Annotated in this window: 110 protein-coding genes, 5 pseudogenes and 1 riboswitch (1 of these 116 only partly in view); of the genes and pseudogenes, 64 read left to right on the forward strand and 51 right to left on the reverse strand. The window is 72.1% G+C overall.

The window, feature by feature from the left end; all coding sequences use genetic code 11:
* Positions 1-69: 69 nt before the first annotated feature.
* Positions 70-474, forward strand: coding sequence for a cobalamin B12-binding domain-containing protein (locus tag AB0I68_RS14585; protein WP_054227722.1), 405 nt, complete (start codon positions 70-72; stop codon positions 472-474).
* Between the two features lie 57 nt (positions 475-531).
* On the opposite strand, the gene AB0I68_RS14590 is transcribed toward AB0I68_RS14585, so the two are convergent.
* Both AB0I68_RS14590 and AB0I68_RS14595 read right to left on the reverse strand, forming a co-directional pair.
* Positions 532-2,115, reverse strand: a complete 1,584-nt coding sequence (locus tag AB0I68_RS14590) for a DUF5691 domain-containing protein (protein ID WP_363177769.1) — start codon at positions 2,113-2,115, stop codon at positions 532-534.
* A 209-nt stretch (positions 2,116-2,324) separates the two neighbouring features.
* Positions 2,325-3,665 (reverse strand): SWIM zinc finger family protein, encoded by a 1,341-nt coding sequence (locus tag AB0I68_RS14595; RefSeq protein ID WP_363177620.1) that lies wholly within the window; start codon positions 3,663-3,665, stop codon positions 2,325-2,327.
* A gap of 134 nt (positions 3,666-3,799) precedes the next feature.
* Here AB0I68_RS14595 and AB0I68_RS14600 point away from each other — a divergent pair, with 134 nt between their 5' ends.
* From AB0I68_RS14600 to sucD, 5 genes are all read left to right on the forward strand, one after another.
* On the forward strand, positions 3,800-4,906 hold the full coding sequence (locus tag AB0I68_RS14600) for an AAA family ATPase (RefSeq protein WP_363177621.1): 1,107 nt from the start codon (positions 3,800-3,802) through the stop codon (positions 4,904-4,906).
* The gene (locus AB0I68_RS14605) at positions 4,903-7,164 is read left to right on the forward strand and encodes a DUF5682 family protein (protein ID WP_363177622.1); all 2,262 of its coding nucleotides are present in this window, start codon (positions 4,903-4,905) and stop codon (positions 7,162-7,164) included. Before AB0I68_RS14600 ends, AB0I68_RS14605 begins: the two co-directional genes overlap by 4 nt.
* 92 nt (positions 7,165-7,256) lie before the next feature.
* A complete protein-coding gene (locus tag AB0I68_RS14610) occupies positions 7,257-8,423 on the forward strand; it encodes a VWA domain-containing protein (RefSeq protein WP_363177623.1) in 1,167 nt (388 codons plus the stop codon).
* Between the two features lie 282 nt (positions 8,424-8,705).
* Positions 8,706-9,884, forward strand: a complete 1,179-nt coding sequence (gene sucC, locus AB0I68_RS14615; protein WP_363177625.1) for an ADP-forming succinate--CoA ligase subunit beta — start codon at positions 8,706-8,708, stop codon at positions 9,882-9,884.
* 21 nt (positions 9,885-9,905) lie between these two features.
* Positions 9,906-10,796 (forward strand): succinate--CoA ligase subunit alpha, encoded by an 891-nt coding sequence (gene sucD / locus AB0I68_RS14620; RefSeq protein WP_363177626.1) that lies wholly within the window; start codon positions 9,906-9,908, stop codon positions 10,794-10,796.
* 66 nt (positions 10,797-10,862) lie between these two features.
* Here sucD and AB0I68_RS14625 read toward each other — a convergent pair whose 3' ends face one another.
* Positions 10,863-12,650: a helix-turn-helix domain-containing protein gene (locus AB0I68_RS14625; RefSeq protein ID WP_363177627.1), complete on the reverse strand. Its 1,788-nt coding sequence runs from the start codon at positions 12,648-12,650 to the stop codon at positions 10,863-10,865.
* A gap of 123 nt (positions 12,651-12,773) precedes the next feature.
* On the opposite strand from AB0I68_RS14625, the gene AB0I68_RS14630 reads away from it, so the two are divergent.
* Positions 12,774-14,375: a DUF6350 family protein gene (locus tag AB0I68_RS14630; protein ID WP_363177628.1), complete on the forward strand. Its 1,602-nt coding sequence runs from the start codon at positions 12,774-12,776 to the stop codon at positions 14,373-14,375.
* A gap of 13 nt (positions 14,376-14,388) precedes the next feature.
* Here AB0I68_RS14630 and AB0I68_RS14635 read toward each other — a convergent pair whose 3' ends face one another.
* On the reverse strand, positions 14,389-15,108 hold the full coding sequence (locus tag AB0I68_RS14635) for a hypothetical protein (protein ID WP_363177629.1): 720 nt from the start codon (positions 15,106-15,108) through the stop codon (positions 14,389-14,391).
* Positions 15,109-15,296: 188 nt separating this feature from the next.
* On the opposite strand from AB0I68_RS14635, the gene purN reads away from it, so the two are divergent.
* Entirely contained in the window at positions 15,297-15,920 is a 624-nt protein-coding gene (purN, locus tag AB0I68_RS14640) for a phosphoribosylglycinamide formyltransferase (protein WP_363177630.1), read from the forward strand.
* The gene (gene purH / locus AB0I68_RS14645; RefSeq protein WP_363177631.1) at positions 15,917-17,512 is read left to right on the forward strand and encodes a bifunctional phosphoribosylaminoimidazolecarboxamide formyltransferase/IMP cyclohydrolase; all 1,596 of its coding nucleotides are present in this window, start codon (positions 15,917-15,919) and stop codon (positions 17,510-17,512) included. Before purN ends, purH begins: the two co-directional genes overlap by 4 nt.
* 143 nt (positions 17,513-17,655) lie before the next feature.
* Here the strand turns inward: purH and AB0I68_RS14650 are convergent, their stop codons facing one another.
* The gene (locus AB0I68_RS14650; RefSeq protein WP_363177632.1) at positions 17,656-18,339 is read right to left on the reverse strand and encodes a hypothetical protein; all 684 of its coding nucleotides are present in this window, start codon (positions 18,337-18,339) and stop codon (positions 17,656-17,658) included.
* Between the two features lie 346 nt (positions 18,340-18,685).
* On the opposite strand from AB0I68_RS14650, the gene AB0I68_RS14655 reads away from it, so the two are divergent.
* From AB0I68_RS14655 to AB0I68_RS14680, 6 genes are all read left to right on the forward strand, one after another.
* Positions 18,686-19,549: a bifunctional methylenetetrahydrofolate dehydrogenase/methenyltetrahydrofolate cyclohydrolase gene (locus AB0I68_RS14655; protein WP_363177633.1), complete on the forward strand. Its 864-nt coding sequence runs from the start codon at positions 18,686-18,688 to the stop codon at positions 19,547-19,549.
* A complete protein-coding gene (locus tag AB0I68_RS14660; RefSeq protein WP_363177634.1) occupies positions 19,539-20,108 on the forward strand; it encodes a DUF3017 domain-containing protein in 570 nt (189 codons plus the stop codon). The genes AB0I68_RS14655 and AB0I68_RS14660 overlap by 11 nt, the downstream gene beginning before the upstream one ends.
* A 292-nt stretch (positions 20,109-20,400) precedes the next feature.
* A complete protein-coding gene (locus AB0I68_RS14665; RefSeq protein WP_363177635.1) occupies positions 20,401-21,390 on the forward strand; it encodes a malate dehydrogenase in 990 nt (329 codons plus the stop codon).
* A 159-nt stretch (positions 21,391-21,549) separates the two neighbouring features.
* Positions 21,550-22,236: a hypothetical protein gene (locus tag AB0I68_RS14670; RefSeq protein ID WP_363177636.1), complete on the forward strand. Its 687-nt coding sequence runs from the start codon at positions 21,550-21,552 to the stop codon at positions 22,234-22,236.
* Complete coding sequence (locus tag AB0I68_RS14675; protein ID WP_363177637.1) at positions 22,226-22,627, forward strand: hypothetical protein; 402 nt, start codon at positions 22,226-22,228, stop codon at positions 22,625-22,627. Before AB0I68_RS14670 ends, AB0I68_RS14675 begins: the two co-directional genes overlap by 11 nt.
* Before the next feature lie 3 nt (positions 22,628-22,630).
* A complete protein-coding gene (locus tag AB0I68_RS14680; protein ID WP_363177638.1) occupies positions 22,631-23,365 on the forward strand; it encodes a hypothetical protein in 735 nt (244 codons plus the stop codon).
* A 34-nt stretch (positions 23,366-23,399) separates the two neighbouring features.
* On the opposite strand, the gene AB0I68_RS14685 is transcribed toward AB0I68_RS14680, so the two are convergent.
* Positions 23,400-23,903 (reverse strand): carboxymuconolactone decarboxylase family protein, encoded by a 504-nt coding sequence (locus AB0I68_RS14685; protein WP_363177639.1) that lies wholly within the window; start codon positions 23,901-23,903, stop codon positions 23,400-23,402.
* Between the two features lie 46 nt (positions 23,904-23,949).
* Here AB0I68_RS14685 and AB0I68_RS14690 point away from each other — a divergent pair, with 46 nt between their 5' ends.
* Positions 23,950-25,344 carry a PLP-dependent aminotransferase family protein gene (locus tag AB0I68_RS14690; RefSeq protein WP_363177640.1) on the forward strand — a complete coding sequence of 465 codons (1,395 nt, stop codon included), beginning with the start codon at positions 23,950-23,952 and terminating at the stop codon, positions 25,342-25,344.
* Between the two features lie 240 nt (positions 25,345-25,584).
* Here the strand turns inward: AB0I68_RS14690 and AB0I68_RS14695 are convergent, their stop codons facing one another.
* On the reverse strand, positions 25,585-26,409 hold the full coding sequence (locus AB0I68_RS14695) for a hypothetical protein (protein WP_363177770.1): 825 nt from the start codon (positions 26,407-26,409) through the stop codon (positions 25,585-25,587).
* 97 nt (positions 26,410-26,506) lie between these two features.
* Between AB0I68_RS14695 and AB0I68_RS14700 the strand changes: the two genes are divergently transcribed.
* Together AB0I68_RS14700 and AB0I68_RS14705 are read left to right on the forward strand one after the other, a co-directional pair.
* Positions 26,507-26,821, forward strand: coding sequence for a hypothetical protein (locus AB0I68_RS14700; RefSeq protein WP_363177641.1), 315 nt, complete (start codon positions 26,507-26,509; stop codon positions 26,819-26,821).
* A gap of 5 nt (positions 26,822-26,826) precedes the next feature.
* A complete protein-coding gene (locus tag AB0I68_RS14705; RefSeq protein ID WP_363177642.1) occupies positions 26,827-28,017 on the forward strand; it encodes a glutathionylspermidine synthase family protein in 1,191 nt (396 codons plus the stop codon).
* 253 nt (positions 28,018-28,270) lie between these two features.
* Here AB0I68_RS14705 and rocD read toward each other — a convergent pair whose 3' ends face one another.
* Complete coding sequence (rocD, locus tag AB0I68_RS14710) at positions 28,271-29,476, reverse strand: ornithine--oxo-acid transaminase (protein WP_363177643.1); 1,206 nt, start codon at positions 29,474-29,476, stop codon at positions 28,271-28,273.
* 141 nt (positions 29,477-29,617) lie between these two features.
* Positions 29,618-29,708, forward strand: a riboswitch (ZMP/ZTP riboswitch).
* Positions 29,709-29,743: 35 nt separating this feature from the next.
* On the opposite strand from rocD, the gene glyA reads away from it, so the two are divergent.
* The 4 genes from glyA (at position 29,744) to AB0I68_RS14730 (ending at position 34,167) form a co-directional block, all read left to right on the forward strand.
* Positions 29,744-31,012, forward strand: coding sequence for a serine hydroxymethyltransferase (gene glyA / locus AB0I68_RS14715; protein WP_363177644.1), 1,269 nt, complete (start codon positions 29,744-29,746; stop codon positions 31,010-31,012).
* Positions 31,013-31,361: 349 nt separating this feature from the next.
* A complete protein-coding gene (trpS, locus tag AB0I68_RS14720) occupies positions 31,362-32,375 on the forward strand; it encodes a tryptophan--tRNA ligase (protein ID WP_363177645.1) in 1,014 nt (337 codons plus the stop codon).
* Between the two features lie 99 nt (positions 32,376-32,474).
* On the forward strand, positions 32,475-33,098 hold the full coding sequence (locus AB0I68_RS14725) for a 2'-5' RNA ligase family protein (protein WP_363177646.1): 624 nt from the start codon (positions 32,475-32,477) through the stop codon (positions 33,096-33,098).
* 175 nt (positions 33,099-33,273) lie between these two features.
* Complete coding sequence (locus tag AB0I68_RS14730) at positions 33,274-34,167, forward strand: YihY/virulence factor BrkB family protein (RefSeq protein WP_363177647.1); 894 nt, start codon at positions 33,274-33,276, stop codon at positions 34,165-34,167.
* On the opposite strand, the gene AB0I68_RS14735 is transcribed toward AB0I68_RS14730, so the two are convergent.
* A complete protein-coding gene (locus AB0I68_RS14735) occupies positions 34,164-35,426 on the reverse strand; it encodes a D-alanyl-D-alanine carboxypeptidase (RefSeq protein ID WP_363177648.1) in 1,263 nt (420 codons plus the stop codon). The genes AB0I68_RS14730 and AB0I68_RS14735 overlap by 4 nt on opposite strands.
* A 121-nt stretch (positions 35,427-35,547) precedes the next feature.
* Here AB0I68_RS14735 and AB0I68_RS14740 point away from each other — a divergent pair, with 121 nt between their 5' ends.
* The 3 genes from AB0I68_RS14740 to AB0I68_RS14750 all read left to right on the forward strand — a co-directional run bounded on the left by AB0I68_RS14740 (position 35,548) and on the right by AB0I68_RS14750 (position 37,749).
* Positions 35,548-35,820, forward strand: coding sequence for a hypothetical protein (locus AB0I68_RS14740; protein ID WP_363177649.1), 273 nt, complete (start codon positions 35,548-35,550; stop codon positions 35,818-35,820).
* Positions 35,817-37,109: a metallophosphoesterase gene (locus AB0I68_RS14745; protein WP_363177650.1), complete on the forward strand. Its 1,293-nt coding sequence runs from the start codon at positions 35,817-35,819 to the stop codon at positions 37,107-37,109. Before AB0I68_RS14740 ends, AB0I68_RS14745 begins: the two co-directional genes overlap by 4 nt.
* A 64-nt stretch (positions 37,110-37,173) precedes the next feature.
* Entirely contained in the window at positions 37,174-37,749 is a 576-nt protein-coding gene (locus AB0I68_RS14750; RefSeq protein ID WP_363177771.1) for an ABC transporter substrate-binding protein, read from the forward strand.
* A gap of 43 nt (positions 37,750-37,792) precedes the next feature.
* Here the strand turns inward: AB0I68_RS14750 and AB0I68_RS14755 are convergent, their stop codons facing one another.
* The 6 genes from AB0I68_RS14755 to AB0I68_RS14780 all read right to left on the reverse strand — a co-directional run bounded on the left by AB0I68_RS14755 (position 37,793) and on the right by AB0I68_RS14780 (position 42,001).
* Positions 37,793-38,524, reverse strand: a complete 732-nt coding sequence (locus tag AB0I68_RS14755; RefSeq protein WP_363177651.1) for a TetR family transcriptional regulator — start codon at positions 38,522-38,524, stop codon at positions 37,793-37,795.
* An 11-nt stretch (positions 38,525-38,535) separates the two neighbouring features.
* Positions 38,536-38,985 carry a DCC1-like thiol-disulfide oxidoreductase family protein gene (locus AB0I68_RS14760; protein ID WP_363177652.1) on the reverse strand — a complete coding sequence of 150 codons (450 nt, stop codon included), beginning with the start codon at positions 38,983-38,985 and terminating at the stop codon, positions 38,536-38,538.
* A gap of 3 nt (positions 38,986-38,988) precedes the next feature.
* Entirely contained in the window at positions 38,989-39,393 is a 405-nt protein-coding gene (locus AB0I68_RS14765) for a hypothetical protein (RefSeq protein WP_363177653.1), read from the reverse strand.
* A gap of 88 nt (positions 39,394-39,481) precedes the next feature.
* Positions 39,482-40,480, reverse strand: coding sequence for a protein kinase family protein (locus AB0I68_RS14770; protein ID WP_363177654.1), 999 nt, complete (start codon positions 40,478-40,480; stop codon positions 39,482-39,484).
* A 25-nt stretch (positions 40,481-40,505) separates the two neighbouring features.
* Positions 40,506-40,715 carry a hypothetical protein gene (locus AB0I68_RS14775; protein WP_363177655.1) on the reverse strand — a complete coding sequence of 70 codons (210 nt, stop codon included), beginning with the start codon at positions 40,713-40,715 and terminating at the stop codon, positions 40,506-40,508.
* A gap of 59 nt (positions 40,716-40,774) precedes the next feature.
* Positions 40,775-42,001 (reverse strand): transposase, encoded by a 1,227-nt coding sequence (locus AB0I68_RS14780; protein WP_363177772.1) that lies wholly within the window; start codon positions 41,999-42,001, stop codon positions 40,775-40,777.
* A gap of 77 nt (positions 42,002-42,078) precedes the next feature.
* Between AB0I68_RS14780 and AB0I68_RS14785 the strand changes: the two are divergent.
* Together AB0I68_RS14785 and AB0I68_RS14790 are read left to right on the forward strand one after the other, a co-directional pair.
* Positions 42,079-42,264, forward strand: a pseudogene (locus AB0I68_RS14785) (transposase); the annotation flags it as partial.
* A complete protein-coding gene (locus AB0I68_RS14790; protein ID WP_363177773.1) occupies positions 42,231-42,386 on the forward strand; it encodes a DUF397 domain-containing protein in 156 nt (51 codons plus the stop codon). The pseudogene AB0I68_RS14785 and the gene AB0I68_RS14790, both read left to right, overlap by 34 nt.
* Positions 42,387-42,389: 3 nt before the next feature.
* Here the strand turns inward: AB0I68_RS14790 and AB0I68_RS14795 are convergent, their stop codons facing one another.
* Together AB0I68_RS14795 and AB0I68_RS14800 are read right to left on the reverse strand one after the other, a co-directional pair.
* On the reverse strand, positions 42,390-43,208 hold the full coding sequence (locus tag AB0I68_RS14795) for a hypothetical protein (protein WP_363177656.1): 819 nt from the start codon (positions 43,206-43,208) through the stop codon (positions 42,390-42,392).
* Positions 43,209-43,254: 46 nt separating this feature from the next.
* On the reverse strand, positions 43,255-45,177 hold the full coding sequence (locus tag AB0I68_RS14800; RefSeq protein ID WP_363177774.1) for a bifunctional metallophosphatase/5'-nucleotidase: 1,923 nt from the start codon (positions 45,175-45,177) through the stop codon (positions 43,255-43,257).
* A gap of 320 nt (positions 45,178-45,497) precedes the next feature.
* Between AB0I68_RS14800 and AB0I68_RS14805 the strand changes: the two genes are divergently transcribed.
* Positions 45,498-46,112, forward strand: a complete 615-nt coding sequence (locus tag AB0I68_RS14805; RefSeq protein WP_363177657.1) for a CAP domain-containing protein — start codon at positions 45,498-45,500, stop codon at positions 46,110-46,112.
* 22 nt (positions 46,113-46,134) lie between these two features.
* On the opposite strand, the gene AB0I68_RS14810 is transcribed toward AB0I68_RS14805, so the two are convergent.
* From AB0I68_RS14810 to AB0I68_RS14840, 7 genes are all read right to left on the reverse strand, one after another.
* Entirely contained in the window at positions 46,135-46,779 is a 645-nt protein-coding gene (locus tag AB0I68_RS14810; protein ID WP_363177658.1) for a Uma2 family endonuclease, read from the reverse strand.
* Positions 46,780-47,117: 338 nt separating this feature from the next.
* On the reverse strand, positions 47,118-47,681 hold the full coding sequence (locus AB0I68_RS14815; protein WP_363177660.1) for a hypothetical protein: 564 nt from the start codon (positions 47,679-47,681) through the stop codon (positions 47,118-47,120).
* 170 nt (positions 47,682-47,851) lie between these two features.
* On the reverse strand, positions 47,852-48,610 hold the full coding sequence (locus AB0I68_RS14820; protein ID WP_054221472.1) for a succinate dehydrogenase iron-sulfur subunit: 759 nt from the start codon (positions 48,608-48,610) through the stop codon (positions 47,852-47,854).
* On the reverse strand, positions 48,610-50,364 hold the full coding sequence (sdhA, locus tag AB0I68_RS14825; RefSeq protein WP_363177661.1) for a succinate dehydrogenase flavoprotein subunit: 1,755 nt from the start codon (positions 50,362-50,364) through the stop codon (positions 48,610-48,612). Before sdhA ends, AB0I68_RS14820 begins: the two co-directional genes overlap by 1 nt.
* Before the next feature lie 23 nt (positions 50,365-50,387).
* On the reverse strand, positions 50,388-50,870 hold the full coding sequence (locus tag AB0I68_RS14830) for a succinate dehydrogenase hydrophobic membrane anchor subunit (RefSeq protein WP_266626231.1): 483 nt from the start codon (positions 50,868-50,870) through the stop codon (positions 50,388-50,390).
* Positions 50,871-50,875: 5 nt separating this feature from the next.
* Positions 50,876-51,256 (reverse strand): succinate dehydrogenase, cytochrome b556 subunit, encoded by a 381-nt coding sequence (gene sdhC, locus AB0I68_RS14835; RefSeq protein WP_363177663.1) that lies wholly within the window; start codon positions 51,254-51,256, stop codon positions 50,876-50,878.
* A 152-nt stretch (positions 51,257-51,408) separates the two neighbouring features.
* Entirely contained in the window at positions 51,409-51,987 is a 579-nt protein-coding gene (locus AB0I68_RS14840) for a 2-oxo-4-hydroxy-4-carboxy-5-ureidoimidazoline decarboxylase (RefSeq protein WP_363177665.1), read from the reverse strand.
* A gap of 426 nt (positions 51,988-52,413) precedes the next feature.
* Between AB0I68_RS14840 and AB0I68_RS14845 the strand changes: the two genes are divergently transcribed.
* Entirely contained in the window at positions 52,414-53,157 is a 744-nt protein-coding gene (locus AB0I68_RS14845; protein WP_363177776.1) for an RNA polymerase sigma factor, read from the forward strand.
* Positions 53,157-54,161, forward strand: a complete 1,005-nt coding sequence (locus AB0I68_RS14850) for a hypothetical protein (protein ID WP_363177666.1) — start codon at positions 53,157-53,159, stop codon at positions 54,159-54,161. The genes AB0I68_RS14845 and AB0I68_RS14850 overlap by 1 nt, the downstream gene beginning before the upstream one ends.
* Before the next feature lie 266 nt (positions 54,162-54,427).
* On the opposite strand, the gene AB0I68_RS14855 is transcribed toward AB0I68_RS14850, so the two are convergent.
* Positions 54,428-55,306 carry a L,D-transpeptidase family protein gene (locus AB0I68_RS14855; protein ID WP_363177667.1) on the reverse strand — a complete coding sequence of 293 codons (879 nt, stop codon included), beginning with the start codon at positions 55,304-55,306 and terminating at the stop codon, positions 54,428-54,430.
* 178 nt (positions 55,307-55,484) lie between these two features.
* Between AB0I68_RS14855 and AB0I68_RS14860 the strand changes: the two genes are divergently transcribed.
* Positions 55,485-57,065 (forward strand): methylmalonyl-CoA mutase family protein, encoded by a 1,581-nt coding sequence (locus tag AB0I68_RS14860; RefSeq protein WP_363177668.1) that lies wholly within the window; start codon positions 55,485-55,487, stop codon positions 57,063-57,065.
* Between the two features lie 58 nt (positions 57,066-57,123).
* A pseudogene (locus AB0I68_RS14865) lies at positions 57,124-57,273 on the forward strand (leucine efflux protein LeuE); the annotation flags it as partial.
* A gap of 55 nt (positions 57,274-57,328) precedes the next feature.
* On the opposite strand, the pseudogene AB0I68_RS14870 reads toward AB0I68_RS14865, so the two are convergent.
* Positions 57,329-57,511: pseudogene (locus tag AB0I68_RS14870) on the reverse strand (leucine efflux protein LeuE); the annotation flags it as partial.
* 203 nt (positions 57,512-57,714) lie between these two features.
* Here AB0I68_RS14870 and AB0I68_RS14875 point away from each other — a divergent pair.
* Positions 57,715-58,929: a hypothetical protein gene (locus AB0I68_RS14875; RefSeq protein ID WP_363177669.1), complete on the forward strand. Its 1,215-nt coding sequence runs from the start codon at positions 57,715-57,717 to the stop codon at positions 58,927-58,929.
* Positions 58,930-59,005: 76 nt separating this feature from the next.
* On the opposite strand, the gene AB0I68_RS14880 is transcribed toward AB0I68_RS14875, so the two are convergent.
* Both AB0I68_RS14880 and AB0I68_RS14885 read right to left on the reverse strand, forming a co-directional pair.
* Positions 59,006-60,367 carry a polysialyltransferase family glycosyltransferase gene (locus AB0I68_RS14880; protein ID WP_363177670.1) on the reverse strand — a complete coding sequence of 454 codons (1,362 nt, stop codon included), beginning with the start codon at positions 60,365-60,367 and terminating at the stop codon, positions 59,006-59,008.
* Positions 60,367-61,344, reverse strand: coding sequence for a glycosyltransferase family 2 protein (locus AB0I68_RS14885; protein ID WP_363177671.1), 978 nt, complete (start codon positions 61,342-61,344; stop codon positions 60,367-60,369). The genes AB0I68_RS14880 and AB0I68_RS14885 overlap by 1 nt, the downstream gene beginning before the upstream one ends.
* 176 nt (positions 61,345-61,520) lie before the next feature.
* On the opposite strand from AB0I68_RS14885, the gene AB0I68_RS14890 reads away from it, so the two are divergent.
* The 12 genes and pseudogenes from AB0I68_RS14890 (at position 61,521) to AB0I68_RS14945 (ending at position 75,009) form a co-directional block, all read left to right on the forward strand.
* The gene (locus tag AB0I68_RS14890) at positions 61,521-62,858 is read left to right on the forward strand and encodes a DUF6716 putative glycosyltransferase (protein WP_363177672.1); all 1,338 of its coding nucleotides are present in this window, start codon (positions 61,521-61,523) and stop codon (positions 62,856-62,858) included.
* A pseudogene (locus tag AB0I68_RS14895) lies at positions 62,855-63,547 on the forward strand (acylneuraminate cytidylyltransferase family protein); the annotation flags it as partial. The gene AB0I68_RS14890 and the pseudogene AB0I68_RS14895, both read left to right, overlap by 4 nt.
* A 47-nt stretch (positions 63,548-63,594) precedes the next feature.
* Positions 63,595-64,506 carry an N-acetylneuraminate synthase family protein gene (locus tag AB0I68_RS14900; RefSeq protein WP_363177673.1) on the forward strand — a complete coding sequence of 304 codons (912 nt, stop codon included), beginning with the start codon at positions 63,595-63,597 and terminating at the stop codon, positions 64,504-64,506.
* A gap of 64 nt (positions 64,507-64,570) precedes the next feature.
* The gene (locus tag AB0I68_RS14905) at positions 64,571-65,863 is read left to right on the forward strand and encodes a hypothetical protein (protein ID WP_363177674.1); all 1,293 of its coding nucleotides are present in this window, start codon (positions 64,571-64,573) and stop codon (positions 65,861-65,863) included.
* A 137-nt stretch (positions 65,864-66,000) separates the two neighbouring features.
* The gene (locus AB0I68_RS14910) at positions 66,001-67,245 is read left to right on the forward strand and encodes an amidohydrolase (RefSeq protein ID WP_363177777.1); all 1,245 of its coding nucleotides are present in this window, start codon (positions 66,001-66,003) and stop codon (positions 67,243-67,245) included.
* A gap of 218 nt (positions 67,246-67,463) precedes the next feature.
* Positions 67,464-68,525 carry a BMP family ABC transporter substrate-binding protein gene (locus AB0I68_RS14915; protein WP_363177675.1) on the forward strand — a complete coding sequence of 354 codons (1,062 nt, stop codon included), beginning with the start codon at positions 67,464-67,466 and terminating at the stop codon, positions 68,523-68,525.
* 218 nt (positions 68,526-68,743) lie between these two features.
* Positions 68,744-70,402, forward strand: a complete 1,659-nt coding sequence (locus AB0I68_RS14920; RefSeq protein WP_363177779.1) for an ABC transporter ATP-binding protein — start codon at positions 68,744-68,746, stop codon at positions 70,400-70,402.
* Entirely contained in the window at positions 70,399-71,514 is a 1,116-nt protein-coding gene (locus tag AB0I68_RS14925) for an ABC transporter permease (protein WP_363177676.1), read from the forward strand. The genes AB0I68_RS14920 and AB0I68_RS14925 overlap by 4 nt, the downstream gene beginning before the upstream one ends.
* Positions 71,511-72,770, forward strand: a complete 1,260-nt coding sequence (locus AB0I68_RS14930; protein WP_363177677.1) for an ABC transporter permease — start codon at positions 71,511-71,513, stop codon at positions 72,768-72,770. The genes AB0I68_RS14925 and AB0I68_RS14930 overlap by 4 nt, the downstream gene beginning before the upstream one ends.
* Positions 72,767-73,165 (forward strand): cytidine deaminase, encoded by a 399-nt coding sequence (locus AB0I68_RS14935; protein WP_363177678.1) that lies wholly within the window; start codon positions 72,767-72,769, stop codon positions 73,163-73,165. The genes AB0I68_RS14930 and AB0I68_RS14935 overlap by 4 nt, the downstream gene beginning before the upstream one ends.
* A 100-nt stretch (positions 73,166-73,265) precedes the next feature.
* Complete coding sequence (locus AB0I68_RS14940; RefSeq protein ID WP_363177679.1) at positions 73,266-74,543, forward strand: thymidine phosphorylase; 1,278 nt, start codon at positions 73,266-73,268, stop codon at positions 74,541-74,543.
* A gap of 130 nt (positions 74,544-74,673) precedes the next feature.
* The gene (locus AB0I68_RS14945) at positions 74,674-75,009 is read left to right on the forward strand and encodes an STAS domain-containing protein (protein ID WP_363177681.1); all 336 of its coding nucleotides are present in this window, start codon (positions 74,674-74,676) and stop codon (positions 75,007-75,009) included.
* Here AB0I68_RS14945 and AB0I68_RS14950 read toward each other — a convergent pair.
* The 3 genes from AB0I68_RS14950 to AB0I68_RS14960 all read right to left on the reverse strand — a co-directional run bounded on the left by AB0I68_RS14950 (position 74,896) and on the right by AB0I68_RS14960 (position 78,192).
* Positions 74,896-75,927, reverse strand: coding sequence for a sigma-70 family RNA polymerase sigma factor (locus AB0I68_RS14950; protein ID WP_363177682.1), 1,032 nt, complete (start codon positions 75,925-75,927; stop codon positions 74,896-74,898). The two genes, AB0I68_RS14945 and AB0I68_RS14950, sit on opposite strands and share 114 nt — an antisense overlap.
* 124 nt (positions 75,928-76,051) lie before the next feature.
* Positions 76,052-76,747 (reverse strand): L,D-transpeptidase family protein, encoded by a 696-nt coding sequence (locus AB0I68_RS14955; protein WP_363177780.1) that lies wholly within the window; start codon positions 76,745-76,747, stop codon positions 76,052-76,054.
* 161 nt (positions 76,748-76,908) lie between these two features.
* Positions 76,909-78,192, reverse strand: coding sequence for an MFS transporter (locus AB0I68_RS14960; RefSeq protein WP_363177683.1), 1,284 nt, complete (start codon positions 78,190-78,192; stop codon positions 76,909-76,911).
* 99 nt (positions 78,193-78,291) lie between these two features.
* Between AB0I68_RS14960 and AB0I68_RS14965 the strand changes: the two are divergent.
* Positions 78,292-79,212: pseudogene (locus AB0I68_RS14965) on the forward strand (LysR family transcriptional regulator); the annotation flags it as partial.
* Between the two features lie 98 nt (positions 79,213-79,310).
* Here the strand turns inward: AB0I68_RS14965 and AB0I68_RS14970 are convergent.
* Complete coding sequence (locus AB0I68_RS14970; protein WP_363177684.1) at positions 79,311-79,826, reverse strand: helix-turn-helix transcriptional regulator; 516 nt, start codon at positions 79,824-79,826, stop codon at positions 79,311-79,313.
* 81 nt (positions 79,827-79,907) lie between these two features.
* Here AB0I68_RS14970 and AB0I68_RS14975 point away from each other — a divergent pair, with 81 nt between their 5' ends.
* On the forward strand, positions 79,908-81,368 hold the full coding sequence (locus AB0I68_RS14975; protein ID WP_363177685.1) for a CehA/McbA family metallohydrolase: 1,461 nt from the start codon (positions 79,908-79,910) through the stop codon (positions 81,366-81,368).
* Positions 81,369-81,410: 42 nt separating this feature from the next.
* On the opposite strand, the gene AB0I68_RS14980 is transcribed toward AB0I68_RS14975, so the two are convergent.
* Entirely contained in the window at positions 81,411-81,776 is a 366-nt protein-coding gene (locus AB0I68_RS14980) for a cupin domain-containing protein (protein WP_363177686.1), read from the reverse strand.
* Between the two features lie 90 nt (positions 81,777-81,866).
* Positions 81,867-82,598, reverse strand: coding sequence for an alpha/beta hydrolase (locus AB0I68_RS14985; protein ID WP_363177687.1), 732 nt, complete (start codon positions 82,596-82,598; stop codon positions 81,867-81,869).
* A gap of 113 nt (positions 82,599-82,711) precedes the next feature.
* On the opposite strand from AB0I68_RS14985, the gene AB0I68_RS14990 reads away from it, so the two are divergent.
* The 3 genes from AB0I68_RS14990 to AB0I68_RS15000 all read left to right on the forward strand — a co-directional run bounded on the left by AB0I68_RS14990 (position 82,712) and on the right by AB0I68_RS15000 (position 85,242).
* Positions 82,712-83,860 (forward strand): adenosine deaminase, encoded by a 1,149-nt coding sequence (locus AB0I68_RS14990; RefSeq protein WP_363177688.1) that lies wholly within the window; start codon positions 82,712-82,714, stop codon positions 83,858-83,860.
* A 139-nt stretch (positions 83,861-83,999) separates the two neighbouring features.
* The gene (locus AB0I68_RS14995; protein ID WP_363177689.1) at positions 84,000-84,278 is read left to right on the forward strand and encodes a hypothetical protein; all 279 of its coding nucleotides are present in this window, start codon (positions 84,000-84,002) and stop codon (positions 84,276-84,278) included.
* A gap of 193 nt (positions 84,279-84,471) precedes the next feature.
* Positions 84,472-85,242: a hypothetical protein gene (locus AB0I68_RS15000; RefSeq protein WP_363177690.1), complete on the forward strand. Its 771-nt coding sequence runs from the start codon at positions 84,472-84,474 to the stop codon at positions 85,240-85,242.
* 42 nt (positions 85,243-85,284) lie between these two features.
* Here the strand turns inward: AB0I68_RS15000 and AB0I68_RS15005 are convergent, their stop codons facing one another.
* Both AB0I68_RS15005 and AB0I68_RS15010 read right to left on the reverse strand, forming a co-directional pair.
* Positions 85,285-85,485, reverse strand: a complete 201-nt coding sequence (locus AB0I68_RS15005; protein ID WP_363177691.1) for a PspC domain-containing protein — start codon at positions 85,483-85,485, stop codon at positions 85,285-85,287.
* A 44-nt stretch (positions 85,486-85,529) separates the two neighbouring features.
* Complete coding sequence (locus AB0I68_RS15010; RefSeq protein WP_363177693.1) at positions 85,530-86,111, reverse strand: VanZ family protein; 582 nt, start codon at positions 86,109-86,111, stop codon at positions 85,530-85,532.
* A 177-nt stretch (positions 86,112-86,288) separates the two neighbouring features.
* On the opposite strand from AB0I68_RS15010, the gene AB0I68_RS15015 reads away from it, so the two are divergent.
* Complete coding sequence (locus AB0I68_RS15015; protein WP_363177694.1) at positions 86,289-86,429, forward strand: hypothetical protein; 141 nt, start codon at positions 86,289-86,291, stop codon at positions 86,427-86,429.
* 105 nt (positions 86,430-86,534) lie between these two features.
* Here AB0I68_RS15015 and AB0I68_RS15020 read toward each other — a convergent pair whose 3' ends face one another.
* The 3 genes from AB0I68_RS15020 to AB0I68_RS15030 all read right to left on the reverse strand — a co-directional run bounded on the left by AB0I68_RS15020 (position 86,535) and on the right by AB0I68_RS15030 (position 88,952).
* A complete protein-coding gene (locus tag AB0I68_RS15020) occupies positions 86,535-87,176 on the reverse strand; it encodes a PH domain-containing protein (protein WP_363177695.1) in 642 nt (213 codons plus the stop codon).
* A gap of 25 nt (positions 87,177-87,201) precedes the next feature.
* Complete coding sequence (locus tag AB0I68_RS15025) at positions 87,202-87,840, reverse strand: class F sortase (protein ID WP_363177697.1); 639 nt, start codon at positions 87,838-87,840, stop codon at positions 87,202-87,204.
* A gap of 119 nt (positions 87,841-87,959) precedes the next feature.
* Positions 87,960-88,952, reverse strand: coding sequence for a hypothetical protein (locus tag AB0I68_RS15030; protein ID WP_363177698.1), 993 nt, complete (start codon positions 88,950-88,952; stop codon positions 87,960-87,962).
* 306 nt (positions 88,953-89,258) lie between these two features.
* On the opposite strand from AB0I68_RS15030, the gene deoC reads away from it, so the two are divergent.
* The 3 genes from deoC to AB0I68_RS15045 are packed head-to-tail and all read left to right on the forward strand — an operon-like array spanning position 89,259 to position 92,567.
* Entirely contained in the window at positions 89,259-90,221 is a 963-nt protein-coding gene (deoC, locus tag AB0I68_RS15035) for a deoxyribose-phosphate aldolase (protein ID WP_363177781.1), read from the forward strand.
* Positions 90,222-90,226: 5 nt separating this feature from the next.
* Positions 90,227-91,663, forward strand: a complete 1,437-nt coding sequence (locus AB0I68_RS15040) for an aldehyde dehydrogenase family protein (RefSeq protein WP_363177699.1) — start codon at positions 90,227-90,229, stop codon at positions 91,661-91,663.
* A complete protein-coding gene (locus tag AB0I68_RS15045; protein WP_363177701.1) occupies positions 91,656-92,567 on the forward strand; it encodes an aldehyde dehydrogenase family protein in 912 nt (303 codons plus the stop codon). The genes AB0I68_RS15040 and AB0I68_RS15045 overlap by 8 nt, the downstream gene beginning before the upstream one ends.
* Before the next feature lie 71 nt (positions 92,568-92,638).
* On the opposite strand, the gene AB0I68_RS15050 is transcribed toward AB0I68_RS15045, so the two are convergent.
* Complete coding sequence (locus tag AB0I68_RS15050) at positions 92,639-92,983, reverse strand: hypothetical protein (RefSeq protein ID WP_363177703.1); 345 nt, start codon at positions 92,981-92,983, stop codon at positions 92,639-92,641.
* A gap of 54 nt (positions 92,984-93,037) precedes the next feature.
* Between AB0I68_RS15050 and AB0I68_RS15055 the strand changes: the two genes are divergently transcribed.
* Entirely contained in the window at positions 93,038-93,736 is a 699-nt protein-coding gene (locus tag AB0I68_RS15055) for a uridine kinase (RefSeq protein WP_363177782.1), read from the forward strand.
* Between the two features lie 213 nt (positions 93,737-93,949).
* Here the strand turns inward: AB0I68_RS15055 and AB0I68_RS15060 are convergent, their stop codons facing one another.
* On the reverse strand, positions 93,950-94,654 hold the full coding sequence (locus AB0I68_RS15060) for a SigE family RNA polymerase sigma factor (RefSeq protein ID WP_363177704.1): 705 nt from the start codon (positions 94,652-94,654) through the stop codon (positions 93,950-93,952).
* A 178-nt stretch (positions 94,655-94,832) separates the two neighbouring features.
* On the opposite strand from AB0I68_RS15060, the gene afsQ1 reads away from it, so the two are divergent.
* Genes afsQ1 through AB0I68_RS15075 form a run of 3 tightly spaced genes read left to right on the forward strand, consistent with a single transcriptional unit; the run spans position 94,833 to position 97,607 of the window.
* A complete protein-coding gene (gene afsQ1 / locus AB0I68_RS15065) occupies positions 94,833-95,510 on the forward strand; it encodes a two-component system response regulator AfsQ1 (protein WP_363177783.1) in 678 nt (225 codons plus the stop codon).
* Positions 95,511-95,563: 53 nt separating this feature from the next.
* Positions 95,564-96,994 carry a HAMP domain-containing sensor histidine kinase gene (locus AB0I68_RS15070; protein WP_363177784.1) on the forward strand — a complete coding sequence of 477 codons (1,431 nt, stop codon included), beginning with the start codon at positions 95,564-95,566 and terminating at the stop codon, positions 96,992-96,994.
* Positions 96,978-97,607 (forward strand): hypothetical protein, encoded by a 630-nt coding sequence (locus tag AB0I68_RS15075; protein WP_363177705.1) that lies wholly within the window; start codon positions 96,978-96,980, stop codon positions 97,605-97,607. Before AB0I68_RS15070 ends, AB0I68_RS15075 begins: the two co-directional genes overlap by 17 nt.
* Before the next feature lie 234 nt (positions 97,608-97,841).
* On the opposite strand, the gene AB0I68_RS15080 is transcribed toward AB0I68_RS15075, so the two are convergent.
* Together AB0I68_RS15080 and AB0I68_RS15085 are read right to left on the reverse strand one after the other, a co-directional pair.
* Positions 97,842-98,099: a hypothetical protein gene (locus tag AB0I68_RS15080; protein WP_363177706.1), complete on the reverse strand. Its 258-nt coding sequence runs from the start codon at positions 98,097-98,099 to the stop codon at positions 97,842-97,844.
* Entirely contained in the window at positions 98,092-98,238 is a 147-nt protein-coding gene (locus AB0I68_RS15085) for a hypothetical protein (RefSeq protein ID WP_363177707.1), read from the reverse strand. The genes AB0I68_RS15080 and AB0I68_RS15085 overlap by 8 nt, the downstream gene beginning before the upstream one ends.
* 152 nt (positions 98,239-98,390) lie before the next feature.
* Between AB0I68_RS15085 and AB0I68_RS15090 the strand changes: the two genes are divergently transcribed.
* Genes AB0I68_RS15090 through AB0I68_RS15100 form a run of 3 tightly spaced genes read left to right on the forward strand, consistent with a single transcriptional unit; the run spans position 98,391 to position 100,214 of the window.
* A complete protein-coding gene (locus AB0I68_RS15090) occupies positions 98,391-98,645 on the forward strand; it encodes a hypothetical protein (protein WP_363177708.1) in 255 nt (84 codons plus the stop codon).
* 32 nt (positions 98,646-98,677) lie between these two features.
* A complete protein-coding gene (locus AB0I68_RS15095; RefSeq protein ID WP_363177709.1) occupies positions 98,678-99,670 on the forward strand; it encodes a hypothetical protein in 993 nt (330 codons plus the stop codon).
* On the forward strand, positions 99,663-100,214 hold the full coding sequence (locus AB0I68_RS15100; protein WP_363177710.1) for a GNAT family N-acetyltransferase: 552 nt from the start codon (positions 99,663-99,665) through the stop codon (positions 100,212-100,214). The genes AB0I68_RS15095 and AB0I68_RS15100 overlap by 8 nt, the downstream gene beginning before the upstream one ends.
* A gap of 266 nt (positions 100,215-100,480) precedes the next feature.
* Here the strand turns inward: AB0I68_RS15100 and AB0I68_RS15105 are convergent, their stop codons facing one another.
* From AB0I68_RS15105 to AB0I68_RS15115, 3 genes are all read right to left on the reverse strand, one after another.
* Complete coding sequence (locus tag AB0I68_RS15105; RefSeq protein ID WP_363177711.1) at positions 100,481-102,136, reverse strand: phospho-sugar mutase; 1,656 nt, start codon at positions 102,134-102,136, stop codon at positions 100,481-100,483.
* Positions 102,137-102,171: 35 nt separating this feature from the next.
* Positions 102,172-102,978 carry a purine-nucleoside phosphorylase gene (locus AB0I68_RS15110; RefSeq protein ID WP_363177713.1) on the reverse strand — a complete coding sequence of 269 codons (807 nt, stop codon included), beginning with the start codon at positions 102,976-102,978 and terminating at the stop codon, positions 102,172-102,174.
* 128 nt (positions 102,979-103,106) lie between these two features.
* Positions 103,107-103,544, reverse strand: a complete 438-nt coding sequence (locus AB0I68_RS15115; RefSeq protein WP_030290800.1) for a gamma-glutamylcyclotransferase — start codon at positions 103,542-103,544, stop codon at positions 103,107-103,109.
* 221 nt (positions 103,545-103,765) lie between these two features.
* Here AB0I68_RS15115 and AB0I68_RS15120 point away from each other — a divergent pair, with 221 nt between their 5' ends.
* Together AB0I68_RS15120 and AB0I68_RS15125 are read left to right on the forward strand one after the other, a co-directional pair.
* On the forward strand, positions 103,766-105,205 hold the full coding sequence (locus AB0I68_RS15120) for an NAD(P)H-quinone dehydrogenase (RefSeq protein ID WP_363177715.1): 1,440 nt from the start codon (positions 103,766-103,768) through the stop codon (positions 105,203-105,205).
* 175 nt (positions 105,206-105,380) lie between these two features.
* Positions 105,381-106,331: a DeoR/GlpR family DNA-binding transcription regulator gene (locus tag AB0I68_RS15125; RefSeq protein ID WP_363177716.1), complete on the forward strand. Its 951-nt coding sequence runs from the start codon at positions 105,381-105,383 to the stop codon at positions 106,329-106,331.
* Positions 106,332-106,503: 172 nt separating this feature from the next.
* Here AB0I68_RS15125 and AB0I68_RS15130 read toward each other — a convergent pair whose 3' ends face one another.
* Positions 106,504-108,258, reverse strand: coding sequence for a biotin carboxylase N-terminal domain-containing protein (locus AB0I68_RS15130; RefSeq protein WP_363177717.1), 1,755 nt, complete (start codon positions 108,256-108,258; stop codon positions 106,504-106,506).
* 387 nt (positions 108,259-108,645) lie between these two features.
* Here AB0I68_RS15130 and AB0I68_RS15135 point away from each other — a divergent pair, with 387 nt between their 5' ends.
* A complete protein-coding gene (locus AB0I68_RS15135; protein WP_363177719.1) occupies positions 108,646-109,143 on the forward strand; it encodes a hypothetical protein in 498 nt (165 codons plus the stop codon).
* Here the strand turns inward: AB0I68_RS15135 and AB0I68_RS15140 are convergent.
* From AB0I68_RS15140 to AB0I68_RS15155, 4 genes are all read right to left on the reverse strand, one after another.
* Entirely contained in the window at positions 109,124-109,744 is a 621-nt protein-coding gene (locus tag AB0I68_RS15140) for a nucleoside triphosphate pyrophosphatase (protein WP_363177720.1), read from the reverse strand. The genes AB0I68_RS15135 and AB0I68_RS15140 overlap by 20 nt on opposite strands.
* Positions 109,745-109,776: 32 nt before the next feature.
* On the reverse strand, positions 109,777-109,908 hold the full coding sequence (locus AB0I68_RS15145) for a hypothetical protein (protein ID WP_266626144.1): 132 nt from the start codon (positions 109,906-109,908) through the stop codon (positions 109,777-109,779).
* Between the two features lie 95 nt (positions 109,909-110,003).
* Positions 110,004-110,210, reverse strand: coding sequence for an acyl-CoA carboxylase epsilon subunit (locus AB0I68_RS15150; protein ID WP_363177785.1), 207 nt, complete (start codon positions 110,208-110,210; stop codon positions 110,004-110,006).
* Positions 110,211-110,230: 20 nt separating this feature from the next.
* On the reverse strand, positions 110,231-111,152 hold the 3' portion of the coding sequence (locus tag AB0I68_RS15155) for an acyl-CoA carboxylase subunit beta (RefSeq protein WP_363177721.1). Its footprint extends 674 nt past the window's final position; only the last 922 of its 1,596 coding nucleotides appear in the window; its start codon lies off the right edge, out of view; the stop codon is at positions 110,231-110,233.

The following is a 111,152-nucleotide window of genomic DNA, read 5'->3' on the forward strand; positions in this document are numbered from 1 at the left end:
GTGGTTGACCGTGAAACGGGGGTGTGCGCGATGCTGTACTTAACGTTCGTTCACTCGGGAGGCAGTGCGATGGGTGTGACCGGTCCGATCCGTGTGGTGGTGGCCAAGCCGGGTCTCGACGGCCACGACCGCGGGGCCAAGGTGATCGCGCGTGCGCTGCGGGACGCGGGCATGGAGGTCATCTACACGGGCCTCCACCAGACCCCCGAGCAGATCGTGGACACCGCCATCCAGGAAGACGCCGACGCGATCGGCCTCTCGATCCTGTCGGGCGCGCACAACACGCTGTTCGTGCGGGTCCTGGAGCTGCTCAAGGAGCGCGAGGCGGAGGACATCAAGGTCTTCGGCGGCGGCATCATCCCGGAGGACGACATCGCCCCCCTGAAGGAGAAGGGCGTGGCCGAGATCTTCACCCCGGGCGCGACGACGACGTCGATCGTGGACTGGGTCCGCGCCCACGTCCGCACCGCGTAACCGCCCGGGGCCGCCGCTGCGCGGGATCAATTCCGCGCAGCGGTAGCCCTCGGCGGGTCAGGGTCTCGGGGCCAGCTCCGAGAGCATCGTGGCGCGCAGGCGCAAGGTGGCCACCAGGCGCTGGAAGGCCTCCGACCAGTACGCCGCGGCGCCCGGAGACGTGTCCGGCGGGCCGTCCGAGGCCTCCGTCAGGGACTCCAGATGGTCGGCCGCCGCGGGATCCAGGCAGCGCTCCGCCAAACCCATCACCCCGCTGAAGCTCCACGGGTAGCTGCCCGCCTCCCGCGCGGCGTCCAGCGCGTCCACCACCGCCCGCCCCAGCGTCCCGGCCCACGGCACCACGCACACGCCGAGCAGCTGGAACGCCTCCGACAGGCCGTGTGCCCGGATGAACTCCGCGACCCACTCCGCCCGTTCCGCATCCGGCAGGATCGACAGCAGCTTCGCCCGCTCCGCGAGCGACGCCGTGCCGGGGGCCGTCGCGGTCGGCGCCGACGCCGAGCCGAGCAGGGCCTTCGACCAGCCCGGATCACGCTGGCGCACCGCCGCCCGGCACCACGCCGCGTGCAGCTCCTCCCGCCAGCTCTCGCCCCCGGCCACCGGCAGCGCCACGATCTCCGCCGGGCCGAGCCCCCCGAACCGTTCCCGCCAGCAGGACAGCGGCGCCGCCTCCACCAGCTGGCCCAGCCACCAGGCCCGCTCCCCGCGTCCGGCGGGCGGCTGCTTGACCACGCCGTCCCGCAGCATCCCCGCATCGCAGGCGGCCGGCGGAGTCACCCCCTGCGGCCCCACGCAGGCCAGCGCCCGCTCCGCCATCCGCCCGGCCAGCGCGGACTCCGGCAGCGCGGACAGCAGCTCGGCGGCCGTCGCCCGGACATTGCGGCTCCGGTCGCCCAGCGCCGCCTCCAGGAACGGCTCGTCCCCCTCCGCCAGCCCCACCCGCAGCGAGTCGAGGAACATCAGCCGGTCCTCGGCCCGTTCCGTGGCCCAGGTCGTCGACAGCAGCCGCGTCGCGGCCGCCGCCTCGTGCGCCCGTACGGTGCCCAGCAGGGCCACACGCTCCGCGAACAGCCCCTCCTGCCACAGCCGTTCCACCGCGGCCCGGTTCCCGGGGTCGGGGAGCTCGCCGGTGCCGCCCGCCCCGCCGCGCAGGGCGAACCGCCAGTCCGGGTTCAGCCGGGCCAGCCACAGCCCCCGCGCCCCGGCCAGGGCCACGGCCTGCGGGCGCAGGTCCGTGCGGGCCCGGGCCGCGTCCAGCAGCGCCGGCACCAGCGCGGCCGGCGCCCGGTAGCCGTGCCGCCCGGCGGCGGCCAGCCACTGCGGCAGCAGCTCCGTCAGATCCGGGGCCGCCCCGCGCCGGCCGCCGCCGCCCGCGCCGGTCCGGCCGGCCAGCAGCTGCGCGAGCCGCCGCCGGGCCGGCTCCGGCGGAGCCGGGCGAGGATCCCGCGGCGCGGGATCCGGCCGCGGACCCGCCTCGGCGGGCCGCAGCCCGGCCCGGCGCCGTACGGTCTGCACGGCCGCCGCGTCCAGCAGCGCCGCAGGGCTGCCCTGGCGCCGTCCGGTGCCCAGCAGCGCGGCACCGACCAGCTCCTCCCACTCCCCGTAACCCGTGTCCGCAGTCGTCGTAGTAGTCGTGTCCATGGCCGTCGTCGCCGTCACCGCGTCCCTCCCTCTCGTCGTGCAGCGCTCCGGTCCCGCCCCCTCCGCGGGACCGGAGCAGCTTTCGCGCCCCGTCCGCCGACCCTTCAGCTTGCGTGGTTGTCGTTCACAAAAGCCCCCCGGCTTCATCGTTCGTGCACGTCGGCGCCCCCGCGCCGGCGTTCCCTCCCCTACGAGGCCCCCCGGCCCCGTCACCCCAGGGCGACCGGTTCCGGGCAGCCCGGCTGCCAGGCCGTCAACGGAGTGAATCCGCGGTGTCCGCATTCGCCGAACACCGTGACCGGGCCGCCGCCCGAGAGCGCGGCCAGCTGCCACAGTCCGGACCGCGACCGCCCCCCGGCGAGCGTGACCGGCAGCGCGGAGGTGCCCTCCGCGTCCGCCAGCTGCCAGCCCGATTCCCCCGGTATCGGGATCACCGGGCCCAGCACCACCGGCCACGAGTCCAGCCACGGGTCCTCCCGCAGCGCCGCCCCGTACGCCTCCAGTGCCGCCCCCGTACCGACCCCGGCCGGGGCCCGATCGCACGGCGCGGCCGCCGCGGATCTCTCCCCGAGATCCGCCCGCAGCCCCGCCGAACCGGGCCGGAAGCGAGCCTCCGCCTCCAGCACCAGCCCCACGGGCAGTGCCAGCCCCGGAGGCCGCCCGGGCGGACCGAAGTCCAGCACCAGGGCCGGGCGCCCGCTCCCCAGCCCGCGCAGCCATGTCCGGCGGGTGATGAGCCGGCCGTCCGGTGACGCCGAGTCGTACTGGGCCAGCACCAGCCAGCGGTCCCGTACGACCTCCCCCTCCGCGGCGATACCCGGCAGCCCCACCCTGCTCCGGACCGTCGCGGCGAGCGGCTCCGGCAGACCTGCCAGCCCGAGCCAACCCCGGTTCAGCAGGTGCAGCAGCGCCCCCTCCTCCAGCATCCGGGCGGGCCATCCGGGACCGCAACTGGGTATCGTCCCCAACTCCCGCACCCGCGCCGCCAGTCCTGGCGCCTGCGCGTCGACCATCCGTGCGGCGGTCTCCTCCCAGGGCGCGTATCCCGCCTGCTGCTGGCCGGCCAGGCCCCCGCGCAGCACGTCCTCGAGCCGCTGCTCCAGCTCGGTGACGCCGGCGCCGATCCGGGCCGCCCTCCGTTCGGCCCGGCGCTTCGCCGCCTCCTCGTCCACCGGCCCGGCCGCCGCGGCCGCGGGTCGCGCGGCCTTCGCCGCCCGCTCCGCCAGCCACGCGGCGGCCCAGTCCGGCGCCTCGCCGGTTTCGCCGGACCCCTCCGCCGCCCAGAGCAGCAGCAGCCCGAGCGCGTGCTTGCACGGGAACTTCCGGCTCGGGCAGGAGCACTTGTACGCGGGGCCCCTCAGGTCCACGACCGTCCGGTACGGCGTACTGCCGCTGCCCTTGCACAACCCCCACACCGAACCGGAAGCGGAACCTCCGGTCTGTGACCATGGACCCGCCCCGCCCAGCTTGGCCCCCGCCTTGCGCGACGCATCGTCAGGAGCCAGAGCCAGTACCTGTTCCGCCGTCCAGCGGACCCCCTGCTCAGTCATGTGTTCCACCGTAGAGACCCCCACTGACAATCGCTCTGACCTGCAACAACGGTGTAGGGGAGGGGTGTTGTCAGTGGCGTGGTGCACCGTTGTTCCAGCAGCCGGAAGCGGCTGCCGAGCATTGGAGGGGGACCATGACCACGCCCGAGAGCGACAAGGGCGCAGGCGCGCTGCGACCGCACGCCGAAGACGCCTTCGCGGACGAACTGAAAGCCCTGGCGGCCGCCGACGACCGGCCCCGTCCGACGCGTTGGAAGCTTTCCCCGTGGGCCGTGGCCACGTACCTGCTCGGCGGCACCCTCGACGACGGCACGGTCATCACGCCCAAGTACGTCGGGCCGCGCCGCATCGTCGAGGTCGCCGTCTCCACCCTCGCGACCGACCGCGCCCTGCTCCTGCTCGGCGTCCCCGGCACCGCCAAGACCTGGGTGTCCGAGCACCTGGCCGCGGCCGTCAGCGGGGACTCCACCCTCCTCGTCCAGGGCACCGCCGGCACCCCCGAGGAGGCCATCCGGTACGGCTGGAACTATGCCCGCCTCCTCGCCCACGGGCCCAGCCGCGAAGCCCTCGTACCGAGCCCCGTCATGCGGGCCATGGCCGAGGGCATGACCGCCCGCGTCGAGGAGCTCACCCGCATCCCGGCCGACGTCCAGGACACCCTCATCACCGTCCTGTCCGAGAAGACGCTTCCCATACCGGAGCTCGGCCAGGAGGTGCAGGCCGTGCGCGGCTTCAACCTCATCGCCACCGCCAACGACCGCGACCGCGGGGTCAACGAGCTCTCCAGCGCGCTGCGCCGCCGCTTCAACACCGTCGTACTGCCGCTGCCCGCCACCGCCGACGCCGAAGTCGACATCGTCGCCCGCCGCGTCGACCAGATGGGCCGCGCCCTCGACCTGCCGGCCGTGCCCGAGGGCCTGGAGGAGATCCGCCGCGTCGTCACCGTCTTCCGCGAGCTGCGCGACGGGGTCACCGGCGACGGCCGTACGAAGGTGAAGTCGCCGAGCGGCACGCTGTCCACCGCCGAAGCCATATCCGTCGTCACGGGCGGCCTCGCCCTGGCGGCCCACTTCGGCGACGGCGTCCTGCGCCCGTCCGACGTGGCCGCCGGAATCCTCGGCGCCGTGGTCCGGGACCCGGCCGCCGACCGGATCGTCTGGCAGGAGTACCTCGAGGCCGTGGTCCGCGAGCGGGACGGCTGGAAGGACTTCTACCGCGCCTGCCGGGAGGTGACGGCATGAGCGGCCCGGCCGCCGAGCGGCGGGGGCCGCTGCTGCTGGGCGTACGGCACCACGGGCCCGGCTCGGCCCGCGCGGTGCGGGCCGCCCTCGACGCGGCCCGCCCGGCGGCCGTGCTGATCGAGGGCCCGCCGGAGGGGGACGCGCTGCTGCCGCTGGCCGCAGACCCCGGGATGCGGCCGCCCGTCGCCCTGCTCGCGCACGCCGCCGACGATCCGGGCAGGGCCGCGTTCTGGCCGCTGGCCGCGTTCTCGCCGGAGTGGGTCGCCATCCGCTGGGCGCAGGAGCAGGACGCAGCGGTTCCGGTGCGGTTCATCGACCTCCCGGCCACCCACACGCTGGCCGCGGAGACCGGCCCGGACGCGGCCGGTTCCGTACGGCCGGACCCCCTCGCGGTGCTGGCCGAGACCGCCGGGTACGACGACCCCGAGCGCTGGTGGGAGGACGTGGTCGAGCACCGCGGCGCCGTACGGGAGGACCCCCTCGCCGCGTTCGAGGCGCTCGGGGAGGCCATGGGGGCCCTGCGCGAGGCGTACGGGGACGGCGGCCACGCCCGGGACCCGGTGCGCGAGGCGTACATGCGGCAGCGGATGCGGGCCGCCCGCCGGGAGTTCGGCGACGCGTACGCCGTGGTGTGCGGGGCCTGGCACGTCCCGGCACTGCGCGCGAAGACCACGGCCGCCGCCGACAAGGCACTGCTCACCGGACTCCCCAAGGTCAAGGTGGAGACCACCTGGGTGCCCTGGACCCACCGGCGGCTCGCCCGGGCCGGCGGGTACGGCGCGGGCATCACCTCGCCCGGCTGGTACGCGCACCTCTTCGCGGCCCGCGACCGGCCGGTGGAGCGGTGGCTGACCAAGGCCGCCGGGCTGTTGCGGGAGGAGGACCGGCAGGTCTCCCCGGCGCACGTCATCGAGGCGGTCCGGCTGGCGGGGACGCTGGCCGCGGTGCGCGGGCGGCCGGCGGCCGGGCTGACGGAGACCCTCGAGGCGGTGCGGGCCGTGATGTGCGACGGCTCCGACATACCGCTCGCGCTCGTCGAGGACCGCCTGGTCGTCGGCGACGTGCTCGGCGAGGTCCCCGAAGGGGCACCCGTCGTACCCCTGCAGCGGGACCTGAGCCGGCAGCAGCGCTCGCTGCGGCTCAAGGCCGAGGCGCAGGAGCGCGAGCTGGAGCTCGACCTGCGCAAGGACACCGACGCGGCCAAGTCCCTGCTGCTGCACCGGCTGCGGCTGCTCGGCATCGGCTGGGGCACGCCGGCCGCCTCGCGGGGGAGCACCGGGACGTTCCGCGAGACGTGGCGGCTGCGCTGGGAGCCGGAGCTGTCGGTGCGGGTCGCCGAGGCCGGGATCTGGGGCACCACCGTCCTGGCGGCCGCCACCGCCAAGGCCGAGGCGGACGCGGCCGCGGCGGCGGAGCTCGGCGAGGTGACGGCGCTGGCCGAGCGGTGCCTGCTGGCCGGGCTGTCCGAGGCGCTGCCCGCCGTACTGCGGGCCCTCGCGGACCGGGCCGCGCTGGACACCGACGTGGCGCGGCTCGCCCAGGCCCTGCCGGCGCTGGCCCGTTCGCTGCGGTACGGGGACGTACGGGGGACCGACGCGTCGGCCCTCGGCACGGTCGCGGGCGGGCTCGCCGAGCGGATATGCGTGGCGCTGCCGCCCGCGTGCGCGGCCGGGCTGGACGCGGACGCAGCCGGGGAACTGCGGGGCCACGTGGACGGGGTGCACGGCGCGATCGGACTCCTCGACGACGTGGACGGCCTGCGGGAGCGCTGGTCGGCGGTGCTGCGGGCGCTGGCCGGCCGGGACGCGGTGCCCGGGGTGATCCGCGGCAGGGCGGCCCGGCTGCTCCTCGACGACGGGCGGCTCCCGGCGAAGGAGACGGCGCGGCTGATGGGGCTCGCGCTGTCCCCGGCGGCGGCGCCGCCGGACGCGGCGGGCTGGATCGACGGCTTCGCCGGGGGCGGCACGGGCGGGGGCACGCTGCTGGTCCACGACGACCGGCTGCTGGGGCTGATCGACGCATGGCTCGTCTCGGTGCCGGAGGGTGCGTTCATCGACGTACTGCCGCTGCTGCGCAGGACGTTCGGGGCGTACGAGCCGGGCGTCAAGCGGACCCTGGGCGAGCTGGTCCGCCGCGGCCCGTCGGCGAAGCCCGCGCCGGACCGGGCCCCCGAGGGCTTCGCCCCGGCCCTGGACCCGGCCCGCGCGGACGCGGTCCTCCCGGTGCTCGGCCTCCTCCTCTCCGGCTCGCCGGGATGACGGGCGCCACCCCCGCGGCGGTGGGCGGGACGGATACGGACACACGCCGGCCGCACGGGCCGGCGGGCGGGACGAGCAGAGGGGACGGGCCGATGGCCAGTACGGGGATTCCGGCGGACGGCAGCGCCGCGGGCGAGGCGCGGCTGCGGAGATGGCGGATGGTGCTCGGAGGGGACGGGGACGGGACCGGGTGTGTCTTGAGCGGGCGCGACGCCGGCATGGACGCCGCGCTCGGTGCGCTCTACGGGAGCGGCGGTGCCCGGAAGTCCGCCGGGGAGCGGAGCGGCGGGCTCGGCGGGTCCGCCCCGAACGTGGCCCGCTGGCTCGGCGACATCCGTACGTACTTCCCCGGCTCCGTCGTCCAGGTCATGCAGCGGGACGCCATCGAGCGGCTCGGCCTGTCCACCCTCCTCCTGGAGCCGGAGATGCTGGAGGCCGTCGAGCCCGACGTCCACCTCGTCGCCGCCCTGCTCTCCCTCAGCAAAGCCATGCCGGAGACGACCCGCGAGACGGCCCGCGCCGTCGTCCGCACGGTGGTCGAGCAGCTCGAGAAGCGGCTCGGGTCCCGCACCAGGGCCACCCTCACCGGCGCCCTCGACCGCTGCGCCCGCACCGGCCGCCCCCGGCACGCGGACATCGACTGGGACCGGACCATCCGGGCGAATCTGAAGAACTACCTGCCCGAGCACAAGACCGTCGTCCCCGAGCGGCTCATCGGCTACGGCCGGGCGGCGCAGTCGGTCAAGAAAGAGGTGATCCTCTGCATCGACCAGTCCGGATCGATGGCGGCCTCCGTCGTCTACGCCTCCGTCTTCGGCGCGGTGCTCGCCTCGATGCGTTCGGTCGCGACCCGGCTCGTCGTCTTCGACACCGCCGTCGTGGACCTGACGGATCAGCTCGACGATCCGGTGGACGTCCTGTTCGGCACGCAGCTCGGCGGCGGCACCGACATCAACCGCGCCCTCGCCTACTGCCAGTCGAAAATCACCCGCCCTGCCGACACCGTCGTGGTCCTGATCAGTGATCTCTACGAGGGCGGCATACGCAACGAGATGCTGGGCCGTGTCGCCGCGATGAAGGCGTCGGGAGTCGAGTTCGTGACCCTGCTCGCGCTGTCCGACGAGGGCGCCCCCGCCTACGACCGCGAGCACGCCGCGGCCCTCGCGGCACTGGGCGCCCCGGCCTTCGCCTGCACCCCCGACCTGTTCCCGGAGGTCATGGCCGCGGCCCTGGAGAAGCGCCCGCTCCCGGTCCCCTGAACCGTCCCCCGAACCGCCCCCGGTCGGCGCCGCCGCACCTGGCGGATCACACGAAGTTCCAGTTCAACCGTGAGGCGATCTGTGACAGGTATCACCGCTCAGGTGTGATCTGCGATTTAGGGACCCACGTCCCACGGGGATAACCTGCGGGACGGACATGCCGCGTCCACGGTCACCGTGTGCGCCTCCCTAGTGACAGCGCCGTCACGTTGCCCTCCGCGGCACGCCCACGCAGACAACCGCGAATCACTGCGAATCTTTGAAGACAAGGGACGGACGCGCGTGGACCTGTTCGAGTATCAGGCGAGGGACCTCTTCGCCAAGCACGGTGTACCGGTGCTGGCCGGTGAAGTCATCGACACGCCTGAGGCGGCTCGCGAGGCCACCGAGCGACTGGGCGGCAAGTCGGTCGTCAAGGCGCAGGTGAAGGTCGGCGGCCGCGGCAAGGCCGGCGGCGTCAAGCTCGCCGCCACCCCGGACGAGGCCGTCGCCCGCGCGACGGACATCCTGGGCATGGACATCAAGGGCCACACGGTCCACAAGGTGATGATCGCCGAGACCGCTCCCGAGATCCTCGAGGAGTACTACGTCTCGTACCTCCTGGACCGCACCAACCGCACCTTCCTGGCCATGGCCTCGGTCGCGGGCGGCATGGACATCGAGCAGGTCGCCGAGGAGACCCCGGAGAAGCTCGCCAAGGTCCCGGTGAACGCCAACGAAGGCGTGACCATCGAGAAGGCCCGCGAGATCGTCGCCCTGGCGCAGTTCCCGGCCGAGGTCGCCGAGAAGGTCGCCGAGGTCCTCGTGACCCTGTGGGCCACCTTCATCGCCGAGGACGCGCTCCTCGTCGAGGTCAACCCCCTCGCCAAGGTCGCCTCCGGCGACGTCATCGCCCTCGACGGCAAGGTCTCGCTCGACGAGAACGCCGAGTTCCGCCAGCCGGGCCACGAGGAGTTCGTGGACCACGCGGCCGCGAACCCGCTCGAGGCCGCCGCCAAGGCGAAGAACCTCAACTACGTCAAGCTCGAGGGCGAGGTCGGCATCATCGGCAACGGCGCGGGTCTCGTCATGAGCACCCTCGACGTCGTCGCGTACGCCGGTGAGAACCACGGCGGCGTCAAGCCCGCCAACTTCCTGGACATCGGCGGTGGCGCCTCCGCCGCAGTCATGGCCAACGGTCTCGAGATCATCCTCGGCGACCCGGACGTCAAGTCCGTCTTCGTCAACGTCTTCGGTGGCATCACCGCCTGCGACGAGGTCGCCAACGGCATCGTCCAGGCGCTGGCCCTGCTGGAGGAGAAGGGCGAGGCGGTCACCAAGCCGCTCGTCGTCCGTCTCGACGGCAACAACGCCGAGCTGGGTCGCAAGATCCTCTCGGACGCCAACCACCCGCTGGTGCAGCGCGTGGACACCATGGACGGCGCGGCCGACAAGGCCGCCGAGCTCGCGGCTGCGAAGTAAGGGCAGAGGTCACAGACTCACATGGCTATCTTCCTCAACAAGGACAGCAAGGTCATCGTCCAGGGCATGACCGGTGCCACGGGCATGAAGCACACCAAGCTGATGCTGGCTGACGGCACCAACATCGTCGGCGGCGTGAACCCGCGCAAGGCCGGCACGACCGTCGACTTCGACGGCACCGAGGTCCCGGTCTTCGGCTCCGTCGAAGAGGCGATGAAGGCGACGGGTGCCAACGTCTCCGTCCTCTTCGTCCCGCCGGCCTTCGCCAAGGCCGCCGTCGTCGAGGCCATCGACGCCGAGATCCCGCTGGCCGTCGTCATCACCGAGGGCATCGCGGTGCACGACTCCGCCGCCTTCTGGGCGTACGCCACCGCCAAGGGCAACAAGACCCGGATCATCGGCCCGAACTGCCCGGGTCTGATCACCCCCGGCCAGTCCAACGCCGGCATCATCCCGGGCGACATCACCAAGCCCGGCAAGATCGGTCTCGTGTCCAAGTCCGGCACGCTGACCTACCAGATGATGTACGAGCTCCGTGACATCGGCTTCACCTCCGCCGTCGGCATCGGTGGCGACCCGGTCATCGGCACCACGCACATCGACGCCCTGGAGGCCTTCGAGGCCGACCCGGAGACCGAGCTGATCGTCATGATCGGCGAGATCGGCGGCGACGCCGAGGAGCGTGCGGCGGACTTCATCGCGAAGAACGTCACCAAGCCGGTCGTCGGCTACGTCGCGGGCTTCACCGCCCCCGAGGGCAAGACCATGGGCCACGCCGGCGCCATCGTCTCCGGCTCTTCCGGCACCGCACAGGCCAAGAAGGAGGCCCTCGAGGCCGCCGGCGTCAAGGTCGGCAAGACGCCGACCGAGACGGCGAAGCTCGCGCGCGAGATCCTGAACGCCGCGCAGTAGCGCTTGCCGCTGCAGGTACGTGTACGGGCGTGGCCCGCATCCCCCAGGGGATGCGGGCCACGCCCGTTATTCGGGCTTGGGGGCGATCCGGGCGGGCCCGTGGGCCGGGTGGGCGCGCAGCTTGTCGTGCAGCTGCCGGGTCTGCTGGGTGGGCCGCTGAGGGCCGCTGAGCGGGGGGACCCCGGAGACGCTCGCGCCGAGCGGGACGGGGGGCTCGTACTGCCGGGGCGCGGTCGCGGTGGTGTACGCGGTGGCGACGGCGATCACGGCGCTCAGGCCGAGGACCGCACGGGTCCACCCGTGGGTACGCCGCTCGGCGGCGACGCGTACGGAGACTGCGGAGCGGGGTTCCAACGGGACGGCCGGCTTGACCGCGCCGAGCAGCTCGCGCAGCAGCGCGGACCGCTTCTCGGACGGCGCGGCGGCCAGTTCCGGGACCCGGTCGGCGAGGGCGGCGTGCGCGTGCAGGAGGCGGTTGCCGGCGGTGGGGGTACTGGCCTCGGTCTCGGCGGCGGCGTCGGGGAGGTCGAGGGCGACGCCGTCGTAGAGCAGGACGGTACGGCGGTGGGCCGGGGGGAGCGCCAGCATGGCGTCCATCAGGATCCGGTCGGCGGGGGCGGCCGGTGCCTTGTCGGGGTGCTTGTGCGCGCGGCGGAACCGGTGCCAGGGGGAGAGGGCGTACTCGTACGCGGCTGCGCGCACCCAGCCGACGGGGTCGGGATCGGTGGCCACCTCGGGCCACCGCGCCCAGGCCTGCTGGAACGCCCGCTCGACGGCCTCCTGGGCGAGGCGGCGCCGGCCGGTGAGCAGGTACGCCTGCCGCGTGAGGGCGGGGGCGGCGTACTCGTACAGCGCATCGAACACCCCCCTGGGCCCGTTCCGCCGCTCCGGATCGGCGCCCGCGCCCCCGGGGCCGTGCCCGGCGACGTCGCCGGACGCCCGCCCGTCCCCTTCCGGGTGGGCCGCGGTGTTTCCGGCGGGGGCCGGTGCGGGCCCGTGGGTGCCAACTGCCGTGGCGTCGGCCGGGGTCGGTTCGGAGTCCTCCGGGTGGGGTGCGGTGTCTGCGCCGGGTGTCTGCCCGGACCCCTCGGGGCCGGTTGCCGTGGCTCCGGACGTGTGGGTTGGTTCCTGCCCCTCCGGGGTCGTGGGGGCGGGAGCCGGCTCCGGACCGGACCGGGCGGCCCCGTCGCGTCCCGCGGTACCGCCGGCCACGGCATCAGTCGCGTCCGCGTCCGCGTCCGCGCCGGCGCGGAGGCCGGTCTCCCGGGCGGAACCCCACGGGTGGGTGTCGGCCGGGGCAACTCGGCCCCCGGCCGATGACGCGGCGTCACTCGCACCTGCGGAGCCCGGCGGTGACGCAGGAGCCGCCGGGGTGGTGTCCTGCGCGCCCGCGGGAACCGACGGCGTGGCGCCGGGCGGGGTGTCCGCGGCTTCCGGCCCGGCGAGGCCGGTGGCTCGGACGGGTGCCGGCCGTTCGGCGGCAGGCGGTCCGGCGCATGCCGTGGCGTGGTCGCCGGCCTCGGAGCCCGGCGGTGTCCCGGTGGCTGCCGGGGCTGCTTGGGCCTGAGGCGGCGTCACAGCGTCGGCCGTGCCGGCTGGACCGGCAAGCGGCGGGGGCTGCGGCGCGGGGGCCGGAGCGGGCGGAGCCGGGGGCCTGAGGGCCGTCAGGAGATCGGCGTACGCCTCGCGTTTGGGGCCGCGGGGGTCGGTACTGCCCGTTTCCCAGGAGCGGACCGTGCTGACCGTGACGCCCACCGCCGTCGCGACGTCCTCGTACGTCAGGCCCGCCGCCTCGCGCAGTCTGCGGCGTTCCTTGGGCGAGGGGAGCCTCGGCTCCCCGACGCTCTCTGTCATGCCACACTCCCCGTGACCTGCCGGCAGCCCTGGGCGAACAAGTACATAAAACGTATATTGAGCGACACCACGGGTATTCGCCTGTTACCCGCCCATAGCGCGTGTCGTTGGCACCATGGCGGGGTGACCCAAGTGACCGAACGCGGGACCCCGTTGCCTACGGCCCCGCGGGCCGCCGCCGGACGGCGCCGTTCGCCGGCCGCCGCCGCCTGTGTGCTGGGCGGGGCCGTGGCCGCCGGGCTGGGGCTCGGCTTCCTCGCCGTGCTCGTCATCGTGCTGTGGATCAGCTCCCCCTACCCCGACAGCGGCCCCGGCGGCGCCCTGCACCTGGCCGCCGGGCTCTGGCTGCTCGCCCACGGGACCGAGCTGGTCCGGTACGAGACCCTGTCCGGGGTACCGGCCCCGGTCGGCGTGACCCCGCTGCTGCTCGTCGCGCTGCCCGCCCTGCTCATGCGCCGCGCCGCCCGCCTCGGCAGCGCCTCGGGCGACGGCAGCGACGGGGACGAGGTACTGCCCACCAGCGCCGTCTTCTCGGCCGTGACCTGCGGATACCTCTGCGTCGGGTCGCTGGCCACCGTCTACGCGGCCGGCGGTCCCATGCCCGCCAACCCGCTCAGCGCCGCCTGGCACGTCCCGCTGGTCGCCGTGCTCGCCGCCGCCGGCGGGGTGTGGGCGGCCAAGGGGCGTCCGGTCGGGCCGCTGCCCGAGTGGACGCCGGGAGCCGTACGGAGGGCCGTCGCACGCCCCCGTTACGCCCTCGCGCTGCGCGCCGGAGCCGCCGGGGCCCTCGTCCTCCTGGGCGGCGGCGCGCTGCTCGTCGGAGCCTCGCTCGCCTGGCACGCCGCGGAGGTGCAGGGGTCCTTCCTGGAGCTGACCGGGGTCTGGTCCGGCCGCTTCGCGGTCCTGCTCCTCGCGCTCGCGCTGCTCCCGAACGCCATGGTGTGGGGCGCGGCCTACGCCCTCGGCCCCGGCTTCGCCCTCGGCCCCGGCGCGACCGCGACCCCGCTCGGCTTCGCCGGCTCGCCCGCGCTGCCGAGGTTCCCGCTGCTGGCGGCGCTGCCGCCGGAGGGGCCCGGGACCCTGCTGACCTGTGCGACCGCCGGGGTGCCGGTGGTGGCCGGGCTGGCAGTCGGGTGGTTCGCGGTACGCCGGGCGCGTGAAGTCCCGTACCGGGAAACCGCTCTGACGGCGGCTCTCGGCGCGCTCGTGTGCGGGCTGGTGCTGGCCGGGCTCGCGGCGGCCTCGTCGGGGCCGCTCGGCTCGCGGGGGCTGGCGAGCTTCGGCCCGGTGTGGTGGACGACGGGCGCGGCGGCCTTCGCATGGACGCTGCTCCCGGCGGTGGCGGTGGCGCTGGCGGTGCACTCCTGGCGGACCCGGCCCGCCCGGCAGGCGGACGCGACGGAGGACGCGTGGCACGACAGCGGCGTACGGGAACTGCGCTGGGAGGCCCTGCGGCGTGTCGCGGGCGCCCTGATCCCCGACCTGGCCCCGGACGCGCCGCCGGCCCCGGTACCGGCGGAGCCTTCGCCCGTCGCCCCCGTCGCCCCCGTTGCGCCGGCCGGCACGGTCAAACCGCCCCGCCGGCTCACCGTCGTGACGGGGCTTCACCTGGACCTGACGCCGATTCCGGCCCCGGTGGAGGAGGTCCCGCCGGGGGATCCCGAGCCCCTCGTTCCGTCCGTGACCGGCGCCCGCGTGCTGGCCCGCCGCAAGCCCCCGGTCTGAGGCGGCGGAACCGCTACCGCTGCACCTTCAGGATCTTGCCCAGCACGTTGTCGGGCAGCAGCGTGTTGCACTGCAGCTCCGCCGACTTCGTGAGGGCGTCCTCGCGGCAGACGTAGAAGTCCTTGTACGCCAGCTGCAAGCCGTACGAGGTCAGGGCCAGCAGGATCGCCAGCGAGGCCGTGATCAGCCCGCCGATCGCCGCAGTCCGCTGGGGTCGGGCGGCCGGCCCGAGGGCCGCCAGGCCCCCCTGGGCGGCAGGCGCGGCTGGCGCGCCGCCGACCAGCGCATCCGTCCCGGTCCTGGCCGCCGCCGGCTTCCCGCGCAGCCCGCTGATCCCCCAGTACAGGGCGAGCGCACCCAGCAGCAGCCCCACCGACGGGATCCCGAAGATCCCGAAGAAGAAGCCCCACATGCCGGCCAGCAGTGCGTACCGGGCGCGCCGCTGGACCGGGTCCGCCGGGTCCCAGCGCGCCGGCCCGCCGGGGCCGGAGCCGGGGTCCTCGCCCGGACGGCCGCCACCGCCGTCGCCACCGCTGCGCGGCTGCCACGGCTGGTCGGGCCGGCCCTCCGGGGGAGCCGCGAAGGGGTTGTCGTCGGTGGAGGAGTCGGGCTGGCGGCGATCCGGCATCGAGTGCGTTACTTCCCCTGTGTCGTGGACGTCGAAGTACGTCGTGGGCATCGTGCGTTGACGGGCGGTCGAAGGGCTGTTGACGTGCTGCACGGTGCTGCGCACCGCGCCGTACGCGGCTTGTATGCCAGACGCTACCCCTCGCCCGTCCCCCCGTCCCTCGGGGGCTGTCCGGTGTGCCGGTATCGTTGCAGGCGGTCGGCGGCTTCGTAGAGTCCCCCGTATTTCGGGATGCCGAAGTTTTGTCTGATCACACAAGATGTACGGACGCATTCCCGCAGAAAGGGCCTCCCATGGCCGCCTCCCGCCTGGTCGTGCTGGTCTCCGGTTCCGGCACCAACCTCCAGGCCCTGCTCGACGCCATCGACGCCCACCCCGGCGGACCCGAGGGCTTCGGCGCCGAAGTCGTCGCCGTGGGGGCCGACCGCGAGAACATCGTCGGCCTGGAGCGGGCCGAGAAGGCCGGGATCCCCACCTTCGTGTGCCCGGTCAAGGCGTACGGGACCCGTGAGGAGTGGGACGCCGCCCTCACCGAGGCGACCGCCGCCCACGCGCCGGACCTCGTCGTGTCCGCCGGGTTCATGAAGGTCGTGGGCGCGTCGTTCCTCGGCCGCTTCGGCGGCCGCTTCATCAACACGCACCCCGCCCTCCTCCCGGCCTTCCCGGGCGCCCACGGCGTACGGGACGCCCTCGCCTACGGCGCGAAGGTCACCGGCTGCACGGTCCACTTCGTGGACGCCGGCGTGGACACCGGTCCGATCATCGCCCAGGGTGTGGTCGAGGTCCGGGACGAGGACGACGAAGCCGCTCTGCACGAGCGCATCAAGGAAGTCGAGCGTCAGCTGCTCGTCGACGTCGTGGGGCGCCTGGCCCGGCACGGCTACCGCATTGAGGGACGAAAGGTAACAATCCAGTGACCGCCGTAGAGAGCAGCACCACCTCGTCGAAGCGACCGATCCGGCGCGCGCTCGTCAGTGTCTACGACAAGACGGGACTGGAGGAGCTGGCCCGCGGCCTGCACGAGGCGGGCGTCTCGCTCGTCTCCACCGGCTCCACCGCCTCCAAGATCGCCGCCGCCGGCGTGCCCGTCACCAAGGTCGAGGAGCTCACCGGCTTCCCCGAGTGCCTGGACGGCCGGGTCAAGACCCTGCACCCGCGCGTGCACGCCGGCATCCTCGCCGACCTGCGCCTCGAGGACCACCAGCGCCAGCTCGCCGAGCTCGGCATCGAGCCCTTCGACCTGGTGATCGTCAACCTCTACCCGTTCCGGGAGACCGTCGCCTCGGGCGCCACCCCCGACGAGTGCGTGGAGCAGATCGACATCGGCGGTCCGTCGATGGTCCGCGCCGCCGCCAAGAACCACCCCTCGGTCGCCGTCGTCACCAGCCCCGCGCGGTACGCCGACGTCCTCGCCGCAGCCCAGGGCGGCGGCTTCGACCTCACCGCGCGCAAGCGGCTGGCGGCCGAGGCCTTCCAGCACACCGCCGCGTACGACGTCGCCGTGGCCTCCTGGTTCACGAATGCGTACGCCCCGGAGCCGGAGGCCGTGCTGCCCGAGTTCCTGGCCGGCGCGTGGGAGCGCAAGTCCACCCTCCGCTACGGCGAGAACCCGCACCAGGCCGCCGCCCTCTACACCGACGGCCAGCCGGGCGGGCTCGCCAACGCCGAGCAGCTGCACGGCAAGGAGATGTCCTTCAACAACTACGTGGACACCGAGGCCGCCCGCCGCGCCGCGTACGACCACGACGAGCCCTGCGTCGCGATCATCAAGCACGCCAACCCGTGCGGCATCGCCGTCGGCGCGGACGTCGCCTATGCGCACCGCAAGGCGCACGCCTGTGACCCGCTCTCGGCCTTCGGCGGCGTCATCGCGGTCAACCGCCCGGTGACCGTCGAGCTCGCCGAGCAGGTCGCGGAGATCTTCACCGAGGTCATCGCCGCCCCCTCGTACGAGGACGGCGCGGTCGCGATCCTGGCCAAGAAGAAGAACATCCGGGTCCTGCGGGTCGACGGCAGTCCGCACCAGCCGGGTGACCTGAAGCCGATCTCCGGCGGGGTGCTGCTCCAGCAGAGCGACACGTTCGAAGAGGGAAGGGGCCAGGCCGAGGGCGACGACCCGAAGAACTGGACCCTCGCCACCGGCGACGCCCTCTCCCCGGAGGAGCTCGCCGAGCTCGCCTTCGCGTGGAAGGCCTGCCGGGCCGTCAAGTCGAACGCGATCCTGCTCGCCAAGGACGGCGCCTCGGTCGGCGTCGGCATGGGCCAGGTCAACCGCGTCGACTCGGCGAAGCTCGCCGTCGAGCGGGCGGGCGCCGAGCGCGCGCAGGGCTCGTACGCCGCCTCCGACGCCTTCTTCCCCTTCCCGGACGGGCTGGAGATCCTGACGTCCGCGGGCATCAAGGCCGTGGTCCAGCCGGGCGGTTCGGTCCGTGACGAGCAGGTGATCGAGGCCGCGAAGACGGCCGGCGTGACCATGTACTTCACCGGGACCCGGCACTTCTTCCACTGAGCCGGCACCCCGAGAACGGCGAAGGCCGCCACCCGCAGCACTGCGGGTGGCGGCCTTCGCCGTGCGCCGTGGTGGCGGCGGTGCCTACGGGGCCCAGGGGGTGTCCGGCGGATCATGGCCGGGCCCGGGCCGCCTGGCACCCCCTAGTACTGCGGGCGCCGGAAGTACGCGCTGGCGGCCGAGTTGGCCAGGCCGACGAGGACCCAGAGGGCCAGCCCGAACTCGATCAGGGCCAGGATCAGCGAGAACACGATGGCGCCCGGCGCCGCGTCGCTGCTGAGCGCCGCGAAGTTGACGATCAGGCTGATTCCGGAGAAGAGGGTCATCAGCGAGCCGTAGATGATGCCCGAGACCCGGACGCCGCCGCGGCCCTTGCCCAGCTTGGCGGCGGTCAGGATCGGCCACAGCGCCAGGGCCAGGCAGAAGATGCCGGCGATGACGAGCACCCCGCCCGCGAGCGTGCCCGCGTCGCTCGCCGAGGAGGCGTAGCCGGAGGAGCGGCTGGAGGAGTCGGCGAACACCGAGGCGAACATCGCCCCGCCGAGGAGAACGGCGATCCCGCCCAGGGTCTGGAGACCACCGACGATGAACAGGATGACGCGGGCGGCCTTCACCCCGCCGGGCATGGGGATCTGGGCGCCCGGGAAACCGCCGGGGCCCGCGGGGTACGCCTGGTTCGGGTAGCCCATCGGGGCCTGCTGCGGGTAGGCGTAGCCGCCCTGCGGCGGGATGCCCTGCGGGGCCTGCTGCGGGTAGCCGTAGCCGGGCTGGCCCTGCGGGGCCGGCGGCTGCTGCCCGTACGGGTTGTTCGGGTCGCCGAAGCTCATCTTGGGGTGTTCCTCCGTGGAAGTGCGGGGACGCACGGCACGCACGGAGGAAATACTGCTGTTTGCGGTCCGCCCCCCGGCACTGCCCGCGGCACTCTTTCCGTCATCGTGGGCCGATCGGGCCGGAGTTGTCCAGCGGCGGAGCGACGGGGCCGTCACTTGTTGTGCAAGTGCAATGAATGGTGCAAGCCTGTGACGAACCCGCGGCGGCCCCCGCGGCGGACCTCTGCGCCGGAGCCCGCAAGGCCCCGCCGAAGGCCCCGTCAAGGCCCCTCAAGGCCCCGCCACGCACCGGCGGCGACCCCACGACTGGAACCGGGGCCGCTCCATCCGGGAGGATGGGACCATGACCGCCCAGATTCTCGATGGCAAGGCCACCGCCGCCGCGATCAAGTCCGAACTGACCGCCCGCGTGGCGGCGCTCAAGGCCCGGGGCATCGCCCCCGGCCTCGGCACCCTGCTGGTCGGCGACGACCCGGGCAGCCGCTGGTACGTCAATGGCAAGCACAAGGACTGCGCCGAGGTCGGCATCGCGTCCATCCAGCGCGAACTGCCCGCGACGGCCTCCCAGGAGGACATCGAGGCGGTCGTACGGGAACTCAACGCCAACCCGGAGTGCACCGGCTACATCGTCCAACTCCCACTCCCCAAGGGCATCGACACCAACCGGGTCCTGGAGCTGATGGACCCGGCGAAGGACGCCGACGGCCTGCACCCGATGTCGCTCGGCCGGCTGGTGCTGAACGAGCCGGGCCCGCTGCCCTGCACCCCGTACGGGATCGTCCAGCTGCTGCGCCACCACGGCATCGAGATCAACGGCGCGCACGTGGTGCTCCTCGGACGCGGCATCACCGTCGGGCGCTCCATGGGTCTGCTGCTGACCCGCAAGTCGGAGAACGCCACCGTGACCCTGTGCCACACCGGCACCCGCGACCTGGCCGCCCAGCTGCGCCAGGCGGACATCATCGTCGCGGCGGCAGGCGTCCCGCACCTGGTCAAGCCGGAGGACGTGAAGCCCGGCGCGGCCGTCCTGGACGTGGGCGTCAGCCGCGACGAGAGCGGCAAGATCGTCGGCGATGTGCACCCGGGCGTCGCCGAGGTGGCCGGCTGGATCTCCCCGAACCCGGGCGGAGTCGGCCCGATGACCCGCGCGCAGCTGCTCGTGAACGTCGTCGAGGCGGCGGAACGGACGTCGACCAGTGCAGGCTGAGCACGAAGCGCAAGCCGGGACCGGCACCGGCACCGGAACCGGAACCGGCGCCGACGACGCCGCCGGTCCCGGGGCTGACACCGGGGCTGACACCAGGGCTGACACCGGGGCCGCCGCCGTGGCCGACTCCGGGCCTGCGGGCGCCGGAGCCGCCGCGCCGGCGGACCCGGAGGCCTCGAAGTCGCGCCGCTTCCCCTCCATCACCCAGGACACGGCCCGCCCCGAGGGTCACGGCCGCGCCGCGCCCGGGGACGCGCTCGCGGCCCGGCAGTGGCCGATGCTCAGCGTGCTCGCCGCCACCGCGGTCGGACTGCTCCTGACCGCGCTGGGGCACCCCCGCGTCGGCTGCCTGGTGATCGGGGTGGCCCTGATCGCGGCCTCCGTACTGCGGCGCGTGCTGCCGTCGGTGGGGATGCTCGCGGTGCGCTCCCGCTTCACGGACATGGTCACGTACGGGCTGCTGGGGGTGGCGATCACGCTGCTCGCGCTGGTGATGGAGCCCAAGCCGTGGCTGGAGATCCCGTTCCTGGAGAGTGCGGTCCGCTTCACGGTCCGCTGACGCCGGCGGGGCGCCGCCGGCGCTCGCACATGCGTACGCCCTTACCCGCCGCGGGCGTTGCGTACACCCGTCCGGCGGTGCCGGACAGACGAAAAGCGGGGGGAAATCCCGCCCCCCGCCTTCGAACTCCCGGTTCGTGTGCCACGCACCACACAGACCGGGGGGTTGGGCCGCTCGAAGGTCGGATAGCCTGACGCCGGATGTCTCTTCACGTCAAGATTCGCAGGGGAGCGGCGTCCGCCAGCACATGGGGCAGGGACGCCCCACCGCCAGCTGTCTAACGGAGAAGGCCATGACCCGCACTCCCGTGAATGTCACCGTCACCGGCGCCGCCGGCCAGATCGGCTACGCGCTGCTCTTCCGCATCGCTTCCGGTCACCTGCTCGGCGCGGACGTGCCGGTCAAGCTCCGTCTTCTGGAGATCCCCCAGGGCATGAAGGCCGCTGAGGGCACCGCCATGGAGCTCGACGACTGCGCCTTCCCGCTGCTCGCCGGCATCGACATCTTCGACGACCCGAACAAGGGCTTCGAGGGCGCCAACGTCGCGCTGCTCGTGGGCGCCCGCCCGCGCACCAAGGGCATGGAGCGCGGTGACCTGCTCTCCGCCAACGGCGGCATCTTCAAGCCGCAGGGCAAGGCGATCAACGACCACGCCGCGGACGACATCAAGGTCCTGGTCGTGGGCAACCCGGCCAACACCAACGCGCTCATCGCGCAGGCCGCCGCCCCGGACGTACCGGCCGAGCGCTTCACCGCGATGACCCGCCTGGACCACAACCGCGCGATCTCGCAGCTGGCCGCCAAGACCGGTGCCGCCGTCTCCGACATCAAGCGCCTCACCATCTGGGGCAACCACTCGGCGACCCAGTACCCGGACATCTTCCACGCGGAGATCGCCGGCAAGAACGCCGCCGAGGTCGTCAACGACGAGCTGTGGCTCGCCGACACCTTCATCCCGACCGTCGCCAAGCGCGGCGCCGCGATCATCGAGGCCCGTGGCGCGTCCTCGGCCGCCTCGGCCGCGAACGCCGCCATCGACCACGTGCACACGTGGGTCAACGGCACCGCCGCGGGCGACTGGACCTCGATGGGCATCCCGTCGGACGGCTCCTACGGCGTCCCGGAGGGCATCATCTCCTCCTTCCCCGTCACCACCAAGGACGGCAAGTACGAGATCGTCCAGGGCCTGGACATCAACGAGTTCTCCCGTGCGCGCATCGACGCGTCCGTGGCGGAGCTCGTCGAGGAGCGCGACGCGGTCCGCGAGCTCGGCCTGATCTGATCTGATCTGATCCGATCTGATCCGGCCGGTCCGGTCCGGTCGATCCGATCCGAAACACCTGAAGGCCCCGGCGCACCGCGCCGGGGCCTTTTTGGCGTGATCCGCCCTGTCCCGTGCCGCACGGGCGCCGTACGGTTGCCCTCCTCCCGAGCGAGGAGAGTGCGTGAGCGTCAGCGGCACGGGCACACCGGACGGCAGGGCCCCCGCCGACCCGGCGGCGAGCGGCGCCGGCACTTCCTGCGCGTCCGGATCGGCGGCTGGGACGAGAGCCTCGTCATCACCGTCTTCATCCGGGTCCACACGCGGGGCGGCATGCTGATGCTGGAAGTCGCGCCGCACGTGCTGCTGCCGGTGCGGCCCGATTTCCAGCGGGCCGACGACAGCGCCCGGCGGCACCGCCGCAACACCCCCGTCGCCGAGGTCCTCCTCGCCCTCACCCAGGCCCCCGGCTCCCTCGGCGTGGCCCTCGCCACCCTGGGTGGCGCCTGCCGGGTCCCGTGGCGCCTGGCCACCGCCGGGCACGGCGTCGCGTACGCGGCGGGACCGGTCGCCTCCGTACGCGAACTGGCGTCACAGGAGGACGGATCCCTGTTCCGGCTGATGGACCTCGACCGGTACCTGAAGACCATTCAGGAGCGGATCGTCGGTGGCGTGACGCCGGCGCTGCACGACGCGGGCCGGCACACCGAGGAGTTCGCGGAGCGTGCCGTCAACGTCGCGGACGGCGGGGTGTTCATCCAGTCGGTGAGCAACAGCGCCTTCGGGATCCACGGGACGACGACGGACAAGGCGGAACGGAAGGACGGGCGCGTGCGCGTGGGCAAGGAGAGCAGAAGTGGCCGGTAGCGCAGGGGACGGGCAGCCGCAGCCCTCGGTGCGGATCGGCAGCGTGCGGGGCAGCGCCTTCAGCATCGGCGGCAGGGACGTCGGCAACAGCACCGTCAACCACGGCGGTACGGGCGCGGACGCGGATGCGGCCGGGCCGACCGCGGAGCAGTCGCTGGAGGCCGTACGCGACCTCCGCGCCGCCCTCGTACGGCTGCCCCGCAGCGCGGACCGGGCCGCCCTGGACGCCGAACTCGATGCGGTGGCGGGGGAGTTGGAGGAGGCCGGCGAGGAGGTCGGGCCGGGCCTGCCCGCCCGGCCGCGCGGGGCGCTGGAGCGGTGGGCCCCGCTGGTGGACTCGGTGAGCGCGGCCACCGCGCTGGCCGCCCTGCTGACCTCGTTCGGGGGGTGATCAGTGACCTGGGGCGGCTTGGCCCGCTGGAACCCGCAGTCGCAGCAGTGGGAGCTGCCGGAGGACCGGGAGGAGTCGCAGGAGTCGGAGCCGGGGGCCGAGCGGCCGCAGCTGCCGCCGAAGCCCGCCCGTCCCCCGGACGGCTCCCCGGACGGAGCACCGCCCGATGCGCCGCCCGCGCCGAGTCGGGCGCGCCGGTGGTGGACCCGGTCGGCGATCGCCCTGGGCCTGGCCGCGACCCTGGGCGGGGCAGCGCTGGCGGCCTCGTACGTGGTGGCGGACCCGGGGGTCCTGCCGGACGGCTACCAGGTGCTGCGCAGCGCCGGGTCGGGCTTCCGGGTCGCGGTTCCCCCCGGCTGGCAGCTCAGTACGTCCGAGCCCGGGACCGGAGCCGGCGCGGTGTTCCGGCCCGCGCAGGGCCGGGGCAGCCTGCTCCATGCCTTCCGGGTCGCCGGGGGCCCCGACAACCCGTGCGAGGTCCTGGTCGAGAGCAGCAGCGGGGTGAGCTCCCGGGACGGCTACCGGCGGCTCTCGCTCGGAGCGAGGCAGGGCCGCGGCTGCGAGATCGTCTACGAGATCCCCGACGGGGACACCGGCGGGACCGCCCGCTGCATCGGGCGGCTCCTCGTCGCCTCCGACGGCAGCCGGTGGGTGCTCACGGCCTGCGGCCCGGCCGGCGAGGCCAAGACCGTCCGCGTGCGCCTGGCGGCGGCCCTGGCCTCGTTCCGCCCGGACTGACGACCGGGCGACCGGGCGACCGGTCGCCCGGGTCCTACTTGTACATGCCCGGCGTGTAGTGGCCCGGGACCATGCGGGTGGTCACCGCGAAGCGGTTCCAGACGTTGATCGTCGCGATCACGGCGATCAGCTGGGCGAGCTCCTTCTCCTCGAAGTGCTTCGCGGCGTTCTCGTACACCTCGTCGGGAACGAAACCGTCGGTCAGGACGGTCACGGCCTCGGTCAGCTCGATCGCGGCGGCCTCCTTCTCGGTGTAGAAGTGGCGCGACTCCTCCCAGGCGGCGAGCTGGACGATCCGCTCGACGGTCTCGCCCGCGGCGAGCGCGTCCTTCGTGTGCATGTCCAGGCAGAAGGCGCAGTGGTTGAGCTGCGAGGCGCGGATCTTGACCAGCTCGACCAGGGCCGGGTCCAGGCCCTTCTTCGAGGCGATCTCCAGACCGACGACGGCCTTGTAGACGTCCGGCACGTGCTGGGCCCAGCCCATGCGCGGGGTGTGCTCGGGGGCGTGTGCGGCGGTGTGTTCGTGCGTGGTGGTCATGTCTCCACCCTAAGAAGCAGGCGGCCCGCCGATATGGTCCATATCCATGACGGAATCACGGGCCACTTTCGGTGCCGACCTGCATCTGGACCTCTCCGCCGGGCGCGGTCTGCGGGCCGGTCTCGTCGAGGCGCTGCGCGAGGCCGCGCGCAGCGGGCGGCTGGCGCCCGGGACCAGGCTGCCGTCGTCGCGGTCGTTCGCCGCCGACCTCGGGATCGCGCGGAACACGGTCGCGGAGGCGTACGCCGAACTCGTCGCCGAGGGCTGGCTGACGGCCCGCCAGGGCTCCGGCACCCGGGTCGCGGAACGGGCCCGGGCGCGGCGGCCCGCGGGGGCCGCCCGGGTCCGGCATCCCGCGCGGCGGCGGCCCTCGTACGACCTGCTGCCCGGTACTCCCGACCTGGGCGGCTTCCCCCGCGCCGGCTGGCTGACAGCGGCCCGGCGGGCACTGGCGGACGCGCCGAACGAGGCCTTCGGGTACGCGGCCGACGCGCGCGGCCGGGTGGAGCTGCGGGAGGCGCTCGCCGGGTACCTGGCGCGGGCGCGCGGGGTGTACGCGGACCCGGAGCGGATCGTGCTGTGCGCGGGGTTCGTGCATGCGCTGACGCTGCTGGCGGGGGTGCTGCGGGCGCGGCGGGTCCGGGAGGTGGCGGTGGAGGGGTACAGCCTCGACGTGCACCGGGAGCTGCTGACGGGGGCGGGGCTGCGGACCCGGCCGCTGGCGGTGGACGCCTCGGGGGCGCGGACGCCGGACCTGACGGGGGAGGCGGGGGCGGTGCTGCTGACCCCCGCCCACCAGTTCCCCACCGGGGTGGCGCTGACCCCGGCCCGGCGGGCGGCGGCGGTCGACTGGGCCCGGACCACGGGCGGGCTGATCCTGGAGGACGACTACGACGGGGAGTTCCGCTACGACCGCCAGGCGGTGGGGGCGTTGCAGGGACTGGACCCGGACCGTGTGGTGTACCTCGGCACGGCGAGCAAGTCGCTCGCGCCGGGGCTGCGGATGGGATGGATGGTGGTGCCGCCGGGGCTGCTGGACGAGGTCGTCGCGGCGAAGGGGCGGATCGACTGGACGTCGAGCGCGCTGGACCAGCTGACGCTCGCGGAGTTCATCCGGTCCGGGGCGTACGACCGGCACGTGCGCGGCATGCGGCTGCGGTACCGGCGGCGCCGGGACGAGCTGGTCGCCGCGGTCTCCGGCCGGGTGGCGGTGTCGGGCATCGCGGCGGGCCTGCACGCGGTGCTGGACCTCCCGGCGGGGACGCAGGCGTCGGTCCTGCGGGCGGCGGCCTGGCAGGACCTGGCCCTGGAGACCCTGTCCCGCTACACCCACCCGGAGGCGGGGCTCGCCCACCGCGAGGCCCTCGTGGTGGGCTACGGGACTCCGTCGACGAGTGCGTGGTCGCCGACGCTGGCGGCGCTGGTCGCTGCGCTGCCGTGACGGCTTCCGGCTGCGCCGCGCCGCCGCGGTGGGGGCCCTGCCCCGGCGCCCTCGAGGCGGGTGCCCTGCCCCCCCCGCGCCCTCGCGGCGGGGGCCGCCCCCGCGCCGCGGGGTCCGGGCAGAGCTCGGGAAACGGAGAAGGGCGGGGCGGGGAGGTTCCGCGAAGCGGGAAGCGGCAGCACGGCACGCGGGACGAGCCGGCCGGGCCGGGCCATGGCGCAGCCGGGGCCGGCCCCGGGGCTACGCGGGGGCGGGCTCCGGGGTCGGGGGTTCGCCGAAGCGGGCCAGGGCCAGGGCTCCGGCCACCGCCAGCGCGAAGCCCAGGACGGCCAGCCAGGCCAGGCCCTCGCGCGTGCGGTCGCCGAGCCACACCACCCCCACCACCGCCGGGCCGATCGTCTCGCCGAGCACCATCCCCGCCGTGGCCACCGTCACCGAGCCCCGCTGGAGCGCCGAGGTGAGCAGCAGGAACGCCGCGCCCCCGCCCAGCAGCAGTGCGTACAGCGCCGGGTTCGTGAACGAGATGCCGTCGATGAGGCGGACCGCCACCTCCACCACCCCGAAGCCCGTCCCCGCCGCCAGGCCGAGGACCAGCGCCCGCGAGCGGTCCGGGAGCCCGCCGGCCACGGCCCCCACCAGCAGCACCAGCCCGGCCACCCCCAGCAGCCCCAGCTGCAGCGCGAACGACCCCGTCCCCTCGCCCTCCTCGCCCGACGCCAGCGCCAGCATCGCCAGCCCCGCGCACACCACCCCCACCGCACCCCACTCGGCCCCGCGAAGCCGTACGTGCAGCAGCTGCGCCGAGACCACCGCCGTCACCGCGAGGCTCGCCGCCAGCGCCGCCCCCACCGCGTAGATCGGGATGTGCTTCAGCGCCACGATCTGGAGGACGAACCCGGCCGCGTCCAGCCCCAGGCCCAGCACGTACCGCCACTGCCGTGCCGCCCGCAGCAGCAGCGCCGTGTCCACCCCCGACCCGGTCCCCGGCTCCACCGCCCGCGCGGCCATCGCCTGCAGGACCGACGCCGTGCCGAAACAGACCGCCGCACCGAGCGCGCAAAGCATCCCAAGAAGCACGAAGTGACTCTAGGTCATGGAGGTGATGGGAGGGTTTCGACGGCCGGATTCCATCGCTCCGCCGCCCCGTTCTAGTCTGTCCGCCATGAACGACAGCAGCAGAAGCAGCAGCACCACCCGACGCCGGATGCGCTCCGGCAGCGTTGCCCTGGGCGGCATGGGCCTGCTCGCTGCCGCGCTCGTGGCCTGCGGCAGCAGCAGCGAGCCCGACAAGCGCTGCGTCGACCGCGCCACCCTGGAGAAGCTGAACACCAAGGAATGCAAGAGCGGCGGCAGCGGCCGTGGCGCGTACTACTACGGGGGCAGCGTCTCCAAGAACCGGGTCGGCGGCGGCAGCTTCGACAAGTCCGCCGTCACCCGCGGTGGCATCGGCGGCCACTCCAGCTCCAGCGGCGGCTGACCCGCGTGCGACGCCACACCATCGAACCGCGCCCCGACTGGCAGAAGACCGTCGAGGAGCAGGGGCTCATCTACCCCCTCACCCGCTACCCCGACGACTCGCTGCGCCCCTACTGGGACGAGAGCGCGTACTACTCCTTCTCGCTCCCCGAGGTCGAGGCGCTGGAGAACGTCGTCGAGGAGCTGCACGCCATGTGCCTGGCCGCGGCCGCGCACATCGTCGAGCACGACCGCTTCGCGGACCTCGGCATCACCGACCCGCGCCTCGCGGAACTCATCGCCGAGTCCTGGCGCCGGCGCGCCGAACAGCCGTCCCTCTACGGCCGGTTCGACCTGCGCTACGACGGCACCGGCAGCCCGGCCAAGATGCTGGAGTACAACGCCGACACCCCCACCTCCCTCGTGGAGGCGGCCAGTCCGCAGTGGTTCTGGATGGAGGAGCGCTTCCCCGGCGCCGACCAGTGGAACTCCCTCCACGAGCGGCTCGTCGAGGCCTGGCGCCGGCAGGCGGAGCTGCTGCCGCCCGGCCCGGTGCACTTCGCGCACTCCGAGACCGACGAGCTCGGCGAGGACCTGATGACGGTCGCCTACCTCCAGGAGACCGCCGAGCAGGCGGGCCTGGAGACGGAGGCGCTGTCCGTGGAGCAGATCGGCTGGGACAGCCTGTCGGGCCGGTTCGTGGACCAGAAGCTGGGCTTCATCCGCAGCTGCTTCAAGCTCTACCCGTGGGAGTGGCTGGCCGGCGACGCGTTCGGACCGCAGGTCCTCGACACGTACGACCACGGCGGCGGCTCCGGGACCACCGGCTGGATCGAGCCGCTGTGGAAGATGCTGCTGTCCAACAAGGCGCTGCTGGCGATCCTGTGGGAGCTCTTCCCGGAGCACCCGAACCTGCTGCCCGCCTACCTCGACGGCCCGCGCGAACTCGCCGGGACGACGGGTTACGCCGCGAAGCCCCTGCTGGGCCGCGAGGGCGCCGGGGTCACCCTGCACCCGGCCGGCGGCGAGCCGTTCGTGCCGGCCGAGGGGGAGGCGTACGTCTTCCAGGGCCTGGCCCTGCTGCCCGACTTCGACGGCAACCGCGTGGTGCTCGGCGCGTGGGTGGTCGAGGAGGAGGCGGCGGGCCTCGGCATCCGCGAATCGGCGGGCCCGGTCACGGACGAGTACGCCCGCTTCCTGCCCCACGTCATCCAGTAGGGCCCGGAACCCGGGCCGGAACCCGGGCCGGAACCCGGGCCGGAACCCGAGCCGGGGCCCCTCCCGGACCCAGGCCGGGGCCCCTCCCGGACCCAGGCCGGGGCCCCTCCCGGGCCCGGGCCGGGAGCCGGGACGGCCCTGGGCCGGGTCCGGGACGGCCCCGGCCCGGGAGCCGGGACGGCCCTGGGCCGGGTCCGGGACGGCCCCGGCCGGGACCCGGGACGGCCCCGGCCGCGCCTGCGGCGGACCCCGGTCAGCCGGCCAGGACGGACCGCAGCTGGTCCAGGCCCCAGTCCAGGTCCTCCTTGCTGATCACCAGCGGGGGCGCGATCCGGATCGTCGCCCCGTGGGTGTCCTTGACCAGCACGCCCCGCTCCATCAGCCGCTCGGAGATCTCCCGGCCCGTGCCGTGCCCCGGGGCGATGTCGATGCCCGCCCACAGCCCGCGCCCGCGTACGGCGGTCACCGCGCCCCCGCCGACCAGCAGGTTCAGCTCCCGGTGCAGGTGGTCGCCGAGCTCGGCGGCCCGCTGCTGGTACTCGCCGGTGCGCAGCATCGCGATCACCTCGAGGGCGACCGCGCAGGCCAGCGGGTTTCCGCCGAAGGTGGAGCCGTGCTCGCCGGGCCGGAACACCCCGAGCACGTCCCGGTCGGCGACGACGGCCGACACCGGGACCACGCCGCCGCCCAGCGCCTTGCCGAGGACGTACACGTCCGGCACGACGTCCTCGTGCTCGCACGCGAACGTCTTCCCGGTCCGGCCCAGCCCCGACTGGATCTCGTCCACCATGAAGAGGACGTTCCGCTCGCGCGTGAGCTCCCGTACGCCCCGGAAGTAGCCGGCCGGCGGCACCAGCACCCCGGCCTCGCCCTGGATCGGCTCCAGCAGCACGGCCACGGTGTTCGTCGTGACGGCCGCGGCCAGGGCGGTGAGGTCCCCGTACGGGACGATCTCGAACCCGGGTGTGTAGGGCCCGAAGTGGTCGCGGGCCTCGTGGTCCGTCGAGAAGCTCACGATCGTCGTCGTCCGGCCGTGGAAGTTGTCGGCCGCGACGACGATCTTGGCGTGCCCGTCCGGGACGCCCTTGACCTCGTAACCCCACTTGCGGGCGGTCTTCACCGCCGTCTCCACGGCCTCCGCGCCCGTGTTCATCGGCAGCACCATCTCCTTGCCGCACAGCGCGGCGAGCTCGGTGCAGAAGTCGGCGAACCGGTCGTGGTGGAAGGCCCGCGACGTGAGGGTGACCCGCTCCAGCTGCGCCTTGGCGGCGTCGATCAGACGGCGGTTGCCGTGGCCGAAGTTGAGCGCCGAGTAGCCCGCGAGCATGTCCAGGTAGCGGCGGCCCTCCACGTCGGTCATCCACGCGCCTTCCGCGGACGCCACGACGACGGGCAGCGGGTGGTAGTTGTGCGCGCTGTGCGCCTCGGCGGAACGCATGGCATCAGCAGTTGTCGACACGGTGTCTCCGATCGTCGGTCAGGCGGGCCGGCTCACGAGGGTGACGAGGGTGGCGTCACCTGCGTCACCTTGTATACGGCTATACGTCGCTCGTATACCGGACGGGGAAACCTTTCTTGCGGACCGCCCGCTAAGGTGAGCGGTACGCACGGCGACTGGCGTACGGAGAACCAACTCCGGGGGAGTCGTGCGCGCACGACCGCATACAGGGCCGCTCGCCTGGGCCTCGCGGGGACGAGATCTGACATCGACCCCGGAGGAGCCGCCATGACCGCGCGCCGCCATCCCGCCCTGTCCGCAGTCGACCCCGAGCTGGCGTCCTTCGTCGCCGCCGAGGAATCCCTGCAGGCCGAGACCCTGCGTCTGATCCCCAGTGAGAACTACGTGTCGGCCGCCGTGCTCGAGGCCTCCGGCACGGTGCTGCAGAACAAGTACAGCGAGGGCTACCCGGGCCGCCGCTACTACGAGGGCCAGCAGAACATCGACCGCGTCGAGGCGCTGGCCGTCGAGCGGGCGAAGGGCCTGTTCGGGGTGGACCACGCCAACGTCCAGCCGTACTCGGGCTCGCCGGCGAACCTCGCGGTGTACCTGGCCTTCGCGAAGCCGGGCGACACCGTGATGGGCATGGCCCTGCCGATGGGCGGGCACCTCACGCACGGCTGGGGCGTCTCGGCGACGGGCTCCTGGTTCCGCGGGGTCCAGTACGGGGTGCAGGCCGGCACCGGCCTGATCGACTACGACGCGGTGCGCGAGCTGGCGCTGGCGGAGCGCCCGAAGATCATCTTCTGCGGCGGGACCGCCCTTCCCCGCACGATCGACTTCGAGGCGTTCGCGTCGATCGCGCAGGAGGCGGGCTCGGTCCTGGTCGCGGACGTGGCGCACATCGCGGGCCTGATCGCGGGCGGGGCGCACCCGTCGCCGGTCGGGCACGTGGACGTCGTCTCGACGACCACGCACAAGACCCTGCGGGGGCCGCGGGGCGCGATGCTGATGTGCCGGGAGGAGCACGCGAAGGCCATCGACAAGGCGGTGTTCCCGGGGCTCCAGGGCGGGCCGCACAACCAGACGACGGCGGGCATCGCGGTGGCCCTGCACGAGGCGGCGCAGCCGTCGTTCGTCACGTACGCCCACGCGGTGGTCGCCAACGCCAAGGCCCTGGCGGCAGCCCTCCTCGGCAAGGGCTTCGACCTGGTCTCGGGCGGCACGGACAACCACCTGATCCTGATGGACCTGACGTCGCGGGGAGTCCCCGGCAAGGTGGCGGCCAAGGCGCTGGACCGGGCGGGGATCGTGGTGAACTACAACACGGTCCCGTTCGACCCGCGCAAGCCGTTCGACCCGTCGGGCATCCGCATCGGCACCCCGTCGCTGACGTCGCGGGGCCTCGGGGTGGACCACATGCCCCTGGTGGCGGAGTGGATCTCCCGGGCGGTGGACGCCGCCGCGAAGTCGGACGAGCCGGCGCTGGCCGCCGTCCGCGCCGAGGTCGCGGACCTGATGGCGGCCTTCCCGGCCCCGGGCCTGCCCCTGTCCTGACCCGGGCCCTCCCGGCCGGGGCGGGCGGGGGCCGCTGCGCGGAGCCGTCCCCTGCCCGCCCTTCCACCGGTCGCCGGGCTCCGCCCGGCCCCGGTCCTCAGGCGCCGGACGGGCTGGACGGCCGCCGGGCCGCGCCCGGCCCCGGGCCTCGCGCGCCGCGCGGGCCGGATCGGAAAAGCGGTCGCTTGCTTCGGGTGAGATCCGGCCAGGGGCCGTACCGCGGCAGGGGCCGGAGCCGCCCGGCGCGCGGGGCAGGGGCGTGCGCCCTCCGGCGGGGCGCGGAAGAGACCCGGCGGCTTCCGGCCAGTACGCGGCCGGACACGGCCCCCGCACCTGAGAGAATGAAGCCATGGCTTCTGATCGTCCTCGCGCGCTCTCCGGTATCCAGCCCACCTCCGGTTCGTTCCACCTCGGGAACTACCTCGGAGCCATCCGTCAGTACGTCGCCCTGCAGGAGACGCACGACGCCTTCTACATGGTCGTCGACCTGCACGCGATCACCATGCCGCAGGATCCGAAGGACCTCCGCGCGAACACCCGGCTCTCCGCCGCGCAGCTCCTCGCCGCCGGTCTGGACCCCGAGCGCTGCACGCTCTTCATCCAGAGCCACGTACCCGAGCACGCGCAGCTCGGCTGGGTCATGAACTGCATCACCGGCTTCGGCGAGGCCAGCCGGATGACCCAGTTCAAGGACAAGTCCGCCAAGGGCGGCGCCGGCAACGCCTCCGTCGGCCTGTTCACGTACCCGATCCTCCAGGTCGCCGACATCCTGCTCTACCAGGCGAACGCCGTCCCGGTCGGCGAGGACCAGCGCCAGCACATCGAGCTGACCCGCGACCTGGCCGAGCGCTTCAACCAGCGCTTCGGCCAGACCTTCACCCTCCCCGCCGCGCACATCGTCAAGGAGGTCGCGAAGATCTACGACCTCCAGGACCCGACGATCAAGATGTCGAAGTCCGCGTCGTCCCCCAAGGGCCTGATCAACCTCCTCGACGAGCCCAAGGTCACCGAGAAGAAGATCAAGAGCGCGGTCACCGACACCGAGGCCGAGATCCGCTTCGACACCGAGAACAAGCCCGGCGTCAGCAACCTGCTCACGATCTACTCCACCCTCACGGGGGAGTCGATCCCCGCCCTCGAGGCCAAGTACGAGGGCAAGGGCTACGGCGCGCTGAAGACGGACCTGGCCGGTGTGATGGTCGATTTCGTCACACCGTTCAAGCAGCGGACCCAGGAGTACCTGGACGACCCGGAGACGCTGGACTCCATCCTGGCCAAGGGTGCGGAGAAGGCCCGTGCGGTCGCCGCCGAGACCCTGGCGCAGGCCTACGACCGCCTCGGCCTGGTCCCCGCCAAGCACTGACCGAACGGTCGGGGAAAGAGGGCTCTGGCAATCCGGGGGGTGCTGGCCCCACACTGGGTCGGCAGGACCTACCCGCAGCAGACGACGGAGGAGACATACGTGGGGACCGTAACGCTCGGCGTTTCGATCGCGGTCCCGGAGCCGTACGGCAGCCGCCTCCAGGAGCTGCGCGCCGGCTTCGGGGACGCTGCCGCGTACGGGATCCCCACGCATGTCACCCTCGTCCCGCCCACCGAGGTGGAGGCGGAGCGGCTGCCGGAGATCAGGGCCCACCTGTCCGAGGTCGCGGCCGCCTTCGGCGCCTTCGGGATGCGGCTCGCGGGCACCGGCACGTTCCGCCCGCTCTCGCCGGTCGTCTTCGTCCAGATCGTCGAGGGCGGTACGGGCTGCACCCGGCTCCAGGGCCTGGTCCGGGACCCGGACGGGCCGCTCAACCGGGAGCTGGCGTTCCCGTACCACCCGCACGTCACGGTCGCCCACGGGATCTCCGAGGAGGCGATGGACCTGGCGTTCGCCACCCTCGCCGATTACGAGGCGCAGTGGACCTGCGCGGGCTTCGCGCTCTACGAGCAGGGCTCGGACGGGGTCTGGCGCAAGCTGCGCGAGTACCCCTTCGGCAGTGGCCCGGTCACCGGTGTCCCGGCGCAGCTGGGCTCACAGGTCGACGAGGCGGCGGGTGCCGCCGGTGCCGGTGCGGCCGAGACCGCGGTACGGCGCTCCTGACGTTCCTGATGGAGCGGCCTGAGGGTCTGGCGGGCGTGGAACCGGAGCGTGCGCAGGACCAGGGTGTGGAACGGACGGCCCGTCGGACGCGCTTCGCGAAAAGTCACAATCGACGACCGTAGTGCCCGAAACCGACAATCCCGGCTATTTCCGTCGGCTCATTTACGGTGATCTCATGGACTGGCTGACAAAGATCCCGGTGGTCGGGCCACTCGTGGTCCGGCTGATGCGGACGCACGCGTGGCGTTCCTACCGGCGCCTCGACCGGGTCCACTGGAGCAGGCTCGCCTCCGCGATCACCTTCATCAGCTTCATCGCGCTCTTCCCGCTGATCACCGTGGCCGCCGCCATCGGCGCGGCGCTGCTCAGCCAGGAGCAGCTGGACCGGCTGCAGAAGAACCTCGCCGAGCAGGTCCCCGGCATCTCCGGGCAGCTCGACATCAACGGCCTCGTCGCCAACGCGGGCACGATCGGGCTGGTCGCCGGCGCCCTCCTGCTCGTCACCGGCATCGGGTGGATCGGCTCGATGCGGGACTGCCTGCGCGCCGTGTGGGAGAAGGACGACGAGGACCTCGGGAACCCCGTCGTCCGCAAGGGCAAGGACGCACTCGTGCTCGTCGGCCTCGGCTGCGTCGGCCTGGCCTCGGCCGCGGCCTCGATCCTCGGCTCCAGCGCGGTCGGCACATTCGGCACCTGGCTGGGCGTGCCGCAGCACGGCGCGGGCGGCGCGCTCCTGCGCACCGGCGCCTTCCTCGTCGGCGTCCTCGCGGCCTTCCTGCTCCTGCTCTACGTCCTGACCCTGCTGCCGGGCGTCGAACCGTCGCGCCGCAGCCTCCTCCAGGCGGCCCTCATCGGCGCAGCGGGCTTCGAGCTGCTGAAACTGCTGCTCAGCGGCTACATGCGCGGGGTCGCCGGGAAAAGCATGTACGGGGCCTTCGGCGTGCCCGTCGCCCTGCTGATCTGGATCAACCTGATGGCGAAGCTGCTGCTGTTCTGCTCGGCCTGGACGGTGACCGGCGACGGCGCGGACGGCGACGGCGCGGAGGACCCCGAGGACCAGGCGGTCTAGGACGCCCCGTCGCCGCTCTGGTCGCCGCTCCGGCGGCCGCGCGGGCCGCGCGGCCAGCGGCGGTTGACGGTGTACGCCCCGACCGCGATCACGGCCAGCGCCCCGCCCGTGACGCCGAGCGCGGTGCTCACACCGCCGTCCGAGCCCTCACCGGCCGCCGAGAGGCGGTGCTCGTGCGACTGGGCGGGGGAGCCGAGGGGGGAGGTGTCCGCACTCTTCGGCGGGACCAGCTCGCCCACCGGCTTGACCTTGCCGATCGCCGCGAAACCCCAGTCGAAGAGGTCGGCGGTCTCCTCGTAGACGGAGTTCAGGCCGCCCGCACTCGGGTTCATCACCGTGACCAGCAGCTTCTTGTTGCCCTGCTGCGCCGCGCCGGTGAAGGTGGAGCCGGCCATGGTGGTGTTGCCGTTCTTCACCCCGGCGATGCCCTTGTACGGGGAGAGGCCGCCCGAGCCCGTCATCAGCCGGTTGGTGTTCTGGATCTCGAAGTACTCGCGCGGCTTCCCGGGCTCCTGCTTGCCGGGGAACTTCGCGCTCGCCGTGCCGCAGTACTCGCGGAAGTCCGCCTTCTGCAGGCCGGAGCGGGCGATGAGGGTGAGGTCGTACGCGCTCGACACCTGCTCCGGGGCGTCGTACCCGTCCGGGGACACGACATGCGTGTCGAGGGCCTGCAGCTCCTCGGCGTGCGCCTGCATGTCCTTGACGGTCTTCTCGATGCCGCCGTTCATGGCGGAGAGCACGTGCACGGCATCGTTCCCGGACCGCAGGAACACCCCGAGCCACAGGTCGTGCACGGAGTACTCGTGGTCCTCCTTGACCCCGACCAGGCTGGAGCCCGCGCCGACGCCCTCCATCTCCTGCTCGGTGACCTTGTGGACCTGGTCCTTCGGGAGAGTGGGCAGCACCGTGTCGGCGAAGAGCATCTTCAAGGTGGACGCCGGTGGCAGCCGCCAGTGCGCGTTGTTGGCGGCCAGGACCTCGCCGGTCTCGGCGTCGGCCACGATCCACGAACGTCCCGTCAGGTTCGCCGGCAGGGCGGGGGCGCCCGCCAGCGGATTCACCTGGACCCCCGGCTTGCCGAGCAGGGCTCCGCCGACGGTCGACATCGACGCCGGCGGCGCGGCCGCGGCCGGGGCCTTGCGCGGCTTCCCCTTCCCGTCCGGGGCCGGAGAGGGCGCGGCGTGCGCGGGCACCACGAGCATCGCGGGGACCAGCAGCCCGGCGGAAAGGACCGTCAGCGCGGTCTTCTTGGCAGACACGCAGGTGAAAGTACATCCCGATGGGCTGTCTGCCGCCCGGGACCGGCCAACTTGTCCGAACCACCGCCGGTACAGCCCACCCCCACGCGTCCGTCCTGGGGACCAAACCGATACTGGGGGCATGAAACTCAGCCGCGCCGTCTCCTGGTTCCTGCTCTCCTTCGGAGTGTGGAGCTGGTTCATCTGGGCAACTTTCGTCCGGAACCTGTGGAAGGACGCCAGTGGTCTGGCATTCGACGCGGCGGGCGAGCCGACGGCTTACTTCTGGGTCCACCTTCTCCTGGCGGTGGCTTCCTTTCTCCTGGGGACGGCCGTTGGTGTGATCGGGTTGCGCGGCGTCCTCGCCCTGCGGCGTGAATCTCGCCGGGGTCCGGGCCCGGGTTCGCCGGAGTGAAGATCGCGATCTTCGCGGCGATCGCAGTGGTGGTCCTGGCCCTGCTGGTCCTGGTCCACCGCTGGCTGTGGATCCGCCTGGTCCGCGATACGACGCGCCCGCGCGGCACGGCCCGCCGGGTCGGCACCACCCTTGCCTTCACCCTGCCGCTCCTCTCGCTGGCCGCCCTCACCGCGGGCCGCGCCGGCGCCCCCTTCTGGCTCCAACAGTCCGTGGCCTGGCCTGGTTACATGTGGCTTGCGGTGCTCCTGTACCTGACGCTGGCCATGCTCGTGGCCGAACCGGTCCGGGCCCTGCTGCTCCGCTCCCGCGGCCCGTCCCCGGACCCCGCGCCCGCGCCGCCGCTCCCGGCCCGGCAGGGCGACGGCGACGGCGACGGCGACGGCCAGAGCGCGAGCCAGAGCGCGAGCCCGAGCGCGAGCGAGAGCCGGAGCCCGGCCCTGCCGGCCCGCGGCCCCGAGGGTGTCAGCCGGAGGCGGTTCGTGGCGCGGGCCGTCGGCGGAGCCGCCGCAGCGGCGGCCGTGGGGACCGTCGGGTACGGGACGTACGGGGTGCTGCGCGGGCCGCGCGTGAAGCGGGTCCAGGTCCCCCTCGCCAAGCTGCCCCGCGCCGCGCACGGCTTCCGGATCGCCGTCGTCAGCGACATCCACCTCGGCCCGATCCTCGGCCGCGCCCACACCACCCGCATCGTCGACACCGTCAACCGCACCCAGCCCGACCTCATCGCCATCGTCGGGGACCTCGTGGACGGCAACGTGCACGACCTGGGCAGCGCCGCCGAGCCCCTGAGCCGGCTCCGGGCGCGGCACGGCTCGTACTTCGTCACCGGCAACCACGAGTACTTCTCCGGTGCCCGGCAGTGGATCGACCACGTCCGCGAGCTCGGCGTCACCCCTCTGGAGAACGCCCGCCGGGCGCTGCCGTACTTCGACCTCGCAGGGGTCAACGACGTACAGGGCGAGTCCGAGGGCCACGGCCCGGACTTCGATGCAGCCCTCGGCGACCGCGACCGGTCCCGCGCCGCCGTGCTCATGGCCCACCAGCCCGTCGTCATCCACGACGCCGTCCGCCACGGCGTCGACCTCCAGCTCTCCGGGCACACCCACGGCGGTCAGCTCTGGCCGGGCAACTACCTCGCCGAGCTCGCCAACCCCACGGTCGCCGGCCTCGAGCGCTACGGCGACACCCAGCTCTACGTCTCCCGCGGCGCCGGCGCCTGGGGACCTCCGGTCCGGGTCGGGGCGCCGTCCGACATCACAGTCGTCGAACTCGCCTCATACCAGGCCTGACCGGGCGCAAGCGGTAACGACCCGCCGTGAATCAGTCTTCCCGAGGCCGAAATTCCCGGCCGGCATCGCCTCCCACAGCACGCCGTTCTTCGACACCTACCCGTCGCCCAACGGCGCCACGGCGAAGAAGCTGCTCAAGGACGCCGGGATCACCGCCCCGGTCACCGTCACCCTCGGCGTGAACACGCGCGGCGCGAACGTCCCGGAGGCCGAGGAGATCGCGAAGCAGCTCCAGTCCACCGGGCTCTTCCAGGTCAAGGTCAAGGCGGTCGAGAAGTGGGCCGACTTCCAGAAGGCCTATGCCGCCGGTGAGTTCGACGCCTACACCATCGGCTGGATCGCCGACTTCCCGGACGCGGACAACTTCCTCGCCCCGCTCGTCGGTGCCGACTCCAGCATGAACAACGGCTTCTCCGACAAGGCCGTGGGCGACCTCATCGCCCGTACCCAGTCCTTCTCGGACCGCACCCAGGCCTCCGGCGACTTCCGCGAGCTCCAGAAGCTGGTCTCCCAGCGCATCCCGATGCTGCCCATCTGGCAGAAGAAGGACTACGTGCTGTCCCGCGATGCCGTCGCCGGAGCCCAGTACCTCTCCGACGGCACCGGGGTCTGGGGCCTGTGGGAACTCAACTGGCTGTAGCCGGCGGGCCGTCCGGGCGTCGCACCGGGGGTCGCGTCGACCGCTATGCCGGGCCGGGGTCCGGGTCGGAGGCCCGCTTCTTCTTCGAGACCACCGTCTGCGCCATTCCCGGCAGGAAGTCCGCGAACAGCTCGTGGAGCTCGCGCACCAGCGGCCGCAGCACCCGGAACCGGGCCAGGACGATGCCCCGCGTCGTCAGCTGCGCGCCGCGCTCCGCGAGCCGCCGCGTCTTCTCGCTGTTCGGGGACCGGTCGAAGACCCAGTACAGGACGAGCCCCATCTGCGAGAGCCACATCAGCTCCGGCAGTACGTCGGCCAGTTCGTCCGGGACCTTCGTCTTCGCGCCCGCCAGCACCTCGCGGTGCATGTCGATCGCCGCCTTGCGCGCGGGTTCCGATTCGGGGGAGAAGGGGCTGAGCGGGCTCTCCGGGTCCGCCGCGTTCTTGAAGAACTGCGAGGCGAACTCGTGGTACGGCGCAGCGATGTCCAGCCAGCTCGTCAGCACGCCCGCGAGCCGCTTCTGCAGATCGGTCTCGCTGTCCAGGATGGGCCGGACCGCCGCCTGGTGCGCGGCGCCGATCCGGTCGTAGAACCCCTGGACGAGGTGTTCCTTCGACTCGAAGTAGTAGTAGGCGTTGCCGACCGAGACCCCTGCCTCCTTGGCGATGGCCCGCATGGTCGTCTTGTCGAAGCCGCGCTCCTGGAAGAGACGGAGCGCGGTTTCGAGGATGAGCGTGCGGGTCTGTTCGCTCTTGGGAGCCTTCTGATCAGTCACGGTGTACGAGCCTATCCGGGCACGGAGCAGTGGTCGCCACAGGCCGGTGCCTCCGGCTCCGCTTCACCCGCCGCCCCGGCCTCCGGGTCGCCCTCGGTCCGTACCGCTTGGCGCCACGCCGAGGCCGTGTACATGGCGGCCCGGGCGAAGGGCCGGCCCGCCGCGGTGGCGAGCCAGTTCGCCTTCGGCCGGTGCTCCGCCAGCGCCCACAGGCACACGATGAAGGCATCCGTACCGGTCCACACCTGCCCCGAGTCCCCGATGACGGTGATCTCGCGGAGCGTTGCCGCATGGTCGAGCTGCGGGTACCGCCGCTGCGCCTCGAAGGACCCGGCCGGGATCAGCCGGAGCGGTACCAGCCAGCGCTGCCCCATGAGCCAGTGCCGGATGTGGACGCAGAGCGGGCAGTTGGCGTCGTACAGCACGGTCAGGCGCCGGGTGGCCGGCGTCTCCGCTGCCATCGGTCAGGCCCCGGCCGGAGCGGTCCACGCGTGCGGGGCGACCGGCGGCGTCTGCTGGCGCTCCATGATCCCGCGGCGGCGCATCTTGTTCAGCACCCACACGTTCCCGAGGTGCATGACACCGAGGACCAGCAGGACGACGCCGAGCTTGACCGACAGGGCCTCGAAGAGCTCACGGGCCGTGTTGATGTCGACGTCCGAGCGCAGGTACAGAGTCACGAACCCGATGTTCACGAGGTAGAAGCCGACCACCAGGAGGTGGTTCACCGCGTCCGCGAGCTTCTCGTTCCCGTGCAGGACGTCGGCGATGAAGATCCGCCCGTTGCGGCTGAGCGTACGGGCCACCCAGACGGTCAGCGCGATGCTGACGAGCAGGTAGATGACGTATGCGACGACGGTGAGGTCCATACCCTCGCCCCCCTTGAACGTGTTCAACTTGTTGGCAGGACTGACTGTAGACCTCTTTTTGAACAGGTTCAAGCTTTCTTGCGGGCCGCTACCGGGAGGCCTCCTCGACCTCCGCCGCCGGGAACGGCGTCCGCTTGCTCTCCGTGACCAGCCGCCGGTGGAAGCCCGTCATCACGAGCCCCGTCGCCGCGTGCCGGTCGAGCAGCGCGGCCGCTTCGGCCGGCACCCCGCCGCGCCCGCGCCCCGCGATCCACTCCCGCAGGAAGGCCTCGTGCTCCAGGTCGTCGCGCTCGTCGCCGCCGGGCAGGTGGTAGCGCAGGAGATGGCTCGCGGTGTACGCGCGGTCGTAGCCCAGGTGTTCCGACAGGAACCGGGCCTCGTCGGGCGCCAGCTCGAAGCGGCTGCTGAGCGCGAGCCCGAAGTCGGCGAAGTGGACGAGCTCGCCGTCGGTCAGCACGTTGTGGAAGTGGGCGTCGAAGTGCACGAGCCCGCGGGAGCGCATGAACTCCGCCCCGCGCAGCAGGGCGTCTTCCGCCCAGGCGTAACGGGGGTGCTCGGCCAGCCAGTCGCCGAGCCGGTGCGGCGCGAACTCCAGGAAGAGCACCAGGCTGTACGAGGCCCGCCCGATGGCCTCCAGCCGCCGGCGCACGGCGTCCGAACCCTCCCACCGGGCGACCGCCGCGTCGATGCCGTCGCCCCCGGGCGGGGAGTCGGGCAGCACCCGCCAGTGGTACATCAGCGGAAAGCCCTCGTACGCGCCCTCGAGCACCCAGCCGGTGGTCATGGCGTGCACGGCCAGCTCCCGCCAGGCCCCGAACCCGGCCGAGCCGACCCCGTACTGGTAGTGCAGCGGCAGCCCGAAGACGTTCGCGGTGGACCGTGCGTTGCGCGGCAGCAGCTCGATGTCGGTCAGCGGCACGCGCTTGACGAAGACCCGCGTCCCGTCGAGGTCCAACTCGGCGGTCCGGCCGCCGATACCGGACCCGAGGGGAGTCGCGGCGGCCGTCATCGCGCGGAGCCGGTGGTCGCTCAGCAGGGACAGGCGGGTGGAGACGGCGCTGTACGCCGTGAGTCGCTCTCGATGCATCCGCATGACGCTACTGGCGGGCCCGTCACACCCCGGTCACCTTTTCCAGCAGGTCCGGATCCACGTAGGGAGCCTCGCGCGTCGGCACCGACCGCCAGGCGAGGGGCCAGGTGGTCCCGTACAGGGCGGGTACGCCGACGTAGGCGGCGGCGGTCCGGGTGCGGGAGGTGTACCGCTGCGCGTACGAGGGCCAGGTCCGGGCCCGGGCGGTGCCGGGCGGGAGCAGGAAGTACATCCACCGGTAGCCGGTGAGCTCTTGAAGTGCTCTCCCGGCTGAAGCCGGGAGATTCCTGCTTACCTTGCGGTAGCGGACTTGACGCGCTTCGCGCGCCTGACGACTGCCCTCCCGGCAGCCGGGATGAGCGCGTGGCCCATCCGGTACAGATGCAACACGTTCCGGGCCGCGTTCCAGTCGGCGTTGCCCGACCAGCCGCAGTCCGGGTTCTTGCGCACGAACACGGCCTGGGACTCCCGGCTCCCGGGCGTGATGAAGCCGCACGCGGAGCAGCGCCGGGAAATGTTGGGGGCGGGGACCTTGTGCAGGGTGCCGCCGTGCCGGGCGGTCTTGTACGCCAGCATGGTGACTGTGCGGCCCCACGCCTCCCCGCTGATGGAGCGGTTCAGCCCAGATTTCTGGGCAACGTTCCTTCCCGGCTCTTCGATGGTTCCCCTGGCGGATTTGACCATGTTCGTGATGGTGAGTGCTTCGACCACGACTGTGCCGTATGTGCGGGCGATGGCGGTGGTCGTCTGGTGCTGCCAGTCCAGGGCCCTGCGCTTGGCTTTCGCGCGGAGTCCTGCGATCTGGTCGTAGGTGTGGTGCAGTCGGCGGCTGGCGCGCTCGCCGGGCTTGCGGTACTGCTTACGCCGCGCGGCACGCTGCTCCAAGTGCAGGAGCTTCGCCTTCTCCTTGCCGGTCAGCCACTCGCCGTGCTCGTACCTCTCACCGTCCGAGAGAGCGATGGGCACGGTGACGCCCACGTCGATGCCGACCTCCGGCCCCCGGTGGGGCTCGGGCTTGACCTCCAGGGTCTGGACACGGAAGGCGATGTGCCAGCCGAGCGCGTCCTTGATCAGCCGCGCCCCGGTGATCCGGTTGTCCGCGTTGGCATGCTTGCCCACGGGCAGGTCCTTGGTCCACCGGAACCGGACCCGACCCACCTTGGGAATGTTGGCCATGCCCCAGCGGCGGTGCACGCGGGTGATATTCAGGTCCCGGCCCTGCGGGATGTCCACGGACATCACCGTGCGGAACCGGCCCTTGAAGTTCGGGGCGTCGGCACGACCGTCCCAGCAGTTCTTCCACGCCTGGAAGTACGTCTTCAACACCGCTTGCGCGGCCTGCGCGGGAAGGACAGCGAGGAAGCCGATGTCCTCGCGGGCCTGGCGGATCGCGGCATCCGCGTTCGCGAGCGTTCGCTTCTCCTTCGGCATCATCCGCCACCACGCGTGCAGAAGATTCCACATGGTGCGGGCAGCGTGAGCCTGGCCATCCGTCTTGCGAACCTCGGCAAAGACCAGCGCAAGCCGGGCGCGATGCCCGAACTGCCGCTTGGCCAGGGTATCTTGACTCACAATCAAGAACCTAGCATTGGTTTATGTCACCGCGCTGGACCACTAATCCCGATGTCAGAACCGGTCGCCATGTTGTCTACAACCTGCACGTTCACTTGGTTTTCGTCACCAAGTACAGGCGGAAGGCGTTCACCGACGCCATACTGACCCGCACCGAAGAGATCATGCGCGAGGTCTGCGCCGACTTCGAGGCCGAGCTGAAACAGTTTGTGTCGAGGTGGCGGCCTGCGCCTCGGCCGTTCATGTGCGGGACTCCAAGGACGTCACCCGCCCCGCCTTCACCGTCGCCCCCACCGCCTGGGCCGCCTTCACCGCGTACGCCCGGTCGTAGTCCTCACGCGGAGTCGACGGCGAACCGGGCCAGGATGCTCTGGACCACCCCGGCGCGGTCGGTCGTGGGCGGGAGTTCCCGGAGGAGGGCCCTCAGCTGCCGGACGACTCCCAGGGGCGTCTGATCCACCCCCTGCGCATCGACCAGCGCGTCGATCGCCTGGAGGCCCCAGAATTGGCTGAAGTTGAGCTGCTCATCGACCACTGTGGCGACCAGCGCACTCACCTTGGTCCCGTCGGGTACGGCGTAGAGCCGCGCGTACGCTGCCAGCCGGATTCCCGGGTCCTCTGCGGCGAGCGCGGCGTCGATGTCGAAGTCGGCCACGTGAGGTGTGACCGCCAGCAGATCCGTGAAGATCCGTTCCATCCGGTGGGTGCGAGCGGATCCCCGCCCCTGGGTTTCGCGGACCCGGACGTACTCGGCGGCCAGCCGCTCGACGGCATCGGCGGCCGCCGATGCCGTCGGCTCCTCGGTGTCCGAGCCGCCCGCCGCAACGAGCGCGACTCGGGCGGTGCGTGACGCGCCGTCGACGGCCCGTCCGATGCGCACGGTGCGTTCCTCACTCGCCTCGATGCGGTGCACGAGCTGCGCGTACTGGAACTTCGCCCCGCCCGGCAGCTCGATGCTGTCGAACAGGTCGCCCAGCCACGGCACCGCGGCGACCGCCAGCAGCACCACGGTGATGCCGTCGATCTTCAGGTCGGGCTTGATGACGTGCACTGCCGCCGCCCCGACCGCCGAGCACGTCAAGACCGCCGCAACGATGTGACGTCGTACGCCGTGAGCACGGCGGGTCTGCCCGACCGATTCCCCCTCGTCCATGTCGGCCAGCATTTCAAAAGGCCGGAGGAGGGGGAGGACGGTTGCGTCAGCAAGGTGGCCTGAAACCGTCGCGATCGGTACGGGGGCGGTCCGCCGAGACGATGGCCGCCTCGGCGCGGGGCGCCGGGGTGCCGTCCGGTAGGAGGAGGGGGGCGGCTTCCAGGACGATGCCGACGTTCGCGCCCCGGCGGGTCGTGTTCGCGGCCGTCACGCGGTTCAGGGGGGCCGGGGTCAGGGTCTGGGTCTCGCGGATGTAGGCGACGAAGCTCTCGAAGTCGCGCTGGTGGCGGTACGGGGCCTGGAATCCGGTGAGCGCCCCGTAGCCGTCGTTCGCCAGGAAGGTGTACGAGGGGGACGCGAGGCGGTAGGTGGCGGTGAGGCTGAGTGCGGCGCCGTCGATGAACACGTCCGCCGGGCTGACACGGTCACCCACCTTGCCGAGGGTGTTGAAGCTGTAGCGGACGTTCTTGGAGACGGCCAACGGTGCGAAGAGCAGCTCCCCGCTCGCCGCGATCGTCCACTGTTGCTCCAGGGCGTCGTGGATCTGCTGCCCGGTCACCGTCGCGCTGACGATCGGGTCGCCGAAGCCGACGGCCTTCCAGGCGCGGCCGAAGGTGACGGCGCCGCCCGAGGCCGCGTCGCGTACCAGGTCGCCGGCGATGATCGCCTGACCGACCCGGGGGGCCGCGGCGACCAGGGCGAGCTGGGCCGGGACGTTGGGGTGGACGTTGGCGTCGTTCTCCGGGTCGGTGGGCCTGCGGCCCGCCCACAGCGCCCAGTCGGCGACCAGGTCGCCCATGGTGCTCTCGCCCGCGGTGTTGCGGGTCCGCAGGAACGAGCCCGTCTGCTTGCCGATCCGGCTCGCGTCGCGCGCCGCGGCCTGGCCCGCCCAGTAGTCGACGACCTCCTTGAGGGCCGGGTCGGGGGTGACGTCGCGGGTGTTGGGGTGGTTGGTGGAGACGGTGAGCTCGCGGACCACCTTGCCGGTGACGGGGTCGAGGCGGAGGTTGATCTCGTTGATGAGCTGGCCGTAGCAGCCGGCCTCGACGAAGGGGCGCGGGACCCCGTCGGGGTCCGGGACCATCATGTTGAACCGGGTGTGCCAGTGGCCGGTGACGATGGCGTCGATGTCGGGGGAGACCTGCAGCGCCAGGTCGAGGGCCGGGCCGGAGGGGTCGGTGCCGCTGTTGAAATCGGCGCCCGCGACCGCCCCGTCGTGCAAGCTGAGGACGATCGCATTGACGCCCTGGGCCTTGAGCAGGGCCGCGTACCGGTCGGCGGTGGCGACCTCGTCGAGGGTGGCGAGGCCGGGCTGGTAGGAGCCGGGGAAGAGCTCGGTGCCGAGGGCGGTGAGGTGGATGAAGCCGATCTGCAGTTCCTGTCCGGCCGCGGTGCGGACCTTCTCGATGTTGTACGCGGGAAGGACGGTGCGCTGGTCGGCGCCCCAGACGACGTTGGCGCTGTGGTAGCGGAAGCCGGAGCCGTGGAAGCGGGCGCCGGAGGAGTCGGTGAAGGTGGCGTCGCGGCCCTCGACGGGGAACGGGACGCCCTGCTCCATGTGCCGTTGCAGCACGGCGGGGGACTTGTCGAACTCGTGGTTCCCGGCGGTCGCGAAGTCGAGGCCCATGCGGTTCAGGGCCTCGATGGTGGGTTCGTCGGCGAAGGCGGCGGTGTCGAACTCCCAGCCGGAGAAGGCGTCTCCGGGGGTGAAGAACAGCGAGTTGAGCCGGCCGGCGCGGAGGGCCGCGAGGTGGGCGGCCATGTAGGCGACGCCGCCGACGGTGTAGGTCCGGCCGCCGTTGCCGGTGATGGTGGCGTTGCTGCCGGGGGCGGCCTGGAGGTAGCCGTGCAGGTCGGTGATGTTGAGGAGCTGTACGTCGACGTACTCGACGGCGGAGGCGGCGCCCCGCGCGTGGTCGGTGGCGTGGGCGGGGATGCCGGTGGCGAAGGTGGCTGCGGCGGTTCCCATGGCGGTGAGGAACGTGCGCCGCCCGAGGTGAAGTGAACTCCGGTCCGGATACGTGGTCTTGGCGAGCCTCGTCACGGGGGAATGGTCCCGCGGTGCGGGGCCGGTGTCGACATGCCGTGCCGTATGCCCGGGGGCACGCCGGCACGCCGGCACGCCGGCCCGGGGGCCCGGATGGCGGGGCGGCGGGTCGGGTGGCAGCCTGGAGGAGAAGCCGTAGCGGTGGGCCGCGCCCTGTGCGCCGCCACGTGGCGCGCGGGCCGCCCCGTGGGCGTCTCCGCCGCCGGAAACCACTGGATCGTGTTCGCAGGAGGTGGACCTCCTTGAGCAGGCACGTTTCGCTCACCAGAACCGCACTGAGCCTTGCCGTGGCCGGAGTCCTGTCGGCCGCACTCGTACCGGTCTCGGCAGCACCGGCGACGGCCGTCGCGTGCGACGCCGCTGCCGCCACCCGGGCCCCGAGCAGCAGCAACGACAGCGCCGCGCGGAACGCGGTGATCTGCCTCATCAACGCCGAGCGCACGCAGCGGGGGCTGCCCGCCCTCACCGTGAACCAGGCCCTGACGACGGCGGCGCAGCAGCACTCCGCCGCCGCCGTGCAGCTGAAGTGGTGGGGACCGGGCAAGGACTCGCACACGAATCCGCAGACCGGCTCTACACCGCAGAGCCGGATCAAGGCCGCGGGATACTGCCCGAATCCCAGGTCGTGGGCCGTCGCCGAGATCACGTACAACGGCTGGGGCAGCGGCAGCGGGACCCCGAAGGCCGCCGTCAACTGGTGGGTGAACGTCAGCACGTGGGGCCACCGCCAGATCGTCCTGGACCCGTCACTGAAGGAGATCGGCGCCTGGGCACAGCCGGGCGCGGCGGACCCGGCCGGAGCCGGAGCGAGCCAGGCCGGAACCTACGTCGTGACGTTCGGCCGCTGCCAGCAGTGAGCGGCGGCCGCACCCTTCACGGCTACTGCTCCTGCGGTGCGGGCTTCTTCGGCTGGGGACGGCCGGCGGCCAGCAGCTCCCCCACGTCGAGCGTGACCTTGGCGCCGAGGGTGTCGGGCAGGGTGGCCAGCTCGCCGGGGGAGTACACGCGGTGGCTGCCGTACTCGCCTCCGGCGGGCTCGGTGAGGACGTGCACCCGCTGGTGCTTGCGGTTCACGATCACGTAGACCGGGACCATGGCCTGCGCGTACGCGCCGACCTTGAGGCGCAGGTCGTTGTTGTAGTTGCTGGATGTGACTTCGAGGACAAGCCGAAACGAGATGGGGTCGTAGCAGTTGTTCTCGATCAGGTGTTCCTGAAAGTCGGCGTCGACGACGGCGAGGTCAGGGACCGCGAAGTCCTCGGCGCCGCCGGGAAGCCACAGACCGAGGCCCTGAATGATCTTGGACTCGGGTCCCTGCAGTCCGGCCGTGAGAAAGGGAATCATGAGCTCGGTCAGCACCAGCCCGTGTGCTCCATCCGGTGGCGGGGTCACGGTGAGGATGCCTCCGATGATCTCGGCGCGATAGCCAGGGTTCAGTTCCGTGAACTTGTTGGCCGCCTCGAGCAGCGTCGTCGCCGGTACCTCGCGTGAGTGTTGCGGCGGCTCGACGGGTGCTGCGGACATCTCGGGCCTCCCGTGGGCTGGGTCGAGAGCATCATCGTAGGACGGCCGGGCCGGTTCGTGCGGTATCCGGACGGTTCACCGGATCGAATGCGGCGAGGGCGGCGAGGGCGGCGGAGCAGTGGGCCCCTCGTCCGCCGACGGGCCGGGGCCGGGTGACCGCCTCCGCCGCCCGGTCCGCTGGGCGACCAGTACCTGTGCATCGCCTCGGCGGGGCGCTCGGCCGCGGGGACGGAGACCGGCTACCTGCCCTTCGAGGGGGGCCGGACGCTCGCGCTGATCCTCGGCAAGGCGATGATGCTGGCGGACGACGCCGGCATCACCGACCCGACGATCACCCGTCAGATGCTGAGGGAGCGGGCGTAGTTGAGCTGGTTCATCACCCACGGGAAGGTGCCGGCGTCGACCGCCGGGATCATCGTGGAGTGGTGGCGGCCGCCGCTGGTGACGGTGACCTGGATGTAGCCGGTGGTGGTCTTCTCCTTCATGAGGAGGAAGAGCAGGCCGAGCAGGCAGAACAGGAAGAAGACGATCGCGAGCACGACCGCGTGCGTCGGGATCTTCGTCTCGGTGCGGGAGAAGTCGGTGGCGTTCCACATCGCGCCCTTGAGCGGCATCGGGCCCGAAGGGGTGATGATCTGGTCCCCGGCGATGGTGATGTCGCCGAGGGCCAGGCCGGACCCGCCGACGCCCTGCGGGGCGACCGGGTAGGCCATGGGCTGCGCCTGGGCCGGGATGCCCGCACCGCCGAAGGTCGGCTGGTATCCCGGGGCGGGCGGAGTGGCCTGCGGGTAGCCGTAGCCGGCGTTCCCGGGGGCTGTCGGATAGGGCTGCGGATAGCCGTAACCGGCGTTCCCCGGGGCCCCGTTGTCACTCGCGTACGGATTCGGCTGCTGCTCGCTCATGCACGCGATCTTTCCACAGCCGCCCCCGGGCCGTACCCCCCTCCTCGAGCGCGGGTGAGCTCCTCGTCGAAGTCGTCGATGACGACGTGGACGGGGTGACGACGCGGCGAGGGCCCCGCCCCGGTGTGGAACACCGGGGCGGGGCCCTCGTACGAGCGCGGACCGCAGGGTCAGAAGCGGCGCGTGATCAGTGCGCGCTTGACTTCCTGGATCGCCTTCGTGACCTCGATGCCGCGGGGGCAGGCGTCGGTGCAGTTGAAGGTCGTGCGGCAGCGCCACACGCCGTCCTTGTCGTTCAGGATCTCCAGCCGCTGCTCGCCGGCCTCGTCGCGCGAGTCGAAGATGAAGCGGTGGGCGTTGACGATCGCCGCCGGGCCGAAGTACTGGCCGTCGTTCCAGAACACCGGGCACGAGGACGTGCACGCGGCGCACAGGATGCACTTGGTGGTGTCGTCGAAGCGCTCGCGGTCCTCGGCGGACTGCAGACGCTCACGCGTCGGCTCGTTGCCCTTGGTGACCAGGAACGGCATGACGTCGCGGTACGCCTGGAAGAAGGGCTCCATGTCGACGACGAGGTCCTTCATCACCGTGAGGCCCTTGATGGCCTCGACGGTGATCGGCTTCTCCGGGTTGATGTCCTTGATCAGCGTCTTGCAGGCGAGCCTGTTCTTGCCGTTGATCCGCATCGCGTCGGAGCCGCAGATGCCGTGCGCGCACGACCGGCGGAAGGTCAGCGTGCCGTCGAGTTCCCACTTGATCTTGTGGAGACCGTCGAGCACGCGCTCCTTCGGGTCGATCTCGATCTGGAAGTCCTGCCACTGCGCCTCGTCCGAGATCTCGGGGTTGTAGCGGCGGATCCGGAACGTGACCGTGATGTACGGGGAGGCCGCGGCCGCCTCTTCCATCTTGTCGAGGGTGGGGGTAGCCATCAGTACTTACGCTCCATCGGCTGGTAGCGGGTCGTCACGACCGGCTTGTAGTCGAGCCGGACCGAGTCCGAGCCGTCGGCTCCGACCTCGCGGTACGCCATGGTGTGGCGCATGAAGTTGACGTCGTCGCGGTTCGGGTAGTCCTCGCGGTAGTGACCGCCGCGGGACTCCTTGCGCGCCAGCGCGGACACAGCCATGACCTCGGCCAGGTCGAGCAGGTTGCCCAGCTCGATGGCCTCCAGCAGGTCCGTGTTGAAGCGCTTGCCCTTGTCCTGGACGGACACGTTCTTGTAGCGCTCGCGCAGCTCCGCGATCTTCTCGACCGCGGTCTTGATGGTCTGCTCCGTACGGAACACCATCACGCAGGCGTCCATCGTCTCCTGGAGCTCCAGGCGCAGGTCGGCGACCCGCTCCTTGCCCGTGGAGTTGCGCAGGCGCTCGACGACGTCGACGACCTGCTGCGCCGGGTTCTCGGGGAGCTCGACGTAGTCGTTCTCCTGCGAGTACTTCGCCGCGGCGATACCGGAGCGCTTGCCGAAGACGTTGATGTCCAGCAGCGAGTTGGTGCCGAGGCGGTTGGCGCCGTGCACGGAGACACAGGCGACCTCGCCGGCCGCGTACAGGCCCGGGACGACGGTGGTGTTGTCCGCCAGGACCTCACCCTCGACGTTCGTCGGGATGCCGCCCATGGCGTAGTGCGCGGTGGGCTGGATCGGGATCGGGTCCGTGTACGGCTCGATGCCCAGGTACGTACGCGCGAACTCGGTGATGTCCGGGAGCTTCGCGTCGAGCTGCTCCGGCGGCAGGTGCGTCAGGTCCAGGTACACGTGGTCACCGGCCGGACCGCAGCCGCGGCCCTCGCGGATCTCGGTGTAGATGGAGCGCGAGACGACGTCACGGGACGCGAGGTCCTTCATGACCGGCGCGTACTTCTCCATGAAGCGCTCGCCGTCCTTGTTGCGGAGGATGCCGCCCTCACCGCGGGCGCCCTCCGTCAGCAGGATGCCCATGCGCCAGATGCCCGTCGGGTGGAACTGGAAGAACTCCATGTCCTCGAGCGGCAGGCCGCGGCGGTAGCAGGCCGCCTGGCCGTCACCCGTGAGGGTGTGCGCGTTGGAGGTCACCTTGAAGAACTTGCCGGTGCCGCCGGAGGCGTAGATGACGGCCTTGGCCTGGAACACGTGGATCTCGCCGGTGGCGAGCTCGTACGCGACCACACCGGCCGACTTCTTGACGCCGTCCTCCTCGACCAGCAGCTGGTCCAGGACGTAGAACTCGTTGAAGAACTCCACGCCCTCCTTGACGCAGTTCTGGTACAGCGTCTGGAGGATCATGTGGCCGGTGCGGTCCGCGGCGTAGCAGGACCGGCGGACCGGGGCCTCGCCGTGGTTGCGCGAGTGGCCGCCGAAGCGGCGCTGGTCGATGGTGCCGTCCGGGGTGCGGTTGAACGGCAGGCCCATCTTCTCCAGGTCGAGGACCGCGTCGATGGCCTCCTTCGCCAGGATCTCGGCGGCGTCCTGGTCGACCAGGTAGTCACCGCCCTTGACCGTGTCGAAGGTGTGCCACTCCCAGTTGTCCTCCTCCACGTTCGCCAGCGCGGCGGCCATGCCGCCCTGCGCGGCGCCCGTGTGGGAGCGGGTGGGGTAGAGCTTCGTCAGCACCGCGGTGCGGCTGCGCTTCGTCGACTCGATGGCGGCGCGCATGCCGGCGCCACCTGCGCCGACGATGACGGTGTCGTACTTGTGGATCTTCATTGGATTCGCCTCAGCCCCGTTGCCTAGCGGATGTTCGGGTCGAAGGTGAAGATCACCAGCGTGCCCAGAAGGATGGTGAACACGGTGGCGGTGTAGAGCAGGCCCTTCAGCCACAGCCGCGTGTTGGCGCGCTCCGCGTAGTCGTTGATGACGGTACGCAGACCGTTGGCGCCGTGCAGCATGGCGAGCCACAGCATCAGCAGGTCCCAGACCTGCCAGAACGGGGACGCCCAGCGGCCGGCCACGAAGGCGAAGCCGACCTTGGACACGCCGCCGTCCAGCACCAGCTGGATGACGAGGTGGCCGATGACCAGGACGACGAGGACGATGCCCGAGAGGCGCATGAAGAGCCACGCGGCCATCTCGAAGTTGCCGCGGGTCGAGCGCGGCGTCTTGCCCGTTCGCTTGCGCGGGGCCTCGATGTACGGCGCCGGGTTGTCGACGTCGTAGAGGCTCACGCCCTCCACGTCGCCGATGGCCTGGGCGGAAGAAGTGTCAGAAGACATACGTGTCACTTCCCGAACAGTTCAGCAGCTGCGTGGCCGAGGACGGGGCGCAGGGCCCCCGCCATCAGGACGAGCCAGACGATCCCCACGGCCCAGAGCATCTGCTTCTGGAGACGGGGGCCCTTGGACCAGAAGTCCACGGCGATCACACGGAGACCGTTCAGCGCGTGGAAGAGGATGGCGGCCACGAGGCCGTACTCCATCAGCGCGACGATCGGAGTCTTGTAGGTAGCCACGACATCGTCGTACGCCTCGGGGGAGACGCGGACGAGAGCGGTGTCGAGGACGTGTACGAACAGGAAGAAGAAGATGAGGACGCCGGTGACTCGATGAGCCACCCAGGACCACATTCCTTCCCGGCCGCGGTACAACGTTCCAGCCGGCACGGAAAACCCTCCGGAAGCGGGGCGGGGGCCAGCCGGCTTCTTTGTCGGTCGGGCCCGGCCGGGTACGGTCCTCCGGCCCCGGACATCGTAGCCACGCTTTGTCGGTTCCCTCGCGCCGGGTCCAGCTGTGTGATCAAACAGGCACGGACGGACTATCCCACAGGGGCAAATAGCCCGGAATCCGCGGCAGACACCCCGTCCGGCGAGGTCAGCCAGTGCGTCAGGTCGGCGAGCCGCACCTGGGCGAGGCGGCGCAGCTCGTCCGCCGAGATCGACCGCTCCTCGTCGGCCTCCAGCTCCATCCGGCGCCGGATCGCGGCCAGCAGCTGGTCCGCCTGCTCCTCCGGCGGATGCCCGTCCAGGCACACCACGAACGCGTGGCCGAACTTGCGCTCGTACTCGGCATGGGCGGCGTCGAGCGCCAGGAGCGCGGCGTACGAGGCCCCGTGGTCCAGCTCCACCGGGAACTCCGAGGCCAGCGCCTCGCTCAGGTCCGCCTGGGAGAGGTCGTACGAGGCCTCGTCGGCGGCGGCCAGCAGGACACCCGGATCCGGGTAGGGGCGGTGGGCGGCCACCCGCTGCGCCCAGCGCCGGCTGCCGCAGCAGTGCAGCAGGACGGCCTCGGCGGCTTCGGGGGAGAGGGAGTTGAACCGCGTCAGTCCGGAGCCGTGAGGAGCGTCGGGGCATCTCCCGGACTTCTCCCCCGGACTCTGTCCGGGAGGTGCTCCCATGGAGGTACCCCCATGGGCCTGTGCCGGAAGATGGCTGGACAGCGGAGGGCTCCTCGGGGCGTGGCGCGGGTGCATCGCCACGCTAGCGACGCCGAGGCGGGTGTGTCGTACCCATCCGAGGTTTTCACCCGGAAGTGAGCCGAAAGGATGACGTGATGACTCGCGGTGCGCCGGGAAGGGCGACGGCGGAGGAAGAGGAGGAAGACGACCGAGGCCGCCACCCCCCACAGGAGAGGCCCCGGTCGTCGTCCGTACGGGCTCGTGCGACAAGCCCGTACTTTTGTCAGCGCCGCGAGTGCGTTTTGTGTCACACCCCGCTTCGCGCACGATTGGTTGCTCCCCGTACAACTCGTGGACGAAGGTACTTGAAGGCCGTAACGTGCTGATTTGCGCCACAGGTACAGGACAGTGAACGGGTTGGGGACTTTGCTGGGGGACGACGCGGAGCTGACCGCCGCGGTGCTCGCGGCACAGGGCGGCGACGAGAGCGGATTCCGTGCTGTGTACCGCGCCGTGCACCCACGGCTGCTCGGATACGTACGCACGCTCGTCGGGGACGGCGACGCGGAGGACGTGACCTCCGAGGCGTGGCTGCAGATCGCCCGCGACCTCGACTCCTTCACCGGCGACGCCGACCGCTTCCGCGGCTGGGCCGCCCGGATCGGCCGCAACCGGGCCCTCGACCACATCCGCATGCGCGGGCGCCGCCCCGCCATCGGAGGCGACGAGACCGAGCTGACGGGCCGCGCCGCCGACAGCGACACCGCCGGCGAGGCGATGGAGGCCCTGTCGACCGGCCGCGCCATGGCGCTGATCGCACAGCTTCCGCAGGACCAGGCCGAGGCGGTGGTGCTCCGGGTCGTGGTCGGCCTGGACGCCAAGAGCGCGGCCGAGACCCTGGGCAAGCGGCCCGGCGCGGTACGCACCGCAGCCCATCGGGGCCTGAAGAAACTGGCCGAGCTGATCGGCGCGGAGGGCGGCTTCGGGCCGGACCTGGATCCTGGCTCGGACTCGGCGGGGCCGGTCGGCGATAATGCCGGTGGCCAGTCGCGGAACGGCGGGGGCGGGAGGGATCTCGACGCCGTACCCGCTCAGCGCGGCCGGGGTGGTGGCCTCGTGGAGCAAACCGGTGTGACGCATTCACGTTGGCGGACGCAGAAGGACATGTGATGGCCGACGAGCGCAACAGGTGGCTGGACAAAGCCGCGGCGGAACGAGTGCTGCGCGGCGGCCCGGCCGCACCTGGCGCCGACCGGCGCGCCCGCGAAGCGGAAGCCCGGCTGAGGGCCGCCCTCGACATGCTGGCCGAGCCGCAGCCGCCCTCCGGGGTGGAACTGCCCGGCGAGGCCGCCGCAGTGGCCGCCTTCCGCGCGGCGCGCGGCGGGGCCGTCGCGGCCGGTGCGTCCGCGCCCGGGGTGTCCGCACGGCCCGGCGCCGGCGCCGCCCCCCTCGTGGAACTCGGCACGGTCATCCCCCTCGCCACGCCCCGGCGCGGCCGCCCGGCGCGGTTCGGGCTGGTCGCCGCGCTGGCGGGCGTCGCCGTCGGCAGCCTGGCGGTCGCCGCCGGGGCCGGTCTGCTCGACCGGGCCACGCACGACACGGCGGGGCCCGCACCGGCGGTGTCCCTCAGCGCCGACGAGAATCCGACGTCGGCCGGCGACACCGCGGGCCCGACCCTCGGACCGCAGCTTCGGCCCACCCCGCTCCGCGGCACCGACGGCTCGGCGCCCAGCCCGGGAACCGGCCAGACGCCGGGCGCGGACTCGGGTGCGGTACAGGGACTGGGAACCGGAACGGGAACCGGTCCCGGCACCTCGTCCGGCGCCGGCAACGACGCCGGGGACGGCAAGGACGCGAAGGACGGCAAGGACACGTTCGCGGGCGGGACCACCTCGCTGAAGGACACGGACAAGCAGAGCCGGCTCAAGGCGGTGGACCTGTGCGAGGCCTACCGGTCGGGGCACATGACCGCCGACCGCCGCGAACGGCTCTCGAAGCTGGCGCAAGGGCTCTCGCTCATCCCGCACTTCTGTGAGGCGCTGCTCGACGCGCCCACCAGGACCGCCACCCCGACCGTTCCGCGCACCTCGGACGACGGGGGCGACGTACTCGAGGCCCCGACGTTCAGCCCGGCGAGCCCGGGCGTGTCCGCGCCCGCCGGCCTGCCGCGCTGACGGCCTGCCGCGCGGCGGCCCGTCCGGCCGTTGTTCGGGTGGTCCGCGAACATGCCTCGAGCGGGTTCCGGGCGGCGGCGTGAACGGGCTGTAACACTTTTCGAACCTGCGGCGCAGTACATATCGAGCCGACTGGTCATCGGCCGCGCATGAGCCGGGGTTCCCCCCGTACCCCTGGGCTCTGCGCACCCGGCGCGGGCGGGGTTCGTTCCCCCGGCCCTGCCCGCGCCTCTACTTCCAAGACCGGATCACCGGGATCCCCGGGATCACCAGTAGACGACGACCTTGTCGCCGACCTGCACCTGGTCGAACAGCGCAGCGAGCTTGCCCTTGTCCCGGACGTTCACGCAGCCGTGCGAGGCGCCGGCGTATCCGCGGGCCGCGAAGTCGGCGGAGTAGTGCACCGCCTGGCCCTGGCTGAAGAACATCGAGTACGGCATCGGCGTGTGGTAGATCGTCGACGTCCAGTCCTTGGCCTTCCACTCCACCTTGAACTGGCCCTCACGGGTCGGGGTGTTCTCGGAGCCGAAGCGGACGTCCATGGTGGAGACGATCTTGCCGTCGATCATCCAGGCGAGCGTGCGGCTCTCCTTGCTGATGCACATGACGCGGCCCGTCATACAGCGCGGGTCCGGCGCGTCGACCTCGTTGACGGTCGGCGGGCGCAGCTCGTCGGCGGTGGGCTTCTTGCTGAGGCTCTGGATCTTCTTCCAGGTGGCCTCGTCGACCGCGCCGGAGGCCGTGAGGCCGTTCTTCCCCTGGAAGGACTTGACCGCGGCGGTCGTCTTCGACCCGTAGAAACCGGTCGGCGCGACCGTCATGTACTTGAGCTGCTTCAGGCGGGCCTGGAGCTCGCGCACCTGCTCGCTCTCGTCGCCGTTCGCCATGACGGCCTTGACCGTCGGCGAGGGAGAGGCGGACGGCGACGCCGACTCCGAGGCGGAGGCGGAGGGCGAAGGCGAGGCGTCGCCGGGCTTGGCGTCCGTCGACGGCGAACTCTCGGGGGTGGAACCCGCCGCGGACGCGGAAGGAACCGAGGAGGCGGAGCCGGCCGGCTCCGCCTTCTGGGGCCCGCAGGCGGTCGCGGCGAGCGCGACGGCGGTGGCCACCCCGAGCATGCGGACTATGACTCTCTGGCGGTGCATTGCGGTCCCCCGATTTCTCCGTGGTGTATCTAGGTGATGCCTGGCGGGCGTGGACAGTTGCAGACGATCCTGGGATGTTGCGCCATTGTGACCAGCGGCCGTCAGGGGACGGCCGGAGCCGTCGCCGGGAGGTTGTACCAGCCCCGGGGCCGTTTGCTCTACAGAGGGATTTGGTCACATGGCGAGTACCGAGAGCGGATTTCCGATCGAACCCGTCTACGGGCCGGGCGACCTGACGGGGTGGGATCCGGAGGTCAAACTGGGTGAACCAGGGGCGTATCCGTACACGCGAGGGGTCTACCCGACGATGTACACCGGCAAGCCGTGGACGATGCGGCAGTACGCCGGGTTCGGGACGGCGGCCGAATCCAACGCCCGGTACCGGCAGCTCATCGAGGGCGGCGGCACCGGGCTGTCGGTCGCCTTCGACCTGCCGACGCAGATGGGGCACGACTCCGACGCGCCGCTCGCGCACGGCGAGGTCGGCAAGGTCGGCGTCGCGATCGACTCGGTCGAGGACATGCGGGTGCTGTTCGACGGGATCCCGCTCGACCGGGTCTCCACGTCCATGACGATCAACGCCCCGGCGGCGCTGCTGCTCCTCATGTACCAGCTGGTCGCCGAGGAGCACGGGATCGCGGGCGGGCAGCTGACCGGGACCGTCCAGAACGACGTGCTCAAGGAGTACATCGCGCGGGGCACGTACATCTTCCCGCCCGGGCCCTCGCTCCGGCTGACGGCCGACACCTTCCGGTACTGCAAGGCCGAGATCCCCCGCTGGAACACCATCTCCATCTCCGGCTACCACATGGCCGAGGCCGGGGCCTCGCCCGCGCAGGAGATCGCCTTCACGCTGGCGGACGGGATCGCCTACGTACGGACGGCGCTGGCCGCCGGGATGGAGGTCGACGCATTCGCGCCGCGCCTCTCCTTCTTCTTCGTCGCCCGCACCGCGCTGCTGGAGGAGGTCGCGAAGTTCCGGGCCGCCCGGCGGATCTGGGCCCGGGTCATGCGGGAGGAGTTCGGCGCGCGGGACCCGAAGTCGCTGATGCTGCGCTTCCACACCCAGACGGCCGGGGTGCAGCTGACGGCGCAGCAGCCGGAGCTGAATCTCGTACGGGTGGCCGTGCAGGCACTGGGGGCGGTGCTGGGCGGCACGCAGTCGCTGCACACCAACTCCTTCGACGAGGCGATCGCGCTGCCGACGGAGAAATCGGCGCGGCTGGCGCTGCGGACGCAGCAGGTGCTGGCGTACGAGACGGACGTGCCGCACACCGTCGACCCCTTCGCCGGGTCGTACGCGGTGGAGCGGATGACGGACGAGGTCGAGGAGGCGGCACTCGCGCTGATGCGGCGGGTCGAGGACCTGGGCGGGGCGGTGGCCGCGATCGAGGCCGGCTTCCAGAAGGGGGAGATCGAGCGGAACGCGTACCGCATCGCGCAGGAGACGGACGGCGGCGAGCGCGTGGTGGTCGGGGTCAACCGCTTCACGCTGGAGCAGGAGGAGCGGTACGAGCCGCTCCGCGTCGACCCGGCGATCGAGAACCGCCAGCGCGAGGCGCTCGCCGCGCTGCGCGCGAGCCGTGACGCCGAGGCGGTGTCGACGGCTCTGGCCGCGCTCCGCGAAGCGGCGGCGGGCACGGCGAACGTCCTCTACCCGATGAAGGAGGCCCTGCGCGCCCGCGCCACGGTGGGCGAGGTCTGCAACGCCCTCCGGGAGGTGTGGGGGACGTACGAGCCGGTGGATTCCACATGGTGACGTATCTAATGTGAAACGCCGGCCGCGACAGGAGCAACCCTATGGGACACTCCTGCCCATGCTGGGTGTCATCGATCTGCCGACCTACCTCGTCGGGCTCATACTGATCATTTTGTTGCCGGGGCCGAACTCGCTGTACGTGCTGTCCGTCGCCGCGCGCCGCGGGGTGCGGACCGGATACAAGGCCGCCGCCGGGGTGTTCACCGGGCCTGGAGCAGCGCCCCCGCCCCGGCGGCGGCGAGCGACATCAGCACGGCGTCCCTGATCAGCAGCGCCCGCCGGTACGGCCGCTCCCCCTCGCCGCCCTCCGCCCCGGCCTCGGCCGGCGCCTGGGCCGGGGCTTCGGCCCGCTCGGCCCGCGAGCGCCACAGCGCCCAGGCACCGCGCATCATCCCGACGGCGAGCCAGGTCAGGTACCCGGCGCCGAACAGTTTGACGATGCCGAAGCCGCAAGCGGCTCTCGGCCGGGGCCACCTCGGCGGCGGGCGTGCTCTTCCTCGGCTTCGCAGCCAAGCTCGCCGTCAGCTAGCCCGGACGTGTGTTTGGAGCATGGGATCCGGGCGAAACTTCCCATATGGGTGTTCCATAGCTGATTCATGCGCAAAGGGTGTCCCTTGAACCGTTGTCAGCAGCGTGGAAAGGGACATCCGTGACCGACAGCAATGCCGTGAAGGCCAGGAAGGCCGCCGGGTCGATCGGGCTCGTGACTCCGATGGGCAGGAGGGCGGCCCCGCAGGCGCCCCGGGCCGACGAGGAGTGGCAGCTGCCGCACGGCAGCGCCCGGGTGTACTACGGGCAGGGCAAGCAGGGCGTGGTCCGGCCGGTCGTCCTGGCCGACGGGTTCAACCTCGGGCCGACCGACTTCGACTGGCTCTGGGACGGGCTGGAGAACGGCCGATTCCCCTTCATCAGCCGGCTGCGGGCCCAGGGGCGCACCCTGATCCTCGTCGGGTTCAAGGAGCGCAGCGAGTCGATCCTGCGCAACGCCGAGACGGTGACCGCCGCGCTCATGCGGACCATCTCCGAGCAGCTGGACGACACCCGGCTGCTCGTCGGCGGGTTCAGCATGGGCGGCATGGTCGCCCGGTACGCGCTGGCGAAGATGGAAATGCAGCGCATGGACCACCGGACCGGCGTCTACCTGTCGTTCGACACCCCGCACCGGGGGGCGTGGGTACCGATCGGGCTGCAGGCGTTCGCGCACTACCTCGCCGAGGTCGACGACACGTACCTGCGGCAGATCGGCAGCCCGGCCGCGCAGCAGATGCTCTGGCGGTACGTGGACGGCGTGAACGGCTCGCCGAAGGTGAGCCCGATGCGGACGGAGTTCAACGAGCAGCTCCGCAAGGTCGGCTGGTGGCCGCGCATCCCGCGCCTGCTCGGGGTGTCCAGCGGACGCGGTGACGGCGTGGGCAACGGCGTCGGGGCCGAGGAGAAGACGCTGAGCTGCTCCGGGCCGCTCTTCGACGGCACGTACTTCCTCGCTCAGTCGCAGGGGGACCCGGCGGAGGTGGCCGTGCTGAACGGCGTCCTGGGCGGGCCGCACACGATCACCACGCGCGGCTTCCCCGAACTGGACGGCGCGCCGGGCGGAACGCTCGAATCGTTCGGCATCCTCGGTGACACGCTCTCCTCCTTCGGCGAGGCCGTCGACATGGTCCACCGGACCGTGTGCTTCGTGCCGTCCGTCAGCGCGGTCGCCATCCGCGACCTGGACCGGCAGGAGGACCTGTACGCCCACATCGACAGCATGCCCCCGGACGAGTCCGAGCTCGACGACTACATGCTCTCCGGGAAGAACGACCCGCACGCGATCATGACGGCCGAGATCGGAGAGTGGGTCCTCGACCGGCTGCCCGACTGAGCTGCCCGACTGAGCTGCCCACGGGGTGTCCGCGTCCTTCGGGGCGCCGGTCGCCGCGAGCACGACGTCACCGTCATCAAGAGCGCGCCACGGTCAGCCGCCGGATCCGGCGGACCGCGCGGCGCACGGCCCGGCTGCGCGGCAGGAACGCCAGCCGGGCCGGGATGCCGCCCGGCAGCCCGAGCGCGGTCAGCCGGCGGCGCTTGAAGTAGCGCCAGGTGCGGTCGTCCAGATGCCCGGCCAGATAGCGTTCGGCGTCCGCGCGGCGCGGAGCCAGGATCTGCGGCTGCATGGTGAACCCGACGGCCGTGAGCAGCCCGGCCAGCCCGTCCCGGACCCGGTCGGGGCCGGGCGCGGTCCAGCCGGCGACGGCCCCGGCGTCCGTGAGGGCGGGGAGCAGGGCGTCGACCACGGTCAGCGGGATCCGGTTGCTGTTCTGGTACGGGGCGAGGCGGGCCAGTACGGCCTCGGTCCCGGTGCGCGCGACCGGCAGCCCGTACAGGGTGGCGGCGGTCAGCAGTCCGGTGGAGAAACAGCCGGCGACCAGGGCGGGGCGCAGCCGCTGGTAGAGGGTCTCGGCCAGGACCGGGGTGGCCACGACGGTGAGGCGGGCGCCGAGCCGCTCGGCCTCGGCCTCGGCGCGGCGGGAGTACTCGGCGGGGGCGCTGGGGTGGGGCTTGAAGACGAGCTCCCGGTGGCCGAGGGCGTGCGCGCCCCGGACCATCGCCACGTGCAGGTCCTCCTCCTCCTGCGGGGAGAGGAGTTCGAGGGCGGAGAGGTACTGGCCCAGCAGCAGCGCCGGAGCCTCGCCGACCCCGTCCAACTCAGGCCCGCCCGAGGGGAGTTCGGCGAGCACCTTCAGGAACTCCGGGGTCGGGACCAGCTCCGGCCGTACGTCGAACTCGGTGAGCAGCAGCGGTTCCAGACCCGGCACCAGGTCCAGGTGGAGGACGCGGCGCACGCGCATGCCGAGCTGCGGGTCCAGGCGGAAGCGGGTGGGTCCGTAGCTCATCAGCCCGTCGGCGTAGACGTCGACGGCGGCGCCGGGGAAGAGCGTGCACAGGGTCCGGGCGGGCGGGACCTGGATCGACTCCACGATGAGCTCGACGCGGTCCTCGCCCAGTCCCCAGATCGCCCGCAGCTGCCGTTCCCACAGGGGGACGTCCTCGGGGCGCGGGGCCCAGGCGCTGGGGTGCTGCGGGGCGATCGCGGCGTTCCAGTCGAGCACCTCGTCGAAGCGGGTGCGCAGCGCGGCGAAGCCCGGCATGTCGGCGAGGCCGGGGGAGACCTCGGCGGTGAGGGCGTGGTTGCTGGTGAGCAGGATGCGGCGGCCGGCCGGCGGGAAGCTGCCCGCGTCGATGCCGGCGGCGAGCGTGGCCGTGCCGTAGAGCGTGGAGGCGAGGAAGATCTGGGTGCACGCGGTGCTCTGAGTGGCCATCAGGCAGCGGCTCCCGCTCGGGCGGGGCGGCGGCGGAGGCGGCCCAGCAGGCCGGAGCGGCCGGCGTCCATCGCGTTCAGGGCCTGGTCCAGCACGTTCTGCGGCATGCGTCCGAGAGCGTCCGTGCTCATCGAACGGAGTTTCTTGGCCATGGCCGGTTCGAACCTTTCGATGGACCCGATATGGTGCGCGATAATTGCACAATATGTTCGGACGGCTTTCGGAAGCAGAAGATCGGCATCGGGATCTCCGGTCGTATCCGCCAGGACCTGGTCGAATGCCCGAATGAAATCGAGCTGACGCTCGTCCTTGATCTGCGTCAACGAGGTCGAGACGCCGCGCCGGTAGAAGATCCCGGGCAGCCCGATCGCAGCGAACGACCTGGCCTCCCGGTGCAGCCGCCAGATCCACGGCCGGTCCTCCGCCGTCCGCAGCCCGTCCGTGAAGTGCAGCAACCCGCGGTCCAGCAGCCGCCGGTGGTACATGCCGGCCCAGGCGTACGGGTAGTCGACCGAGGTGGCCCGGGAGGCGGGCAGGATCCCGGCGCGCGGATCGCCGACGACCAGCTGCGGACCGTACGGAACGCGCTGCACCGAACGGGTCCGGCCGGTCACCTGGACATGGTCGTTGCGGACGAAATCGCAGCTCAGAGCCTCAATGGTGGCCAGTGTGCGAGCCAGGTGGCCGGGTGCCAGCCAGTCGTCGCCGTCCAGGAAGGCGAGGTACTCGCCGCGGGCCGCGTCCAGGCCGGTGTTCCGGGCGGTGGCCAGACCGCCGTTCCGGTCGTGTCTGAGGTGCACCGCCCCGGGCAGCTCGCGCGCCGCCCGCTCGAGGAGTTCGGGCGTCCCGTCCGTCGAACAGTCGTCGACGAGCAGGAACTCGAAATCGTCCCGGGCGTTGAGTTCGAGGCTTTTCAGGGCATCCGGCGCGTATGCCTGCACGTTGTAGAACGGCACGACAACAGAGAGCTTGAGCACCCGCGAGACATTAAGGCGCCGTCCGGCATTCACCATGGCCCGTGTGCGGATTCCATGTGAACGACGCAGGGCGGGCGAGTTAACCAGTGCGGTTTCGCATTCCGTCGACGGGTTGTTAACCCGCTGTTGTGCGCTCGTTGGGCCGATCACCGAAATTGCGGAATAGCTTCTGCCGGGTGCCAGCCAGCAATCGCGCCGCCACTCGTACTCATACTCGTACTGCCCTTCGAGTCGCCGTACTCGCCGATTCCGATACGCGATGGAAATGGGGCGCACTCACCGCCCGCCGCCTCACGTCGGCACCGCACCTCACCGGATACCTGCTCCGCGGCCGGGCCACCCCCACCGCGCGCCAGCTCGGCGAGGTGGGAGTCCGCGCCGACCGGCTCTCCGAGGTGACCTGCGCACAGTTCCTCGCGGAGCTCGAACGCGAGCGGTACGACGTCGTCGTCCTCGCCCTCGTCGGCGGGGCCGTCCAGGCCGTCCTGCACGGGGTCCGCGCGCTGTGGCCCGAGCCGGCCGCCCGCCCCGTCCTCGTCACCGGGTACGTGGGCGTCGTATACGAGAAGCTCGCCGACGGGCTGCTGCTGCGGCACGGGGCCGACCTCGTCCTCGCCAACTCCCGGCACGACGCGGGACGCTTCCGCGCGGTGTACGAGGGCGTCGGCGCGGACACCGGCGCCGTCACGGAGACGGCGCTGCCGTTCCTGGACGGAGCCGCCCACGAGCGGGCCGGGAGCCCCGCACACACCGTGGTCTTCGCCGTCCAGCCGTCCGTCCCCGAGAGCCGCGCCGACCGCGCGTACCTGCTGGAGCGGGCGGCCCGGCACGCCCGGCTGCACCCGGAGCGCGAGGTGCTGATCAAGCTGCGCAGCCGGCCCGGGGAGCACACCACACACCTCGAGGAGCAGCCGTACCAGCGGCTCGCCGAGCGGATTCCCGGCGGACTGCCCGCCAACTGCCGGCTGGTGTACGGGAACATGGGCGAGGTCCTGGACGGCACGGACCTGCTGGTCACGGTGTCCTCCACGGCAGCCCTGGAGTCCCTGCACCGCGGGATCCCGACGGCGGTCCTCACCGACCTCGGCATCCGCGAGGCGCTCGGCAACCACCACTTCCTCGGCTCGGGCTGCCTGGCGTCCTGGGACCAGCTCGACGCCGGCCTGCTGCCGCAGGGCGACCCGGACTGGCTGGCCGGCCAGGGCGTGAGCGGCGCCGACGACTCCTTCGCCGCCGCCCGCGCCCGGCTCGGCGAACTGCTGGGACTCGGCGTGCTCCCGGCCGTCGCCCCCTACTACACGCAGGTCACCGCGCCCGGGTACCTGCCCGGGATCCTGGCCCGGCACCACCTCGCCCCCGACGGGACCCCGCTGCCCGGCGCCGTCCGGGAGAGCGGCGCCGAGTCCCGGCTGCGCCGCTGGCTCCGCTCGCACCTGCGCGAGGCCGCCCGCGGGGCGTACCGCCACGGCGTCCAGCGCGTGGCTCCGATGATCCGCCGGATGGGGGAGCTGTGAGCCCCGCGGCGCGTCCCCGGGTCCTGGCCGTGATCCCGGCCCGGGGCGGATCCAAGGGGGTCCCGGGGAAGAACCTCGCCAAGGTGGCCGGAGTCCCGCTCGTCGTCCGGGCCGTCCGGGCCTGCCGGGGCGCGGCCACCGTCACCGACGTCGTCGTCTCCACCGACGCCGAGCCCATCGCCGCCGCCGCCCGCACCGCCGGGGCCGATGCGATCCGCCGGCCCGCGGCGATCTCCGGGGACAGCGCGAGCAGCGAAGCCGCCGTGCTGCACGCGCTCGACGCCTTCGAGGAACTGCACTCCCTCACCGTGGACGTCGTCCTCCTCGTCCAGTGCACCAGCCCCTTCCTGACCTCCTCCGACGTCGAATCGGTCGCCGCCGCCGTCGCATCCGGCACGGCCGACTCGGCCCTGACCGTCGCCCCCTTCCACGGCTTCCTCTGGCGGGAGGCGGCCGACGGCGCCGGGAACGGCGTCAACCACGACAAGGCCGTACGCCCCCGCCGCCAGGACCGCCCCCGGGACCTGCTGGAGACCGGCGCCGCCTACGCCATGGACGCCGCCGGCTTCCGCACCTCCCGGCACCGCTTCTTCGGGCGCACCCTCCCCGTCGCCACCGACCCCGCACGGGTCCTGGAGATCGACGACCCGCACGACCTGGCCCGCGCCCGCCTCCTCGCCCCCCTGTTCACACCCCCTCCGCGCCCCCACGCACCGAACGAAGGGCCACACCTGCCATGACCGTCGCCACCCCCAGCTCCCGCCTGCGCACCTTCGGCTCGCGCACCGCCGGCCCCGGCCGCCCCGTCTACGTCGTCGGCGAGATCGGCATCAACCACAACGGCGACCTCGGCAACGCGTTCGCCCTCGTCGACGCCGCCGCCGAGGCGGGCTGCGACGCCGTGAAGTTCCAAAAGCGCACCCCGGAGATCTGCACCCCGCGCGACCAGTGGGACATCGAGCGCGACACCCCCTGGGGCCGGATGACGTACATCGACTACCGCCACCGCGTGGAGTTCGGCGAGGCCGAGTACCGCTCCATCGACGAGCACTGCGCCAAGCGCGGCATCGACTGGTTCGCCTCCCCGTGGGACACCGAGGCCGTCGCCTTCCTGGAGAAGTTCGACGTCCCCGCCCACAAGGTGGCCTCCGCCTCCCTCACCGACGACGAGCTGCTGCGCGCCCTGCGCGCCACCGGCCGCACCGTCGTCCTCTCCACCGGCATGTCCACCCCGAAGCAGATCCGGCACGCGGTGGAGGTGCTCGGCAGCGACAACATCCTGCTCTGCCACGCCACTTCGACGTACCCGGCCAAGGCGGAGGAGCTCAACCTGCGGGTGATCAACACCCTCCAGGAGGAGTACCCCAACGTCCCGATCGGCTACTCGGGCCACGAGACGGGCCTGCAGACCACCCTCGCGGCTGTCGCCCTCGGCGCCACCTTCGTCGAGCGGCACATCACCCTCGACCGCGCCATGTGGGGCTCCGACCAGGCCGCCTCCGTGGAGCCGGGCGGGCTGGCCCGCCTGGTCCGCGACATCCGCACCATCGAGACCGCCCTCGGCGACGGCGTCAAGCGCGTCTACGACTCCGAGCTCGGCCCCATGAAGAAGCTCCGCCGGTTCCAGGGCGAACTCGCCTCGGTCTGACCCGCGGTCCGTCCGGTGTCCGGCCGGTACGGCGCTCCGCCCCGCCCCTGACGAGGAGTACGTGGTGACCCCCTCAGCCTCCACCCTGGCTTTCGTCGAGAGTCCGGTCCAGCTCCTGAACGTGCTGGAGTGGGCGTACGCCGAAACCGCGTCCACACCAGGCGGTGACGCCCTGCTGGCCGGCGTCCCCCGCCAACCGGGCCCTCTCGCCTCCCGTCCCCCGCGCCTGTCGCCGGACGCGGACCGCGGCGAGGCGGCCGCTCCGGGCAGCGGGCCGGCCGCGGGAGCCTCTCCCCGCCCGGACCTCCGTCCGTCCCCCGGGCCCGGCCCGGACGCCGCCGGAGCCGCCGCGCGGGACCGGTCCGCGAGCGCGGCGTCCTGGCTGCGGATCGTCGTACTGCCCCCCACCGACCCCATGTCCCGCGGCCAGCTGCGCCGGATGGCGGGGCTGGCGCGGGACGAGGGGTACGCGGTCGCCTGGCAGGAGGCCCGCGGCGGCAGGCTCGCCCCGTTCAAGGCGCTCGCCGCCCTCGCCCGGGACGTGCGCGCGGCCCGCCGGATCGTCGTCGGCGACCCCTTCTCCCGGTACGTGCAGCTGCTGCTCACCCTCGTACGGGCCGAGGAGCTCGTGGTGGTCGACGACGGCACCGCCACCATGGAGTTCGTCGCCCAGACCGCCCGCGGCGAGCGCCTCGTACGCTGGCACCGCGTCGGCGGCGGAGGCCTGCCCGGCCGGATCCGCGAGCTCGCGTACGCGCCGGTCTCGGCCACCGCCCGGCGCCGCTTCACCCCGGCCGCGGGCAAGGGGCGCCGCGTCGAGGTGTTCAGCTCGATGCCCGTCACCGTCCACGGCGCGATGACGCTGCGGGTCAACGAGTTCGCCTGGACCCGCTCCCGGTTCGGCCCGCCGCGCCTGACCAAGGGCACCGACCTCGTCGGTACCTCGCTCGTGGAGACCGGCGTGGTCGACCCGGCCCGCTACCTGGACGCCGTACGCGCCCTGACCCTGGAGTACGGCGCCACCCGCTACTTCGCGCACCGCCGGGAGTCCCCGGAGAAGCTGCGCACGCTCAGCGAGGCGACCGGGCTCGAGATCGTCCGTCCGGACCTGCCGCTGGAGCTGATCGCCCGGCGCGGACCCGTCGGCCGTACGGTCGTCAGCTTTCCGTCCACGGTCGTCCACACCCTGCCGTACGCGCTGACCGGTACCGGTGTGACCGTCGCCGTATGCGAAGTCGACCCGGCCTGGCTCGCCGGCTCCGCCTCGCCGCGGGCCCGCAGCTTCCTCGCCGGGGTCACCGAGACCGCCCGCGATGTGCGCAGACTGCCTGCCCAGACGGCCTCCGCGGCCGGATGAGCGCGCGAGTTTACCCCCGGGTGCATCCGGTCATGCGTCCAGAGGTCTGGTTTTTTTCCCCTAACGGCATGAACTTTTGGTGATCTCCGGCCAGTTGAGCCATTCGTGCGCCTACCCTTCAACGGGTGAACCAGTTGATGTCCCGCGAGTCCCAGACCGCCCTGCCCGGCACGCCCGACCAGCCCGAGCTGCCCGGCAAGCTTCCGGACCACCTGCGTGCCGAACTGATCGCCTTCCGCCGGGACTTGCACATGCACCCCGAGCTAGGACACCAGGAGTTCCGCACCACGGCGGCGATCAAGGCCCGGCTGGAGAAATCCGGCCTGTGCCCCCGCGTGCTGAAGTCCGGAACCGGCCTGATCTGTGACGTGGGCACCTGGGACGGGGGCCGGCCGATGCTGGCCCTGCGCGCGGACATCGACGCCCTGCCCATTCCGGACGCCAAGACCCACGTCGCGTACCGCTCGACCTTCCCCGACCGCGCCCATGCCTGCGGCCACGACGTGCACACCGCGGTCGTCCTCGGCGCCGGCCTGGTCCTCGCCGACCTCGACCGGCAGGGCCTGCTGCCCCGCCCCGTACGGCTGCTGTTCCAGCCCGCCGAGGAGGTGCTCCCCGGCGGAGCCACCGACGCCATCGAGTCCGGCGTCCTGGACGGCGTGGGCAGGATCATCGCGGTGCACTGCGACCCGCGGGTCGACGCCGGGAAGATCGGACTGCGGACCGGGGCCATCACGTCCGCCTGCGACCGCCTGGAGATCACGCTGGCGGGCCCCGGCGGGCACACCGCCCGCCCGCACCTGACCACCGACCTGGTGACGGCCGCCGCCCGGGTCGCCGTCGACCTGCCGGCCGTGCTGTCCCGCCGGATGGACGCCCGCTCGGGCATGTCGATCACCTGGGGCCGGATCGAGGCCGGGCACGCCTGCAACGTGATCCCGATGCACGCCGAGCTGTCCGGAACCATCCGCTGCCTGGACATCAACGCCTGGCACGGGGCACCCGACCAGATCCACGCCGCGATCGACGAGATCGCCGGGATGCACAGGGCCCATTCGGAGATCACTTACGTGCGCGGGGTGCCGCCGGTGGTCAACGACCCGGTGGTCACCGAGCTGCTGCGCGAGTCGATGACGGCCCGGCTCGGCAAGGAGTCGGTCGAGGACACCGAGCAGAGCCTCGGCGGCGAGGACTTCTCCTGGTACCTCGAGCACGTGCCCGGAGCCATGGCGCGGCTCGGCGTGCACACCCCGGGCGCGAGCGCCAAGCGGGACCTGCACCGGGGCGACTTCGACGTGGACGAGTCCGCGATCGGAGTCGGGGTGGAGTTCTTCACGGCCGCCGCACTGCTCGACGGGCGGCATTCGAGGCCGATCGGGTAAAAATTAGTACAACATCTGAGCGCCTCCCGTCACACCTGTCCAGCCCTTGGTACACAAGGGCTGGGCTCGTAAGCAGTTACCAATCGGTCACTGTCCGATTCGCGACGATCCGATAACGACTCATGAACGGCCCTTTAACTGACATCTACGCGCGTTACGATCGCCGCGAAACCAGCGCCGGTCGTGGCGCTTCGGTCAGGTTTTGAAGGAGCCTCCCCTTGCGCCGGATCACCAGGATCGCCACCGTGGGCATCGCGTCCGCGGCGCTGGCCCTCTCGGCCACCGCCTGTGGCGGAAAGAAGTCGTCGGAGACCTCGTCCTCCCCCTCGGAGTCGGGTTCCGCGAAGTCCGCTGCCATCGCCTATGACATCGGCGGTCGCGGTGACCAGTCCTTCAACGACGCCGCGTACGCGGGTCTGGAGAAGGCCAAGAACGAACTCAAGGTCAAGACCGCGGAGGCCGAGCCCACCGAGGGCGAGAGCGAGGCCGACAAGGTCCAGCGCCTCACCGAGCTTGCGCGCAAGGGCAACAACCCGGTCATCGGCGTCGGCTTCTCCTACGCCCCGGCCATCAAGAAGGTCGCCCCGAAGTTCCCGAACACCACGTTCGGCATCATCGACGACACCTCGGTGACCGACAAGAACATCGCGAACCTGGTCTTCAGCGAGGAGCAGGGCTCCTACTTGGCCGGCGTCGCCGCCGCCAAGGCCTCCAAGACCGGCACGGTCGGCTTCATCGGCGGTGTCGAGGTTCCGCTGATCAAGAAGTTCGAGGCGGGCTTCACCCAGGGCGTCAAGGACACCAACCCGAACGCCAAGGTGCTGTCGACCTACCTGACCCAGCCGCCGGACTTCTCCGGCTTCGCCAAGCCCGACCTGGGCAAGGCCGCCGCCAAGGGCCAGCTCGACAACGGCGCCGACGTGATCTACTCCGCCGCCGGTCTCGCCGGCTCCGGCGCGATCGAGGCCACGGCCAACGCGGGCAAGTGGGCCATCGGCGTCGACTCGGACCAGTACAACCAGGCCGGCCTGTCGAAGTACAAGGAGCACATCCTGACCTCGGTCATGAAGGATGTCGCCGGTGCGGTCTACAACGAGATCAAGTCGGTCAGCGAGGGCAAGCCCGCGACCGGTGAGATCCGCTACGGCCTGGACACGAACGGTGTCGGCCTGGCCGACTCCAACCCCGAGTACAAGAAGATGGCCGACCTCATCGCCGCTGTGGACAAGGCGAAGGCCGACATCATCGCGAAGAAGATCACCGTCAAGACCGCGCCGTAAGGCATCATCTGACGTGCAGTGATTGGTCTCCGGGGTCCGGGAAGCGGTCTCTACCGCTCCCGGGCCCCGAGCCGCGTTTCGTGAACCTTGTGGCCAGTTGGCCGCAAGTTTTCACTTTCGACAGTGCTACGCGCGTAGAGGCATCGTGGACGCGATACCTTCTCTCCCCGCCCTGTCCCCCCCGTCTCCAGCTCCTTCCGCGCCAAGGAGAGTGCGTCATCAACGCGTCCAGCCCCCCTCTCGCCGTAGAACTGAACGGCATTACCAAGCGCTTCCCCGGCGTCGTCGCCAACAAGGACATCGCGATCTCCGTCCGCAAGGGCACGGTCCACGCCCTGATCGGCGAGAACGGTGCCGGCAAGTCGACCCTGATGAAGATCCTCTACGGCATGCAGAAGCCGGACGAGGGCACCATCGCGATCGACGGGGACCAGGTCTCGTTCTCCAGCCCCGGCGAGGCCATCGCCCGCGGCATCGGCATGGTGCACCAGCACTTCATGCTCGCCGACAACCTCACCGTCCTGGAGAACGTGGTTCTCGGCGGCGAGAAGCTCTACGGCATCGGCGCCAAGGCCCGCAAGAAGATCAAGGAGATCTCGGACGCGTACGGCCTCGGCGTACGCCCCGACGCGCTGGTCGAGGACCTCGGTGTCGCCGACCGGCAGCGCGTGGAGATCCTCAAGGTCCTCTACCGCGGTGCCAAGATCCTCATCCTCGACGAGCCGACCGCCGTGCTCGTGCCGCAGGAAGTGGACGCGCTCTTCGACAACCTGCGCGAGCTCAAGGCCGAGGGCCTGACCGTCATCTTCATCTCGCACAAGCTCGGCGAGGTGCTGAAGGTCGCGGACGACATCACCGTCATCCGCCGCGGCACCACGGTCGGCACCGCCGACCCGCGCACCGCCACCACCAAGCAGCTCGCCGAGCTGATGGTCGGCGCGGAGCTGCCGTCGCCGGAGACCCGCGAGTCCACGGTGACCACCGTCCCGATGCTCCGCGTCGAGGACATGACCGTCGCCGAGAGCGGCGTGCCGGTCGCCACCGAGGACACCTCGCGGACGCCGGGCCTGCCGGACGCCAACGTGCCCGAGGTCGTCGGCGTCGGCCGTCTCCTCCTCGACGGGATCAGCTTCACGATCCACAAGGGTGAGATCCTCGGCATCGCCGGTGTCGAGGGCAACGGCCAGACCGAGCTGATCGAAGCCCTCATGGGCATGCTCACCCCGGACTCGGGTGTCATCACCCTCGACGGCAACGACATCACGAAGGCGCCCGTACGCAAGCGCCGCGAGGGCGGCATCGGGTACATCCCCGAGGACCGCCACCGCCACGGCCTGCTGCTGGAATCCCCGCTGTGGGAGAACCGCATCCTCGGCCACGTCACCGAGGCGCCCAACTCCAAGCGCGGCATCCTCGACCCCAAGGCCGCCCGCAAGGACACCGAGCGGATCGTGCGCGAGTACGACGTCCGCACCCCGGGCATCGACGTGACCGCGGCCTCGCTCTCCGGCGGCAACCAGCAGAAGCTGATCGTCGGCCGCGAGATGAGCCACAACCCGAAGTTCCTCATCGCCGCCCACCCCACCCGCGGTGTGGACGTCGGCGCGCAGGCGCAGATCTGGGACGCCATCCGTGAGGCCCGCCGCGAGGGCCTGGCCGTGCTCCTGATCTCCGCCGACCTGGACGAGCTGATCGGCCTGTCCGACACCCTGCGCGTCATCTACCGCGGCCGCCTGGTCGCGGACGCCGACCCGGCGACCGTCACGCCCGAGGAGCTCGGCACGGCCATGACCGGCGCGGCCCGCGGCCACCTGGAAGCAAACGACAACCCTTCCGCCGCTGCCGACGGTGACACGACGGAGGACGAGGCCCGATGAAGAAAATCGACAAGGACCGGCTGCTCCTCGCGGTCGCCGGCCCGGCGCTCGCTCTGGTCAGCGCCTTCGCACTGACCATGATCGTGCTGGCCGTCTCGGGCGTGGACCCGATCGACCCGCTGCGCATCATGATCGAGCAGGCGAGCTACGAGGACGTCCAGGTCCTGATCGTCAACCAGGCCGGCATCTACTACCTGGCAGCCCTGGCCGTGGCCATCGGCTTCCGGATGAACCTCTTCAACATCGGTGTGGACGGCCAGTACCGCCTCGCCGCGATGGTCTCGGCCGTCGTCGGCACCGCGGTCACGCTGCCCGGCCCGCTGCACATCCTGCTGATCGTCGCCGTGGCCATGCTCACCGGTGCGTTCTGGGCCGGCATCGCGGGCATCCTCAAGGCCAAGCGCGGCGTGAGCGAGGTCGTCTCCACGATCATGCTCAACGCCATCGCGACCGCCCTGATCGCCTGGCTGATCCTGCCCAAGAACCTGGGTGTGCAGCCTCCGGGCTCCAACGACCTGACCACCGGCGAGATCGCCGAGTCGGGCTGGTTCCCGCCCCTGACCATCGGTGACGGCCTGGAGATCTACGGCTTCACCTTCGTGGCCTTCGCCCTCGGCATCGTCTACTGGTTCGCCCTCAACCGGACCCGGTTCGGCTTCGACCTGCGCGCCACCGGCGCCAGCGAGTCCGCGGCCCAGGCCTCCGGCGTGGACGCCAAGAAGATGATCATGACGTCGATGCTCATCTCGGGCGCGGTCGCCGGCCTCACCGGCATGCCGCTGCTGCTCGGCGAGTCCCACACGTACAACCTGTCCTTCCCCCTGGGCGTCGGCTTCACCGGCATCACCATCGCGCTGCTGGGCCGCAACAACCCCCTCGGCATCTTCTTCGCGGCCTTCCTGATCGCCTTCATCGACAAGGCCTCCGCCGGTCTCGACACCGCCGGCTACGCCAAGGAGATCGGCACGATCATGCAGGGCCTGATCGTGATCGCGGTCGTCGTCAGCTACGAGCTCGTCCGCCGCTACGGCATCCGCCGTCAGCAGCAGAAGGTCGGCGAGGAGCTGGCCGCCGGCCACGCCATCAAGACCGACAAGGAGGTCGCGGCGTGACCACCAGCACCGCTTCCGCGACGAGCGCCGCGCCCACGAACGGCCGCCGCAAGCTCACCCTGCCCTGGATCCTGCTGATCATCGCGGGCGGCCTCGTGCTGATCTCGCTGGTCCGGGTCATCTCCGGCGCCAACGACCTGACCTCCGTCGGCCAGGTCTCCGGCGCCCTCCAGCTCGCCGTGCCGATCGCCATGGCCGGCCTCGGCGGCCTGTGGGCCGAGCGCGCAGGCGTGGTCAACATCGGCCTCGAGGGCATGATGATCCTGGGCACCTGGTTCGGCGCCTGGGCCGGCTACCAGTGGGGTCCGTGGACCGGCGTCCTCATGGGAGTCGTCGGCGGCGCCCTCGGCGGCCTGCTGCACGCGATCATCACGGTCACGTTCAACGTCAACCACATCGTCTCCGGTGTGGCGGTCAACATCCTGGCCATCGGCTTCACCCAGTACCTGTCGAACTTCACCTTCGACAAGGCCCCGGGCGGCTCCTCCAAGCAGTCCCCGCGCATCGACCCGATCACCGAGATCACCATCCCAGGCCTGTCGGACGGGCTGGCCACGCTCCAGGGCAAGCACTGGTTCCTGATCTCGGACCTCGCCGGCATCCTCGGCGGCCTGGTCACCAACCTGTCGCTGCTGACCGTCGTCGCGGTGCTGCTGATCCCCGCCACCTGGTGGGTGCTGTGGCGCACCTCCTTCGGCCTGCGGCTGCGCTCCTGCGGTGAGAACCCGATCGCCGCCGAGTCCCTCGGCGTCAACGTGTACAAGTACAAGTACATCGCCGTGGTCGTCTCCGGTGCGATGGCCGGCCTGGGCGGCGCGTTCCTCGCGATCGTCTCCACCGGCATCTACCAGGAAGGCCAGACGGGCGGCCGAGGCTACATCGGCCTCGCCGCGATGATCTTCGGCAACTGGATGCCGGGCGGCATGGCCCTCGGATCGGGCCTGTTCGGCTTCACCTACAGCCTCAAGCTGCGCGGTGGCGCCGAGAACGTCCACGCGATGCTGCTGCTCCTCGCGATCCTGCTCGCCACGGTCGTCGTCTGGCAGCTGTACAAGCGCAAGCACTTCCAGGCCGCCATCGCCGGTGCGTGCGCCGCCGGCCTGTTCGTCTGGTACGCGCTGACCGACTCCGTCCCGAGCCAGTTCGTCGACGCTGCCCCGTACGTCACGACGCTGCTGGTGCTCGCGCTCTCCGCGCAGCGGCTGCGGATGCCCAAGGCGGACGGCATGCCGTACCGCAAGGGCCAGGGCAAGTGACGACGGCGACCACCGCCGACTGGGAGGCCCTGCGGGAGGCCGCCCGGGATGCCATGTCCCGGGCGTACGCCCCCTACTCGGGCTTCCCGGTCGGTGCCGCCGCCCTCGTCGACGACGGCCGCACCGTCGTCGGCTGCAACGTGGAGAACGCCAGCTACGGGCTCGGCCTCTGCGCCGAGTGCGGGCTGGTCTCCTCGCTCCAGGCCACCGGCGGCGGCCGCCTGACGCACTTCAGCTGCGTCGACGGCAAGGGCGAGACCCTCGTCCCGTGCGGGCGCTGTCGCCAGTTGCTCTTCGAGTTCGGCGGACCGGAACTGCTGGTGGACACCCCGAAGGGGATCCTTCCGCTGGCCGAGATGCTGCCGCAGGCCTTCGGGCCGGACCACCTGAGATAGCCGTGCCGACGGCCCTTCGCCCTGCCGGGCGAAGGGCCGTCGTACTTCTCCGGAACCCCTCTCCCACACCCCTCTCTATGCGCGTAGAAGGAAGCACCACATGGACGTCATCTCCGTCATCCGTACGAAGCGGGACCGCGGCGAGCTGAGCCCCGAGCAGATCGACTGGGTCATCGACGCGTACACGCGCGGTGTCGTCGCCGACGAGCAGATGTCGGCGCTGGCGATGGCCATCCTGCTGAACGGCATGAACCGGGCCGAGATCAAGCGCTGGACCGCCGCGATGATCGCGTCGGGCGAGCGGATGAACTTCGACTCCCTTTCCCGCCCGACCGCGGACAAGCACTCCACGGGCGGCGTCGGCGACAAGATCACCCTCCCGCTGGCCCCGCTCGTCGCCGCGTGCGGCGCGGCCGTACCGCAGCTGTCGGGCCGCGGCCTCGGCCACACCGGCGGCACCCTGGACAAGCTGGAGTCCATCCCCGGCTGGCGCGCGCTGCTGTCCAACGAGGAGATGCTGCACGTCCTGGACACGACGGGCGCGGTCATCTGCGCGGCGGGCGACGGCCTGGCCCCCGCCGACAAGAAGCTGTACGCGCTGCGCGACGTGACGGGCACGGTCGAGGCCATCCCGCTGATCGCCTCCTCGATCATGTCGAAGAAGATCGCCGAGGGCACGGGCTCGCTCGTCCTCGACGTCAAGGTCGGCACCGGTGCGTTCATGAAGAACATCGAGGACGCGCGCGAGCTCGCCTCGACGATGGTCGCCCTCGGTACGGACAGCGGCGTCAAGACGATCGCCCTGCTCACCGACATGTCCACCCCGCTCGGCCTGACGGCCGGCAACGCGCTGGAGATCCGCGAGTCGGTCGAGGTCCTGGCCGGCGGCGGCCCCTCCGACGTCGTCGACCTGACCCTGGCGCTGGCGCGCGAGATGCTGGACGCGGCGGGCATCAAGGACGCCGACCCGGCCAAGGCCCTGGCGGACGGCTCCGCGATGGACGTCTGGCGCCGGATGATCGCGGCCCAGGGCGGCGACCCGGACGCGGCCCTCCCGGTGGCCCGCGAGCAGCACGTGGTCACTGCCCCGTCCTCGGGCGTCCTGACCCGCCTCGACGCGTACGGCGTGGGCGTCGGCGCCTGGCGCCTGGGCGCCGGCCGCGCGCGCAAGGAGGACCCGGTGCAGGCGGGCGCGGGCATCGAGCTGCACGCGAAGCCGGGCGACACCGTGGTGGCCGGCCAGCCGCTGATGACCCTGCACACGGACACCCCGGAGAAGTTCGAGTACGCCCTGGCCTCGCTGGAGGGCACGTACGACATCGCCCCGGCCGGCACGGCGTTCTCCGCCACGCCGATCGTCCTGGACCGCATCGCCTGACCTGCGGCTTCCCTTTCAGGTGAACGGGACCGGCGGACCCCCGCCGGTCCCGTTCGGCATGCTGGGATCGGTGACGACCGATTCAGGAGCACCACCGGTGAATTCCGGGGGCCCGGGGAGTCACCCTCTCGTGGAGATCACCCGACTCGTACTGCCCGGACCCAGCCCGACCGCGCGCGACGCCGTACTGCTGTGCGCGCGCCTGGCCCGGCTGTACGACGCCGGGGCGACCGCCGTGGTGTGCGACGCCGCCGCCGTCACCGCGCCGGACCTGGGCACCGTCGAGGCCCTGGCCCGGCTGCGGCTCACCGCCCGGGGCCGGCCGCTCCGGGTGACCGGGGCCGCGCCCGCGCTACGCGCCCTGCTGGACCTCGTCGGACTCGGCGAGCTCCTCGGGGAGGCCGAAGAGGGGGAACCAGCGGGCGGTGTCCAGGAAGGCGTTGAGCCCGGCGATCTTGCCGTCTGAGATCTCCAGGACCTGGAGCGCCCACGGCACGTGGCCCGGCTTCCCGTCCTCGCGGGGCCGGTACTGGCCGAAGGCCGGCAGGCCGTTCGCCGTGGTCGGGACCAGGCGCGAACCCTTGCAGCCGATGCCCTGGTTCAGGTGCCAGGCCGCGATGTCCGCATGCCCCTGGAGCCACAGGTCGAACGGCGGCATCGACAGCACCGCGTCCTCGTGCAGCAGGGTGGTCAGCCGCGAGATGTCGTACGCCTCGAAGGCGGAGAGGTACTGCGCCAGCAGCTTCACCTGCTCCGCGTCCAGCGGGTCCGCCGACTCGCTCTCACGGATGCGCGTCGCGGACATCGTCGCCCGGGCCCGCTGCAGGGCGCTGTTCACCGATGCCACCGTGGTCTCCAGCAGCGCCGCGACCTCGTCCGCCTTCCAGGCCAGCACCTCGCGCAGGATCAGCACCGCCCGCTGCTTCGCCGGCAGGTGCTGCAGCGCCGCCACGAACGCCAGCCGTACGGACTCCTTCGCCAGCGCCATCTCCGCCGGATCGGCGGTCTGCGGCAGCACCCGCCCGTCCGGGACCGGCTCCAGCCACGTCACTTCGGGGCTCTCGCTCAGCACGGCCGAGGCCTGGTGCTGCGGGGCGCTGAGGTCCATCGGGCGGGCCCGCTTGTTCCCCGTGCTCAGCAGGTCCAGGCAGACGTTGGTGGCGATCCGGTACAGCCACGAGCGCAGCGAGGACCGGCCCTCGAACTTCTCGTAGCTGCGCCAGGCGCGGATGTACGTGTCCTGCACCGCGTCCTCGGCGTCGAAGGACGAGCCGAGCATGCGGTAGCAGTAGCCGGTGAGCTCGACCCGGTAGCGGTCCATCGCCGCATCCAGGCCGGACTCGGCGGCGGCTGCGGTGCCGGTGCCGGTCGCGAGGTCACTCATGACTGTCGTCCCCCAGTAGATCCGATACCCCGAAACTACCGGAGGGGTCTGACAGCGGCAGCCGGAAGACGCCCCTAGGGGGCGCCAGGCGGCCCGGGCCCGGCCATGATCCGCCGGACGCCCCCTAAGTGCCGGGCTTGCGGCCGTAGACGTACACGTCGTCGCCCTTCCCCAGCAGGTTCCAGTACGCCTTCGCGTCCGCGGGCCGCATGTTCACGCACCCGCCGGACCCCGGCGGGTTCCACATGCTCTTGTCGACGGAGTGGAAGGCGATCCCGCCGTCGAAGAACTGCGCGTAGGGCATCGCCACGTCGTAGATCGTCGACCAGTGGTCGATGCTGCGGTAGTAGATCTGCTTCAGGCCGGTCCGGGTCTCGGTGCCGGCCTTCCCGGTGCGGACCGGGACCGGTCCGTACGTCAAGGCGGCGCCGTCCTGGACCCAGCTGAGCTGGCGGGTCAGGTCGACGCAGGCGATCCGGCCCAGGTTCACGGGGCACTTGCCGTCCTTGTTGGGGGTGGTGCCCGCCGCCCGCTGCGCCAGCATGACGCTCATCGTCTGCCAGGTCAGCGGCCCGGCGTACCCCGCGGTCGGGGTGATGCCGTGCTTCGCCTGGAACGCCTTGACCGCCTGGCAGTCGGCCGCGGACTGCCACCCGTCGACCGGCCGTCCCAGGAACTGCTCCACCTCCCGCTGGTACGGCCCCGTGGTCACGTTGCACGAGGCGGCGGCCTGCGCCGTCCCGGCCCCGCCGACCACCAGCGGGGCCGCGAGCGCCACCGCCCCGCAGACCACTGCCGCCGCGCGTCGCCTCGTACGCATCCGCCTGGTACGCATCCACATGGATTTCACGTCGGACTCCCTCCCACCCCAGTCCTTCCCGGCGGGGAGGCGCAACGCGCCGGAGCCCGGAGCGGGTTGGGCTCCGGGCTCCGTATTTCCACTCGTACCGATGCTGTACAGGGGATCCGCGCGCGGCCGTATCAGCGTGCGGCGGCCAGCGAGGTCACGCGGCGCTCCGCGCGGGCCGCGTGCGAGCCGTACAGGGTGATCGACACGACGCCGAGCACGGCCAGCAGCGCGATGCCCACCGTGGCCGCCCAGCCCGCCGAGTGGTAGGCGAGCGCGCCGAGCGTGCCGCCCGCGCTGGAGCCCAGGTAGTACGCCGACTGGTACAGCGCCGAGGCCTGCGCGCGGCCGGACTCGGCGGTCCGGCTCACCGCGGCGGACGCCACCGCGTGGCCCGCGAAGAAGCCGGCGGTGATCAGGACCAGCCCGGCCAGGATCGCGGCGAGCGAGTCCGCCAGGGACAGCAGCAGGCCGAGCGCGGTCGTGGTCACCGCCAGGTAGAGCGCGCCGCGCCGCCCCGTCCGGGCCACCAGCTGCCCGGCGGCGGCCGAGGAGGCCGTACCAACCAGGTAGATCAGGAAGATCGACCCGATCACGCCCTGCCCGAGGGAGAACGGCTCGTCGACCAGCCGGTAGCCGATGACGGTGTACACGGCGCCGAAGACGGTCATGAACAGCGCGCCGATCCCGTACAGCCGCATCAGCAGCGGATCGCGCAGGTGGCCGGCGACGGCAGCGCCGACCGCGCGCGGGTTCAGCGAGGCCGGGCGGAAGAACCGGGCCCGGGGGAGCAGGACGAGGAAGGCCGCCGCGCAGGCCAGCGACATGAGGCCGACGGCCAGCAGCCCGCCCCGCCAGCCCCACGCCTGGGCCGCCCAGCCGGTGACGAGGCGGCCGCTCATGCCGCCGATGGAATTGCCCGCCACGAACAGGCCGATCGCGCCCACCAGCGCCTTCGGCTTGACCTCCTCCGCCAGGTACGCCATCGCGGAGGCCGGGATGCCGGCGATCGCCGCGCCCTGGACGGCGCGCAGCGCCACCAGCCACTCCAGGTTCGGTGCGAACGGCACGAGGAGGCCCACGGCGACGGTGACCAGCATGGAGACCGTCATCATCCGGGTCCGCCCGAAGCGCTCGGAGAGCGCGCTGAGCGGCAGGACGAACAGGGCGAGGGCGCCGGTGGCCGCGGACACCGTCCAGCTGGCCTGACCCGCCGTCACCCCGAACCCGCCGGAGATCGCGGGCAGCAGCGCCTGGGTGGAGTAGAGGAGGGCGAACGTCGCGAGTCCGGCGGCGAAGAGCGCGAGGCTCATCCGGCGGTAGCCGGGGCGGCCGGGGGAGAGGGGCTGCGGTGCGGCAGGGGACGACGGGGTGGAGGCACCCGTGATGGCGGGTGCCCCGGTATGAACGGGAGGCATGCAACGACCGTAGACCCGTCCCGTTTCATGCGTCCAATGCACAGAATCGCGATAATCGATCCACTGATGCATCACCACAGCTCAGAAGGGTGCCTGTCAATGAACCGTTACGTAGAAGACATGGCCGTGACAGGTTTGCTGGCCCCGAGACTGGCGTACTTCGCCGCCGTCGCCCGCCACGAGCACGTCACCCGCGCCGCGCACGAGCTGGGCGTCCCGCAGTCCACCCTGTCCCGGGCCATGGTCCGGCTCGAACAGGACCTCGGCGTCACGCTGTTCGCACGCAAGGGCCGCACCGTCGCGCTCACGACGGCCGGCCGGACCTTCCTCGCCTCGGCCGAGCGGGCCCTCGCCGAAATCGCCCGCGCCGCCGAATCGGTGCAGCAGGACGCCGACCCGGCCTTCGGCAAGGTGGCGTTCGGCTTCCTGCACACCCTCGGCCCCGAGACCGTACCCGGCCTGATCCGGGCCTTCCGCGCCGACCACCCGCGCGTGCGGTTCTCCCTGGTCCAGAACTACGGCGAGGCCATGCTCGAGAAGCTGCGGGCCGGCGAGCTCGACCTCTGCCTGACCTCGCCGCTCCCGGTCGCCCCCGACCTGGTCGCCCGCCGCCTGGATGTGCAGCGGCTGCGGCTGGTGGTCCCCGACGACCACCGCCTGGCCACCCGCAAGCGCATCCGCCTCGCCGAGGCCGCCGAGGAAACCTTCGTCACCCTGGAGGCCGGCTACGGCCTGCGCCGCATCACCGACGACCTGTGCGCGGAGGCCGGGTTCACCCCGCGGGTGGCCTTCGAGGGCGAGGAGGCCGAGACCCTGCGCGGCCTGGTCGCGGCGGGCCTCGGCGTGGCCCTGCTGCCGCCGCCGGCCGTGGCCCGCCCCGGCGTGGTCGAGCTGACGGTGACGGCCCCGCGCGCGGTCCGCGAGATCGGCGTCGCCTGGCTCGACGGCCATCCCGACACGCCACCGGTCGCCGAGTTCAAGCGGTTCCTGCTGTCCCGGCGCGGCCGGCTGATCCCGGAACTGCACGGCGGGCCCGGCCTTCCCGACCATCCCGGCCATCCCGATCACCCCGGTCATCCCGATCACCCCGGTCATCCCGGTCATCCCGGCCATCCCGGTCAGGATCCGGCGCCGTCCCCGGCGCCGTCTCCCGCGCCGCCCCCGGCGGCGGGAAGCGTCGCCGAGGAGAGCGAGTAGCCCGCCCGGAACCGGGACTTGGCGCCGGCCGCCCGCATGATCTCCGCGATGTGGCGCTGGCAGGTCCGCTCCGACATGCCCAGCCGGCACGCGATCACCTTGTCCTCCAGCCCCTCCGACAGCAGCCGCACGATCGTCTGCCGCAGCTCGTCCGAGAGCGAGCGGGCCGCGTCGGGGCTCACCGTCGTGGGGAACGGCTCCGCTTCCACCGCCGCGACCAGCTCCGCGATCAGCCCGCGCACCGCCCCCCCGGGGGCACCTCCCAGCGGTAGCCGGGGGAGGTCCGCCGGTGCCGTCCGACCGCGAGGGGGCGGAGCGGCGGGTACCGGCGGACCGGCGCGACCGCCGTCGCCGGCCATGGCCTGCCCGTCGCGCTCGGCGCCGGCACCGTCGAAGCCGTACGGGCCCCCGTACGCGGCGTGCGCGGCCTCTCTCACCCCGCGCGGCCCCCGCCCGGTCGAGGTCCACGCTCACCCCGGATTCACACGGGATTCACGTACTGCCGTCACCGTGGAGGGATGGCCCTCTCCAGGCGCGAACTCCTGGCGGCCGGTGCGACCGGCGCCGCCGCAGCCACCACCCCGCACCTGTCCGCCCCCTCACCCGGCACCCGGGTCCTGCGGGGCACGATCCCGCCGGGCGCCCCGGACTTCGTGGAGATACCGCTCGATGTGCCGCCGGGCGTAAGCGAGTTGCGGGTGGCCTACACGTACGGGAAACCGCCCGTGCCGCCCGGCACCCCCGGAAACGCCCTCGACATCGGCATCTTCGACCAGCACGGCACCGCCCTCGGCGGCCGCGGCTTCCGGGGCTGGTCCGGCGGCGCCCGCAGTGAGTTCTTCCTGCGCGCCGACGACGCGACCCCCGGCTACGTGCCCGGCCCGGTCGGCGCCGGCCGCTGGCACGTGCTGCTGGGCCCGTACACCGTGGCCCCGCAGGGACTCCCGTACGAGATCACCGCACGCTTCACCTTCGGGGAGCCGGGCCCCACGCCCCGCCCGGTCTACCCGCCCCAGCGGGCCCGCGGCCGCGGCCGGGCCTGGTACCGGGGCGACTGCCACATCCACTCGGTGCACTCCGACGGGCGGCGCACCCCGGCCGAGATCGCCGGCCTGGCCCGGGCGGCCGGCCTGGACTTCATCAATTCCTCGGAGCACAACACCCACACCGCGCACGCGGCCTGGGCCGACGCGGTCTCGCCGGACCTGCTGATCCTGACCGGCGAGGAGGTCACCACCCGCACCGGCCACGTCCTGGCGGTCGGCACCGACCCGGGCACCTTCGTCGACTGGCGCTACCGGGCGCGCGAGGGCCGCTTCGGCCGCTTCGCCCGTACGATCCGGGGCGCGGGCGGCCTGGTCGTGCCCGCCCACCCGCACGCCACCTGCATCGGCTGCGCCTGGAAGTTCGGCTTCGGCGAAGCCGATGCGGTGGAGGTGTGGAACGGCCCGTGGACCCCGGACGACGAGGTCTCCCTGGCCTCCTGGGACGCCACCCTGCGGGGCGCCGACGGCGAGCGGTGGCTCCCGGCCGTGGCCAACAGCGATTACCACCGCGACCCGGACCGCATCGGCGGCCCGCAGACCGTGGTCCTCGCCGAGGACCTGACCCGGGAGGCCGTCCTCGCCGGAATGCGGGCCGGCCGGTCCTATGCCGCGGAGTCCGCACAGGTCACGGTCACCTTCGAGGCCGTGGGCGGACGCGGCGAACATGCCGGCATCGGGGAGCGCCTGCGGGTGGCCCCGGACGCGGACGTGCTGATCCGGCTCACGGCCGCGGGCGCCCCGGGCTGCGAACTCCGGCTGGTCACCGACCAGGGTCTGGCCGTCACGGCCCCGGACGCCACCATGCTGGAATGGCACACCACCCCGGCCCGGTCGGCCTACGTCCGGGCCGAGGTCCGCCATCCGGCCGCGGCCGCGCCCTTCCCGGGTGCCCCGGCGGCGTTCACGAACCCGGTGTGGCTGCCCGTCGGCTGAGGCCGGCCGAGGGCGTTCGGGGGTGCGGGGGTGCGGGGGAGGTCAGGAGGGCTTCGCGTACTGGCCGAAGCCGGTCCAGTCGACCGCGACGCACCGCTCGTCGCCGACGACCCAGGCGTCGTGTCCGGGCGCGATCTGCATGAAGTCGCCGGGGCCGTACTCCTCGCTGGTCCCGTCGTCCATGACGACCTTCATCCGGCCGCTCACCATGTATCCCGTGTGCGCGGCCTCGCAGCTGTCCGTGCCCACCAGCGGCTTGATGTGCTCCGACCAGCGCCAGCCCGGTTCGAAGACCGCACGGCCCACAGGTCCGCCGTCCGTCTGGATCAGGTCGAGCCTGCCCTTGCCGTCTTCGAACGGACGGGTCTCGTCCGCCTTGTCGAAGCTCTTGCGCACGATCCCGGCCATGCCGAATCGCCTCCCGAGGAGAAGCACCCCGAGTCCACTCCTCACTCTACGCTCGGACGACCCGGCGCCTCATCCCGTCGCCCGCGCAGGTCACCCCCGCAGCGAACGTCCGAACCCGGAGGCGAGCGGCATCCGCAGCCCCAGCGGCGGGGGCGCCGCCAGCGCGTCCGTCACCGGCCGCGAGTACCGTCCCGAGCACATCGCCCCCATGACGAAATCCACGGACAGCGCCACGACTTCCGCCTGGTGTTCCCGCAGCCGGTGCCCGTCCGAGTGCACCTCGAAGCGGCACGTCGCGCGGTTCGCCTTCTTCGCCCGCGCCGCCAGCCGAAACGATGCTTCTGGATCGCTGTGCGCGTCGTTGGTCCCGTGCACGATCAGCACCTGCCGCCCCGACAGCTGTTTCACCGGTTCCGGGGAATCCGCCGACACCACCTTGCCCAAGGAAGGGGCAAGCGCCAGAACCGAGTTGACGGCGTCGTGGCCCGCCGCCCGCAGCGCCGCCCGGCCGCCCGCGTCGTAGCCGGCGAGGCACACCGGCACGTCCCCGTACCTGCGCACCACCTCGTCGGCCGCCCACCGTGCGTCGTCCTCACGGCAGGCCCCCCTGCCGTGCAGGACGGTGTGCACGACCAGCCCGTCCGCCCCGCCCGCCCGGGCCAGTGCCCGCGCGAGCGGGCGCACCGGACCGGGGGGCCATCTGGACGCCCCGGGGAGCAGGAGGACCGCCCCGTTGACTGTGGTTCCCATCGAGACCGAGCCGTTCGCGCCGGCCGCCCGCCCCAGGCGGGCCCCGCGCGCCGGCGGCGCATGCTGTGCCATGGCGGAACAGTCTCAGACTGACAGGTGTACGCCACCCGTCCGTACGGTCTCTGTTACGTATCGACGCTCGTCGCCGACGCGCTGCTCTACGCGCGTAGGAGTAGAGTGCCCGGATGACGAGCGAGACCCCCAGCCTGCCGACCCCGGATCAGATCCGCCGCTCCCCGAAGGTGCTGCTCCACGATCACCTCGACGGTGGTCTGCGCCCCGGGACCATCATCGAACTGGCCGACAAGGTCGGCTACGAGAACCTCCCCGAGACCGAGGCCGACAAGCTCGGCATCTGGTTCCGGGAAGCCGCCGACTCCGGCTCCCTCCCGCGCTACCTGGAGACGTTCGCGCACACGTGCGCCGTCATGCAGACGAAGGAGGCCCTCTTCCGGGTCGCCTCCGAGTGTGCTCAGGACCTGGCCGAGGACGGCGTCGTGTACGCCGAGATCCGCTACGCCCCCGAGCAGCACCTCGAAGCCGGACTGACCCTCGAAGAGGTCGTCGAGGCGGTCAACGAGGGCTTCCGCGAGGGCGAGCGCCGCGCACGGACCAACGGCAACCGCATCCGCGTCGGCGCCCTGCTCACCGCGATGCGCCACGCCGCCCGCGCGCTGGAGATCGCCGAACTGGCGAACCGCTACCGCGACAACGGCGTGGTCGGCTTCGACATCGCCGGCGCCGAGGCCGGGTTCCCTCCCACCCGCCACCTCGACGCGTTCGAGTACCTCAAGCGCGAGAACAACCACTTCACCATCCACGCGGGCGAGGCCTTCGGCCTGCCGTCGATCTGGCAGGCCCTGCAGTGGTGCGGCGCCGACCGCCTGGGTCACGGCGTGAAGATCATCGACGACATCGAGGTCGCCGCCGACGGCTCGGTGAAGCTGGGCCGGCTGGCCTCGTACGTCAGGGACAAGCGCATCCCGCTGGAGATGTGCCCCACTTCGAACCTGCAGACCGCCGCGGCCGCCTCGTACGCCGAGCACCCGATCGGGCTGCTGCGGAAGCTGCACTTCAGGCTGACGGTCAACACCGACAACCGCCTGATGAGCGGCACCAGCATGAGCCGCGAGTTCGAGCACCTGGTCGACACCTTCGGCTACACCCTCGAGGACATGCAGTGGTTCACCGTCAATGCGATGAAGTCCGCGTTCATTCCTTTCGATGAACGACTGGCCATGATCAATGAGGTCATCAAGCCCGGTTATGCGGAGCTGAAGTCGGAATGGCTGTTCCAGCAGACCGCTTCGACCAGCGGGTCTGTCTCGGCCTAGGCCACGGCGTGACATACGGAAAGCGTCCGGGAGGAGCAATTCCCGGGCGCTTTCTCGTATTTACGTATGTTTGCGGCCGGGGGTTTGGCGTGACTAGTTTGCGGAGCCGCTCAATTCCCCTTCGCAAGGACTCATCTTCATGAAGAAGTCAGCTGCCAAGACCCTCGGTGCCGCCGCTCTCGGTGCCGCCTTCGTCGCCGTCGCCGCCGGTACCGCCTCGGCCGCCGTGCCCGCGATCGGCCTCTCCGACGCCCTGGGCACCGTCACCGGCGCCGCCCAGGGAGTCACGAGCCAGCAGAAGGTCGCCGCCGCGGACGGCCAGCAGTCCAGCGACCCGACCGCCCCCGTCGGCCAGATCGCCGACGCGCTCGGCCCCACGCTCGGCGGACTGCCCATCGGTGGCGCGCTCGGCGGCTGATTCCCACCGGATCCGCACGCGGATTCGTACGCGAGCACACGTGGCGCACGCCGGTTCGATCGGGTATGTGCCACGTCGTGCCGTGTGCCACGATCAGCACCAACTGCCCGCCGACGCATGGGTGGAGGCACCGCCCACGGCAGCTGGTGGGGGCACCGCCCAGCGGTAGCTGGGGGAGAGAGAGGGTTCGGTCATGCGCTCGAAGGCACGGGTCACGGTCGGAGCGGCCACCGCCGCCCTACTCCCCGCCCTCCTCCTGGGAGCCGTGGGGTGCAGCAGCAAGGACGCCCCCGCGGCCGGCACGGCGCCCGACTCCAAGGGCTCCGCCCCCGCGGGCTCGCCCGCCGCGTCCCCCGGCGGTGCCCCGGGCGGCTCGGCCGCGCCCAAGGCCGGGGCGAGCAAGCTCGAGCGCTCCGCGCTCGAACAGGGCGATCTGCCCGGCTACCAGGTCTCCGCGCAGGGCAAGAACCCGAACGCCCCCGACGGCCAGCCGCAGGCCGACCGCAAGGCCTGCCAGCCCCTGGCCGACATCATGGGCGACAAGCCCGACCCGGCCGCGCGCGAGACCGTCAACCGCGGTGTCGGCTCCCAGAAGCAGGTCGGACTGGCCGTCTCCGCCTCCGTCAGCTCCTACGCCGAGAGCGACGCCAAGGCGCTGATCGCCCGGCTGAAGGACGCGGTCGCCGCCTGCAGTACGGGCTTCACCGCCACCGTCGAGAAGCAGAGCGGCAGCTACCGCGAGGTGCGGCCGGCCGAGTACAAGACCGCCGGCGACGAGAGCGTCAGCTGGACCACGACCGCGGTCGCCCAGGGCGTCTCGGCTCAGGTCCACGTGGTCGTCGTACGCCAGGGCGCCACCATCGTGCGCCTGATGGCCCTCAACGTGGCGGCGGGCCGGCAGAAGCCGCAGGTCCCGCACGAGGTGGCGGACAAGCAGCTCGAGAAGGTCCGCGGCGCGGGCTGACCGGTCCCGGATGTGACGAACCGGAATTCCGCCTCTGCCGCCCTACCAGGCGTCGGAGGCGGACTTCTCGTTCGGCAGGAGCACCCACAGCGCCAGGTAGATCAGGAACTGCGGGCCGGGCAGCAGGCACGAGACGACGAAAATCACGCGCATCGTGTTCGCGGAAATTCCGAAGCGGCGCGCCAGTCCGGCGCAGACGCCGCCGATCCAGCGGCCGTCACGGGGGCGGGCAATGGCGCTCATGGGTTCTCCTCTGTGGGCTGCGCGGGCGGTTTTCCCGCGATGCCTCAATACTCCCGCGGCACCGCGGACAAAACCTCGGTCCAGGGACCGAGCCCGACCCTGGGAATCCTCGGGGTGGACCCCTGAGAGGACCGCTGCGACCGTCGGGGGCGCCGCAGCCGCGCACGCAGCGCCGGTACGACGGCCACGTGCGCGAGCACCACGCCGAGGCCGTTCAGCAGGACCGAGTCCACGTCGACCACCTGCCCGGGGACGGCGCTCTGGAGCATTTCGATGCTGAGCGAGACCAGCACGCCCGCGGCGGCGGTCCGGCCCAGCGAGGAGCACGCGGCCAGCGGCGAGGACGCCAGGTTCCCGCCCACGAGCGGCAGCAGCACCCCGAGCGGGGCGAGCAGCGCCAGCCCCTCCCCGATCCGCCGGGCCGCCTCGAGCGGTCCGTACGAGAGATCCGCCCGGATCCCCTCCAGCGGGGTCAGATTCGCGGCAGCCGCCCAGGGCACGTCCAGGGGCCGCAGGGTGAGCCAGGCAACGAGGAGGAGATGAGCGACCAGCAGCCCCCCGCCCAGGAGCCGGAGCCGGAGGTGAATGGCGGTGGCGGCACTGCGGCCGACCTCATTGCGCTGCACACCTGCGAGGACGCAGCGCCCGGTGGCCGCGGTTCCGACCGGATGGGGCGAGCGGGCGGCATATGACGATCCGATCGGATGAAAGCGCGGCGGGTCGCCGACGTGCCCACCTCCGGTACCGCCGTGTGCACGCACAGTGACCGTGGCCCACCGGAGGCAGCCGAAGGAGAAACAGTCATGCCCACACGACGCAGTGCAGCACGGCGCAGAACAGCACGGGGCGGCGCACGCCGGCCGCTGCGCACGATCGTGGCCGGGGTCTGCGCCCGGGCGCTGGCCGCGGCCCTCGCCGGTCTCGGCGTCCCCCGGGCCTGGTGAGGCGCAGGCGCAGGCGCCTGAACGGGTGAACGGGCCGTGGGGTGCGAACGTCCGGACCGGCTGCGAGATCCGGGCGGGGCCGACGGGATCTCGCCGGGCCCGCCGTCAGAGGACGGCGAGCAGCACGATCAGGAACACCGCGCCCGCGGCGACGGGCGCGATGACCTCGTACGACCACCGCACGCGCACGCTGCCCTGGGCGCCGGCCCGCGAGGCCCCGCGCTCGGCCAGCTCCCGCAGCTCGTCCACCACCTGGTCCGCGTGGGCCCGCGGCGGTTCGACGGCGGCCGCCGCATCGGCCTGCTCCGGCGAGCTCAGGCCCTTGCCGCTCATCCCGCCGCGGCGGCTCAGCTGCTGCCGGCTCGCCTTCTTCCGCTCGCGCAGCGAGACCGGGACGGACCACAGCTGGTACTTCGACCCCTCGGCCAGCACCTCCGCCGAGTACCCGGCACGCACCGCGTCCACGGCTGCCCAGGGCAGCTCGATGACCCGGAAGGGGTTCCGTACGCGCATCCGGTCGTCGTTGGCGAAGACGGCCGGGCGGATGGTGAACGCCACGGTCAGCGGTACCGCCAGCAGGGCGACCGCCGCGGCGAACCACGGGGCGTTCCCCGATCCCCGCACGATGGCGTCCCCGCACAGCCACGCGATGAGCGCGAGCAGCAGGACCCCGGTGACGACGGCCATGGGGGAGCGGTAGACCCGGTCGTCGTACACCGGCTCGTCAGTGGGCTGCTGGCTGCTCATGCGCCCGATTCTGCCTCACGCGGTCTCAGCCCACGAGATCGGCGTACACGATGATGTTGTCGGGGCGGTGGCCGTCGGTGATCTCGCCGCCGCAGGTGATCAGCCGCAGTTCGGGGCGTTCGGTGTTCCCGTACACCTTGGCGGTCGGGAAGCTCTTCTTGTCGACCTGTTCCAGCTCGCGCACGCGGAAGACGGCGGCGCCGCCGTCCGCCCGGGAGACGGTGATCTCGTCGCCCGTGTGGATCTTCGAGACGTTGCGCAGGACGGCCGGGCCGCGGGCGGTGTCGAAGTGCCCGATCAGCACGGCCGGGCCGGTCTCGCCCGGGGTGACGGCCTTGGTGTACCAGCCGATCCGGTCCCCGTCCGCCACGGAGGGCACCTCGACGGTGCCGTCGGCGGCCAGGCCCAGCTTCAGCAGCGGGCCCGTGTCCACCCCGGCCGCGGGGATCCGCACCCGTACCGGCTCCGAGGCGGGCAGCGGGGCGACGGGCGTGGCCGCCGTCGGGGCGGGGCGGGCCGCGGCCCGCGCCGGCGCGGTGGCCGCCGCGGCGATGTGCGGCGGGGGCGTGGGTGCGGCCGGTGCACCGCCGCAGCCGGTCAGGGCGGCGAGGGCGAGCGGACCGAGCAGGGCGGCGGCGAGCAGGGGGCGGACGCGGTGGGCCATGGGGTGCTCCGGGAAACGGGCCCGGCGGGCCGCCACTGGAGCGGCCCGCCGGATGGGGTGTGGGTGGTGCGGTGGCCTGAGGAGGGCCGGGCGTTCTGAGGCGGTGCAGGTGGTGCGGGTCAGCCGCGGTTGCGGGCGGTGCGGTTGCGGGCGGTCCAGGCCGCGCCGAGCACGGCGAGGATCGCGATCAGGCCGCCGCCCGCCGCCAGGGTGATGCTGTTGTCGGTGTCCTCAGCGGCGATCTCCGCGCCGGCGGCGACCCCGCCCTGGGGTACGACCACGGTCTGCGCGCCCGTCTGCGGCTTCACGTCGGCGGCCGTCTTGGCGGAGGCCGGCTTGGTGGAGGCCGTGGCGGTCGGCTGGGGCTTCGGCGCGGGCTTGTCGGTGGCCTGCTCCTCCGTGACCTTGTAGTTCGGCTTGCAGCCCTTGGGCAGCGCCGGGAAGGAAGTCCGGCCGAGCGTGGTGTCGCCGCCCTGGGTCTTGTACTCGAAGACGGGCGCGGCGCCGCTGGGGTTCACGATGCGGGCGAGGATGCCGGCCGACTCGGGCAGCGCCGGGAAGCCGCGGTCCAGGATCCGGAAGGCGGTGTCCTCGCCGGCGGCCCAGATCTCGGCCCGCGGGCCGTCGGGGGACATCGACAGCTTGGCGTTCATGCCGGCGCCGATGCTCTGCGTCTTCTCGGCCGAGCAGACCTGGCCGGTCTTGCCCTTGGGCAGCGGGTAGGACTTGGCGACGCCCTTCGTGGTGACGACGAGCACCGGGGAGGCCGTCTGCGCCTTGGTGAGCTCGAAGGACGCCCCGTGGGCCTCGGCGCTGGTCTGCTGGCGGCTGACCAGGGCCACGACGTGGACCATGTAGTTGTCGCCCGGCTTCCACTGGTCACCCACGTAGCGGATCCAGGCCTCCGGGCCCTCGGCCTCGTTGCGCAGCACCGCGACCATCCCGTTGCCGACGTAGACCGGCTCGCCCGCGTAGCGGTCGTTGGCAGACACGGCCGCAGTCACCGTCGTCGCGCTCTGCGGGGCGGTCGCGGCGAGCGCGGTCGCGGCGGGAGCCAGCAGCGCCCCGGCGAGGGCGGCGGTGACGATCGAGGTGCGGAGGGCGGAACGCATAACGACTCCTGGAAACTGTGTCGCGGATGGTGGGAGAGTCGCATGCCCCTTTTTCTCTACGGGTTCTCTGCCGAAGCTTTCATCCGGTGAGGTCTGGCGGGCTGCTGAAGAGAAATTTACGGATCCTGTTCGACTGGAGGATCGGGTTCCTGTCCTCGCCGTGTAACAGGAAAAGCGGAGGTCAGCGGTCCGCAGGTCGGGCCCCGGTTCGACCCCGCCGCGCCCGGATGTGGCCCACCCCGCACAGATGTGCGCCCGCGGGGGGTGACAGGCCGCTACGCGCGTAGATATGCTCATCTGGTGACCATGCCCACCACCCTCACCGCATTCGCTGACGTGACGACGTCCGACAGCGCGCTGCGCCGCTTCCTGCACGGGCTGCCCGGCGTAGACGCCGTCGGCCTGGAGGCCCGCGCGGCCGCGCTCGGTACCCGTTCGATCAAGACCACGGCCAAGGCGTACGCCATTGACCTGGCCATTTCGATGATCGACCTGACCACGCTTGAGGGTGCGGACACCCCGGGCAAGGTCCGAGCGCTCTCCGCAAAGGCCGTCAACCCCGACCCGACCGACCGCAGCACTCCCATGACCGCCGCGGTCTGCGTCTACCCCGACATGGTGGCCACCGCCAAGGCGGCCCTGAACGGCGCCGACGTCAAGGTGGCCTCCGTCGCGACCGCCTTCCCGGCCGGCCGTGCCGCGCTGCCCGTCAAGCTCGCGGACACCCATGACGCCGTCGCCGCCGGCGCCGACGAGATCGACATGGTCATCGACCGTGGCGCCTTCCTCGCCGGCCGCTACCTGGAGACGTACGAGCTGATCAAGGCCGTCAAGGAGGCGTGCGTACGCCCCGACGGCACGGCCGCCCGCCTCAAGGTCATCTTCGAGACCGGCGAGCTGTCGACGTACGACAACATCCGCCGGGCCTCCTGGATCGGCATGCTCGCGGGCGCCGACTTCATCAAGACCTCCACCGGCAAGGTCGGCGTCAACGCCACCCCCGCCAATACGCTGCTCATGCTCGAAGCCGTCCGCGACTTCAAGGCGCAGACTGGAATCCAGATCGGCGTGAAGCCGGCCGGCGGCATCCGGACCACCAAGGACGCCATCAAGTTCCTGGTCCTGGTCAACGAGACCGCGGGCGAGGACTGGCTGACCAACCACTGGTTCCGCTTCGGCGCCTCCAGCCTGCTCAACGACCTGTTGATGCAGCGCCAGAAGCTGAGCACCGGCCGTTACTCCGGTCCCGACTACGTGACGGTGGACTGATCACCATGGCATCTGCATTCGAGTACGCACCGGCTCCCGAGTCCCGCTCGGTCGTCGACATCGCCCCCTCGTACGGGCTCTTCATCGACGGTGAGTTCACCGACGCCGCCGACGGCAAGGTCTTCAAGACCGTCTCGCCGTCGTCCGAGGAGGTCCTCTCCGAGGTCGCCCAGGCCGGCGCCGCCGACGTCGACCGCGCCGTCAAGGCCGCCCGCAAGGCCTTCGCGACGTGGTCCGCGCTGCCTGGCTCCGAGCGCGCCAAGTACCTCTTCCGCATCGCCAGGATCATCCAGGAGCGCAGTCGCGAGCTGGCCGTCCTGGAGACCCTGGACAACGGCAAGCCGATCAAGGAGACCCGCGACGCGGACCTCCCGCTGGTCGCCGCGCACTTCTTCTACTACGCGGGCTGGGCCGACAAGCTCGACCACGCCGGCTACGGCGCGAACCCGCGCCCGCTCGGTGTGGCCGGCCAGGTCATCCCGTGGAACTTCCCGCTGCTGATGCTCGCGTGGAAGATCGCCCCGGCGCTCGCGACCGGCAACACGGTCGTCCTCAAGCCCGCCGAGACCACCCCGCTCACCGCCCTGTTCTTCGCGGACATCTGCCGCCAGGCGGGCCTGCCCAAGGGTGTCGTCAACATCCTCACGGGGTACGGCGACGCGGGTGCGGCCCTCGTCGAGCACCCGGACGTCAACAAGGTCGCCTTCACCGGCTCGACCGCGGTCGGCAAGGCCATCGCCCGCCAGATCGCCGGTACGGACAAGAAGGTCACCCTGGAGCTGGGCGGCAAGGGCGCCAACATCGTCTTCGACGACGCCCCCATCGACCAGGCCGTCGAGGGCATCGTGGGCGGCATCTTCTTCAACCAGGGCCAGGTCTGCTGCGCGGGCTCGCGCCTGCTGGTCCAGGAGTCGATCCACGACGAGCTGCTGGACTCCCTCAAGCGCCGCCTGAGCACCCTGCGCCTGGGCGACCCGCTCGACAAGAACACCGACATCGGCGCGATCAACTCCGCCGAGCAGCTGGCCCGGATCACCGCGCTCGCGGAGACCGGCGAGGCCGAGGGCGCCGAGCGCTGGTCCCCGGCGTGCGAGCTGCCGTCGTCCGGCTACTGGTTCGCCCCGACGCTCTTCACGAACGTCACCCAGGCGCACACCATCGCCCGCGACGAGATCTTCGGCCCGGTGCTGTCCGTGCTGACCTTCCGTACGCCGGACGAGGCCGTCGCCAAGGCCAACAACAGCCAGTACGGCCTGTCCGCAGGCATCTGGACGGAGAAGGGCTCGCGCATCCTCGCGGTCGCGAACAAGCTCCGCGCCGGTGTGGTGTGGGCCAACACGTTCAACAAGTTCGACCCGGCCTCGCCCTTCGGCGGCTACAAGGAGTCGGGCTTCGGCCGCGAGGGCGGCCGCCACGGCCTGGAGGGCTACCTCGATGTCTGAGTCTTCGACGCGTCTGAGCGTCTTCAAGACCTACAAGCTGTACGTGGGCGGGAAGTTCCCGCGTTCCGAGAGCGGCCGGGTGTACGAGGTGAGCGCCAAAACATCGGGCGGGGGCAAGGGCAAGTGGCTGGCCAACGCCCCCCTGTCCTCCCGCAAGGACGCCCGTGACGCGGTCGTCGCGGCCCGCAAGGCCTTCGGCGGCTGGTCGGGCGCGACCGCGTACAACCGCGGGCAGATCCTCTACCGCATCGCCGAGATGCTGGAGGGCCGCCGCGAGCAGTTCGTCCGCGAGGTCGGCGAGGCCGAGGGGCTGTCCAAGTCGAAGGCCGCCGCCGTCGTCGACGCGGCCATCGACCGCTGGGTCTGGTACGCGGGCTGGACCGACAAGATCGGCCAGATCGTGGGCGGGGCCAACCCGGTCGCGGGCCCGTTCTTCAACCTCTCCACCCCGGAGCCGACCGGTGTCGTCACGGTCGTCGCCCCGCAGGAGTCCTCGTTCCTGGGCCTGGTCTCGGTGATCGCCCCGGTGATCGCGACGGGCAACACGGTGGTCGTGATCGCCTCGGAGAAGGCGCCGCTTCCGGCCCTCTCCCTGGGCGAGGTGCTGGCCACCTCCGACCTGCCGGGCGGCGTGGTCAACATCCTGTCCGGCAAGGCCGGCGAGATGGGCCCGCACCTGGCGTCCCACCAGGACGTCAACGCGATCGACCTGGCGGGTGCCGACGCGGCGCTGGCCAAGGAGCTGGAGATCGCCGCGGCCGACAACCTCAAGCGCGTCCTGCGTCCACAGCCTGTGGACGACTGGAGCGCCGACCCGGGCACGTCGCGCATGACGGCGTTCCTGGAGACGAAGACGGTCTGGCACCCGACGGGTTCGCTGGGCTCGGGCGGATCCTCGTACTAGAAGATCACCTGCGTGAACCGGCCCCGGCAGCGTCTCCCCACGCAGCCGGGGCCTTCGCGTCCCCGCCCCTCCTACTTCGGCAGCAGCGGCCCCAGCAGCGAGGACGCGGCCGCCTCGGGCAGCTCGCCGACGGACGGCCCCTGCGTCAGGATCCCCGTGACCATGGTGGTGCCGACCGGCGGGAAGTCCGCGACCTTGGTGGCCACGCCGTTGTCGAGCGGGTCCACGCCGGTGTGGGCCAGGGGATTCACCTTGAGGTTCGCGATCGGGTCGGCGACCCCGGCGAGGGCCGCCGGGACCGAGAGCTCACCGGCCTGGGCGCCGCCGGCGGCCATGGCCAGGGCCGCACCGGCCATGGAGAGCGTGAGGCCTGCGGAGCGCAGGGTGGAGCTGCCGGGGGCTGCGTGACGTGCCATGGGGATCCCGCCTGAGGTCGTAGTCGCGTGCACACGCAGCGTAGTCGAGGTGTGATCCTGGATACCAACCGGCCACCGGAGGCATCCCCTGCGCGGGGGAATGGTTCAGACTGGTGTCCCGTGAGCTCCTCCTCTCCTTTGCCTACGCGTGTCGTCCTGTTGACCGGGCCTTCGGGCTCCGGCAAGTCGTCGTTGGCCGCCCGCTCCGGGCTACCGGTGCTGCGCCTGGACGACTTCTACAAGGAGGGCGACGACCCGACCCTCCCGCTGGTCGAGGGCAGTTCCGACATCGACTGGGACTCCCCGCTGTCGTGGGACGCCGATGCGGCGGTCGCCGCCGTCATCGAACTCTGCGCGGCAGGCCGCACGCAGGTGCCGGTGTACTCCATCGCCACCTCCTCGCGGACCGGCGCCGACACGCTGGACATCTCGCGCACCCCGCTCTTCATCGCGGAGGGGATCTTCGCGTCCGACATCGTGGCCCGGTGCCAGGAACTGGGGCTGCTGGCGGACGCCATCTGCCTGCGGGGAAGGCCGTCGACGACGTTCCGGCGGAGGCTGACGCGGGACCTGCGCGAGGGCCGCAAGTCGCTGCCGTTCCTGCTGCGCAGGGGATGGCGGCTGATGCGGGCGGAGCGGGGCATCGTGGCCCGGCACACCGCCCTCGGCGCGTACGCCTGCGGCCGCGACGAAGCCCTCGGCCGCCTGGCCGCCTGCGCGGCGGGCCGCCACCGCACCACCGCCCCGGCCTAGGGGGTGTCCGGTGCGGCGCCCCCGTGGCGCCGCTGCGAGGGCGCCGCACTGGCTAGGCCCCCGCGCCTCGCGCGCCGACGGCGCCGGATGTGCACATCGAGAAGGCGGGATCACGCGGCCCCCCGGCCGCCTGACCCCGCCTTCTCCCCCCGCGGACCCCCGTCCCACCCCCGTAGGACGGGCCCCCTGGCCCATGGTCTGTGGTGTGCCGCGTTACGCGACGAGCTCCTCGAAGGACTCCGCCTCGTCGCGGCCGAAGCTCAGCACCTCGTCGTCCCGCAGCCGCCGCAGCGACCGCCAGATGCTCGACTTCACGGTGCCGACGCTGATCCCCAGGATCTCCGCGATCTCCGGGTCCGTGCGGCCCTCGTAGTACCGCAGCACCAGCATCGTGCGCTGCGGCTCCGGGATGCGGGCCAGTGCCTGCCACAGCACCGCGCGCAGCTCCGTACCCCGCATCGCGTCCGTGTCGGAGGCCGTCTCCGGGAGCTCCTCCGTCGGGTACTCGTTGAGCTTGCGCCGACGCCACGCGCTGATGTGCAGGTTCGTCATCGTGCGCCGCAGGTACCCGCCGACGGCCGCCTTGTCGCTGATCCGGTCCCAGGCGCGGTACGTGGAGAACAGCGCGCTCTGCAGCAGGTCCTCGGCCTCGTAACGGTCACCGGTCAGGTGGAAGGCCGTCGCGTACAGGGCGGCCCGCCGCTCCTGGACGTACGCCGTGAACTCGGCCTCCGAGGTGGAGGAGAGCTCGGGGGCCTGCTGCACCGGGACGGAAGGCCGGTAGGTGTTCGCGTCGATGGCCACCGTGTGCGCCGGCCGCGGACGGGCGACCGTCACCGAACGGACACCTGCCCGGCGGTTCACATCGTGCAGCCGCGTGACAACCGCGCTGGTGCTGGTGCTGTGCAGCGTGTTCATCTCGCGCCCCCCGTCGTGGAGTCTGCTTCGGATCCTGCTCGGTTCGTTGGTAGAAGACTGCCCGGCCGACTTAACCGGGGTGTCCGCCGACTGTCACAGGCCTGTCACAGCGACCTCCTGTGCGATCCCTTGCACCCGGCGGTCGAACTACCAACGGTCGATGGGACAGAATGAGGCCGTGCCTTTCCTGTTGCTGATCGAGGACGACGACGCCATCCGCACGGCCCTCGAACTCTCCCTGTCTCGCCAGGGCCACCGTGTGGCCACCGCGGCGACGGGCGAGGACGGCCTGAAACTGCTGCGCGAGCAGCGGCCGGACCTGATCGTGCTGGACGTGATGCTGCCCGGGATCGACGGTTTCGAGGTGTGCCGGCGGATCCGCCGCACCGACCAGCTGCCGATCATCCTGCTCACCGCACGCAATGACGACATCGACGTGGTGGTGGGCCTGGAGTCCGGCGCCGACGACTACGTCGTCAAACCCGTCCAGGGCCGGGTGCTCGACGCCCGGATCCGGGCCGTGCTGCGCCGTGGGGAGCGGGAGGCCAGCGACTCCGCGGTCTTCGGGTCCCTGGTCATCGACCGGGCCGCGATGACGGTCACGAAGAACGGCGAGGACCTCCAGCTGACGCCGACCGAGCTGCGGCTGCTGCTGGAGCTCAGCCGCCGGCCCGGGCAGGCGCTCTCCCGGCAGCAGCTGCTGCGGCTGGTCTGGGAGCACGACTACCTCGGCGACTCCCGGCTCGTGGACGCCTGCGTACAACGGCTGCGCGCCAAGGTCGAGGAAGTACCGTCCTCGCCCACCCTCATCCGGACCGTCCGTGGTGTCGGCTACCGGCTGGACTCGCCGCAGTGATCAAAGCCCTGTTCGCGGGCCGGCGCTGGACCAGCCTGCGGCTGCGGCTCCTGATGGTGTTCTGCCTGGTCGCGCTGGTGGCCGCGGTCTCCGCGTCCGGGATCGCGTACTGGCTGAACCGCGAGGCGGTGCTCACCCGTACCCAGGACGCGGCCCTCGGCGACTTCCGCCAGGAGATGCAGAACCGGGCCGCGGCGCTGCCCGCCGACCCGACGCCCGAGGAGATGCAGCGCACCGCCGAACTGATGGCGGGCAGCAGCCCCGGCTACAGCGTACTGCTGGTCGACGAGCGCAAGGACCACCGCAAGGTGTTCGGCGCGGCCGGTCCCGACTCCTTCGGGCTGGACGACGTACCGGCCTCGCTGCAGCGTGCGGTGAACGACCGGCAGAAGGCGACGGCCGCGAACGACTCCGAGTACCACGTGTACTGGCAGCGGACGAAGCCGCGCGGCAATCCGTACCTGGTCGGCGGGACGCGGATCGTGGGCGGCGGGCCGACCGGCTACATGTACAAGTCCCTGGCGCAGGAGAGGGACGACCTGAACGCGCTGGGCTGGTCGCTGACCATCGCCACGGGCCTCGCGCTGCTCGGGTCGGCGCTGCTGGCGCAGGCGGCGGCCCGGACCGTGCTCAAGCCCGTACAGCGGCTGGGGGATGCGGCGCGGCGCCTGGGCGAGGGCGAGCTGGACCACCGGCTCGAGGTGTCGGGGACCGACGAACTCGCCGATCTGTCGCACACGTTCAACAAGACGGCGGAGGCGCTGGAGAAGAAGGTCGCCGACATGAGCGCGCGGGAGGAGGCCAGCCGGCGCTTCGTCGCGGACATGTCGCACGAACTGCGCACTCCGCTGACGGCGCTGACGGCGGTCGCCGAGGTGCTGGAGGAGGAGGTCGACGACCTCGATCCGATGATCGCGCCGGCGGTGGGCCTGGTGGTCAGCGAGACCCGGCGGCTGAACATCCTGGTCGAGAACCTGATGGAGGTGACCCGCTTCGACGCGGGGACGGCGCGGCTGGTGCTGGACGACGTGGACGTCGCCGACCAGGTGACGGCGTGCATCGACGCACGGGCGTGGCTCGACGCGGTCGAACTCGACGCCGAGCGGGGCATCGTGGCGCGGCTCGACCCGCGCCGGCTCGACGTCATCCTCGCCAACCTGATCGGCAACGCGCTCAAGCACGGCGGCTCGCCGGTGCGGGTGTCGGTGGTCGTCGAGGGCGAGTGGCTGGTGATCGCGGTCCAGGACAACGGGCCGGGCATCCCGGAGGAGGTGCTGCCGCACGTCTTCGACCGGTTCTACAAGGCGAGCGCCTCGCGGCCGAAGTCGGACGGCAGCGGGCTGGGCCTGTCGATCGCCGTGGAGAACGCGCACATCCACGGCGGCGACATCACCGCCGCCAACGGGCCGGAGGGCGGCGCGCTGTTCACGCTGCGGCTGCCGGTGGACGTGGGGAAGGTGATCGCCGGTGACGCGGACGCTTAGGGCCGCCCGGGCGGGTGTGGTGCTGTGGGCCCTGTCGTGTCTGGTGTCCGGGTGCGGGATCAGGGCGACGACGGTGCCGGTGGACGTCGGTCCGGCGCCGTCGCGGGTGTCGTGCGACACCCCGGTGCCGCAGACCGGGGTGCAGGGCTTCCGGGCCACGGTGGAACTGGTGTGCGGATCGCAACTGGTCGGTGTGGAGCGCGTGGTGCCGGTGCCGGAGAAGAAGCCGGTAAGCGACCCCGTGGTGCTGGTCGCCGAGGCGCTGCTGGAGGCGCTGGAGCGGGAGCCGCCGGGGGAGGAGCGGGACGCGGGCTTCACGACCGCGGTCCCGGAGGGGCTGACGGTCGCGCCGGTGCGCGCGGGCGACCCGGCGGGCACGATTCGGCTCAGCCGCAAGCCGGAGGACCTGCCGCCGGTCGCGCTGTCGCAGGTGGTGTGCACGCTGGCGGGCAGCGAGGCGGTGTCGGCGGGGCCGGGGCCGGTGGTCCTGGGCGGGCCGGACGCGGATCCGCCGAGGGCCTGGGAGTGCACGGAAGCGGTCCGCTCCCGCCCGGAGTCGGTGCCGACCCTGGGCGAACTGGTCCGTCCGACGGCCAGCCCTTCTCCCTCCTGACGCCCCGCTCGCGCGGCTCGGCGCCAGGGCGCCTCCCCGGCTTCGCGCCGCCGCGCCGGTCTCCGACCGGCGAGTGGGGCCGGGGCTTCGGCCCCCTGCCCCGGCCCCGTGAGCTCCGGCTCGGGAGGGCCCTGCGGGGTGCCTCTGCGCTGCGCGGGGAGAGAGCCCCGCGCAGCGGGGGCCTTGGCCCTGGAACGGGCACGGCCTCCGACGGCCGTCCAGGGCTGACCGTGGTCAGTTCGATGGCCCCCGCCGGTTCAGGCAGGCTTCCAAGGTGTCGATGTAGTCGGCGGGCACGATGTTGCCTGCTGCGGTGGTGAATTCGAGACCGGACGGGTCGCGGATGTAGGCCAGCCGGATCCACTGCGCGGCTCCGGTGCCGGACACGTTCTCGTTGACCACGGCCATCAGCTCACCTTCGGTACCGGACGCGATGTCGCGGACGCGGCGGTGCAGGAGGCGGTGAGGGACGTACTCGTACTGCTCACTCATCGGATGCCGCCTCGAAGGTGTCGAGGAAGCGTTCCCAGCCGACCCGCGCACGGTCGAGAAGTTCCTGACTGGGTCCGGTCCTGGCCTCTGGCTCGGGCCAAGGGTCGTCTTGGGCGGCTCGCTCGTGGATCGTGGTCATGGATCCTCCTGCCTTTCGCGCGGGGTGGCGTGGAGCCAAGTCCAGCGCCCAGGGAGGTGCCGCGGTGGCTGGGAGGGCGGACGTTCAGGCGGACGTTTCCTCTCGCCGCCACCCGCTGCCCGTATCCTGAAACCGTCACGGACGACGCACGGATGGTGAGCGAGCTGGTGAAGAAGCTGGTCCCGTTACGCCAGGCAGCGGGATACACGCAGGCGTCGTTCGTCTCGGCATTCGCCGCGGAGGCAGCGAGGCTCGGCATCGCCGCTGCGGTGAGCGTCCGCCAGTTACGGCGCTGGGAGAACGAGACGCCGCCACCCCTTCCTCACCCGGGCCAACAAATCGTCCTGGAGGCGATGTTCGGTGTCCCGCTGCCGAGATGGGGTTTGAGGTTCCTCGGCATCGCGTGACGGTGGCAGAGCCGATCAGTGATTCTGGGAACGTGAAGAGAAGAACCTTCGTCGCGGACGCGGGCGCCCTCGTAGCGGCGGCGTTCATCCCCGCTGTGCCGGGGCCGCGAGTGGGTGCGTTCGAGCTCGGGCGTCTGCGCGAGCGACTCGAAGAGCTCTACCGGACCGACCACACCAAGGGCAGCGCGCCGGCGGGCATCCAAGCCGGTCATATCGAGGCGGACATCACCAGCGCCTTGGGCAACGGGTTGTACACCTCCGCTGTTGGGCGCGAGCTCCAAAAGATGCTCGCCGAATTGCATGGGCACCGGGCCTGGTACGGCTATGACGGCGGCCGCATTGCCGAGGGCAGGTCGGCATGCATGGAAGCCCTTGCCGCGGCTCAGCTTGTCGAAGACCCTCTCCTTCAGATTTCCGTGCTGGAGACCCTCGTACTGCTGGCGATCAAGGCAGATCGAACGTGGGAGGCGGCGAGCGCTGTGGAGAACGCCTACCGTCTGGCGGCTCGGACACAGGCCGGTGCGACGGTTCATCTCGTGATCGCACTTCGGAGTGCCAACGTGGCCATTTACTCAGGGGATCTGGCGAGCGCACGCCGGGCTCTCAGTCGATCCGTTCAGTATCAAGGGCGCGTTGATTCCGACGAAGACGTCCCCAACTGGGCGAGGTTTGTCGGGCCGTTCGAAGTCGACTACGCCACGGCCGACATGTACATGAGGGCGAACCAGCCACAGCGGGCGGTGCCCTTCCTTCGGGCCGCCGTGCACGGCATCGGTGGCGATCTGGCCCGGAACAGTGCCTCCTACCGGGTCAGGTTCGCCCATGCCCTGCTGGCAGCCGGAGAGGTCGAAGAAGCGTGTGCTGAGGTAGACGGCGTACTGGACACGTGGGGTGGGATCGCTTCTCCCCGCTTGCTCGGCAAGGTGTGTGCCTTCCAGAGGTCGGCGGCCGAGATTGCCAGTCGGACCGCCCGCGACTGCGTCGCGCGCATTCACGAGACGTTCGAACGGGTCTGCGATGAGTGAGTCACAGATCCGCGTCGTACGGCTCGACGGCTCGGCTGCGGCGAGGGCACAGGACGCCTTCCGCCTGGTCTACGCCGAGGCGTTCGCCGAACCGCCCTATGCCGAAACCGAGGAGGCGGTGTCGGGCACCTTCCGTCGCTTCCGGGCCCAGACACGCAAGAGCACCTTCCTCGGAGCGCTGGCGACGGCTGAAGGCGGCCAGCCGGTCGGCATGGCGTACGGGTACCCCCTCGGCCCGCAGACGGGTTGGTGGGACCAGCTTACGGAGCCGGTGCCTGAGGACATGAGCCGCGAGGACGGCCGCCGAACCTTCGGCCTGATGGAACTCGCCGTGCGCGCCGCCTGGCGTCGCCAGGGTGTTGCCAGCCGCCTGCACGAAACCCTGCTCGCCGCCGTCGACGCCGAACGGGTCCTGCTCAACGTCCACCCGGACAGCGAAGCGGCCGTGGCCGCGTATCGCGCATGGGGCTACCGCAAGGTGGGTGATGCGCACCCGTGGGCCGGCGCACCCCTGCACGACGTGATGCTGCTCAACCTCGGCTGAACGCCCTGGGCGGCAGGCGGACGCCGAGACCGGAGAAGTGCGTAGCGATCTGACGCACCCGGGGGGCGGGTGGGCGACCACTGACCGAGCCCGGTACCTCGAGGGGGAGATGGCCGGCCCGCGCCGCAAGCGAGGTACCGCCCCCCGGCAACGCCAACGGCCCCCCGAGCCGGAGCTCAGGGGGCCGAGGTGACCCCGGTCCCCGTCGGACGGGACGGGGACCGGGGACGGGCGGGGGCCGAGCCGCGCGAGCGGCGCGTGAAGGATCAGATGCCGGCGGCTGCCGACAGGTCCTTCTTGATCGCGTCCAGGATCTCCTGGCCGCGGGTGCGGGCCGGGGCGAGGTCCGCGGCGTCCGCCACCGGGACCACGACCTCCAGGTAGCACTTCAGCTTCGGCTCCGTGCCCGACGGGCGCACGATCACCCGGGCCTTGTAGTCGCCCTCCAGGTAGTAGCGCAGACCGTCCGTGGGCGGGAGGGCCGCCGTGCCCCGGTTCAGGTCCTCCGCCGAGGTGACGCGCAGGCCCGCCAGGGAGCCCGGGGGCTCCGCCCGCAGCGCGGCCATCGCCGAGGCGATGACCGACAGGTCCGAGACGCGGACCGACAGCTGGTCGGTGGCGTGCAGGCCGTGCTCCATCGCCAGGTCGTCCAGCAGGTCGGTCAGCGTGCGGCCCTGCTCCTTGAGCTCCGAGGCCAGCTCCGCCACGAGCAGGGCGGCGGTGACGCCGTCCTTGTCGCGGACGCCCTCGGGGTCCACGCAGTAGCCGAGCGCCTCCTCGTAGCCGTAGCGCAGGCCCTCCACACGGGCGATCCACTTGAAGCCGGTGAGGGTCTCCTCGTAGCCGACGCCCGCCGCCTCGGCGATCCGCCCCAGGAGGGAGGACGAGACGATGGATTCGGCGAAGACGCCCTGGGCGCCCTTGTGGACCAGATGGGCGGCGAGCAGCGCGCCGACCTCGTCGCCGCGCAGCATCCGCCAGCCCCCGGCGGCCGCGTCGTCCGGGACGGCGACCGCGCAGCGGTCCGCGTCCGGGTCGTTCGCGATCACGATGTCCGGGTGCGCCTCGGCGGCCTTGGCGAAGGCCAGGTCCATGGCGCCCGGCTCCTCCGGGTTGGGGAAGGCCACCGTCGGGAAGGCCGGGTCCGGCTCCGCCTGCTCGGCCACGAGGACGGGGGCCGGGAAGCCGGCGCGGGCGAAGGCGGCCAGGACGACGTCCTTGCCGACGCCGTGCATGGCGGTGTAGACGGTCCGCACGCCCCGCGGGGAGCCGGGGGTCAGGACGGCGTCCGTACGGGCCAGGTAGGCCTCCAGGACCTCGTCGCCGAGGTTCTCCCAGCCGGACTCCGGACGGGGGACCGAGGCGAGGGTGTCCACCCGCTCGATTTCCGCGGCGATCTCCGTGTCCGCGGGGGACACGATCTGCGAGCCGTCGCCGAGGTAGACCTTGTAGCCGTTGTCCCGGGGCGGGTTGTGGCTCGCGGTCACCTCGACGCCGGCGACGGCACCCAGGTGCCGTATGGCGTACGCGAGGACGGGCGTCGGCAGCGGGCGGGGCAGGACGGCCGCGCGCAGGCCCGCGCCGGTCATCACGGCGGCGGTGTCGCGGGCGAAGTCGGCCGACTTGTACCGCGCGTCGTAGCCGACGACGACCAGGCCGCCGGCGTGTCCCTGGGCCTTCAGGTAGGCCGCGAGGCCCGCCGCGGCCCGGATGACCACCGAGCGGTTCATCCGCATCGGGCCCGCGCCGATCTCGCCGCGCAGTCCGGCGGTGCCGAACTGGAGCGTGCCGGAGAACCGGTCCGCGAGTTCCGTGACGTCCCCGGCCTCGATGAGCTTGGCGAGCTCGTCCGCCGTCTCGGGGTCCGGGTCCTCCGCCAGCCAGGCCTGGGCCCGGGTGATCAGGTCGTCCTGTTCCTGCACTACTTCCGCCTTGTCTCTCGTACGGTGCCGATGCCTCAGATGCGGGCGAGGACCTGGGTCAGCAGCTTGCCCATGCGCGAGGCCGAGTCACGGCCGGCCTGGAGCACCTCTTCGTGGTTCAGCGGCTCGCCGGAGATGCCCGCGGCCAGGTTGGTGACCAGCGAGATGCCGAGGACCTCGGCGCCGGCCTCGCGGGCGGCGATGGCCTCGAGCACCGTGGACATGCCGACCAGGTCGGCGCCCATGACGCGGATCATGTTGATCTCGGCCGGGGTCTCGTAGTGCGGGCCGGGGAACTGGACGTAGACGCCCTCTTCGAGGGTCTCGTCGATCTCCTTGCACAGCGCGCGCAGGCGCGGCGAGTACAGGTCGGTCAGGTCCACGAAGTTCGCGCCGACGATCGGCGAGGTGGCCGTCAGGTTGAGGTGGTCGCTGATCAGGACGGGCTGGCCGGGCTTCATGCCCTCGCGCAGACCGCCGCAGCCGTTGGTCAGGACGATGGTCTTGCAGCCGGCGGCGACGGCGGTGCGCACGCCGTGGGCGACGGCGGCGACGCCGCGGCCCTCGTAGTAGTGGGTCCGGCCGAGGAAGAGCAGCGCGCGCTTGTCGCCGATCTTGTACGAGCGGATCTTGCCGCCGTGGCCCTCGACTGCGGGCGGCGGGAAGCCGGGCAGCTCGGTGACGGAGAACTCGGCCTCGGGTGCGCCCAGCGCCTCTGCGGCGGGGGCCCAGCCGGAGCCCATGACGAGGGCGACATCGTGGGATTCGGCGCCGGTCAGTTCACGCAGACGGGCGGCTGCGGCGGTGGCGTCGGCGAAGGGGTCGGTAACAGATGCGTTCACGCAGACGAGCGTAACCGCTCATTGCCTACGCGCGTAGATGGCGCAGCTCACGGTGTTCGGATCGTTGCTTTGTCGTTTCCGCCGAATCGTCCCTTCGGGGTCTCCGGCGTCGGCGAGGCCGCAGTTCCCTAGCAGGGACGCTTGCGGAGTTCCATCACGTAGTCGTGCGGCGCACCCGCCGATTCGGCCGCGTCGGCGAGCTCACCGAGGTAGCGGGCCGAGGGCAGGCCGCCCTCGTAGCCGTTCAGCACGTAGCACCACGCCGCCTCCTCGCCGTCCAGCGTGTGGACGCGGATCCGCATCCGGCGGTAGATGTCGAGCCCGACGCCCTCCCACCGGTCCATGGAGTCCTCGTCCAGCGGCGCGATGTCGTACAGGGCGACGAACACCTGGTGGCGCGGGGCCTCGACGATCGTGGCCAGGGCGCCCTCCCACCCCATCTGCTCACCGCCGAAGGTCAGCCGCCAGTCGTTGATCCAGCCCGTGCCGCGCAGCGGCGAATGCGGAGCGCGGCGCGTCATCAGCCGCGGGTCGAGGTTGCCGGCGTACGCGGCGTAGAGCGACATGAGGTCGAGGGTACGGGAGGGGTGGGGATGGCCGCGTGCCCGGATGGCGTCCGGACGGCGCCTGGGGGTCCCCCCGGACGTAGTCTGGGGGAGGCCGGACCGGGGGAGAAGCACCTTGAAGCGTGCGGGACAATGGGGCACGGAATGCATCCCCCGGGGAGACCCCCCGGAAGCCCCGGCCGGGGCGGCAGCCGGCCGGGTAGACGTGAGGCGGAGTTTTCGTGACCCGGATCGTGATCATCGGCGGCGGACCCGGCGGGTATGAGGCGGCCCTCGTGGGGGCCCAGCTCGGCGCGGAGGTGACCGTCGTCGACTGCGACGGTCTGGGCGGCGCGTCGGTGCTGACCGACTGCGTGCCCTCCAAGACTCTCATCGCGACCGCCGAGGTCATGACGACCTTCGACTCGTCGTACGAGGAGCTCGGCATCGTCGTCGCCGACGACACCCCGCCCCTGGAGCAGGCCGCGCGCGTCGTCGGCGTGGACCTCGGCAAGGTGAACCGGCGCGTCAAGCGCCTCGCGCTCGCCCAGTCGCACGACATCACCGCCTCCGTCACCCGGGCCGGCGCCCGCGTCGTACGGGGCCGCGGCAAGCTCGGCGGCCCGCAGGGCATCGACGGCACGCGCGACGTCATCGTCACCGCCGCCGACGGCACCGAGACGATCCTGACGGCCGACGCCGTGCTCATCGCGACCGGCGGCCACCCCCGCGAGATCCCGGACGCGATGCCCGACGGCGAGCGGATCCTGAACTGGACCCAGGTCTACGACCTGGACGAGCTCCCCGAGGAGCTCATCGTGGTCGGCTCGGGTGTCACCGGCGCCGAGTTCGCCGGCGCGTACCAGGCCCTCGGCTCCCGGGTGACCCTGGTCTCCTCCCGGGACCGCGTGCTGCCCGGCGAGGACCCGGACGCGGCCGCCGTCCTCGAGGACGTCTTCCGCCGCCGCGGCATGAACGTCATCGGCCGCTCCCGCGCCGAGTCCGCCAAGCGGGTCGGCGACCGCGTCGAGGTCACCCTCTCCGACGGCCGGGTCATCACCGGCACGCACTGCCTGATGGCGGTCGGCGCGATCCCGAACACCAGGGACATGAACCTCGAGGAGTCCGGGGTCCGGCTCAAGGACTCCGGGCACATCTGGACCGACAAGGTCTCCCGTACGTCCGCGCCCGGCGTGTACGCGGCCGGCGATGTGACCGGCGTCTTCGCGCTGGCCTCCGTCGCCGCCATGCAGGGGCGCATCGCGATGTACCACTTCCTCGGCGACGCCGTGGCCCCGCTGAACCTGAAGACGGTCTCCTCGAACGTCTTCACCGACCCGGAGATCGCCACCGTCGGCTACACCCAGGCCGACGTGGACGCAGGCAAGATCGACGCCCGCGTGGTGAAGCTCCCGCTGCTGCGCAACCCGCGCGCCAAGATGCAGGGCATCCGGGACGGCTTCGTCAAGCTGTTCTGCCGCCCCGGCACCGGGATCGTCGTGGGCGGCGTGGTCGTGTCGCCGCGCGCCAGCGAGCTGATTCACCCGATCTCGATCGCCGTCGACAACAACCTGACCGTCGAGCAGATCGCAAACGCGTTCACGGTGTACCCCTCGCTGTCGGGTTCGATCGCCGAGGTGGCGCGCCAGCTGCACACGCGGAAGGCCGCCGGCGAGGCGTGAGGCCGGCAACCGCCCCACGTCGCAAGGGGACTTGGGGCGGACCGCCGCGGAGTGGAGAGACGTTCACTCAGCCGTCCGGACGCGTATACCACTAGTCGCCCTGTTTTATGGACAACTTCGGTATTCCGGCGCAAGGAGCTGAAACAAGACGGTCGTTGGGGTTACTGTCAGTTTCGTGTTCGCTGCAGAACGTCGCCAATTGATTCTCGAAATGGTGCGGGCCAACGGAGCGGTATCGCTCCGGGAGCTCGCCCGCGTCGTCCAGACCTCCGAAGTGACCGTACGGCGGGACGTGCGGGCGCTGGAGGCAGAAGGACTCCTCGACCGCCGACACGGCGGTGCGGTTTTGCCGGGCGGTTTCACGCGGGAGTCCGGGTTTCCGCAAAAGTCCCATCTCGCGACGGCGGAGAAGACCGCCATTGCCGACGTAGCGGCCGGCCTCGTCGAAGAAGGCGAGGCCGTCGTCGTCGGCGCGGGCACCACGACCCAGGAGCTGGCCCGCCGGCTCGCCCGGGTGCCCGGACTGACCGTCGTCACCAACTCGCTGCTGGTCGCGCAGGCGCTGGCCCACGCGAACCGGGTGGAGGTGGTGATGACCGGCGGGACCCTGCGGGGCTCCAACTACGCGCTGGTCGGCAGCGGTGCCGAGCAGTCCCTCCAGGGGCTGCGGGTGTCGCGGGCCTTCCTCTCCGGGAGCGGTCTGACCGCCGAGCGCGGGCTGTCCACGTCCAACATGCTCAGCGCGAGCGTGGACCGGGCGCTGGTGCAGGCCGCCGCGGAAGTGGTGGTGCTGGCCGACCACACGAAGCTCGGGACCGACACCATGTTCCAGACCGTGCCGACGGATGTGATGACGCGGCTGGTCACGGACGAGCCGCCGCCGCACGACGACCGGGCGGCGACGGAGCTGCAGGCGCTCGCCGACCAAGGGGTGCAGATCACCGTGGCCGGGGCCGTTGCCTCCGGCGGTGAGGGGATGGTGGGCCGGCGCCCGCGCAGAGAGTCGCCGCTGCCGGTGCAGCGGCGCGGGGGGCCGCCGGCCCAGCTGCGCAGTGCCCCCGCCTCGATGCTGGAGCAGCAGGCCGCCGGGGACCGGCCCCGCGTGGCGGACATGCGGCGGCGCTAGGAGCCCCGCGGGAGCTGCTCCCCTACCCGCCCCTCCTCCCGTTCACCGGGCTCTGCGCGGTGGTGCGGGGGTCGGCCCCCGGACCGGTGGCGCGCACGCGCGCGGCGGGCGCCCCCGAATGCGTGAGGCCCGGCACCCCTCGGGGGTGCCGGGCCTCACGGGGTCAAGGACGTCAGTCCTTGATCTCGCAGATGGTGGCACCGGAGGTGAGGCTGGCGCCGACCTCGGCCGTCAGGCCGACGATCGTGCCGGCGCGGTGCGCGTTCAGCGGCTGCTCCATCTTCATCGCCTCGAGCACGACGATCAGGTCGCCCTCGTTGACCTGCTGGCCCTCCTCGACCGCGACCTTGACGATCGTGCCCTGCATCGGGGACGCCAGGGTGTCGCCGGATGCGGCCGGGCCGGACTTCTTGGCGGCGCGGCGCTTCGGCTTGGCACCGCCGGCGGCGGCCGTGCGGGCCAGGGTCATGCCCAGCGAGGACGGCAGCGAGACCTCGAGGCGCTTGCCGCCGACCTCGACGACCACCGTCTCGCGGCCCGGCTCGTCCTCGGTGTCGTCCGCAGCCGGAGCCACGAACGCCGGGATCTCGTTGACGAACTCGGTCTCGATCCAGCGGGTGTGCACCCGGAACGGGTCCGAGGTGAACGCCGGGTCGGCGACGACCGCGCGGTGGAACGGGATGGCCGTGGCCATGCCCTCGACCTCGAACTCGGCCAGGGCGCGGGCGGCACGCTGGAGCGCCTGCTCGCGGGTGGCGCCGGTGACGATCAGCTTGGCCAGCAGGGAGTCCCAGGCCGGGCCGATGACCGAGCCGGACTCGACGCCCGCGTCCAGGCGGACACCGGGGCCCGACGGGGCGGCGAACTTCGTGACCGTGCCCGGGGCCGGGAGGAAGCCGCGGCCCGGGTCCTCGCCGTTGATGCGGAACTCGAACGAGTGGCCGCGCAGCACCGGGTCGCCGTAGCCGAGCGCCTCGCCGTCGGCGATGCGGAACATCTCGCGCACCAGGTCGATGCCGGTGACCTCTTCGGTGACCGGGTGCTCGACCTGGAGGCGGGTGTTGACCTCGAGGAAGGAGATCGTGCCGTCGGTGCCGACGAGGAACTCGACGGTGCCGGCGCCGACGTATCCGGCTTCCTTCAGGATCGCCTTGGACGCGGCGTACAGCTCCGCGTTCTGGGCCTCGGAGAGGAACGGCGCGGGAGCCTCCTCCACCAGCTTCTGGTGGCGGCGCTGCAGCGAGCAGTCACGTGTGGAGACGACGACCACGTTGCCGTGGCTGTCGGCCAGGCACTGGGTCTCGACGTGCCGCGGCTTGTCGAGGTAGCGCTCGACGAAGCACTCGCCGCGGCCGAAGGCGGCGACGGCCTCGCGGACGGCGGAGTCGTAGAGCTCCGGCACCTCTTCGAGGGTGCGGGCGACCTTCAGGCCGCGACCGCCACCGCCGAAGGCGGCCTTGATCGCGATCGGCAGGCCGTGCTCCTTGGCGAAGGCCACGACCTCGTCGGCACCCGAGACCGGGTCCGGCGTACCGGCGACCAGCGGGGCGCCGGCGCGCTGCGCGATGTGCCGGGCGGCGACCTTGTCACCGAGGTCGCGGATGGCCTGCGGCGGCGGGCCGATCCAGGTCAGGCCCGCGTCGAGGACGGCCTGCGCGAAGTCGGCGTTCTCGGAGAGGAAGCCGTATCCGGGATGGATGGCGTCCGCGCCGGAATCGGCTGCGGCCTGCAGGACCTTGGAGATGTCCAGGTAGCTGGCGGCCGGGGTGTCACCGCCCAACGCGAAAGCTTCGTCGGCCGCGCGGACATGCAGAGCGTCCCGGTCCGGATCGGCGTAGACGGCTACGCTTGCGATTCCGGCATCCCGGCAGGCCCGAGCAACGCGGACAGCGATTTCGCCACGGTTGGCGATGAGCACCTTGCGCACGATGGCTCCCTCCTTGAAACAAGCTGAGTTTAGGGACAGCCCACACGGCGTTTCGACCCTTCCCCGGTGGTGACCTTGCCCACACGCAGTGTGATCCGAGTCCACCTCCGGGGAGGAAAGCCCTTGTGGCGCCCCAGGTCAGGGGGATCCCCGACTGCACAGTAACCCCGTCATGCAGCCGAGGTCTCTGTCCCCCGGGTCAGCGGGCCCCCGTGATTCTTTGTCGAGTCCCTACGAACGGCCCACACATTCTTTGCGTGATCGCCGCCCGGGGGCCATTCGCGCAACGAAGCCGCCCGGACCCCTTGTCCGTACGTTTACCCGTTAGTAGCCTCCAGGGCGTCGAACAGGCTTGTGGCCGGGGACTCGTGGGGAGGGTGGGGCGTCATGGGCGTCGTGCTGCGCAGACTCGTGGCCGGGCTGGCCGCGATCGTGCTCGTCGCCGAGGCGGCGGTGCTCGTTCTCGTCCACTTCGTGCTGGGCCGGACCACCCAGAACCAGTCGATGTCCGTCGCGGGCATGGATCCCGATGTCATGTCCCTGGCGACGTACGCGATGGGTGCCGGCATCGGCGCGTTCCTGCTCCTGTGCGCCGTGCTCCTCGCGGTGGCGGCCGTACGCGACCGGCCCCCCGGCACGTTCGCCCGCATCGTGCTCGTCACCGCCGCCGTCACCCACGGACTGCTCGGCGCCCTCGCCGTCGGCCTGGTCGGCTGGGGCGCCTTCGCGGTGATGATGCTGATCCTCTGCCTGCTCGTCCTGACCCTGATGCTCTACGCGGCCCGGGACGAGGGCGGGGCGCCCGCGGGGGGCGCCGCGGACGCCCTGGACGTCCAGGACACCCCGCCTCCGCCGTTCGGGGAGCTCAAGCCCACAAATCCGTGATGGACACGTCCAGTTCGGCCAGCAGGGAGCGCAGCAGCGGCATCGACAGCCCGATGACGTTCCCGTGGTCGCCGTCGATGCCCTCGATGAAGGGCGCCGACAGCCCGTCCAGGGTGAAGGCCCCGGCCACGTGCAGCGGCTCGCCGCTCGCCACGTACGCCGCCACTTCCGCGTCCGTCGGCTCGCCGAACCGGACCGTCGTGGACGCCGTCGCCGAGACCTGACGCCCGGTCGCCGTGTCGATCACGCAGTGCCCGGTGCGCAGGACGCCGGCCCGCCCGCGCATCGACTTCCAGCGGGCGGTGGCCTCCTCGGCGTCCGCCGGCTTGCCGAGCGCCTCGCCGTCCAGCTCCAGCACCGAGTCGCAGCCGATCACCAGGGCGCCCGCCGCCTCGTCCAGGGCCGCCACGACGCCCGCCTTGGCCTCGGCCAGCGCCAGCGCCAGCTCGGCCGGGGTCTCCGCGTTGAGCGCGTCCTCGTCGAAGTTGCTGACGATCACGTGCGGGGCCAGCCCGGCCTGCCGCAGCAGGTTGAGCCGTGCGGGTGAGGCGGAGGCGAGGACGAGGGCGTGGGCCCGGGCAGCAGCAGTCATGCCCGCCATCGTAGGGGCGCGGATCCCGCGCCCGACACGGCCTAGAAGCCCACGCCCAGCACGTACACGACCACCAGCATCGCGAGGACGACCACCAGGGTCATCCGCCGGACCATCGCCTGCGCGTCGCGCATGTCCTTCGGCGGCTCGTTCTTCGGATCTGACCAGAGCATGCCCCGATCCTGTCCCCGCAGACCGGCGTGGCGCCTGAGTACGGGTACTCAGGCGCCACGGTCCGTTCACACCATCTTCACGTCCGGCCGGACTCCTAGCCGGGCCAGTACGTATGGGCCCACGCGCGCGGCCCCGGCTGCGGCAGCGTCCGCCGCGCCACCCGGGCCGGCGCCGACCACTCGTCCGCCACCCGCGGCGCGCCCGACGGCGGCGAGGCCAGCACCGCCGCGCGCGCTTGGACCACCGCCAGTGCGGCGGCCAGCTCCTCGGGCGTCGGGTTCCCCTTGACGACCTTGATCACCACGGAGACCTCCTGGGGGTCTAGAGGGGGATGTTGCCGTGCTTCTTCGGGGGCAGGGACTCGCGCTTGGTGCGCAGCTGGCGCAGCCCCTTGACCACGTGGGACCGGGTCTCGGACGGCATGGTCACCGCGTCGATGTACCCGCGCTCGGCGGCGGTGTAGGGGTTGAGCAGGGCGTCCTCGTACTCGGCGATGAGCCGGGCCCGGGTCTCCTCGGCGGTGCCCGCCTCCTCCGCCTCGGCGATCGCACGGCGGTGCAGGATGTTGACCGCGCCCTGCGCGCCCATGACGGCGATCTGGGCGGTCGGCCAGGCCAGGTTCAGGTCCGCGCCGAGGTGCTTGGAGCCCATGACGTCGTACGCGCCGCCGAAGGCCTTGCGGGTGATGACGGTGATCAGGGGGACGGTGGCCTCGGCGTACGCGTAGATCAGCTTCGCGCCGCGCCGGATGATTCCGTTGTACTCCTGGTCCGTGCCCGGCAGGAAGCCCGGCACGTCGACGAACGTCAGCACCGGGAGGTTGAAGGCGTCGCAGGTCCGCACGAAGCGGGCGGCCTTCTCGGAGGCGTTGATGTCCAGGCAGCCGGCGAACTGCATCGGCTGGTTGGCGACGATGCCCACCGGGTGCCCCTCGACCCGGCCGAAGCCGGTGAGGATGTTCGGCGCGAAGAGCGACTGGGTCTCCAGGAACTCCCCGTCGTCGAGCACGTGCTCGATCACGGTGTGCATGTCGTACGGCTGGTTCGCGCTGTCCGGGATCAGGGCGTCGAGCTCGCGGTCGTAGTCGCAGACCTCGGTGTCCGCCTCCTCCGGGAAGGCGGGCGGCTCGGAGAGGTTGTTCGACGGCAGGTACGCCAGCACGGACTTGACGTACTCGATGGCGTCCTTCTCGTCCCCGGCCATGTGGTGGGCCACGCCCGAGGTGGAGTTGTGGGTGCGGGCA

Source organism: Streptomyces sp. NPDC050448 (assembly GCF_040655295.1).
Classification (GTDB): Bacteria; Actinomycetota; Actinomycetes; order Streptomycetales; family Streptomycetaceae; genus Streptomyces.

Coding starts and splice junctions, on each gene's coding strand:
- AB0I68_RS14585 (WP_054227722.1), top strand. CDS start 70: ATGGGTGTGACCGGTCCGATCCGTGTGGTGGTGGCCAAGCCGGGTCTC.
- AB0I68_RS14590 (WP_363177769.1), bottom strand. CDS start 2,115: ATGGACACGACTACTACGACGACTGCGGACACGGGTTACGGGGAGTGG.
- AB0I68_RS14595 (WP_363177620.1), bottom strand. CDS start 3,665: ATGACTGAGCAGGGGGTCCGCTGGACGGCGGAACAGGTACTGGCTCTG.
- AB0I68_RS14600 (WP_363177621.1), top strand. CDS start 3,800: ATGACCACGCCCGAGAGCGACAAGGGCGCAGGCGCGCTGCGACCGCAC.
- AB0I68_RS14605 (WP_363177622.1), top strand. CDS start 4,903: ATGAGCGGCCCGGCCGCCGAGCGGCGGGGGCCGCTGCTGCTGGGCGTA.
- AB0I68_RS14610 (WP_363177623.1), top strand. CDS start 7,257: ATGGCCAGTACGGGGATTCCGGCGGACGGCAGCGCCGCGGGCGAGGCG.
- sucD (WP_363177626.1), top strand. CDS start 9,906: ATGGCTATCTTCCTCAACAAGGACAGCAAGGTCATCGTCCAGGGCATG.
- AB0I68_RS14625 (WP_363177627.1), bottom strand. CDS start 12,650: ATGACAGAGAGCGTCGGGGAGCCGAGGCTCCCCTCGCCCAAGGAACGC.
- purN (WP_363177630.1), top strand. CDS start 15,297: ATGGCCGCCTCCCGCCTGGTCGTGCTGGTCTCCGGTTCCGGCACCAAC.
- AB0I68_RS14650 (WP_363177632.1), bottom strand. CDS start 18,339: ATGAGCTTCGGCGACCCGAACAACCCGTACGGGCAGCAGCCGCCGGCC.
- AB0I68_RS14655 (WP_363177633.1), top strand. CDS start 18,686: ATGACCGCCCAGATTCTCGATGGCAAGGCCACCGCCGCCGCGATCAAG.
- AB0I68_RS14665 (WP_363177635.1), top strand. CDS start 20,401: ATGACCCGCACTCCCGTGAATGTCACCGTCACCGGCGCCGCCGGCCAG.
- AB0I68_RS14685 (WP_363177639.1), bottom strand. CDS start 23,903: ATGACCACCACGCACGAACACACCGCCGCACACGCCCCCGAGCACACC.
- AB0I68_RS14690 (WP_363177640.1), top strand. CDS start 23,950: ATGACGGAATCACGGGCCACTTTCGGTGCCGACCTGCATCTGGACCTC.
- AB0I68_RS14695 (WP_363177770.1), bottom strand. CDS start 26,409: ATGCTTTGCGCGCTCGGTGCGGCGGTCTGTTTCGGCACGGCGTCGGTC.
- AB0I68_RS14700 (WP_363177641.1), top strand. CDS start 26,507: ATGAACGACAGCAGCAGAAGCAGCAGCACCACCCGACGCCGGATGCGC.
- glyA (WP_363177644.1), top strand. CDS start 29,744: ATGACCGCGCGCCGCCATCCCGCCCTGTCCGCAGTCGACCCCGAGCTG.
- trpS (WP_363177645.1), top strand. CDS start 31,362: ATGGCTTCTGATCGTCCTCGCGCGCTCTCCGGTATCCAGCCCACCTCC.
- AB0I68_RS14730 (WP_363177647.1), top strand. CDS start 33,274: ATGGACTGGCTGACAAAGATCCCGGTGGTCGGGCCACTCGTGGTCCGG.
- AB0I68_RS14740 (WP_363177649.1), top strand. CDS start 35,548: ATGAAACTCAGCCGCGCCGTCTCCTGGTTCCTGCTCTCCTTCGGAGTG.
- AB0I68_RS14760 (WP_363177652.1), bottom strand. CDS start 38,985: ATGGCAGCGGAGACGCCGGCCACCCGGCGCCTGACCGTGCTGTACGAC.
- AB0I68_RS14765 (WP_363177653.1), bottom strand. CDS start 39,393: ATGGACCTCACCGTCGTCGCATACGTCATCTACCTGCTCGTCAGCATC.
- AB0I68_RS14770 (WP_363177654.1), bottom strand. CDS start 40,480: ATGCATCGAGAGCGACTCACGGCGTACAGCGCCGTCTCCACCCGCCTG.
- AB0I68_RS14775 (WP_363177655.1), bottom strand. CDS start 40,715: ATGTACTTCCTGCTCCCGCCCGGCACCGCCCGGGCCCGGACCTGGCCC.
- AB0I68_RS14795 (WP_363177656.1), bottom strand. CDS start 43,208: ATGGACGAGGGGGAATCGGTCGGGCAGACCCGCCGTGCTCACGGCGTA.
- AB0I68_RS14800 (WP_363177774.1), bottom strand. CDS start 45,177: ATGGGAACCGCCGCAGCCACCTTCGCCACCGGCATCCCCGCCCACGCC.
- AB0I68_RS14810 (WP_363177658.1), bottom strand. CDS start 46,779: ATGTCCGCAGCACCCGTCGAGCCGCCGCAACACTCACGCGAGGTACCG.
- AB0I68_RS14815 (WP_363177660.1), bottom strand. CDS start 47,681: ATGAGCGAGCAGCAGCCGAATCCGTACGCGAGTGACAACGGGGCCCCG.
- AB0I68_RS14820 (WP_054221472.1), bottom strand. CDS start 48,610: ATGGCTACCCCCACCCTCGACAAGATGGAAGAGGCGGCCGCGGCCTCC.
- sdhA (WP_363177661.1), bottom strand. CDS start 50,364: ATGAAGATCCACAAGTACGACACCGTCATCGTCGGCGCAGGTGGCGCC.
- AB0I68_RS14830 (WP_266626231.1), bottom strand. CDS start 50,870: ATGTCTTCTGACACTTCTTCCGCCCAGGCCATCGGCGACGTGGAGGGC.
- AB0I68_RS14840 (WP_363177665.1), bottom strand. CDS start 51,987: ATGGGAGCACCTCCCGGACAGAGTCCGGGGGAGAAGTCCGGGAGATGC.
- AB0I68_RS14850 (WP_363177666.1), top strand. CDS start 53,157: ATGGCCGACGAGCGCAACAGGTGGCTGGACAAAGCCGCGGCGGAACGA.
- AB0I68_RS14855 (WP_363177667.1), bottom strand. CDS start 55,306: ATGCACCGCCAGAGAGTCATAGTCCGCATGCTCGGGGTGGCCACCGCC.
- AB0I68_RS14860 (WP_363177668.1), top strand. CDS start 55,485: ATGGCGAGTACCGAGAGCGGATTTCCGATCGAACCCGTCTACGGGCCG.
- AB0I68_RS14880 (WP_363177670.1), bottom strand. CDS start 60,367: ATGGCCACTCAGAGCACCGCGTGCACCCAGATCTTCCTCGCCTCCACG.
- AB0I68_RS14900 (WP_363177673.1), top strand. CDS start 63,595: ATGACCGTCGCCACCCCCAGCTCCCGCCTGCGCACCTTCGGCTCGCGC.
- AB0I68_RS14910 (WP_363177777.1), top strand. CDS start 66,001: ATGTCCCGCGAGTCCCAGACCGCCCTGCCCGGCACGCCCGACCAGCCC.
- AB0I68_RS14925 (WP_363177676.1), top strand. CDS start 70,399: ATGAAGAAAATCGACAAGGACCGGCTGCTCCTCGCGGTCGCCGGCCCG.
- AB0I68_RS14940 (WP_363177679.1), top strand. CDS start 73,266: ATGGACGTCATCTCCGTCATCCGTACGAAGCGGGACCGCGGCGAGCTG.
- AB0I68_RS14950 (WP_363177682.1), bottom strand. CDS start 75,927: ATGAGTGACCTCGCGACCGGCACCGGCACCGCAGCCGCCGCCGAGTCC.
- AB0I68_RS14955 (WP_363177780.1), bottom strand. CDS start 76,747: ATGCGTACGAGGCGACGCGCGGCGGCAGTGGTCTGCGGGGCGGTGGCG.
- AB0I68_RS14960 (WP_363177683.1), bottom strand. CDS start 78,192: ATGCCTCCCGTTCATACCGGGGCACCCGCCATCACGGGTGCCTCCACC.
- AB0I68_RS14975 (WP_363177685.1), top strand. CDS start 79,908: ATGGCCCTCTCCAGGCGCGAACTCCTGGCGGCCGGTGCGACCGGCGCC.
- AB0I68_RS14980 (WP_363177686.1), bottom strand. CDS start 81,776: ATGGCCGGGATCGTGCGCAAGAGCTTCGACAAGGCGGACGAGACCCGT.
- AB0I68_RS14985 (WP_363177687.1), bottom strand. CDS start 82,598: ATGGCACAGCATGCGCCGCCGGCGCGCGGGGCCCGCCTGGGGCGGGCG.
- AB0I68_RS14990 (WP_363177688.1), top strand. CDS start 82,712: ATGACGAGCGAGACCCCCAGCCTGCCGACCCCGGATCAGATCCGCCGC.
- AB0I68_RS14995 (WP_363177689.1), top strand. CDS start 84,000: ATGAAGAAGTCAGCTGCCAAGACCCTCGGTGCCGCCGCTCTCGGTGCC.
- AB0I68_RS15000 (WP_363177690.1), top strand. CDS start 84,472: ATGCGCTCGAAGGCACGGGTCACGGTCGGAGCGGCCACCGCCGCCCTA.
- AB0I68_RS15005 (WP_363177691.1), bottom strand. CDS start 85,485: ATGAGCGCCATTGCCCGCCCCCGTGACGGCCGCTGGATCGGCGGCGTC.
- AB0I68_RS15015 (WP_363177694.1), top strand. CDS start 86,289: ATGCCCACACGACGCAGTGCAGCACGGCGCAGAACAGCACGGGGCGGC.
- AB0I68_RS15020 (WP_363177695.1), bottom strand. CDS start 87,176: ATGAGCAGCCAGCAGCCCACTGACGAGCCGGTGTACGACGACCGGGTC.
- AB0I68_RS15025 (WP_363177697.1), bottom strand. CDS start 87,840: ATGGCCCACCGCGTCCGCCCCCTGCTCGCCGCCGCCCTGCTCGGTCCG.
- AB0I68_RS15030 (WP_363177698.1), bottom strand. CDS start 88,952: ATGCGTTCCGCCCTCCGCACCTCGATCGTCACCGCCGCCCTCGCCGGG.
- deoC (WP_363177781.1), top strand. CDS start 89,259: ATGCCCACCACCCTCACCGCATTCGCTGACGTGACGACGTCCGACAGC.
- AB0I68_RS15040 (WP_363177699.1), top strand. CDS start 90,227: ATGGCATCTGCATTCGAGTACGCACCGGCTCCCGAGTCCCGCTCGGTC.
- AB0I68_RS15045 (WP_363177701.1), top strand. CDS start 91,656: ATGTCTGAGTCTTCGACGCGTCTGAGCGTCTTCAAGACCTACAAGCTG.
- AB0I68_RS15050 (WP_363177703.1), bottom strand. CDS start 92,983: ATGGCACGTCACGCAGCCCCCGGCAGCTCCACCCTGCGCTCCGCAGGC.
- AB0I68_RS15060 (WP_363177704.1), bottom strand. CDS start 94,654: ATGAACACGCTGCACAGCACCAGCACCAGCGCGGTTGTCACGCGGCTG.
- AB0I68_RS15070 (WP_363177784.1), top strand. CDS start 95,564: ATGGTGTTCTGCCTGGTCGCGCTGGTGGCCGCGGTCTCCGCGTCCGGG.
- AB0I68_RS15080 (WP_363177706.1), bottom strand. CDS start 98,099: ATGAGTGAGCAGTACGAGTACGTCCCTCACCGCCTCCTGCACCGCCGC.
- AB0I68_RS15085 (WP_363177707.1), bottom strand. CDS start 98,238: ATGACCACGATCCACGAGCGAGCCGCCCAAGACGACCCTTGGCCCGAG.
- AB0I68_RS15090 (WP_363177708.1), top strand. CDS start 98,391: ATGGTGAGCGAGCTGGTGAAGAAGCTGGTCCCGTTACGCCAGGCAGCG.
- AB0I68_RS15100 (WP_363177710.1), top strand. CDS start 99,663: ATGAGTGAGTCACAGATCCGCGTCGTACGGCTCGACGGCTCGGCTGCG.
- AB0I68_RS15115 (WP_030290800.1), bottom strand. CDS start 103,544: ATGTCGCTCTACGCCGCGTACGCCGGCAACCTCGACCCGCGGCTGATG.
- AB0I68_RS15135 (WP_363177719.1), top strand. CDS start 108,646: ATGGGCGTCGTGCTGCGCAGACTCGTGGCCGGGCTGGCCGCGATCGTG.
- AB0I68_RS15140 (WP_363177720.1), bottom strand. CDS start 109,744: ATGGCGGGCATGACTGCTGCTGCCCGGGCCCACGCCCTCGTCCTCGCC.
- AB0I68_RS15145 (WP_266626144.1), bottom strand. CDS start 109,908: ATGCTCTGGTCAGATCCGAAGAACGAGCCGCCGAAGGACATGCGCGAC.